The 115,343-nt window shown below is 61.1% G+C and carries 94 protein-coding genes, 2 tRNA genes and 1 pseudogene (1 of these 97 running past the window's edge); 45 read left to right on the top strand and 52 right to left on the bottom strand.

What is annotated here, in order from left to right:
* Nucleotide 1: 1 nt before the first annotated feature.
* From BDB13_RS04645 to pknB, 6 genes are read left to right on the top strand one after another with little or no spacing between them, the layout of a single operon-like run.
* A complete protein-coding gene (locus BDB13_RS04645; protein ID WP_094270607.1) occupies nucleotides 2-466 on the top strand; it encodes an FHA domain-containing protein FhaB/FipA in 465 nt (154 codons plus the stop codon).
* Nucleotides 463-1,890 carry a PP2C family protein-serine/threonine phosphatase gene (locus tag BDB13_RS04640; RefSeq protein ID WP_094270606.1) on the top strand — a complete coding sequence of 476 codons (1,428 nt, stop codon included), beginning with the start codon at nucleotides 463-465 and terminating at the stop codon, nucleotides 1,888-1,890. Before BDB13_RS04645 ends, BDB13_RS04640 begins: the two co-directional genes overlap by 4 nt.
* The gene (locus BDB13_RS04635; protein ID WP_094270605.1) at nucleotides 1,890-3,341 is read left to right on the top strand and encodes an FtsW/RodA/SpoVE family cell cycle protein; all 1,452 of its coding nucleotides are present in this window, start codon (nucleotides 1,890-1,892) and stop codon (nucleotides 3,339-3,341) included. Before BDB13_RS04640 ends, BDB13_RS04635 begins: the two co-directional genes overlap by 1 nt.
* Nucleotides 3,338-4,804 (top strand): peptidoglycan D,D-transpeptidase FtsI family protein, encoded by a 1,467-nt coding sequence (locus tag BDB13_RS04630; RefSeq protein WP_094270604.1) that lies wholly within the window; start codon nucleotides 3,338-3,340, stop codon nucleotides 4,802-4,804. Before BDB13_RS04635 ends, BDB13_RS04630 begins: the two co-directional genes overlap by 4 nt.
* A gap of 3 nt (nucleotides 4,805-4,807) precedes the next feature.
* On the top strand, nucleotides 4,808-6,157 hold the full coding sequence (locus tag BDB13_RS04625) for a protein kinase domain-containing protein (RefSeq protein ID WP_094270603.1): 1,350 nt from the start codon (nucleotides 4,808-4,810) through the stop codon (nucleotides 6,155-6,157).
* Nucleotides 6,154-8,082, top strand: coding sequence for a Stk1 family PASTA domain-containing Ser/Thr kinase (gene pknB, locus BDB13_RS04620; RefSeq protein ID WP_094270602.1), 1,929 nt, complete (start codon nucleotides 6,154-6,156; stop codon nucleotides 8,080-8,082). The genes BDB13_RS04625 and pknB overlap by 4 nt, the downstream gene beginning before the upstream one ends.
* Nucleotides 8,083-8,154: 72 nt before the next feature.
* Here the strand turns inward: pknB and BDB13_RS04615 are convergent, their stop codons facing one another.
* Both BDB13_RS04615 and BDB13_RS04610 read right to left on the bottom strand, forming a co-directional pair.
* On the bottom strand, nucleotides 8,155-8,826 hold the full coding sequence (locus BDB13_RS04615) for an aminodeoxychorismate/anthranilate synthase component II (protein ID WP_094270601.1): 672 nt from the start codon (nucleotides 8,824-8,826) through the stop codon (nucleotides 8,155-8,157).
* 22 nt (nucleotides 8,827-8,848) lie between these two features.
* Nucleotides 8,849-9,547, bottom strand: a complete 699-nt coding sequence (locus BDB13_RS04610; protein WP_254922994.1) for a DUF881 domain-containing protein — start codon at nucleotides 9,545-9,547, stop codon at nucleotides 8,849-8,851.
* Between the two features lie 117 nt (nucleotides 9,548-9,664).
* On the opposite strand from BDB13_RS04610, the gene crgA reads away from it, so the two are divergent.
* Entirely contained in the window at nucleotides 9,665-9,928 is a 264-nt protein-coding gene (gene crgA, locus BDB13_RS04605; protein WP_094270600.1) for a cell division protein CrgA, read from the top strand.
* Between the two features lie 107 nt (nucleotides 9,929-10,035).
* Nucleotides 10,036-10,527, top strand: coding sequence for a PH domain-containing protein (locus tag BDB13_RS04600; protein WP_094270599.1), 492 nt, complete (start codon nucleotides 10,036-10,038; stop codon nucleotides 10,525-10,527).
* 4 nt (nucleotides 10,528-10,531) lie between these two features.
* Here the strand turns inward: BDB13_RS04600 and BDB13_RS04595 are convergent, their stop codons facing one another.
* Complete coding sequence (locus tag BDB13_RS04595; RefSeq protein ID WP_094270598.1) at nucleotides 10,532-11,479, bottom strand: rhomboid family intramembrane serine protease; 948 nt, start codon at nucleotides 11,477-11,479, stop codon at nucleotides 10,532-10,534.
* Nucleotides 11,480-11,496: 17 nt separating this feature from the next.
* Nucleotides 11,497-12,024 (bottom strand): peptidylprolyl isomerase, encoded by a 528-nt coding sequence (locus tag BDB13_RS04590; RefSeq protein ID WP_094270597.1) that lies wholly within the window; start codon nucleotides 12,022-12,024, stop codon nucleotides 11,497-11,499.
* 94 nt (nucleotides 12,025-12,118) lie between these two features.
* On the opposite strand from BDB13_RS04590, the gene BDB13_RS04585 reads away from it, so the two are divergent.
* Nucleotides 12,119-12,469: a hypothetical protein gene (locus BDB13_RS04585; protein WP_094270596.1), complete on the top strand. Its 351-nt coding sequence runs from the start codon at nucleotides 12,119-12,121 to the stop codon at nucleotides 12,467-12,469.
* A 54-nt stretch (nucleotides 12,470-12,523) separates the two neighbouring features.
* Here the strand turns inward: BDB13_RS04585 and BDB13_RS04580 are convergent, their stop codons facing one another.
* From BDB13_RS04580 to dnaA, 14 genes are all read right to left on the bottom strand, one after another.
* On the bottom strand, nucleotides 12,524-13,789 hold the full coding sequence (locus BDB13_RS04580; protein WP_441347225.1) for a lipase family protein: 1,266 nt from the start codon (nucleotides 13,787-13,789) through the stop codon (nucleotides 12,524-12,526).
* A gap of 140 nt (nucleotides 13,790-13,929) precedes the next feature.
* Nucleotides 13,930-15,597: an alpha/beta hydrolase gene (locus BDB13_RS04575; protein WP_094274676.1), complete on the bottom strand. Its 1,668-nt coding sequence runs from the start codon at nucleotides 15,595-15,597 to the stop codon at nucleotides 13,930-13,932.
* Between the two features lie 201 nt (nucleotides 15,598-15,798).
* Nucleotides 15,799-15,871: transfer RNA gene (locus BDB13_RS04570), tRNA-Ala, on the bottom strand.
* A gap of 175 nt (nucleotides 15,872-16,046) precedes the next feature.
* A tRNA-Ile gene (locus BDB13_RS04565) sits at nucleotides 16,047-16,120 on the bottom strand.
* Between the two features lie 74 nt (nucleotides 16,121-16,194).
* Complete coding sequence (locus BDB13_RS04560) at nucleotides 16,195-17,478, bottom strand: DUF3566 domain-containing protein (protein WP_094270595.1); 1,284 nt, start codon at nucleotides 17,476-17,478, stop codon at nucleotides 16,195-16,197.
* The gene (gyrA, locus tag BDB13_RS04555; protein WP_094270594.1) at nucleotides 17,478-20,009 is read right to left on the bottom strand and encodes a DNA gyrase subunit A; all 2,532 of its coding nucleotides are present in this window, start codon (nucleotides 20,007-20,009) and stop codon (nucleotides 17,478-17,480) included. Before gyrA ends, BDB13_RS04560 begins: the two co-directional genes overlap by 1 nt.
* Nucleotides 20,010-20,100: 91 nt before the next feature.
* Nucleotides 20,101-22,134 (bottom strand): DNA topoisomerase (ATP-hydrolyzing) subunit B, encoded by a 2,034-nt coding sequence (gene gyrB / locus BDB13_RS04550; RefSeq protein ID WP_094270593.1) that lies wholly within the window; start codon nucleotides 22,132-22,134, stop codon nucleotides 20,101-20,103.
* A 198-nt stretch (nucleotides 22,135-22,332) separates the two neighbouring features.
* Nucleotides 22,333-23,256 carry an alpha/beta fold hydrolase gene (locus BDB13_RS04545; RefSeq protein WP_094270592.1) on the bottom strand — a complete coding sequence of 308 codons (924 nt, stop codon included), beginning with the start codon at nucleotides 23,254-23,256 and terminating at the stop codon, nucleotides 22,333-22,335.
* Between the two features lie 24 nt (nucleotides 23,257-23,280).
* Nucleotides 23,281-24,405, bottom strand: coding sequence for a PDR/VanB family oxidoreductase (locus BDB13_RS04540; protein ID WP_094274675.1), 1,125 nt, complete (start codon nucleotides 24,403-24,405; stop codon nucleotides 23,281-23,283).
* The gene (locus BDB13_RS04535) at nucleotides 24,405-25,298 is read right to left on the bottom strand and encodes a metal-dependent hydrolase (protein ID WP_094270591.1); all 894 of its coding nucleotides are present in this window, start codon (nucleotides 25,296-25,298) and stop codon (nucleotides 24,405-24,407) included. Before BDB13_RS04535 ends, BDB13_RS04540 begins: the two co-directional genes overlap by 1 nt.
* Before the next feature lie 85 nt (nucleotides 25,299-25,383).
* On the bottom strand, nucleotides 25,384-25,917 hold the full coding sequence (locus BDB13_RS04530) for a DUF721 family protein (protein WP_094270590.1): 534 nt from the start codon (nucleotides 25,915-25,917) through the stop codon (nucleotides 25,384-25,386).
* Complete coding sequence (recF, locus tag BDB13_RS04525; RefSeq protein WP_094270589.1) at nucleotides 25,910-27,124, bottom strand: DNA replication/repair protein RecF; 1,215 nt, start codon at nucleotides 27,122-27,124, stop codon at nucleotides 25,910-25,912. The genes BDB13_RS04530 and recF overlap by 8 nt, the downstream gene beginning before the upstream one ends.
* A 57-nt stretch (nucleotides 27,125-27,181) precedes the next feature.
* Complete coding sequence (gene dnaN / locus BDB13_RS04520; RefSeq protein WP_094270588.1) at nucleotides 27,182-28,366, bottom strand: DNA polymerase III subunit beta; 1,185 nt, start codon at nucleotides 28,364-28,366, stop codon at nucleotides 27,182-27,184.
* Nucleotides 28,367-28,974: 608 nt separating this feature from the next.
* Nucleotides 28,975-30,531: a chromosomal replication initiator protein DnaA gene (gene dnaA, locus BDB13_RS04515; protein ID WP_094270587.1), complete on the bottom strand. Its 1,557-nt coding sequence runs from the start codon at nucleotides 30,529-30,531 to the stop codon at nucleotides 28,975-28,977.
* Nucleotides 30,532-31,345: 814 nt separating this feature from the next.
* Here dnaA and rpmH point away from each other — a divergent pair.
* The 10 genes from rpmH to BDB13_RS04465 all read left to right on the top strand — a co-directional run bounded on the left by rpmH (nucleotide 31,346) and on the right by BDB13_RS04465 (nucleotide 39,392).
* A complete protein-coding gene (gene rpmH / locus BDB13_RS04510; RefSeq protein WP_094274674.1) occupies nucleotides 31,346-31,489 on the top strand; it encodes a 50S ribosomal protein L34 in 144 nt (47 codons plus the stop codon).
* A gap of 26 nt (nucleotides 31,490-31,515) precedes the next feature.
* Nucleotides 31,516-31,896: a ribonuclease P protein component gene (gene rnpA, locus BDB13_RS04505; protein WP_094270586.1), complete on the top strand. Its 381-nt coding sequence runs from the start codon at nucleotides 31,516-31,518 to the stop codon at nucleotides 31,894-31,896.
* Entirely contained in the window at nucleotides 31,893-32,246 is a 354-nt protein-coding gene (gene yidD / locus BDB13_RS04500; RefSeq protein WP_094270585.1) for a membrane protein insertion efficiency factor YidD, read from the top strand. Before rnpA ends, yidD begins: the two co-directional genes overlap by 4 nt.
* 4 nt (nucleotides 32,247-32,250) lie before the next feature.
* Nucleotides 32,251-33,366 carry a membrane protein insertase YidC gene (gene yidC / locus BDB13_RS04495; RefSeq protein WP_094270584.1) on the top strand — a complete coding sequence of 372 codons (1,116 nt, stop codon included), beginning with the start codon at nucleotides 32,251-32,253 and terminating at the stop codon, nucleotides 33,364-33,366.
* A 20-nt stretch (nucleotides 33,367-33,386) separates the two neighbouring features.
* A complete protein-coding gene (locus tag BDB13_RS04490; RefSeq protein WP_094270583.1) occupies nucleotides 33,387-33,956 on the top strand; it encodes a Jag family protein in 570 nt (189 codons plus the stop codon).
* 147 nt (nucleotides 33,957-34,103) lie between these two features.
* A complete protein-coding gene (locus tag BDB13_RS04485; RefSeq protein WP_094270582.1) occupies nucleotides 34,104-35,345 on the top strand; it encodes a serine hydrolase domain-containing protein in 1,242 nt (413 codons plus the stop codon).
* A gap of 275 nt (nucleotides 35,346-35,620) precedes the next feature.
* The gene (gene rsmG, locus BDB13_RS04480; protein WP_094270581.1) at nucleotides 35,621-36,301 is read left to right on the top strand and encodes a 16S rRNA (guanine(527)-N(7))-methyltransferase RsmG; all 681 of its coding nucleotides are present in this window, start codon (nucleotides 35,621-35,623) and stop codon (nucleotides 36,299-36,301) included.
* Nucleotides 36,302-36,395: 94 nt separating this feature from the next.
* The gene (locus BDB13_RS04475) at nucleotides 36,396-37,397 is read left to right on the top strand and encodes a ParA family protein (RefSeq protein ID WP_094270580.1); all 1,002 of its coding nucleotides are present in this window, start codon (nucleotides 36,396-36,398) and stop codon (nucleotides 37,395-37,397) included.
* A gap of 1 nt (nucleotide 37,398) precedes the next feature.
* Nucleotides 37,399-38,442, top strand: coding sequence for a ParB/RepB/Spo0J family partition protein (locus tag BDB13_RS04470; RefSeq protein ID WP_094270579.1), 1,044 nt, complete (start codon nucleotides 37,399-37,401; stop codon nucleotides 38,440-38,442).
* Between the two features lie 266 nt (nucleotides 38,443-38,708).
* Entirely contained in the window at nucleotides 38,709-39,392 is a 684-nt protein-coding gene (locus tag BDB13_RS04465) for a hypothetical protein (RefSeq protein WP_094270578.1), read from the top strand.
* Between the two features lie 30 nt (nucleotides 39,393-39,422).
* On the opposite strand, the gene BDB13_RS04460 is transcribed toward BDB13_RS04465, so the two are convergent.
* From BDB13_RS04460 to nox, 4 genes are all read right to left on the bottom strand, one after another.
* A complete protein-coding gene (locus BDB13_RS04460; RefSeq protein ID WP_094270577.1) occupies nucleotides 39,423-40,610 on the bottom strand; it encodes an N-acetylmuramoyl-L-alanine amidase in 1,188 nt (395 codons plus the stop codon).
* A gap of 117 nt (nucleotides 40,611-40,727) precedes the next feature.
* Nucleotides 40,728-41,051: a thioredoxin gene (trxA, locus tag BDB13_RS04455; protein ID WP_094270576.1), complete on the bottom strand. Its 324-nt coding sequence runs from the start codon at nucleotides 41,049-41,051 to the stop codon at nucleotides 40,728-40,730.
* A gap of 40 nt (nucleotides 41,052-41,091) precedes the next feature.
* Entirely contained in the window at nucleotides 41,092-42,087 is a 996-nt protein-coding gene (trxB, locus tag BDB13_RS04450) for a thioredoxin-disulfide reductase (protein WP_094270575.1), read from the bottom strand.
* A gap of 159 nt (nucleotides 42,088-42,246) precedes the next feature.
* Nucleotides 42,247-43,434 carry a 4,4'-dithiodibutanoate disulfide reductase gene (gene nox / locus BDB13_RS04445; protein ID WP_094270574.1) on the bottom strand — a complete coding sequence of 396 codons (1,188 nt, stop codon included), beginning with the start codon at nucleotides 43,432-43,434 and terminating at the stop codon, nucleotides 42,247-42,249.
* A gap of 99 nt (nucleotides 43,435-43,533) precedes the next feature.
* Between nox and BDB13_RS04440 the strand changes: the two genes are divergently transcribed.
* Complete coding sequence (locus BDB13_RS04440; protein ID WP_094274673.1) at nucleotides 43,534-44,103, top strand: helix-turn-helix domain-containing protein; 570 nt, start codon at nucleotides 43,534-43,536, stop codon at nucleotides 44,101-44,103.
* On the opposite strand, the gene BDB13_RS04435 is transcribed toward BDB13_RS04440, so the two are convergent.
* The 5 genes from BDB13_RS04435 to BDB13_RS04415 form a co-directional block, all read right to left on the bottom strand.
* Nucleotides 44,093-44,842, bottom strand: a complete 750-nt coding sequence (locus BDB13_RS04435) for a hypothetical protein (RefSeq protein WP_094270573.1) — start codon at nucleotides 44,840-44,842, stop codon at nucleotides 44,093-44,095. The two genes, BDB13_RS04440 and BDB13_RS04435, sit on opposite strands and share 11 nt — an antisense overlap.
* Nucleotides 44,843-44,905: 63 nt before the next feature.
* The gene (gene sigM, locus BDB13_RS04430; protein ID WP_094270572.1) at nucleotides 44,906-45,487 is read right to left on the bottom strand and encodes an RNA polymerase sigma factor SigM; all 582 of its coding nucleotides are present in this window, start codon (nucleotides 45,485-45,487) and stop codon (nucleotides 44,906-44,908) included.
* Between the two features lie 48 nt (nucleotides 45,488-45,535).
* Complete coding sequence (locus tag BDB13_RS04425) at nucleotides 45,536-49,456, bottom strand: murein biosynthesis integral membrane protein MurJ (RefSeq protein ID WP_094270571.1); 3,921 nt, start codon at nucleotides 49,454-49,456, stop codon at nucleotides 45,536-45,538.
* Nucleotides 49,453-51,822 (bottom strand): glycoprotein, encoded by a 2,370-nt coding sequence (locus tag BDB13_RS04420; protein WP_094270570.1) that lies wholly within the window; start codon nucleotides 51,820-51,822, stop codon nucleotides 49,453-49,455. Before BDB13_RS04420 ends, BDB13_RS04425 begins: the two co-directional genes overlap by 4 nt.
* The gene (locus tag BDB13_RS04415; protein WP_441347174.1) at nucleotides 51,819-52,343 is read right to left on the bottom strand and encodes an NUDIX hydrolase; all 525 of its coding nucleotides are present in this window, start codon (nucleotides 52,341-52,343) and stop codon (nucleotides 51,819-51,821) included. The genes BDB13_RS04420 and BDB13_RS04415 overlap by 4 nt, the downstream gene beginning before the upstream one ends.
* 192 nt (nucleotides 52,344-52,535) lie before the next feature.
* Between BDB13_RS04415 and BDB13_RS04410 the strand changes: the two genes are divergently transcribed.
* Nucleotides 52,536-54,047 (top strand): CCA tRNA nucleotidyltransferase, encoded by a 1,512-nt coding sequence (locus BDB13_RS04410; RefSeq protein ID WP_094274672.1) that lies wholly within the window; start codon nucleotides 52,536-52,538, stop codon nucleotides 54,045-54,047.
* Here the strand turns inward: BDB13_RS04410 and BDB13_RS04405 are convergent.
* From BDB13_RS04405 to BDB13_RS04395, 3 genes are all read right to left on the bottom strand, one after another.
* Nucleotides 54,009-55,334 carry an MFS transporter gene (locus tag BDB13_RS04405; RefSeq protein ID WP_094270569.1) on the bottom strand — a complete coding sequence of 442 codons (1,326 nt, stop codon included), beginning with the start codon at nucleotides 55,332-55,334 and terminating at the stop codon, nucleotides 54,009-54,011. The genes BDB13_RS04410 and BDB13_RS04405 overlap by 39 nt on opposite strands.
* A gap of 26 nt (nucleotides 55,335-55,360) precedes the next feature.
* Nucleotides 55,361-55,795, bottom strand: a complete 435-nt coding sequence (locus tag BDB13_RS04400; protein ID WP_094270568.1) for an SRPBCC family protein — start codon at nucleotides 55,793-55,795, stop codon at nucleotides 55,361-55,363.
* A gap of 120 nt (nucleotides 55,796-55,915) precedes the next feature.
* Nucleotides 55,916-56,857 carry an NAD-dependent epimerase/dehydratase family protein gene (locus BDB13_RS04395; RefSeq protein ID WP_094270567.1) on the bottom strand — a complete coding sequence of 314 codons (942 nt, stop codon included), beginning with the start codon at nucleotides 56,855-56,857 and terminating at the stop codon, nucleotides 55,916-55,918.
* 134 nt (nucleotides 56,858-56,991) lie between these two features.
* On the opposite strand from BDB13_RS04395, the gene BDB13_RS04390 reads away from it, so the two are divergent.
* Nucleotides 56,992-57,720 (top strand): TetR/AcrR family transcriptional regulator, encoded by a 729-nt coding sequence (locus tag BDB13_RS04390; protein WP_254922709.1) that lies wholly within the window; start codon nucleotides 56,992-56,994, stop codon nucleotides 57,718-57,720.
* A gap of 13 nt (nucleotides 57,721-57,733) precedes the next feature.
* A complete protein-coding gene (locus BDB13_RS04385) occupies nucleotides 57,734-58,339 on the top strand; it encodes a YqgE/AlgH family protein (protein WP_094274671.1) in 606 nt (201 codons plus the stop codon).
* Here BDB13_RS04385 and BDB13_RS04380 read toward each other — a convergent pair whose 3' ends face one another.
* The 4 genes from BDB13_RS04380 to BDB13_RS04365 form a co-directional block, all read right to left on the bottom strand.
* Nucleotides 58,340-59,320, bottom strand: coding sequence for a bile acid:sodium symporter family protein (locus tag BDB13_RS04380; RefSeq protein WP_094270565.1), 981 nt, complete (start codon nucleotides 59,318-59,320; stop codon nucleotides 58,340-58,342).
* Nucleotides 59,321-59,369: 49 nt separating this feature from the next.
* Nucleotides 59,370-59,648 carry a type II toxin-antitoxin system Phd/YefM family antitoxin gene (locus BDB13_RS04375; protein WP_094270564.1) on the bottom strand — a complete coding sequence of 93 codons (279 nt, stop codon included), beginning with the start codon at nucleotides 59,646-59,648 and terminating at the stop codon, nucleotides 59,370-59,372.
* 88 nt (nucleotides 59,649-59,736) lie between these two features.
* Nucleotides 59,737-60,696: a DUF1648 domain-containing protein gene (locus BDB13_RS04370; protein WP_254922708.1), complete on the bottom strand. Its 960-nt coding sequence runs from the start codon at nucleotides 60,694-60,696 to the stop codon at nucleotides 59,737-59,739.
* A 10-nt stretch (nucleotides 60,697-60,706) separates the two neighbouring features.
* The gene (locus BDB13_RS04365) at nucleotides 60,707-61,207 is read right to left on the bottom strand and encodes an SdpI family protein (RefSeq protein WP_094270562.1); all 501 of its coding nucleotides are present in this window, start codon (nucleotides 61,205-61,207) and stop codon (nucleotides 60,707-60,709) included.
* A gap of 102 nt (nucleotides 61,208-61,309) precedes the next feature.
* On the opposite strand from BDB13_RS04365, the gene leuS reads away from it, so the two are divergent.
* Nucleotides 61,310-64,156 (top strand): leucine--tRNA ligase, encoded by a 2,847-nt coding sequence (gene leuS / locus BDB13_RS04360; protein WP_094270561.1) that lies wholly within the window; start codon nucleotides 61,310-61,312, stop codon nucleotides 64,154-64,156.
* A gap of 257 nt (nucleotides 64,157-64,413) precedes the next feature.
* On the opposite strand, the gene BDB13_RS04355 is transcribed toward leuS, so the two are convergent.
* The gene (locus tag BDB13_RS04355) at nucleotides 64,414-65,691 is read right to left on the bottom strand and encodes a hypothetical protein (RefSeq protein ID WP_094270560.1); all 1,278 of its coding nucleotides are present in this window, start codon (nucleotides 65,689-65,691) and stop codon (nucleotides 64,414-64,416) included.
* 162 nt (nucleotides 65,692-65,853) lie between these two features.
* Nucleotides 65,854-66,303 (bottom strand): DUF1579 family protein, encoded by a 450-nt coding sequence (locus BDB13_RS04350; protein ID WP_094270559.1) that lies wholly within the window; start codon nucleotides 66,301-66,303, stop codon nucleotides 65,854-65,856.
* Between the two features lie 185 nt (nucleotides 66,304-66,488).
* Here BDB13_RS04350 and BDB13_RS04345 point away from each other — a divergent pair, with 185 nt between their 5' ends.
* From BDB13_RS04345 to BDB13_RS04325, 5 genes are read left to right on the top strand one after another with little or no spacing between them, the layout of a single operon-like run.
* Nucleotides 66,489-66,863 (top strand): nuclear transport factor 2 family protein, encoded by a 375-nt coding sequence (locus tag BDB13_RS04345; protein WP_094270558.1) that lies wholly within the window; start codon nucleotides 66,489-66,491, stop codon nucleotides 66,861-66,863.
* 1 nt (nucleotide 66,864) lies between these two features.
* Complete coding sequence (locus BDB13_RS04340) at nucleotides 66,865-67,821, top strand: alpha/beta fold hydrolase (protein ID WP_094270557.1); 957 nt, start codon at nucleotides 66,865-66,867, stop codon at nucleotides 67,819-67,821.
* A gap of 33 nt (nucleotides 67,822-67,854) precedes the next feature.
* Nucleotides 67,855-68,811 carry an SMP-30/gluconolactonase/LRE family protein gene (locus BDB13_RS04335; protein WP_094270556.1) on the top strand — a complete coding sequence of 319 codons (957 nt, stop codon included), beginning with the start codon at nucleotides 67,855-67,857 and terminating at the stop codon, nucleotides 68,809-68,811.
* Nucleotides 68,812-68,854: 43 nt separating this feature from the next.
* Nucleotides 68,855-69,925: a Dyp-type peroxidase gene (locus BDB13_RS04330; RefSeq protein ID WP_094270555.1), complete on the top strand. Its 1,071-nt coding sequence runs from the start codon at nucleotides 68,855-68,857 to the stop codon at nucleotides 69,923-69,925.
* The gene (locus BDB13_RS04325; RefSeq protein ID WP_094270554.1) at nucleotides 69,925-70,719 is read left to right on the top strand and encodes a family 1 encapsulin nanocompartment shell protein; all 795 of its coding nucleotides are present in this window, start codon (nucleotides 69,925-69,927) and stop codon (nucleotides 70,717-70,719) included. Before BDB13_RS04330 ends, BDB13_RS04325 begins: the two co-directional genes overlap by 1 nt.
* Nucleotides 70,720-70,883: 164 nt before the next feature.
* On the opposite strand, the gene BDB13_RS04320 is transcribed toward BDB13_RS04325, so the two are convergent.
* The 5 genes and pseudogenes from BDB13_RS04320 to BDB13_RS32045 all read right to left on the bottom strand — a co-directional run.
* Entirely contained in the window at nucleotides 70,884-71,717 is an 834-nt protein-coding gene (locus tag BDB13_RS04320) for a DUF692 domain-containing protein (RefSeq protein WP_176459526.1), read from the bottom strand.
* The gene (locus BDB13_RS04315; protein WP_094270553.1) at nucleotides 71,705-72,598 is read right to left on the bottom strand and encodes a TIGR04222 domain-containing membrane protein; all 894 of its coding nucleotides are present in this window, start codon (nucleotides 72,596-72,598) and stop codon (nucleotides 71,705-71,707) included. Before BDB13_RS04315 ends, BDB13_RS04320 begins: the two co-directional genes overlap by 13 nt.
* Complete coding sequence (locus tag BDB13_RS04310) at nucleotides 72,595-73,275, bottom strand: SDR family oxidoreductase (protein ID WP_094270552.1); 681 nt, start codon at nucleotides 73,273-73,275, stop codon at nucleotides 72,595-72,597. The genes BDB13_RS04315 and BDB13_RS04310 overlap by 4 nt, the downstream gene beginning before the upstream one ends.
* Nucleotides 73,276-73,301: 26 nt before the next feature.
* Nucleotides 73,302-74,024, bottom strand: coding sequence for a cyclase family protein (locus BDB13_RS04305; RefSeq protein WP_176459691.1), 723 nt, complete (start codon nucleotides 74,022-74,024; stop codon nucleotides 73,302-73,304).
* Nucleotides 74,022-74,426, bottom strand: a pseudogene (locus tag BDB13_RS32045) (TIGR03668 family PPOX class F420-dependent oxidoreductase); the annotation flags it as partial. The pseudogene BDB13_RS32045 and the gene BDB13_RS04305, both read right to left, overlap by 3 nt.
* 60 nt (nucleotides 74,427-74,486) lie before the next feature.
* Here BDB13_RS32045 and BDB13_RS04300 point away from each other — a divergent pair.
* On the top strand, nucleotides 74,487-75,488 hold the full coding sequence (locus BDB13_RS04300) for a PHP domain-containing protein (protein ID WP_094270551.1): 1,002 nt from the start codon (nucleotides 74,487-74,489) through the stop codon (nucleotides 75,486-75,488).
* Nucleotides 75,489-75,514: 26 nt separating this feature from the next.
* Nucleotides 75,515-76,468 (top strand): hypothetical protein, encoded by a 954-nt coding sequence (locus tag BDB13_RS04295; RefSeq protein WP_254922992.1) that lies wholly within the window; start codon nucleotides 75,515-75,517, stop codon nucleotides 76,466-76,468.
* Nucleotides 76,469-76,566: 98 nt separating this feature from the next.
* Here the strand turns inward: BDB13_RS04295 and BDB13_RS04290 are convergent, their stop codons facing one another.
* From BDB13_RS04290 to BDB13_RS32805, 3 genes are all read right to left on the bottom strand, one after another.
* Nucleotides 76,567-77,904, bottom strand: a complete 1,338-nt coding sequence (locus BDB13_RS04290; protein ID WP_094274667.1) for an HNH endonuclease signature motif containing protein — start codon at nucleotides 77,902-77,904, stop codon at nucleotides 76,567-76,569.
* Between the two features lie 141 nt (nucleotides 77,905-78,045).
* Nucleotides 78,046-78,804 (bottom strand): cation transporter, encoded by a 759-nt coding sequence (locus BDB13_RS04285; RefSeq protein WP_254922707.1) that lies wholly within the window; start codon nucleotides 78,802-78,804, stop codon nucleotides 78,046-78,048.
* Entirely contained in the window at nucleotides 78,801-78,956 is a 156-nt protein-coding gene (locus BDB13_RS32805) for a hypothetical protein (protein ID WP_254922706.1), read from the bottom strand. The genes BDB13_RS04285 and BDB13_RS32805 overlap by 4 nt, the downstream gene beginning before the upstream one ends.
* Nucleotides 78,957-79,078: 122 nt before the next feature.
* On the opposite strand from BDB13_RS32805, the gene ggh reads away from it, so the two are divergent.
* The 4 genes from ggh (at nucleotide 79,079) to BDB13_RS04260 (ending at nucleotide 97,701) form a co-directional block, all read left to right on the top strand.
* Nucleotides 79,079-80,416 (top strand): glucosylglycerate hydrolase, encoded by a 1,338-nt coding sequence (gene ggh / locus BDB13_RS04280; protein WP_094270550.1) that lies wholly within the window; start codon nucleotides 79,079-79,081, stop codon nucleotides 80,414-80,416.
* Between the two features lie 720 nt (nucleotides 80,417-81,136).
* Entirely contained in the window at nucleotides 81,137-88,054 is a 6,918-nt protein-coding gene (locus BDB13_RS04275) for an isopeptide-forming domain-containing fimbrial protein (protein WP_141210611.1), read from the top strand.
* 1,303 nt (nucleotides 88,055-89,357) lie between these two features.
* A complete protein-coding gene (locus BDB13_RS04265) occupies nucleotides 89,358-96,800 on the top strand; it encodes an isopeptide-forming domain-containing fimbrial protein (protein WP_094270548.1) in 7,443 nt (2,480 codons plus the stop codon).
* Between the two features lie 154 nt (nucleotides 96,801-96,954).
* Nucleotides 96,955-97,701 carry a glycoside hydrolase family 25 protein gene (locus BDB13_RS04260; protein ID WP_094270547.1) on the top strand — a complete coding sequence of 249 codons (747 nt, stop codon included), beginning with the start codon at nucleotides 96,955-96,957 and terminating at the stop codon, nucleotides 97,699-97,701.
* An 82-nt stretch (nucleotides 97,702-97,783) separates the two neighbouring features.
* Here BDB13_RS04260 and BDB13_RS04255 read toward each other — a convergent pair whose 3' ends face one another.
* A complete protein-coding gene (locus tag BDB13_RS04255; protein WP_094270546.1) occupies nucleotides 97,784-99,868 on the bottom strand; it encodes a PhoX family protein in 2,085 nt (694 codons plus the stop codon).
* Nucleotides 99,869-100,079: 211 nt separating this feature from the next.
* On the opposite strand from BDB13_RS04255, the gene BDB13_RS04250 reads away from it, so the two are divergent.
* From BDB13_RS04250 to BDB13_RS04230, 5 genes are read left to right on the top strand one after another with little or no spacing between them, the layout of a single operon-like run.
* The gene (locus tag BDB13_RS04250) at nucleotides 100,080-100,316 is read left to right on the top strand and encodes a hypothetical protein (RefSeq protein WP_254922705.1); all 237 of its coding nucleotides are present in this window, start codon (nucleotides 100,080-100,082) and stop codon (nucleotides 100,314-100,316) included.
* A complete protein-coding gene (locus BDB13_RS04245) occupies nucleotides 100,313-101,251 on the top strand; it encodes an ABC transporter ATP-binding protein (protein ID WP_094274665.1) in 939 nt (312 codons plus the stop codon). Before BDB13_RS04250 ends, BDB13_RS04245 begins: the two co-directional genes overlap by 4 nt.
* Complete coding sequence (locus BDB13_RS04240) at nucleotides 101,248-102,027, top strand: ABC transporter permease (protein ID WP_094270545.1); 780 nt, start codon at nucleotides 101,248-101,250, stop codon at nucleotides 102,025-102,027. Before BDB13_RS04245 ends, BDB13_RS04240 begins: the two co-directional genes overlap by 4 nt.
* A 22-nt stretch (nucleotides 102,028-102,049) precedes the next feature.
* Nucleotides 102,050-103,192: a sensor histidine kinase gene (locus tag BDB13_RS04235; RefSeq protein ID WP_094270544.1), complete on the top strand. Its 1,143-nt coding sequence runs from the start codon at nucleotides 102,050-102,052 to the stop codon at nucleotides 103,190-103,192.
* Complete coding sequence (locus tag BDB13_RS04230) at nucleotides 103,189-103,803, top strand: response regulator transcription factor (RefSeq protein ID WP_094270543.1); 615 nt, start codon at nucleotides 103,189-103,191, stop codon at nucleotides 103,801-103,803. The genes BDB13_RS04235 and BDB13_RS04230 overlap by 4 nt, the downstream gene beginning before the upstream one ends.
* Nucleotides 103,804-103,866: 63 nt before the next feature.
* Here the strand turns inward: BDB13_RS04230 and BDB13_RS04225 are convergent, their stop codons facing one another.
* Nucleotides 103,867-104,610: an amino acid ABC transporter ATP-binding protein gene (locus BDB13_RS04225; RefSeq protein WP_094270542.1), complete on the bottom strand. Its 744-nt coding sequence runs from the start codon at nucleotides 104,608-104,610 to the stop codon at nucleotides 103,867-103,869.
* Between the two features lie 4 nt (nucleotides 104,611-104,614).
* Nucleotides 104,615-106,426, bottom strand: a complete 1,812-nt coding sequence (locus tag BDB13_RS04220) for an ABC transporter substrate-binding protein/permease (RefSeq protein WP_094270541.1) — start codon at nucleotides 106,424-106,426, stop codon at nucleotides 104,615-104,617.
* A 190-nt stretch (nucleotides 106,427-106,616) separates the two neighbouring features.
* On the opposite strand from BDB13_RS04220, the gene BDB13_RS04215 reads away from it, so the two are divergent.
* Genes BDB13_RS04215 through BDB13_RS04205 form a run of 3 tightly spaced genes read left to right on the top strand, consistent with a single transcriptional unit; the run spans nucleotide 106,617 to nucleotide 110,498 of the window.
* The gene (locus BDB13_RS04215; RefSeq protein WP_094270540.1) at nucleotides 106,617-107,252 is read left to right on the top strand and encodes a TetR/AcrR family transcriptional regulator C-terminal domain-containing protein; all 636 of its coding nucleotides are present in this window, start codon (nucleotides 106,617-106,619) and stop codon (nucleotides 107,250-107,252) included.
* A gap of 38 nt (nucleotides 107,253-107,290) precedes the next feature.
* Nucleotides 107,291-108,796, top strand: coding sequence for a class I adenylate-forming enzyme family protein (locus tag BDB13_RS04210; protein ID WP_094270539.1), 1,506 nt, complete (start codon nucleotides 107,291-107,293; stop codon nucleotides 108,794-108,796).
* A gap of 10 nt (nucleotides 108,797-108,806) precedes the next feature.
* The gene (locus BDB13_RS04205; protein WP_094270538.1) at nucleotides 108,807-110,498 is read left to right on the top strand and encodes an acyl-CoA dehydrogenase family protein; all 1,692 of its coding nucleotides are present in this window, start codon (nucleotides 108,807-108,809) and stop codon (nucleotides 110,496-110,498) included.
* Here the strand turns inward: BDB13_RS04205 and BDB13_RS04200 are convergent.
* Both BDB13_RS04200 and BDB13_RS04195 read right to left on the bottom strand, forming a co-directional pair.
* Nucleotides 110,495-112,054, bottom strand: a complete 1,560-nt coding sequence (locus tag BDB13_RS04200; RefSeq protein ID WP_141210610.1) for a glycosyl hydrolase family 79 C-terminal domain-containing protein — start codon at nucleotides 112,052-112,054, stop codon at nucleotides 110,495-110,497. The genes BDB13_RS04205 and BDB13_RS04200 overlap by 4 nt on opposite strands.
* 108 nt (nucleotides 112,055-112,162) lie before the next feature.
* Nucleotides 112,163-112,957 (bottom strand): LLM class F420-dependent oxidoreductase, encoded by a 795-nt coding sequence (locus BDB13_RS04195; protein WP_094270536.1) that lies wholly within the window; start codon nucleotides 112,955-112,957, stop codon nucleotides 112,163-112,165.
* Nucleotides 112,958-113,197: 240 nt separating this feature from the next.
* On the opposite strand from BDB13_RS04195, the gene BDB13_RS04190 reads away from it, so the two are divergent.
* Together BDB13_RS04190 and BDB13_RS04185 are read left to right on the top strand one after the other, a co-directional pair.
* Entirely contained in the window at nucleotides 113,198-113,806 is a 609-nt protein-coding gene (locus BDB13_RS04190) for a ClpP family protease (protein ID WP_094270535.1), read from the top strand.
* A gap of 5 nt (nucleotides 113,807-113,811) precedes the next feature.
* Nucleotides 113,812-114,399 carry an ATP-dependent Clp protease proteolytic subunit gene (locus BDB13_RS04185; RefSeq protein WP_094274664.1) on the top strand — a complete coding sequence of 196 codons (588 nt, stop codon included), beginning with the start codon at nucleotides 113,812-113,814 and terminating at the stop codon, nucleotides 114,397-114,399.
* 1 nt (nucleotide 114,400) lies between these two features.
* Here the strand turns inward: BDB13_RS04185 and BDB13_RS04180 are convergent, their stop codons facing one another.
* The 3 genes in view from BDB13_RS04180 to BDB13_RS04170 are tightly spaced (at most 60 nt apart) and all read right to left on the bottom strand, a layout consistent with a single transcriptional unit that may run on beyond the window.
* A complete protein-coding gene (locus BDB13_RS04180; protein ID WP_094270534.1) occupies nucleotides 114,401-114,769 on the bottom strand; it encodes a helix-turn-helix domain-containing protein in 369 nt (122 codons plus the stop codon).
* Nucleotides 114,770-114,829: 60 nt separating this feature from the next.
* Nucleotides 114,830-115,321 (bottom strand): TIGR04338 family metallohydrolase, encoded by a 492-nt coding sequence (locus tag BDB13_RS04175; protein WP_094270533.1) that lies wholly within the window; start codon nucleotides 115,319-115,321, stop codon nucleotides 114,830-114,832.
* On the bottom strand, nucleotides 115,318-115,343 hold the final stretch of the coding sequence (locus BDB13_RS04170) for a DUF2786 domain-containing protein (RefSeq protein ID WP_094270532.1). The gene runs 748 nt beyond the window's last position; 26 of the gene's 774 nt are visible here — the last part of the coding sequence; its start codon lies beyond the right edge, outside the window; it ends in the stop codon at nucleotides 115,318-115,320. Before BDB13_RS04170 ends, BDB13_RS04175 begins: the two co-directional genes overlap by 4 nt.

Raw genomic sequence — 115,343 nt, 5'->3', positions numbered from 1 at the left:
CGTGCAGGGCCTGATTCTGCAACTCACACGGGCAGGCTTCCTGCTCCTCTTGTGGCTGTTCGTCTGGGCGGTGTTGCGCACCCTGCGGTCGGATATCTATGCCGGCTCCGGAGTTCGGGTTCCCGCGCGGTACGCCCGCGCCGGAAAAGTCCTTCCGTCACTCGGCAAAACGAAGGTTCCTCGATATCTGGTGGTCACACAGGGCGCCCTTGCCGGCACTCGCATCACGTTGGGTGCACAACCCGTCATGATCGGGCGCGCCGACGATTCAACTCTTGTCCTGACCGATGACTACGCGTCGACGCGTCATGCGCGGCTCTCGCAGCGCGGTGCCGACTGGTACGTCGAAGATCTCGGTTCCACCAACGGCACATATCTGGACCGGGCAAAGGTCACCACGGCTGTACGAGTTCCCTTGGGAACACCGGTTCGTGTCGGAAAGACCGTAATCGAGTTACGCCCGTGACCCTTGTTCTCCGCTACGCGGCGCGCAGCGACCGCGGTCTCGTGCGCTCGAACAACGAAGATTCCGTGTACGCGGGCGCTCGTCTATTGGCTTTGGCCGACGGTATGGGTGGCCACGCGGCCGGCGAAGTCGCGTCCCAGTTGATGATTGCCGCATTGGCGCATCTCGACGACGACGAACCGGGCGAGGACCTCCTGGGCAAGCTCGAGGCAGCGACTCGTGAGGGCAACGATTCCATCGCCGATCACGTCGAGGAAGAGCCTGAACTCGACGGCATGGGGACCACACTCACCGCGATTCTCTTTTCCGGCAGCAAACTCGGACTCGTCCATATCGGTGACTCGCGCGCGTATCTGCTGCGCGACGGTCATCTGACGCAGATCACCCGCGACGACACGTTTGTTCAGTCGCTGGTCGACGAGGGTCGGATCACGGCCGAACAGGCGCACACGCATCCGCAGCGATCCCTGATCATGCGGGCATTGACCGGCAACGAGATCGAGCCGACTCTCACCATGCGCGAAGCCCGCGCCGGTGACCGTTACCTGCTCTGCTCCGACGGCCTGTCCGACGTGGTCAGCGACGAAACCATCGAGAACACGATGAGCGAAGGCTCGCAGGAGCAGTGCGCTGATCGCCTCATCGAATTGGCGCTCCGCAGTGGCGGTCCCGACAATGTCACTGTTGTGGTGGCCGACGTCATCGACCTCGACTACGGGCAATCACGCCCCATCGTCGCCGGTGCTGCGTCCACGGAGGAAGAAGAGTTCACTCCTCCCCCCAACACTGCCGCGGGCCGAGCAGCAGCCATGCGACCGCCGCGTGCAACACCCAAGCGTGTTGTTTCTGTGCCCGAACCCGAGCCCAAGAAAAAGCGCAACCGGTTGTGGTGGGTAGTTCTCGCCGTGGTGCTGCTTGCTGTGATTGCTGTTGGTGCCGTCATCGGCCGCACGGTCATCCGCAACAACTACTACGTCGGGGCCGAAGAGGGCCGTGTCACGGTGCTGCGCGGAATCCCCGGTTCCGTCCTCGGCTACTCACTGCAGGAATCCGATCTGATCGGGTGTGTCGGTGACGACGACGTCCTGACGCTCGTCTCGCCCAGCACCATCCCGAGTGACTGCAACGTCCTCGAGGTGACCGATCTGGCACCGTCGGCGCAGGAACAGGTCCGAGCCGGACTCCCTTCGGGCAATCGTCAGGACGCCCAGAGTCAGATGATCCGACTCATCGGCGGCGATCTCCTGCCTCGTTGCGAACCGGTTCCGGCAACCACGACCCCGCAACCGACACCGCTTCCGACACCGGCTCCGACTGCAGCACCGCCGGCTCCCAATGAACCTGTACCTCCGGTAACAGCGACGCCCACTCCTGCGCCGACTCCGACCGGGATACCCGGTCAGACTTGCAGGACGGTCAACTGATGTCGTCCAACGCCGCCGCCGGGATGGCTTTTCCGAGCCCGCCCGGAGGTTTTGCCCCGGCGCCGGTCCAGTCGACTCGGCGCAACACGGAACTGTTGCTGCTCGGATTTGCCGTCGTCATCACAACGGTGTCGTTGCTGTTGGTCGAAGCTAGCCAGGAACAGAAGATCACCCTCGATCTGGCCAAGTACGCCTTGACGTACACGGCTCTGTTTCTGATCGCGCACTTGGCAATCCGACGGTATGCACCGTACGCAGACCCGTTGTTGCTCCCGATCGTGGCGCTGCTCAACGGCCTCGGTTTGGTGCTGATTCACCGCCTGGACTTGGCTGACGAGCAGACAGCTCTGTACAACGGCGTCGAAGCACCTTCCCCGGATGCGAACCAGCAGGTGATGTGGACAGCACTCGCAATCGCAGGTTTTGTTCTGCTGCTCGTGTTCTTGAAGGACTACCGCCTGATGGCGCGGTTCAGCTACACGCTGGGCCTCGCCGGCCTGGTGTTCTTGGCGATCCCCGCGATTCTGCCGGCCCGGTTCTCGAGCGTGAACGGTGCAAAGATCTGGATTCGTTTGCCTGGATTCAGCATTCAGCCCGGTGAGTTCGCCAAGATCTTGCTGATCATCTTCTTCGCGTCGGTCCTGGTGGCCAAACGTGATCTGTTCACCAGCGCCGGCAAGCACTTCCTGGGCATGGATTTTCCGCGTGCCCGCGACCTCGGACCAATCCTGCTTGCGTGGATCGTGTCCGTCGGCGTGCTCGTGTTCGAAACCGACCTCGGTACGTCGCTGCTGCTCTTCAGCACGGTGCTGGTGATGCTGTACATCGCCACCGAGCGTGTGGGCTGGCTCGTGATCGGTGGCGGCCTACTGGCCATCGGATTCTTCTTCGCCTACAAGATGTTTGCGCACGTCCGCGTTCGCGTCGACACCTGGCTCGATCCGCTCGGCGACTATGCCAACACCGGTTATCAGATTTCTCAGTCACTGTTCGGCCTGGCCACGGGCGGAATCGCCGGCACCGGCCTGGGCAGTGGACGCCCCAATCAGGTGCCGTTCGCCAAAACCGACTTCATCATCGCGACCATCGGCGAAGAACTGGGACTCGTCGGTCTCGCTGCGGTTCTGATGCTGTTCCTGCTTCTCATCGTTCGTGGCCTCCGTACCGCGCTGGCCGTGCGTGACAGCTTCGGCAAACTGCTCGCCGCCGGCTTGTCGTTCACCATTGCGATCCAGATTTTTGTCGTGGTCGGGGGCGTCACCAAGCTGATTCCGTTGACCGGTTTGACCACACCGTTCATGTCGTACGGCGGTTCTTCGCTTCTCGCGAACTACCTCCTACTGGGAATTCTCATTCGAATCTCCGATGCCGCCCGCGCACCGGTAGTTGCCAAGAAGAAGGGTCCACCCCCGATCGCCGACGCCCATACCGAGATGATGCCGCGCGTATGAACACTCCCCTGCGCCGCGTCGCGATGGCCGTCATGTTGATGGTTGTCGCGCTCCTCGCCAACGCCACGTACGTCCAGGTCATCAAAGCCGATGACCTACGAGCCGACCCGCGCAACTCACGGGTGCTGCTCGACGAGTACTCACGCCAACGAGGTCAGATCTCGGCTGCCGGACAGGTGCTGGCGGCTTCCCAGGCCACCGACGATCGGTACAAGTACCTACGCCAGTACCCCAATCCGTACCCGTACGCCCCGGTCACCGGCTTCTACTCGATGCAGTACGGCAGCGCCGGCCTCGAACGTACCGAGGATCCCATCCTCAACGGCTCCGACAACCGGTTGTTCAGTCAGCGTTTCTTCGACATAGTCTCCGGACGCGATCCGCGTGGCGGCAACGTCGTGACGACGCTCAATCCGGCAATGCAGCAGGTCGCCTACGACCAGTTGACCAGCAAGGGCTACACCGGTTCCGTCGTCGCAATCGAACCGAGCACCGGCCGAATCCTGACCATGGTGAGCACGCCGAGTTACGACCCCAACAAGCTCGCGAGCCACGACGGCGCCGAAACCACGCAGGCCTGGGAGGCACTCAACGCCGACCCGGCCGACCCCCTGGTGAACCGTGCCATCTCGCAGACCTACCCGCCCGGTTCCACGTTCAAGGTGATCACCACGGCGGCCGCTCTGACGGGCGGCGCAACCCCGGACGATCAGCTGACCGCGGCGCCGCAGATCACGCTGCCCGGAACCAACACCACCCTCGAGAACTACAACGGAAGCACCTGCGGACCCAATCCGACAGCGTCGCTCCGTGATGCGTTCGCGCGTTCCTGCAACACCGCGTTTGTCGAATTGGGCATCAAGGACGGTGCAGGAGCCATCAAGGACGAAGCCAAGGCTTTCGGTATCGGCCCCAACACTCCGGCCATCCCGTTGCCCGTTGCCGACAGCACTGTGGGCGACATTCCCGACGACGCGGCACTCGGCCAGACCAGCATCGGTCAGCGCGACGTCGCCGTGACGCCCCTGGAGAATGCAGTGATCGCCGCAACCGTCGCCAACGGCGGTGTACGGATGCAACCGAATCTGATTTCCCAACTACAGGCACCGGACCTGACCGATCTCAGCTCTCCGGCTCCGGTGTCGATGGGCCAGGCAGTCTCACCGGCCGTGGCCGCAACGTTGACTGAACTGATGATCGGTTCGGAAAACTTCACCGGCGGCGTCGGCAAGATCCCGGGCGTCCAGATTGCATCCAAGACCGGCACGGCCGAACATGGCGTGAATCCGCGGGAAACACCGCCTCACGCCTGGTACATCGCTTTTGCACCAGCTCAGAATCCGACGGTCGCAGTCGCCGTCATCGTCGAGAACGGTGGCGACCGCGGACTTGCCGCTACCGGTGGCTCTGTGGCTGCACCGATCGGTCGCGCAGTAATCGCAGCCGGAATACAAGGGGGCTGAACCGTGGCGTTGAACAATGGCGCTTTGATCGCCGATCGTTACCGACTGAACCGGCTCATCGCTACCGGCGGAATGGGCCAGGTCTGGGAAGCAACAGACTCACGTCTCAATCGACGCGTCGCCGTCAAGGTACTCAAGTCGGAGTTCTCCTCGGACCCGGAGTTCCTGGAGCGCTTCCGGTTCGAAGCTCGGACGACAGCTCAGCTCAATCACCCCGGCATCGCGGGAATCTATGATTACGGCGAGACTCGGGACAGCTCAGGTGAATCCACTGCCTACCTGGTGATGGAACTGGTCAACGGTGAACCCCTCAACGCCGTTCTCTCACGCGTCGGCCGCCTTGCAGTTCCGCATGCCCTCGACATGCTCGAGCAGACCGGACGCGCACTGCAGATCGCCCACGACGCCGGTGTCGTGCACCGTGACGTGAAGCCCGGCAACATCCTCATCACCCCCACCGGCCAGGTCAAGATCACCGACTTCGGTATCGCGAAGGCCGTCGAGAACTCTCCCGTCACGCGTACGGGAATGGTGATGGGCACCGCCCAGTACATCGCTCCCGAACAGGCTCTGGGCCAGGACGCCACCGCTGCCAGTGACGTGTATTCGCTGGGAATCGTTGGTTACGAAGCACTTTCGGGTCGACGGCCTTTCACCGGCGACGGTGCATTGACCGTCGCGATGAAGCACGTGCAGGAAATTCCGGCTCCGATGCCGGCCGACCTGCCCCCGAATATTCGCGAACTCATCGACATCACCCTGACCAAGGATCCCACCGGCCGCTACGCCAACGGCGGCGAGTTCGCCGACGCCGTTGCCGCGGTACGGGCCGGAAGGCGTCCGCCGCCACCAGGTTTGGCACACGGCGGATCCGCGACCCCGACCGGCGCAACACAGATATTGGCGCCCACCGCGGGGTATGCGGCGACGGGGTACACCGCTGCGGCGGATGCCGCCGCTACCGGCGGACTGACGAGTGGCCAGAAGGCGATGGCCTGGGCCGGCGGCGGATTGATCGCCCTGGCACTGATCATCGGCGGCGTCTGGATTGCCACGGACAGCCCGGACAACTCCACCCCTGCTGTGGTGTCGACGACGACGACTCCAAAGCCGACCACCACGACGACCAAACCCACCACGACAACGACTCGGCCCACGACTACGACAACCGAGCCGACCACCACCACGACGGTTCCGACGACGACCACCACCACGACAGTTCCGACGACGACCACCACAACAACGGTTCCGACCACCACCACCACGGTTCCGACAACGACCACGACAACCATGACGACCACCACGACGACCGAGTCGAACGCTGCAGAAGAACCGCTAGGAAATGAAGAATGACGACACCCCGTAATCTCTCCTCCCGATACGAACTGGGGGAGATTCTCGGCTTCGGTGGAATGTCCGAAGTTCATCTGGCGCGCGACCTGAGACTCAGCCGCGACGTGGCTATCAAGGTTCTGCGAGCCGACCTCGCGCGTGACCCAACGTTCTATTTGCGGTTCCGTCGTGAAGCGCACAATGCCGCCGCGCTGAACCATCCCGCGATCGTTGCTGTCTACGACACGGGTGAAGCAGAGACCGAAGCCGGACCCCTGCCGTACATCGTGATGGAGTACGTCGACGGCGATACTTTGCGTGACATCGTGCGCAGCAACGGACCGATGGCGCCGCGGCATGCCATGGAAGTAATCGCGGACGTGTGTGCCGCCCTCGACTTCAGCCATCGCAACGGCATCGTCCACCGCGACGTCAAGCCTGCCAACATCATGATCAACCGTGCCGGCGCTGTGAAGGTGATGGATTTCGGTATCGCCCGCGCCATCTCCGACGCGTCCAGCCCTATGACGCAGACGGCGGCCGTGATCGGCACCGCCCAGTACCTCTCACCCGAGCAGGCCCGCGGTGAGCAAGTCGACGCACGTTCGGACGTCTACTCGCTCGGTTGTGTGCTGTTCGAAGTCCTCACCGGTGAGCCGCCCTTCTCGGGAGACTCTCCCGTTGCTGTGGCGTATCAGCATGTCCGTGAAGACCCTCCGACGCCGTCAGAGGTCAACCGCGACATTCCGCGTGAGCTGGATTCGATCATCCTCAAAGCGATGAGCAAGAACCCGGCCAACCGGTACCAGAGCGCCGGCGACATGCGCAGTGATCTGGTTCGGGTGCTGGGTGGCCAGCGCCCGAGTGCGCCGATGGTGATGAACGACGAGGACCGCACCACCATCCTCGGTGCCGTCGGCAGTGACACCGGCAACCTCCGCACCGCCCCCGATCCTGTGGATCCCGTCTCTCCCGCCGCGAAACGGAGGGCACCGGAACCGCCGGCCAAGAAGAAGGGCCTGCGATACGCCCTGATGGGATTCGCGGCTGTTGTGGTCATCGGCTTGATCACAGTGTTCCTGCTGAACGTGAACACCTCCAAGATCGAGATGGTGACCGTTCCCTCAGACCTGACCAACCAACCGGCCGACTCCGCCGAAGCGACACTGCTGAACGCCGGATTCAAGGTGGAACGTCAGCAGAAAACCGACAAGGTAGTCGCGGCGGGCAACGTCATCACTACTCGTCCGGTGGCCGGAGTTCGGATCGAGAAGGGCAGCACCGTCACCCTCGATGTGTCCACCGGACCCGAGCAGGTCGCCATCCCACGCCTTACCGCGCTGAGCCTGGACGACGCCGAAAGAAAGCTCAACGCCGTCGGTCTACGACTTGATCCGACGATCGGGCAGGCCGCGTCGACGGTCGCCGAAATGGACAAGGTTGTCACTCAAGATCCGGCAGCTGGTGTTTCCGTCACGCTCGATTCGGCAGTCTCGATCACCGTCGGCACCGGTCCCGAACAGGTCCGCGTCCCCGACGTCACGGGTCAGCGTCAGGAAGTTGCGAAGCCCAACATCGAAGGTGCCGGCTTTGTCGTCCAGATAACCGAAATTGATTCCGGGCTACCCAAGGGCCAGGTTGTCTCGACCGATCCCGCCGGTGGAACGTCGGCAACCAAGGGCACGACCGTGACGCTTCGAGTGTCCAACGGCAACAAGATCGCGATGCCAGACCTCACCAACAAGACCGTGTCCGAGGCGTTGGCAACACTGCGGACTGCAGGGTGGGCCGGAACGGGATCCCAACTGGTGCAGACCCAGACCACCACACTCGTTCCCGAGATGGTGGGCAAGATCGTCTCGCAGACTCAGCCCGCGGGGTCCGAAATTTCCAAGGACGCCGTCATCACGGTCAGCGTCGGCGCGTTGGGGATCCCCGGCCGATAGTGCATCGGATGTGAAAGAGGTCCTCCCGAAAAGTTCGGGAGGACCTCTTTTTTGTGATCAGCGTTTTCAGGATCAGCGCAGAGCGGGAACTATGCCACCGAGCGCCGACGCGACCTCTGCCTCGAGGGCTTTCACGAGAGCTTCCGGCGGAGCCTCGCCGCACACCGTCAACCAGTTCGCGAGCATCCGATGCCCACCCTGAGTAAGAACGGATTCGGGGTGGAACTGGACACCGTGGATCGGTAGTTCGCGGTGACGCATCGCCATGACGACACCGCTTTCGGTGTGCGCGGTGACCTCGAGTTCGTCCGGAATGGTGTCCTCGAGGACCGTCAGCGAGTGGTAGCGCGTCGCGGTGAACGGATCCGACAGACCAGCCAGAACTCCGACGCCCGTGTGATTGACCCGGCTCGTCTTACCGTGGAGAAGTTCCGGCGCCCGGTCGACCGTTGCGCCGAAAGCCGCGCCGATCGCCTGATGTCCGAGGCAGACGCCGAGCAGTGGAGTCTTGGATTCGGCACACACTTTCACCAGGTCCATCGTCACGCCGGCGCGCTGCGGGGTACCTGGACCGGGGCTCAGGAGAATGCCGTCGAACTGGGCCGCGGCCGCCTCGAGGGCGCCGGGTCCGGTCAGTTGCGGATCGTCGTTACGCCAAACCACCGCTTCGGTTCCGAGCTGACCCAGGTACTGAACCAGATTGAACACAAAGCTGTCGTAGTTGTCGACGACAAGAATCCTCATAAGAGCAGGGTAAACGTCCGAGCTATCCGCCGGTATAGGCGGGCACCGTGATCTGCTCCGGACTCGCCTGCGTGTACCCCAGCCCGAAGCGTGTGGCGTACTGCTTGAAGACTCGAATTCCGGGTTCACCGGCAAGGGCCGCCTCGAGGCGTTCGGTGTTACCGATTGCTCTCATCACGTACGGCGGACTGTAGGTGCGCCCGTGCAGTAGCAGCGTGTTTCCGATACACCGCGGCGCCGACGTGTTCACAATCCGCTGATCCTGCATACCGACTGCCTCGGCACCGCCGGCCCACAGAGCATTCAGAACGCTCTGAACGTCCTGCTGATGGACGACCAGATCGTCTGGGGTGGCGTCGACGGGATATTTACCGTCAGCGTTTCGCGGCGCATCCGTCATGGTGACGACAACACCGGGACCGGTCATCGGCGTCAAGCCTGCGTCGACGGAAATCGCGTCGATGTCGGCCAGTGCGTCGGCAACTCCGGCGTCGGATCGCGCGGCCTCGACCTGGAGTGCGTTCAGTTGCGCCGAGAGTTGGTCACGCGTGGCGGAGACGTCGGCGGCACTGGCCTGTGCGCTGCGAACCAGATCGGAAAGGCGAGTGCTGTCGGTGACCTGGAGTTGATTCTCTTCGGCTGATCGCTGCGCTGTGGCAACCATGAGACCGGCCACCAGGCAGACGACGAGCACTCCGACGCGCCAGAGATTCTGTGTCACTCCACGCTGCGGCACTTGTTCCTCCCCAACTTTCCCCGATCGGCCCGTGACCGGCCGGACCCAGCTACGTTAGCGTGTATATACACAATCAGGTCACACCGTTAGAGCGAGGACGTTATGCCCAAGTCGAAGGTCCGTAAGAAAAACGACTACACGATCAATCCGGCCAACCGAACTCCGGTCAAGGTGAAGATGGGACCGTCGAGCGCGTTGTACGTCTCGGTGATGCTCGGTTTCATGCTTGTGGGGCTGGCTTGGCTGATTGTGTACTACTTGGCCGCAGATTCCATCCCGTGGATGAACGACTTGGGAGCGTACAACTTCCTGGTCGGCTTCGGATTCATGGTCGTTGGGCTCATCATGACAATGAAATGGCGTTGACCTGCGAATACTGAATTCGCACCGACTTAGAGCCGCCAATCAATTACATGGGTGTCATTCATCCCCAGTGTGGATAACTCCTGTGGACAACTAAGGAAGTTATCCACATGCTCGAGGATGAATTTCATCCACAGCCCCCCGGCAACGGCTCGGACGTCGTCTCGTGGGCCACTCCGATGGGCGCTGTCTACGCAATGTTCGGCGGCGGAATCGCACTCGCGATCGCGACGATCGTGGTGCCTACCGAGACCGCCGGACGGTTCCTGCTCGCCCTCGCGGTGATCGGGCTGTTCGTCATGGGCGGACTTGCCTTGAAGCAGAGACCACGACTCGCCGTTATCGACGACAACGGCAGTCCGGCAATTGCCGTGCAAAGGTTGCTCGCCCGCCACGTCTTCACCCGTGAGCAGATCGACCGTGCACGGTTGGTGCGCTACCCGCGTCTGGGTCGACGCGTCCCGATGCTCGAAATCGACATCGTCGACCGCCCGACCGATACGGAGAAACTCCTGATCTTCGGACGCTGGGATCTGGGCACCAACCCCGAAGACGTCCTCGACGTGCTGACCGTTCACGGATTGGTGCCGCCGGAGAAGTAGCTCCCTAGGCGGCTAAGAAGGGGTACTGCTCCCGCAGTTGCACGACGCGCATCACGATGATCCCGAACATGACCACGGTGACGGCCCCCAAACCGATCCAGCCGATCCGTACGGACTTTTCCCGGTCCTGACCGGCGCCGAGCCACTGCGGGGCGTACAGGAACGCTGCGGTGGCCGCAGCGCCCGCAAGAAGCCCGCCCGCGTGACCCCAGAACGAGATACCCGGCAGCGAAATACTGATGATCACGTTGATCGCGATCACCGAGATGATCGGCACCGGGCTACGACGCAGACGCAGAAGGATCACTGCCTGCGCACCCATGATGCCGAAAATCGCACCGGACGCGCCGGCCGTCCAACTGACCCCGCCGCCGGAGAACACGGGCTGAAATGCCATCACCGACGCGCTGCCGCCGAGCAATGACACCAGATAGACGCTGATGTACCGGGAACGGCCCATCACGATCTCGGTATCGCGGCCCAGGATGTACAGCGCATACATGTTGACGGCCAGATGCAGGATCCCGAAGTGCAAGAAGCCCGAACCGATCAACCGGAACCACTCGCCGCTGGCGACCAGCCCGGGATTGAGGGCCCAGTCCGCAAAAATCGACGAGCCGACCTGATTGTTCATGACGCTGCGGGACTGGACGAGCGTCGCCAGGAAGGCCAGGACGTTCAAGCCCATCAGCGTGTACGTCACAACCGGCACCGGCGGCGTCTGGCTGACCGTATTGCCGGCAACACCGCGTACGGGACGAATATCGCGTTGACCGGCAGCTACACAGTCAACACATTGGTAACCCACCGCAGCTTCACGGAGGCAATCCGGGCACGCCGGGCGGCCACAACGATTGCAGGAAAGCGACGTGGGTCGATCTTGATGGCGGACGCACCGCGGTTGGGGCGGGATGCCCTCAGCCGCACCGCCGCCCCAACCGGGGTTAGTCATCTTCGTTAATTACCTGTTCAGGAGATGGTGATGCTGTTGATGACGACGGGCTCGACCGGACGATCGGAACGATCGACAGCGGTGGTGGAGATGCCGTCGACAACCTTGCGGGACTCTTCGTCGACAACTTCACCGAAGATGGAGTGCTTACGGTTGAGGTGCGGCGTCGGGCCGGTGGTGATGAAGAACTGCGAGCCGTTGGTGCCCGGGCCGGCGTTTGCCATAGCGAGCAGGTAGGAGCGGTCGAACTGCAGTTCCGGGTGGAACTCGTCGCCGAACTGGTAGCCCGGGCCGCCGCGGCCGGTTCCGGTGGGGTCGCCACCCTGGATCATGAAGCCGTCGATAACGCGGTGGAAGACTGCGCCGTCGTAGAACGGTCCGGTCTTGGTGCCGGATGCGTTCTCGGTCTTGTACTCTTTCGAGCCGTCGGCGAGGCCGACGAAGTTCTCGACGGTCTTCGGCGCATGGTTGCCGAACAGAGCGATCTTGATGTCGCCGCGGTTCGTGTGCAGCGTTGCGGTTGCGGTCTGATGAGTTGAAGTCACCCCACCATCGTGCCATTGTCTGGGTTTTCATGGATGCCGCCCCGCAGAATCCGTTCGTAAACTGGCGCTCCGACGCCTGTGGCACAGTGAAGTCATGACACGAGTGACCGAGTCCATCAGCACGCAGCTGCCCACCACCGACGCTCGGCGTTGCGCCGCCGTTGTCGCGAAGTCGGTGGCACGGGGCGCCGGACAGGTCGGACTGTTCCTGGGCCGCCAGAGCGCTGCGGCAGCCAAGAAGGGCGTCGAATGTGCCAAGGCGATCCCGTCCAAGTCGGCAGCCCGGAGCGAGCGGGTAGAGAAGCCTCGCGGACGTAAGCGTCTCGCCGTCTTCGTTATCGCCGGCGTAGCGGTGATCGGCGGTGCGGTGTTCTACAAGAGCCGTCGACGCGAGCATCCGCCGGTGGCGTCGGCACCGCCGCGGGTAGACGAGAAGACCGCATAACCTGTTGCCAAATGCCCCGGAACACCAAGTGTTCCGGGGCTTTTCAGTGCTCCGTCAGCAGTTGGACGGTGCCGGAACGTTATTGAAGCGATCGATCATGTACCCGACGGATTCTGGGGTTCCCGCCACGTAGGTAGCTACATGGTTTACTGCCATTCCCGGAATGATCGGCGGCAATTCATTCATCGAAAACTGTACTGTCGCACCGTTGTTGCACCAGTCGCGGGCAAGTTCCTGCCCTTGACCGAACGGAACTATGTCGTCGGATCGGCCGTGCTGGATCAGGACCGGTGACGTCGGAGTCAGATTACCGATCTTCTGCTCGTCCAGGATTTCCTGAGCAAGCGGCAAACGTGCGAGGACCGCCGACAACGATTCACCCGACTTGGTAAAACTGGACGAGTCCTGGAATCCGAATTCCAATCCCGTCTCGCCGACGCACTGATTCTTGGTAGCTGCCAGCATCTGTCGACCGCGATCGTTGATCTCTGCGTCGATCAGCGGTTCGACTTCCGGGTACTGCGCCAGAATTCCGTTGAGTGCGTATCCGATGACGCCGGTGAGGAACGTGCCGTCGACCTGTGCCAGCGTTGCCGCCAGATCGGCCGGCGGAGCGCCCGCATACGTGCCCTTCAGATCAAGTTCCGGCGCGTACGACGGCTTCAATTCCGTTGCGGCCGCGGCAGCTCCGCCGCCCTGCGAGTAACCCCACAGTCCGACGGGACCATTGCCGGAGATACTGGCATTGGGCAATTGTTGCGCGGCGCGCACCGAATCCAGAACCGCATAAGCCTCGGCCGCACGGTTCACGTAGGTGTGATCGCCCGGAGTTCCCAGGCCGTCGTAGTCCGTCACCACTACGGCAATCCCGTTGAGCAGCAACATGTTTACCCAAATCGACTCGTAGCCGACCATCACGTCTGTCGGGAACCGATATTCGAGGCCCGTGTTGAACAGCTTCGATGGTGCACACTGGTCGCCTTGCCCGTGCGTACCCACTGCTGCGGCAACCATTGGACGCGCCCCCTGTCCGGTCCACGGGTTAACCGGCTCGAGGTAGGTGCCGGTGACAGCGACGGGAACGCCCTCGGCATCCTCGCTGCGGTACATGATCTTGGTGGCGGTCGCCGGCCACGGACCGTTGCTTCCGGGCACGCTCAGCATCAAGGACGTCGGCTCCGCTTTGATGAGATCGCCGTTGCTTCCGGGCGGCAAGTCCGTCGGCGGAGTGTAGAAATCCGTTGGTTCTGCCGCCGCAAACGGCGCCGTTGCAGCACTGACGACCAGTGCTGCAACGGACATGCCGGCGACCCACCACATTCGGCTTTTCACGTTCACGTTCTCCCCACGTCGATGAGCACTGTGGCCTGACACACAGTGAACGCAGGGTAACACATACCTCATTTCGGTCAATCCGATAAGGTCAGTCACTTAAATGGCTGTACTGCAACCACTTTCAACTACTTGGTAGGCTCCACATTTGTTGTCAGGATCGCGCGCAACTGGTTTGTGTTCTCCGGCGTCCACGTCGCGGGATGCAAGATATTCGCCCACATGTCCGCCGCATCTTCGCCGTAATTGTGCCCGTGACCGGACGGAACATCCGCCGAGAACACCATGTCCAGAGTGACCTGCCAGAACGTCACCAACGGAATCCACGTCATCCCCGGATCGACGTCACGACCCTCCGGCTTCTCCCGCAGCCAATCCGGCTTGTGGAACAGGAGGTCGAAAGACCACCAGGTAATCGGATCACTTGCGTGCTGCCAGTAGACGATTCGGTCGTCTTCCCAGTCGGCCTTCAATTCGAGGTCTTCAGGGTCCGCCGCAAACCGGATCGTCTGGCCACCGTCGATCACGGGAAGAATCTCGCGGGAACCCTCGTCGCGATCATTAGTGATCTCCTGCCACTGAGCCGTGAAGTTCGGTGTTCCCACCCACAATGCGCCGTCGACGCGAGTCATCATGTCCTGAGCGCCGGCAAACGCGGCCTGTCCACCGTAGGAGCCGAGGCTCTCACCGAACACAACAAGCTTGGGACGCGTCTCCACCGGCATGTCGATCCACTCGGCAAAGACTGCATTGAACAGCGCGCGACCTGCGACCATCGGCGTCTCACGGTCCGCGATGAAGGCCAACGGACTCGGAAGGAACGAATACTGCATCGACGCGATGGCCGTGTTGCCGTCCTCGACGTACTCGAACGACGACGCCACGTCCTCGTTGACCCAACCGCGACCGGTCGTCGTCACCACAGCCAACGTTCCACGATCGAATCCGCCCGTACGCTTCAATTCCGCCACCACGCGGTCCGCGACACCACGAATCGAATCCGAGGACTCACGTCCCGCGTACACCCGGATCGGTTGTTTCGCGGCGCGCCCGGTCAACTGTGAAATCTCTTCCGCAGTGGGCCCGCTACCCATGAAAGTGCGTCCCTCCTGCCCCAGAGTGTCCCAAGCTTCCGGTGACATGGGCGAACCACTGCGCTCGGCAATCAGAGGCTGCTCGATGCCGTCAGGCGTCTCGGTATCCGCCCCGGAGAAACTCCAGTTCGCGAACGCGATCAACCCGTTGTACAGCGCACCGTTGATGACAAAGAAGCCGAAGGCGAACACAACAACGAGGCTGGCGACCTTTGCCGCCTCCTTGGGTACAAATCGCAGAGCGACCTGCGTCAAACGATTAGTCGCGAAGCGGAGGCCCCGAGCCGCCTCGAGCAGGATGAACCAGATGAACACCGAAATGATCAGCACCAAGAGGTAGTTCGCCTGATTGGTAGGCGGCATCTCCACCAAACCCCGGACGATCTGCTGCCACCATGACCCGAGGACCAGGAACAGAGGGACCAGAATCACCGCTGCGGCCGCCATGACCCACCATGCGATCTTCTTCGTCCGCTCAGCCCACTTAGGTTCCACACCACACTTGCGGACCATCCACGCGATCAGCGTTCCGAGTGCGTAGCCCATCGCCAAGGAGATGCCCGTCGCAACGCCCTGCAGATACCAGGCCCGCGGAAGCAGTGAGGGCGACATGGACCACACAAAAAAGACCAGGGCAAAGGCGAGGCCGACGGGATGCAATGTCCCGAAATATCGGCGCAGGTGGTCCCACACAGGTTTCATGCGGGAATCGTATGCGTCGCCCTGGGAAATGGCCCATTCCTTCGCCTGTGCCCGCCACAGCGGCAGAGCGAACGTACCTTTCGGCGCATCTAAGGCGATGAACGTGGCGTTCGCTCGATAGCGGGGCGGGGATACCGGCAGACATACAAAAACACCCTCCCGGTTTCCCGGGAGGGTGTTTTCTGTCAATCTATTTCACTGTGGAGCCTAGGAGATTCGAACTCCTGACATCTGCCTTGCAAAGGCAGCGCTCTACCAACTGAGCTAAGGCCCCGTTCGGTTTTCCGACCGGAGTCAGAATACCTATGTTCTATCCTGTTTCCAAATCGTGCCAAACCTTGCCTCCGCGCCGACTTTTGATCAGCTTGGTGACTACGAGAGACACCAGAACGCCGGCCCCGACAAGCAGGAAAACCTTCATTCCAGCAACCCTTCTTCGGCACAAGGAGTGGGCCTAGGAGGACTTGAACCTCCGACCTCTTCATTATCAGTAAAGCGCTCTAACCACCTGAGCTATAGGCCCCTGAACCGGTCCAAAGATTACCCCACCGGTCCCGCAACACCAAAACGGGTCCGGCGGAGCAACGTTTCCGCAGGTCAGTCGCGGTCGGCGAGAGTTACCTCAACGCCACCAACGAGATCACAGCAGAGGTTGTAAATGAACGAACCGATCGTGACGAGCGCCGTGAACAACACCATGTTGGCCACACCGATCACTGCGGAGTAACCGAAAACCTGCCCGGCCGTCACCAGTCCACCCGAACTCGAATCCGACACGATGTCCGTGAACGCGTTGTTCAGGCGGTCCCAGACGCCCATGCCGTCCAGAACGACGTAAAGGAGGCCCACAGCCACCATCCACACGAAGAACAGCGACACCGAAATTACGGATGTGATCTTGAGCGTGGACCACGGATCGATACGACGAATCTGCACAGTCGCCCGCAATGGCGCCCCATCCGATGCCTGCCCAGCAGCTACGTGAGATTTGTCACTCACTGCTGTCTGCGGCAATGGATGCTTCGCCTCGGAGAGGTCCGGCATGTCCTTCGGCAGATCCTTACGGCTGATGTGCCGAGTCGGACCGTCGATGGCCGCGGCCTTCGCTTTGGGGCTCGGGTCCTTGAAGTTTCCAGCCGCAGGGTTTCCAGCCGGCAGATTCTGCCCCTTGGGTGCGGCTGTCCCGGTAATCACCGGTCGTGTCTGCTGGCCGGCCGGACGGACCGGCGGTGGGCCGGACGGACGGACGGACGGTGCCGCACCCTGCGGCGCGCCGGAAGGACGGCCGGCCGGTCGCTGATTTGCTGGACCGGTCGGCGGCTTCCCAGCCTGAGCGGCCGGCGCAGGCTGGCCTTTCCGCACGTCAGGTCCGGGTGCGGCAGGACGCGTGATGTTGGTCTGAGGTTCCCGCTGCTGTTTCGGACCTGACTGCTGCGCCGGACCCGGTTGCTGCTGAGGACCCGGTTGCTTGGGCGACTGCTGACCACGCTGCCACGGAGGAGCCTGATTGCCGCGAGCCTGAGCTGTCGGAGCCTCAGGAGCTTTCGGTGTATCGGGAGCTTTCGGCGCGGCGGGAGCTTTCGGCGCGGCGGCCGCGGGTGCGGAAGATGAACTCTTCTCTGCACCCGCCGCTGCCGGCTTCCCAGCCAGCGGCGCAGCTGACTTGTCTGCCACAGGCGCCACAGGCTTGTCCGCCACAGGCACTGCCTGCTTCTCTGCCGGTGCCTTGGCGCCGGCCGTAGGCCCGTCAGGCTTGGCGTCGGCCGGGGGCTTAGAGCCCCCGGCACCCGCCGGAGCAGTTACCTGCTCCGGCTTCGGTGGCGTCGAACCGGAAGTGCTCTCGCTCTTCTGGTCACTGCCCGGCTGGTTGGGAGTGCTCACTAAGACTCCTTAGCTCCATCGGCATTGTCTGCGCTGTCGGTGTTCTCGGCAGCAATCTCTTCGGGTTCGTCGGCGTTGCGCGCAATTGCGAGCAGGGTATCGCCGTCGCCGAGGTTCATCAGACGGACACCCTTGGTCTGGCGTCCGGCCTTACGAACCTGCTTGGCTGCGGTACGAATAACGCCGCCGCCCGAGGTGATCGCGTACAGCTCGTCGTCGTCGTCGACGATGAGCGCACCGACCAGAGTGCCACGTTTCTTGTCGTACTGAATCGTGAGTACGCCCTTGCCGCCGCGGCCCTGGACCGGGTAGTCCTCCATGCCGGTTCGCTTGGAGTAACCGCCCGACGTCGCGACCAGGAGGTACTTACCCTCACTGACAACGTTGAGTGAGAGCAGCTCGTCCTCGCCGTTGAAGCGCATGCCCTGGACGCCGGAAGTGGCGCGGCCCATCGGACGCAACGCTTCGTCGGTCGCGGAGAAGCGGATCGACTGTCCCTGTGCCGAGACGAGAAGCAGATCGTCGTCAGCGGAGCAGAGAACAGCACCGACCAGTTCGTCTTCGTCGCGCAGGTTGATCGCGACGATGCCGCCACTGCGGTTGGAGTCGAAGTCGGTGAGCTTGGACTTCTTGACCAGACCGTTGCGGGTGGCGAGCACGAGGTAGGGCGCGTCTTCGTACGTCTTGATCTGGATGACGGACTGGATGCGCTCGTCCGGCTGGAAGGCCAGCAGGTTCGCGACGTGCTGGCCGCGAGCAGTACGGCTGGCTTCGGGCAGTTCGTATGCCTTGGCGCGGTAGACGCGGCCCTTCGTGGTGAAGAAGAGGAGCCAGTCGTGCGTCGAGGTGACGAAGAAGTGCGAGACGATGTCGTCCTGCTTGAGGCCGGCACCCTGAACGCCCTTGCCGCCGCGCTTCTGCGAGCGGTAGAGGTCGGTCTTGGTGCGCTTGGCGTAGCCGGTCTCCGTGATGGTGACGACGACGTCTTCGCGGGCGATCAGATCTTCGTCGTTGACGTCTCCGTCAGCGGCGATGATGCGGGTACGACGGTCGTCGCCGTACTTGTCGACGATTTCCTTGAGCTCGTCACGGACGATCGCACGCTGACGCTCCGGCTTGGCCAGAATGTCTTCGAGATCCGCGATCTCGATCTCGATCTCGGCCAATTCGTCGACGATCTTCTGACGCTCGAGAGCTGCCAGACGACGCAACTGCATCGCGAGGATGGCGTCCGACTGGATTTCGTCGACCTCGAGGAGGTTCATCAGTCCGGCGCGAGCGACGTCAACAGTCTGCGACGCACGGATCAGGGCGATGACCTCGTCCAACGCGTCGAGAGCCTTGACCAGACCACGCAGGATGTGAGCGCGCTCTTCAGCCTTGCGGAGCAGGTACTTGGTACGACGGACGATGACCTCGAGCTGATGCGTCGTGTACAGACGGATCATCTGGTCGAGGCGCAGCGTGCGCGGCACTCCGTCGACGATGGAGAGCATGTTGCAGCCGAAGCTGGTCTGCAACTGGGTGTGCTTGTAAAGGTTGTTCAGCACGACCTTGGCGACGGCGTCACGCTTGACCGTGACGACAATGCGCATGCCGACGCGGTCCGAGGACTCGTCGTGGATATCGGAGATGCCACCGATCTTGGCATCACGAACCTGATCCGCGATCGAGGTGATCAGGTTGTCCGGGTTGACCTGGTAGGGCAGCTCGGTGATGACAATTGTGGTGCGGCCCTTGGCATCTTCTTCGACCTCGACCACACCGCGCATGCGGACGGATCCGCGGCCGGTGGTGTAGGCATCCTGGATTCCCTGGCCGCCGACGATCAAGCCGTGGGTCGGGAAGTCGGGACCCTTGACTCGTTCCATGACGGCCGCGAGGGTGGATTCCTCGTCGGCTTCGTAGTTCTCGAGCGCCCAGTAGATGGCGTCGGCAACTTCACGCAGGTTGTGCGGCGGGATGTTGGTGGCCATACCGACGGCAATACCGTTGGAACCATTGATCAGCAGGTTCGGAATACGGCTGGGAAGAACCGTAGGTTCCTGGGTCTTACCGTCGTAGTTCGGTGTGAAATCGACTGTCTCGTGGTCGATTTCACGCAGCATTTCCATCGCGAGCGGCGTAAGCCGGCACTCGGTGTAACGCATGGCGGCAGCGCCGTCGTTGCCTCGGGAACCGAAGTTTCCCTGGCCGTCAACGAGGGGGTACCGCAGCGACCACGGCTGGGCCATACGAACCAGGGTGTCGTAGATCGAGGAGTCGCCGTGGGGGTGGTAGTTACCCATGGTCTCGGCGACCGGTCGGGCAGACTTCACGTATCCGCGGTCGGGACGATTTCCGGTGTCGTACATCGCGTACAGCACGCGGCGGTGCACGGGCTTCAGACCATCGCGCACATCCGGCAGAGCGCGACCGACGATGACGCTCATGGCGTAGTCGATGTAGCTGTTCTGCATTTCCTGCTGGATGTCGACCGGTTCGATCCGGTCGTGTTGCGGACCGTCCGGTGGCAACGTGGTGTCGGTCATGAGCTCACTTTCTTAAGAAGAATGGGGGCAAGCCCCTCGTGCGCCTTCTTGGTAGGTCGAACTACCGAAAAGGCGCACAGGGCCAGAGGCCCTACACGTCGAGGAAACGAACATCCCGGGCATTGCGGATGATGAAGCTGCGCCTGGCCTCGACGTCCTCGCCCATCAGCACGCTGAACAGCTCGTCGGCAGCGGCCGCGTCGTCGAGCGTGACGAGACGCAGAACTCGCACCGACGGGTCCATCGTGGTTTCCCACAGTTCCTTGGCATTCATCTCGCCGAGGCCTTTGTAGCGCTGGATGCCGTCGTCCTTGTTGATCTTCTTGCCGGCCGCGAGGCCAGCCTTTACCAGGACGTCGCGTTCACGGTCCGAATAAGCGAAGTCGGGCTCACTGCGCTGCCATTTGAGCTTGTACAGCGGCGGCTGTGCGAGATAGACCTTGCCGGACTCGACCAGCGGCCGCATGAAGCGGAACAGCAGGGTGAGCAGCAGGGTCGCGATGTGCTGACCGTCCACGTCGGCGTCGGCCATGAGCACGATCTTGTGATAGCGCAACTTTGCGATATCGAATTCGTCGTGGATACCGGTACCGAAAGCGGTGATCATCGACTGGATTTCGGTGTTCTTCAACGCACGATCGAGACGGGCCTTCTCGACGTTGAGGATTTTTCCGCGCAGCGGCAGGATCGCCTGGTACATCGAGTCGCGACCGGACTTTGCCGAGCCACCTGCGGAGTCGCCCTCCACGATGTAGATCTCGGACTTTGCCGGATCGTTGGAGCGGCAGTCTGCGAGCTTGCCGGGCAGGCCACCGAGATCGGTGGCGCTCTTACGACGCACCAACTCGCGGGCCTTACGAGCAGCGATACGTGCCTGAGCCGAAGAGACGGCCTTGTTCACGATCGTCTTAGCGTCGGCGGGATTCGCCTCGAGCCAATGCTGAAGGTGCTCGTTGCACGCCTTCTGCACAAACGATTTGACCTCGGTGTTGCCGAGCTTCGTCTTGGTCTGACCCTCGAACTGCGGCTCGCCGACCTTGACGGAGACGATAGCTGCGAGGCCCTCACGGATGTCGTCGCCGTTGAGATTCTGCTCTTTTTCTTTGAGCAGCTTCTTGTCACGCGCGTACTTGTTGACGACCGTGGTCAGTGCGGCGCGGAAACCTTCTTCGTGCGTTCCACCCTCATGTGTATTGATGGTGTTGGCGAAGGTGTGCACGGACTCCGAGTAACCGGAGTTCCACTGCATCGCGACCTCGAGCTCGTGGCCCGTGCCCTTGGCTGTGAAGCCGACAACCGAGTTGTGGATGGGGGTCTTGGACTTGTTGATGTGGCGAACGTAGTCCTCGAGGCCACCCGGGTAATGGTAGACGCGGGTCTTGGCCTTGCGAGGTGCTGCCGCGACAGCTTCCTGCGCTTCAGCCGACTTGGGCGCTTCGGCGACATCGAGCGCATCTTCGTCGACGTCGATGACCTCGGCCCGCTCGTCGGCGAGCGTGATGGTGAGGCCCTTGTTGAGGAAGGCCATCTCCTGCAGTCGACGCGCGACGGTCTCGAAGTTGTAGCGAGTGGTCTCGAAGATTTCCGGGTCAGCCCAGAAGGTGACCGTGGTTCCGGTCTCCTTGGTGGCTGGTCCTTGAATCAGCTCACCCGGCTTGGAGTCCGTGTACGTCTGATGCCACTCGTAACCGTCGACCTTGATGTCGACGTCGAGCCTGGTGGAGAGCGCGTTGACCACCGAGATGCCGACACCGTGCAGACCACCGGAGACCGCATACGAATCGGAGTCGAACTTGCCGCCGGCGTGCAGCTGGGTCAGCACGACCTCAACGGTGGGAACCCCGGAGGAGTGCATTCCGACCGGGATGCCGCGGCCGTCGTCGACGACGCGGATGCCACCGTCCTCGAGGAGGGTGACCTCGACCTTAGTGGCGTGTCCGGCCATCGCCTCGTCGACAGAGTTGTCTACGACCTCCCAAATCAGGTGGTGCAGGCCGCGTTCACCGGTGGAACCGATGTACATGCCTGGGCGCTTACGTACCGCTTCCAGTCCTTCGAGGACCGTGATGGACGATGCGTTGTAGTCCTTGCTGGACGTGCTTGTATCTGACTTCTGGGCAGCCACGGGTGGGTAGCTCTCCTTCTCCGTCAATACTCGAGCGCAACCGTCAGCAAACCCTTGCGGGGTGTCGTCGGAGCGGGTTCGAGAATGTTGCCGCTAGTTACCGAAATTCATCTTACTGGTAAGCACCGACAGGAACCGCTCAATGACACCCCTGGTTGCGTCGCAGGCGAATTATTTTGGCCCCGGGAAGGTGAAACGCTAGGAAGATTGCTTGACTGAGCGACGCTCGCCCAGGGTCGTAATAAATGCCCGCGCATGTTCGGCAACGTCACCGGCGTGCGAAATTGGCGACCAATGACCAGCAGGAATCTCGCTTCGCCGCAGGTCAGAGACCCATTTTTCGGTATCCTCGTAACCCACCGGCCGGACCGCCTTGTCGTACTTGTTCAGTATCAACTGAACGGGCACGTCCGTAAACCTGTCCCGAGGCTTGCCGAGAGACGCCCTGATATTCGCCCGGTAGAGCTTGAGTCCGTTGACCATGTCATCTGCGATCGTCGGTGCCGTGTTCACCAATTTCGGGTCGAGACCGTCGAAAAATCCGAGGAACGCCGGCCAATGCTTCGAAAACCACAACCTCAGCGGCACCGTGCAGAGGCCCGGAATCTGAAAAAGAACGGTGTACGCCGACGCCACTCCCTGCGCTGCCGGACCGAGAAAACGTCGCTTGGACGCACTGGACCGGATCCATTTTCCGAGATGGTCGAGATTGGGGCCCGAGATGGAACTGAACGACGCGATCTTCTCTTCCGCGCCGGGTTCGCACACCGCTTCCCAGGCTTCGACGGATCCCCAGTCGTGAGCGAGGACGTGAACCGGTTTGCCGGGGCTGACTGCGTCGATGACGGCAAACAGATCAGCGGCCAGTGCGCTGAGCTGATAATCCTGCACTCGCGACGGAACGGTGCTCTCGCCGGCGCCGCGACTGTCGTAACTCACCACGCGGAAATCGTCGGCCAACAACGGTGCGACGCGACTCCACAGTTCGTGGGTATCGGGCCAACCGTGGACCAGGACGATGGTTTCGCCGTCTGCTGGTCCCTGCTCGAACACGGCCAGGCTGACGGCACCGTTGGTGACGCGGCGAGCGGTCACGGCATGAAGAGGAGAGTGCTTGGTCATCGGTGAACCTTTCGGTACGAGAATCTAGAGATCGAGCACAAGTCGTCCACCGTCGGAACGCGAGACGCAGATGAGCATCTCGTTTTCCCGCTCGGTGTCGGTCAAACGATTTTCGCGGTGATCCGGAGTGCCGGCGAGTACCTTGACGCGGCAGGTACCGCAGAACCCCTGCTGACAGGAGTAACCGACTCCCGGCAAGGTTTTCTTGATGACGTCCAATGCAGATTGATCGGCCGGAACGGCCAATACGCGGCCCGAGTTGACCAGTTGCACTTCGAACGGGACGCCGTCTGTTACCGGCGGCGCACCAAACCTTTCGAAATGCAAAGCTGTGGAAGGTGTTTCACGAAACCCGGTGCGTACGGCGTCGAGCATCGGTGTCGGACCACAGCAGTACACTGCCCCACCTACCGGAGCGTGCCCCAAAAGATCTGCAGCGGTAGGTAACCCGTATTCGTCATCGGGTCGCACAAACACTCGCTCCGGGTCCCAGCCGGCAATCTCGCCGAGGAACGGCATGGATTCGCGGGAGCGGCCCGAATACACGAAGTACCAGTCCATTCCCAATTCTCTTGCAGCCCTGACCATTGCAATAATCGGCGTGATACCGATGCCGCCGGCTACAAATAGTGCGCTTCCACCGGCGACAAAGGGAAAACCGTTGCGCGGTCCTCGAACCGTGACGTGATCACCGGGTTGCAGGGCATGCATTTCGATCGATCCGCCGCCGCCGTCAGGAATCCGGCGCACCGCGACGCTGTATCCCGTGACGTCGCCAGGGTCACCGCACAACGAATACTGTCGGCGTAGACCGGAAGGCAAGTGGAAGTCCAGGTGCGAACCGGGATGCCACGGCGGAAGTGCTACGTCATCGGTTGATTCAAAGCGCAGCCGAACCACATTTTCATCCGTCGCGATCACTTCCCTCGAGGCAACCACCATTTTCAGGGCGGTATCAGGGTTGTGGCCGGCAATCTTCGGGTTGTAGTCGTAGGCCGTCAAGACACGAAGGTACTTGTCCGCCAACAACTCTGTAAGTTGCATGGCTCGGTCGGGTCGTCCGCGGCCGGCAAGATCCGGCGGAGCCTGGTACCGCGGCAACCCGCCGTGCCCGGTCAGAACGTCCTTGATCCTGGAGATGGAGGGAATCACTTTGCTGCCGCCTGAGCTGCCGGCGAGGACGCCAAATACTTCACCGCCTGGGCCGTCGAGCCCTCGTTGCTGGGATGGTACGACTTCGAGAAGTACGTCGACATCCGCTTCACCAACTCGTAGCTTGTCGGCACGGTGCCCCGCTTGCCGGCGGCGACAAAATCGGAGAGATGCGGGCGACGCCGGCTCGGCGCCTGCGCAGCGAGTTCGGGATCGTTTCGCATCAGGAATCTGGTTCCGCGGATCCACAGCCAGACAATTACGGGCGTCACCAGGATCTGAGTACGAATTCTGCGGCTTTCACGCTTGTCGAAGTAGCGCATGACGTCGTACGCCACCGAGCGGTGTTCCACTTCTTCGGCACCGTGCCAGCGGAGCAGATCGAGCATGGTCGGGTGCATTCCCGCACGATCGAGACCCTTGGCGTTGAGAACCCAGTCACCGAGAAATGCCGTGATGTGTTCGATGGCTGCGATGATCGCCAACCGTTCGACCAGGTGATTCTCGGCCCGCAAACCCGTCATCGGGCGAGGCCCGAGCAGCTTCGAGAACGTCCATTCCATCTGCTGGGTATACGGCGTCGGATCCAGCCCGTTTTCCTTCAGATGGACAAGAACGCCGGTGTGCGCGCCCGCGTGCATGGCTTCCTGTCCGATGAATCCGACGACGTCTTCGCGAAGCTTCTCGTCCTCGATGAGCGGGAGTGCTTCTTTGAACGTTTCGACGAACCACGCTTCTCCCGCCGGCAGCAACAGGTGCAGCACGTTGAGTACGTGAGTACTGAACGGATCACCGGGAATCCAGTGCATGGGAAGGTCTGACCAGTCGAATTCGACGTTGCGAGCCTGCAACAGAATGTGGTCGGGCTCAGCGTAAATCTTGCTCGACATTTCGATTACTCCTCATGCCTGTGACACAGTTCACCTATGACGAAGGTTAACTGTAACATGAAGTAATAGGTATAACTAGGCTCGCTCAGCCGTAAGTATCGCGAGGTCCACGGCCTTTGACGTGCCGTTCACCCTTCCGCCAGCTCGGCGCACTCGGTCCGGTGATTCGAAGTGTCTTCACGACGCCGTCACCCACCGCAGCAGCGATTTTCGCAAGGATCTGGGACTGCATCATCCGCAGCTGAGTAGCCCACGCCGTGGACTCTGCCGAGATACTCAAAACGCCGTCACGCAGAGAAATCGGTTCGGCGTGCGCAGAAATATCTTCACCGACCACCTGTGGCCAGCGGCCCAGCACGGTGCCCTCGGACACCTTGGGTGACCATCCACGCGATTTCGATATCGCGCTGGTCAAGGAGCCGAACGGTTGTGGATCGCGGGCATCGGGACCGGGACCGGACCAACCGCCTCGACGACGTGGTCGGCCGCTGCCGAACTTTGGCGACGAGCGTCCCTGCCCGACGGATTTGCCGTTGGCTTTGGCAGCAGCGCGGGCCTCCTCGAGGGCGCGGCGGGCCAGGTCGATTCCCCGTAGTTCCGGTTCCTTCTCGTCACTCATCGGATTCGACCTCCTCGGGTAGATCCTTCGAGACTATCCGCGAAATCCGACCTTCGGGGGTTTCCGACGCTTCGACGCCGAACTTGGCTGCCTCGAGTTCCTCGGGAACGTCCTCGGGAACTGCGGCGGTGATAAGGACCTGTTCAGCGGTGGCGGCAACCGCTGCCAAGGCCTGTCGACGACGCCGATCCAGTTCGGCAAAAACATCGTCGAGAAGAAGCACGGGATCGCTACCGTCGGTCCGCAGCAGCGAGAACCCGGCCAGTCGCAGCGAGAGTGCATACGACCACGATTCCCCATGGCTGGCAAAGCCTTTCGCGGGAGTATCGCCGAGAACCAACTCGAGGTCATCACGATGTGGACCGACGAGACACACACCCCGGTCGATTTCCTTGGTTCGCATCACCGACAGTTCGTGGTGAAAACGCTCCTCGAGGTACGCGACGTCGTCGATTCCGGGAACCCTTGTCGGATCAGTGAATTCGGGATTCAACGAGGTTCCGAGGCTGCTTCGATAACGGATCGAAGCAGGCCGAGATTCCGGCGCTATCGATCGATATGACTCTGCGAGATGGGGTGCAAGATCGTGAACCAACTCGAGGCGTCCGGCCAACAGTTGTGCCCCGTGAGCAGCAAGATGCCCGTCCCACACCTCGAGGGTGGAGAGCACATTCTCGCCGGACCCACGTCGAAGAGCCGCGCCGGCTGTCTTCAGGAGCGCCGAGCGTTGACGCAATACTTTGTCGTAATCGGCACGGACAGCAGCCATTCGGGGAATCCGCGACGTCAACAGTTCGTCGAGATAGCGTCGACGGTCACTGGGATCACCACGCACTAAAGACAAGTCTTCGGGAGCGAACATCACTGACTGCAGAATTCCCAGAACTTCACGGGGACGCCGCGTCGGCGACTGATTTATCCTGGCGCGGTTGGACTTTCCTTCGATCAACTCGACGTCGATCGTAAGCTCGCGCCCCGCATTGACCACTGTGGCACCGGCAAATGCGCTAGCAGTACCGCTGCGAATCATCGGAGCATCGGCCGAAACGCGATGAGACGACAGCGTCGACAAGTAACCGAGTGACTCGAGGATATTGGTTTTACCGTGCCCGTTGGAACCGAGGAACACGGTTGTACCCGGCAGAAGGTCGAGTGTCAGGGAATCCCAGGAACGGAAGTCCCGCAACGAGAATCTACGAACGAACACTGTGGTTTCCCCGGATCCGAATGTCGGAGAGCCACCAGGACTCTCCGACGACAACTATCAGCCGGGAAGACGAACCGGCATCAGCAGGTAGGTGTACTCGCTCGAGGGCGCAGCGAAGTTACCGGACTCGTCCGGAGTCGGATCTTCTTCGGTAGCCGGACGCAGAACAGCCGGACGGCTGGGAGTCGTGAAGCCGAACAGGACGTTTTCGCTGTGCAGCGAGGTCAATCCGTCGTTCAGGTATCCGGGGTTGAACGCGATGGTCAGCGGTTCACCCTGGAACGTCGCATTGAGGGTTTCCTCGGCGCGGCCGGCGTCGTCGCCACCAGCGGAGAGCAGGAGACCTTCAGTGGAGAACTGCATACGCACCTGAGCGCCACGCTCAGCCACGAGAGCCACGCGCTTGATGGCCTCGATCAGCGGAGCGACCTCGACGGTTGCCATGGCTGTGTGAGTCGCGGGCAGCAACTGACGAAACTTGGGGAACTCTGCATCGAGGAGACGCGTCGTTGTACGACGACCGTCGTTCACAATGCCGAGGAGGCCGTCGTTGCCGATGCTCGAGCCGGAACCGAGTGCGAGCTCGACCGGCGAATTTGCATTGCCGGCAAGAGTTTTCGCGGATTCGGACAAAGTCTTGGCCGGGATGAGAACTGCGGCTTCGACATCCGGATTGGCCGGAGTCCACTCGAGCTCACGGACAGCGAGACGGAAACGGTCTGTTGCGGCAAGGACGATGGAATTCTGCTTGATCTCGACGCGAATACCCGTCAGCATCGGCAGGGTGTCGTCTTTACCAGCAGCAATGGCGACCTGGCTGATTGCTTCGGAGAACAAGTCAACCGGGATGGAACCGGATTGCTGCGGAAGTGTCGGAAGCTGGGGGTAGTCCTCGACCGGCATTGTGGGCAGGGAGAACTTTGCGCTTCCGCACGAGATGAGAACTCGAGTGCCCTCGAGGGAAACATCGACGGGCTTGTTGGGCAGCGACTTGGTGATATCAGCCAAGAGTCGACCCGAGACGAGTACTTGACCCACGGTGGTCACATCTGCGGAGACGCGGACCTGAGCGGACACCTCGTAGTCGAATCCGGAGACGGTGAGTCCCTGTTCGGTTGCATCGAGAAGAACTCCGCCGAGGACGGGAACAGGCGGCCTCGAGGGCAGGCTGCGGGCAACCCACGCGACTGAGTCAGCGAATTCTTCCCGGGAAACGCGAAACTTCAGGCTTCCAAGCTCCATCGCCGGGTGATTCCTCTCGGTAGTCATGTTCTGGTGGTGCGAATCCGCATCAGCTCGTCACAAGTCTGACACAGACGGTAACGACGAGTCCGACCCAGACGGCAACGACGCCAACCGTATGCCCTCGAGGGGCGATGAGGAAAGCCGAAGCCGGGACGGGCGGTCCGCCTCGAGGGGTTCCTAACAGGAGTTGTCCCCAATTCTGTTTTCAAAGAGCTTTTCCTAGAAATTTCTCAGTAGTAGTAATAAGTCCTGTGCAATCTGTGGAGTAACGGTTGTTGATGCAGGTCTGCCCCCTCGAGGGCCTGTGGACTTCTCGAGGACAGACTCGAGGAGCGATTGGCCCCTTCTGTGCACAGTTGAAAAGTTTTCGGATTCCTCCTCGAGATCTCCACAGACTTTGGGAGTTATCCACACAGTTATCCCCAGATGTGAATACTTTTCAAAGGAACTTCCGAGTTCGGTCAAACCGGCGTGTCTAACACGGGCGTGTCGCGAGTTTCGGAGGAGCGTTCGCCCTCGAGGGGCTAAATCGAGGACACCGAAAAACACCGATGCCGCTCGAGGGACAACTCCCCTCGAGCGGCATCGGCTCGAAAAATTGCAGGTCAGCGCTTAGAGCGCTGCTTGATCCGAGCCGTCAGCTCCTGAACCTGGTCGTAAACCTTGCGACGCTCGGTCATTTCCTTACGGATCTTCTTGTCGGCATACATGACGGTGGTGTGGTCACGTCCGAATGTCTGACCGATCTTCGGCAATGACAAATCCGTCAGCTCACGGCACAAATACATGGAGATCTGGCGTGCCTGTGCCAGCGGACGGGCCTTACCGGGCCCACACAGGTCGTCGATCGACATATTGAAGTATTCGGCCGTGACGGCCATGATCGTCGCTGCATTGATCTCGAGGCTCGACGAATCCGGCATCAGATCGCGAAGGACAACCTCGGCCAACGTCAGATCCAACGGCTGACGATTGAGCGACGCAAATGCGGTGACACGAATCAACGCGCCCTCGAGTTCGCGGATGTTGCGCTCGATCCGGCTGGCGATCAGCTCGAGGACGTCGTGCGGCACCTCGAGGCGATCCATCCTCGCCTTCTTACTCAAGATCGCGATACGCGTCTCGAGTTCCGGCGGCTGAACGTCGGTGATCAGGCCCCATTCGAATCGGGTCCGCAGTCGCTCCTCGAGGGTTGCCAACTGCTTGGGCGGCCGGTCGGAGGAGACGACGATCTGCTTGTTCGCGTTGTGCAGGGTGTTGAAGGTGTGGAAGAACTCTTCCTGGATACCTTCCTTGCCCTCGATGAACTGGATGTCATCGACCAGCAGCACATCTGTTTCGCGGTAGCGACGCTTGAACGCAACCTTGCGGTCGTCACGAAGACTGTTGATGAAGTCGTTCGTGAACTCTTCGGTGGAGACGTATTTCACGCGCATACCCGGGAAGAGTCGTTGTGCATAGTGGCCGGCGGCGTGCAGCAGATGCGTCTTGCCCAGTCCGGACGCTCCCCAGATGAAGAGAGGGTTGTACGCCCGGGCGGGGGCTTCGGCGATCGCGACGGCAGCAGCGTGCGCAAAACGGTTGGAAGACCCGATGACAAAGGTGTCGAAGGTGTACTTCGCGTTCAGGCTGTTTGCGCCGGAGTTGGACGACGAGGGTGTCGACGGCGGTTTCGTGAAGTACGACGGCCACGATTCGTGAACGCTCGCGAGTGCTTCCCGATCGTCGTCGACTTCTTCGCTCTCGGCTGTTTCGGAGTCCGAGGGTTCGCCGTCACCTTCGGTGAATCGGCGCCGACGGTATGCACCGGAACTGTTGACCGATTCGAACTGTCTGCTTCCCGTGCGTTCTTCGGGTTCGGCCGACGGATCGGAGTCAGGCGGAGCGATACGGACGCCGAGTCCTTCTACCTGCCCGCCGAGGTGTCGTCCGAGTGCTTGCAGAATCGGTTCGCGTAGATCGCGTTCGATTGTCTCTTGAGCGAAGGACGACGGAACCGAGAGGAGTGCAAATCCTTGCGCGAGTGTGAGCGGCTTCACCAGACGAACGAACGCCTTCTGCTTACTGCTCAGTATCGGAAGATCGTTCCCGGGGTCATCACTCGTGAGTTCTGCAACCACGTCGACCCAGGCACGTGCGAGCGCGTTGGGATCGTCGTTCACGTGGTTCCTTCCCATGTTTCGGCGACAGGTGAGTGTGCTGGCGCTGCCGAGCGCGTTGCTGCGGCGTGGATGTTCGGTGGTGTGGCACCTTTCGGTGTATCGACTCACCTGAGGCGAGAACCTCGTAAGGCTACGAATATGCCACCTGAACTGTGTTTCCACACAATTATCCACAGATGTGGACAAACGTGCACGGAGACGGTTTTTTTGTGGCGGTTTTCTTGAAACTCGGACAAGAAATCCATCTACCAGCACGTTTGTGGAGACTCGAGGCGTCGGACACTCGGTGGTAGCGATGCGTTAATACTCACAGCCCTGTGGATGAATGTGGAAACTCGGGTTTCGGCGTCGAAACCTGCGCCTCGAACCGAATGTGCAGATGAGACCTTGTCGGGTGGTTCCGCGCCGGAATTGCGTACACCGGGATTTGTCTGCCCCAGCACAGGTTGCAAAAATGTTGCCAAGGTCACACTCGCTGCCTCGCTCGAGGTCACGGGCCTATGCACAGGTTCAGGTAAATGTGTGGGATCTTCGGACTTTTGGCGTGTCGCATTGCTCGGCGTGAGGGGTCCGCCGAAAGTGCTGGTTTGACCTTCGCAACGGTGGTAAGTAACCTCGAACAGTCACCCGTTGGCGGTGATCGTTTCGTGCTGACTACACATGTCGGGTCGGAAGGATTATCCAAGCCGCTTGTCGGGTGGAGAACATTGTTAGTCCTAGCTAGTTAGATCCGGCTAGATCCAAGGCGCTCAAGTGGCGCCGATTAAATTTGAGGGCGCCGGGAGGCGCCAATGAACTTCGAGGAGTGTTGACCGTGGCCAAGGGCAAGCGGACGTTCCAGCCGAATAATCGCCGCCGCGCGCGTGTTCACGGCTTCCGTCTTCGTATGCGTACCCGTGCGGGTCGTGCAATCGTTTCGGCGCGTCGCCGTAAGGGCCGCGAATCCATTACAGCCTGATCTGATTTTGAGTTCAGGAGCTCGGGGTGTTGCCTGAGCCGTACCGGTTGCGTCGCCACTCGGATTTTTCCGTGGCGGTGCGACGCGGTCGTCGTATGGGAAGACGCGACCTTGTCGTGCACGCGTTCGATCGCGAGCAAGTAGAGGCGCTGGTAGTTACAAATCACGGTCCCCGTTTCGGGCTGATCGTGAGCAAGGCTGTCGGGCCGGCGGTGATTCGACATCGAGTCGCGCGCCGGCTTCGTCATATCTGTGCAGACCTTGCACAGCAGGTTTCGCCCGCGACGGACGTGGTTATCCGTGCTCTTCCGGGTAGTGCCACCGCCAGTTCCGCGGAACTGGCCACGCAACTGCGCGCAGGTCTGAAAAAGATGAACCTATTGGTGTCGGTAAGTGAAGAGCCATGAGTACTCCGCTCTCTGAGCAGATCGAATCTCCCTCGGCCTCCCGTTTCTTGACGGTGTTGAAGGTCGTGCGTCGTGCTCCCGCCACTGTTCTGATCTTCTGTATCGAGCTGTACCGGACATATGTGTCGCCCTTGCGGATGCCGACCTGCCGGTTTACCCCCACGTGTAGTGAGTACGCAGTCGAAGCGCTGCGCACGCATGGGGCGATCAAAGGCCTTTTCTTGACTGTGGTGCGGTTGGCGAAGTGTGCCCCCTGGCATTCTGGAGGGTGGGACCCCGTCCCTGCCCGTCGTGACCGTGATGCGGGTTGCCGCCACCCTGGTCCTATGGACGAACAGAGGAGTACTTAGAGCCGTGCTCAATTTCATTTACTATCCGGTTTCCGCGATTCTGTGGGTCTGGCACAAGGTCTTCGGCTTTGTGTTGGGCGCAGACAGCGGTATCGCCTGGGCACTGTCCGTGGTGTTCCTGGTGTTCACGTTGCGTGCTGTTCTGTACAAGCCGTTCGTGAAGCAGGTCCGCACCACCCGTCAGATGCAGGAATTGCAGCCTCAGATCAAGGCTCTGCAGAAGAAGTACGCGGGTGACCGTCAGCGTCAGGCTGTCGAGATGCAGAAGCTCCAGAAGGAGCACGGATTCAACCCGATCATGGGTTGCCTCCCGGTCTTGGCTCAGGCGCCGGTATTCATCGGTCTGTTCCACGTTCTGCGCTCGTTCAACCGCACCGGTACGGGCATGGGTCAGCTGTCAATGACGCCGGCGGAAAATGCTGCTACTGCCAACTACGTGTTCAGTCCGGCCGACGTTCAGTCCTTCCTGGACGCGCGTTTGTTCGGCGCGCCGATCTCGGCAGCTATCACGACACCGGTTGCTCAGCTCGAGGCTTACATCACCGATAACGTTCCGGACCTGCCCTCGCGACTGAACATCATCTTGGTCGCTGTTCCGCTGATGATCATCGCCAGCATCGCGACGCACTTCAACTCACGCGCTTCCGTTGCTCGTCAGTCCGAGGCCGCCGCCGCCAACCCGCAGTCCGCGATCATGAACAAGCTCGCGCTTTACGTCTTCCCGCTGGGTGTTCTTGTCGGTGGACCGTTCCTGCCCATCGCCATCCTGCTGTACTGGGTGTCCAACAACATGTGGACCTACGGCCAGCAGCATCTCGTCTTCCGCAAGATCGATGCCGAGGAAGAAGAGAAGAAACAGGAAGCGATCACTCGTCGCAACGACAACGCTCCGAAGCCCGGCGCCCGGCCTGACCCCACCAAGAAAAAGGGGTCCCCGGCTGCGTTGAAGACTGCGGATTCGTCCGACGAAGAAGAAGACCAGCCTGAAATTTCGCTCCAGAAGTCGGAGAAGCCTGCTCCGAAATCAACCGGTACAAGCGGCGGTTCCACGTCGAAACCGAAGCAGAACCGGCCACAGACCAATCGCGGTAACTCCCCCAAGCGCAATAAGCGGCGCTGATCGAGGAAAGAGAACGACCAATGTCCAGTGAAGCTGACATCGCTGTGGATGGAGAAAACTCAGACGTGAGCACCGAAACTGCTGCGCCGGTTACCGAGGTCGATATCGATTCCGACCTCGACGATTCCGATGACGATTTGATCGAAGAAGGCGAAATCGCCGGCGACTACCTCGAGCAGTTGCTCGACGTGCTCGACTTCGACGGCGACATCGATCTGGACGTCGAGGGCGATCGCGCGATCGTGAGCATCGACGGTGGAGACGATTTGACCAAGCTGGTCGGTCAGAAGGGTGAGGTTCTGGATGCTCTCCAGGAACTGACCCGGTTGGCTGTTCAGCAATCGACCGGTGAGAGAAGCCGTCTGATGCTGGACATCGCCGGCTGGCGTGCGGGTCGCCGCGAAGCACTCAGTGCCCTCGGCGCGGAAGCTGCTGCGCGGGTTCTCGAGACCGGTGAGCGCGAAGAGTTGGCGCCGATGACGCCGTTCGAGCGCAAGATCGTGCACGACGCCGTCGCCAAGGTCGACGGTGTTTCGAGCGAAAGTGAGGGCGCTGAGCCTTCACGTCGAGTGGTTGTCCTCAAGGACTGACACTCCCCTGGAGCAAGAAAATGCGGGCCTCGGACTTTTCCGGGGCCCGCATTCTTGTCGGTGCACAAAGTGATGTGTTTCACGTGAAACGATCGGTCCACGCCTACTTTCGAGGGCATCACATCATCACTGACAGGATTATCGAGAATGACCGAGCCCGACGCCGTCCCGTCCGAGAATGCCCATCGTCCCGACGGGGACAGTGCTGAGAAGCCCCAGAAGCCTCGCGGCCGGCGAATCCTGACCAGGATTGCGATCGGGGTTCCCGTGACGGCTGTGGTGCTTGCGGCCGGCCTGTATGCCGCCACTGCGGTGCTCGATATTCCGTCTCCGCCGACGCTGGCGAGGCTCCTGACCGATGCACCGTCGGGACAGGGGCAGCTCTACCCGGCCCGCCCGGTCGCGGCTTCACCCAACCAGCGTCCGTTTCCGGTAGCGGATGCTCCGCTGCCGGACACCGTGCCGTGGAAGGGCACACAGATCCCGGTTGCCGATTTTCTCGAGGCCACCGACACAAATGCCTTCCTGGTACTCCGTGACGGTGTGTTGACACACGAGTGGTATCGCGACGGCGTCGGTCCAACTACGCAGATGGCATCGTGGTCGATGGCGAAATCCGTTGTGTCCCTTATGATTGGGCGCGAGATCGAGGCTGGGAAGCTCAGTGAGGACGACAGGCTCGTGGACATTCTCCCCGACCTTGCGACGGGCGACGAGTACGACGCTGTCACTATTCGGAACTTGCTGGATATGACGTCAGGTATCGATGTGTCGGAGAATTACAATCCCTACTTCCCCCTGACCGGTACCGCGCGGATGTATCTCACCCAGGACCTCGGTGAGTTTGTTCGTGACCACCGCGGACTTCAGTTCCCGCCCGGTAGCGAAGGAGAGTATCGAAGCGTCGACACCCAATTGTTGGGCCAGGTTCTTGCCGAGGTTGAGGGAACATCGTTGACCGAACTTCTCCAACGCGATATCTGGGCGCCGATGGGTGCTCAGGATGCTGCGACGTGGAACCTCGATCGAGACGGCGGCGAGGAGAAGGCGTTCTGCTGTATCAATGCAACCACTCGCGATTTTGCCAAGATCGGACAGTTGGTCCTCGATGGCGGAATCGCACACGGAACCCAGATCGTTCCGCCGGCCTGGATTGCTCGTGTCACCTCCCCCGCGCCGCATCAGGTTTCGTCGTGGGGTTACTCCGCCCAGTGGTGGCACCCGATCGGCGGTGACGGGCAGGACCTCTCGGCGATCGGTGTCTATGGCCAATTTATCTATGTCGACCCGGGAACCGGCACCGTCATCGTCAAGCTCAGTGATCATGGTGCCGAACAGGACGAGCAGGAAACCTTTGACGTGATGCGGGCAATCGCTGCTTTCCGCTAGCAGTGGCGTGATGAACGTGTTTCACGTGAAACCGATTTCAAGAACATTTCATCGGAATTCGCCCCTATGAATGTACTAAGGCTAGTTTCGTCACTGTGATGATATTAATTCCGCTATTCACATTTTTAGTACCGATGTTTCACGTGAAACCTGGCGCCGAATTGAACTAGTTGGCAGACTCACAGCGAGTCGACGCGTAGAAGCGAACACTTGTCGGTGACAACACGGATAATGACTTGAGTCTTGATTGTTGATTTCGCGGTATTCGCGGGAGGATGTTTCACGTGGAACAAAATGGTGCGCCGTCGGTTGACTGGGATGAACAAGCGACTGCGCGCGCTGTGTTCGGTGACAGATACGACATCGCGGAACGGTACTACCAATCCCTGGCTACAGATGGCGTCGAGCGCGGCCTGATCGGGCCCCGCGAGGTGCCCCGGTTATGGGAACGTCACCTACTCAATTGCGCCGTTATCGGCGAACTGATTGCCGAAGGTGAGTCTGTCGTCGACGTGGGAAGTGGTGCCGGGCTTCCCGGAATTCCGCTCGCGATCGCACGACCGGATCTCAAGATCACTCTCGTCGAACCGCTTTTGCGTCGTTCGGTTTACCTCGCCGAGTTCATTGAAGCCAACGGGTTGGATGTGCTTGTCGTTCGTGGGCGCGCCGAAGAATCGGGTGTCGTGAAGGAAGCAGGCGGCGCCGATGTCGTCACTTCGCGTGCCGTCGCTCCGCTGGAAAAGTTGGCACGGTGGTCACTCCCCCTCATTCACGAGCACGGACGGATGCTCGCACTGAAGGGGTCGAGTGCCGCCGAAGAGATCGAGCGAGACCGAACTGCGTTGACAAAACTCGGTGCCGGCAAGTTCGAAATACTCGAATGTGGATCCGAGTTTCTCCGGACGCCCACCGTTGTGGTCAAGGCAGAACGCCTCCCCAAACGGCGTCAGCGCTGACGGTGTCCGCCAACAATTTCTCGGATGACGATGGACAAGAAAGTACAGATGATGAGAGCACCCAGTGATCGATTCGCAATCCAAGGAGCAGTCAATGTCGGCTCGATCTGAATCTGCTGTTTCACGTGAAACAACGATGCCGGTTGTCAGTGCGGATCCAGTAATCAACGACGACGAGAACTTCACTGCCCCCTATGCGGGACTGTCGTCGGCTGAGACCCCGATCGGTGCCGCCGCGCATCGCGCGAGTCAGGTACTGCACCCGCATTCGGTTTCGCTGCCCCGGCCGGCGTTCCGTCGAGTGATCACGATCGCCAACCAGAAGGGTGGCGTCGGCAAGACAACAACGACGGTCAACCTCGCGTCGGCGCTCGCCCTTCAAGGACTCCGGGTCCTCGTGGTCGATTTGGACCCTCAGGGCAACGCCAGCACCGCGCTGGGCGTCGTACATACCTCGGGCACACCGTCGAGCTATGAGCTCCTCATCGGCGAAGTGAAGGCCGTTGACGCTGTGCAGACCAGCCCGCACAGCGAGCGCCTTCTCTGCATCCCCGCAACAATCGATCTGGCCGGCGCGGAAATCGAACTGGTATCGATGGTGGCTCGCGAGAATCGACTCAAGGGCGCACTCAACGACAAGGTCCTCACCGAACTCGACGTGGACTTCGTCCTGATCGACTGCCCGCCTTCCCTGGGCCTACTGACCGTCAACGCGATGGTGGCGGCCAAGGAAGTGCTGATCCCGATCCAGTGCGAGTACTACGCCCTCGAGGGCGTCGGCCAGTTGCTTCGCAACATCGAGTTGGTGCAAGCGCACCTCAACCCGGATCTACACGTCTCCACCGTCCTTCTGACGATGTACGACGGCCGGACCAAGCTTGCAGACCAGGTCGCCGAGGAAGTTCGTAAGCACTTCGGTGACACCGTTCTCCGCGCCGTTATCCCTCGAAGCGTCAAGGTTTCCGAAGCCCCCGGCTACGGCATGACTGTTCTGGACTACGACCCAGGTTCACGGGGGGCGATGAGCTACCTCGATGCGGGCCGCGAACTCGCCGCCCGCTCTGTCACCGCTACGACTACGACGCAGGAGCAGTGAGATGACCCAGGCACGCAAAGGCGGATTGGGCCGCGGGTTGGCCGCTCTCATTCCCACCGGCCCGGCTACGGCACCCGGCCTAGGTTCGGCGGCTGCCGACGTCGTCATCGGTGGAGACAGCAGCGGAAGTAAGCGCAACCCCTCCCCTCCCCCACTGAAGGTGGCGGCACCGAAAGCGCCGCGGGCTACCAAGAAGGCCGCTGCCGGCGCATCACCGGACGCCGAACTCGAGCCGACCGGTGCGGTGTACCTCGAGATCGAACCGAGTCTGATCGAGACAAACCCGAAGCAACCGCGCACCGTTTTCGACGAGGAAGCGCTCGCGGAGTTGGTGCATTCCATCCGTGAATTCGGATTGATGCAGCCGATCGTGGTTCGTCGTAACGGCGACAAGTACCAACTTGTCATGGGTGAGCGTCGTTGGCGCGCGAGTCAGGAAGCCGGTCTCGAGAAGATTCCGGCGATCATTCGCGAGACCGACGACGACTCGATGTTGCGTGATGCCCTCCTCGAGAACATTCATCGCGTTCAGTTGAATCCCCTCGAGGAGGCTGCCGCGTATCAGCAGTTGCTCGAAGAGTTCGAGGTGACGCATGAGGAATTGGCTCATCGGATCGGTCGTTCACGGCCGGTAGTGACCAACATGATTCGTCTGTTGAAGTTGCCGGTGGCAGTGCAACGACGCGTCGCTGCCGGTGTTCTCTCGGCCGGACATGCTCGTGCATTGCTCTCCCTCGAGGCGGGTGCCGACGCTCAGGAAGTGATGGCGGCGCGTGTCGTGGCGGAAGGAATGTCCGTCCGAGCGACCGAGGAAGCTGTCACTTTGGCCAACCGGGCGGACAACGAGATCGCTCCGCAGCAGAAGCGGAAGCCGATTGTGATGCCGGGTCTTCAGGATGTGGCGGAGCGGTTGTCGGACTCGTTCGACACTCGTGTGACGGTCAGTCTGGGCAAGCGCAAAGGCAAGATTGTGGTCGAATTCGGCTCCGTCGACGACCTTCAGCGCATCGTCGGGATGATGGAATCACAGAAGTCGAAGAAGTGACGAAACTCTGACACACGGATACCTTACCGACTTTCGTCACTGTGACAATACTGTCGGAAATGAGAGTTTCCGAACCGGTATTCCGAATGAAATATGTTGGGCTGTAACAGATTAAGGAAGACGAACACCATGGCGCTGCCGACTGCGTCGTGGTGGCTTAGTCTGGAGAAGGAAAATACGTCGGGCGGGCCGAAAATCTGCAACAGAGATCTGAAAATGTGCACCAGAGAACTTGCAACAGAGAACTACGGAGAGTGAGTTAGTCAGTGTCGACTCACACAATCACGTCACTGCGCCTCGACGGTCTCGATCAACTTTCTTCGCACGCTCGCCGGTGCGTGTTCTGGGAGATGGATCCAGCGGCGCTTCACGCGGCTCGCGGATTTTGTGATCAGGAGTTCGAGAAAGAAGCCTGGCTGTCGATGGTCTTGCTCGAATGGGGATCCTGCGGACAAGTCGCAGTCAAGGACGGCAAGCCTCTCGGTAGTGCGCTCTACGCCCCTCCCCGCAGCATTCCGCGGGCACAGATGTTTCCCACCAGCCCGGTGGGCTCCGACGCCGTACTTCTGACCAGCCTCAGACTGGAACCGTCAGGCGAAGAGGGAAGCCTCGGGCCGGCTCTCATTGCGGCTGTAGTGAACGATCTTGTGCGACGCGGTGTGCGTGCCCTGGAAGCGTTCGGAATCCGCGGAGAACCGCAGCAGCAGTTCGAGGGGGTTGCGTCGGCGACGGCAGCCTTGGAGTGTTCACCGGAAGAATGCATGATCAGTGCCGACTTCCTCGAGGACTGCGGATTCGAGGTTGTTGCCCCACACCACCGGTACCCGAGGCTACGCCTCGAACTCAATCGTGACCACGAGTGGAAGGTCGACGTCGAGGAAGCACTCGACCGCCTCCTGCAGAGTGCAGCGCTCGAGATGATTCAAGTCGGCGAACTGACGCGCGTGTAGTTGGCGGGATTATCACCCCGCCGGTGCGCGTCAGTTGCGTTCTGCTACCGAAAGTTCTTCTGCGAGAAGCTCGGCGAAGGTGAAGGTGCCGGTCGGCTGATCGTCTTGGCCGAGCAGGTAGAGGCGTTTGACCGAAATCAGGATTGCCTCGGCGATGGTGTCGCGCATCCGCGGATTGGTAAGTACCTGAACATCATTCGCGTTGGAGAGGTATCCGAGATCGATTTGGATTGTCGGCATGTTGGTCAGGCGCAACAGCTCCCACGTTCTACCGTGAGTTCTGCAGTCCCGCAACGGGGTTCGTGCCACAATTTCGCGCTGGACGAAGCCCGTGAGTAGCTGGCCGATCCTCGACACAGAACCGTGTGAGTTACCGAAATGGAAGCTCGCGATGCCGCTGGCCGACGGGCTGGAGTTGCTGTCGCAGCGCAACGAGATCAAGAGATCGGCGTCGAATGCGTTGGAGGTCAACGCACGTTCGGCTTCGGTCGGATCTGCGTTGTGCGGGCGAGAGAGGAAGGTTTCCATTCCCGTGGCAGCCATTCGCCCCTCGAGGCGCATAGCAAGATCCCACAAGATGTCGGCTTCGGAAATCCCGTTCACGATGGCGCCAGTGGACGGCCCACCCAAACCCGGATCGATGACGATGCGCTTTCCACCGAGCTGCGGTCCCTTGCGGTGCACCAGTTCCTGCTCGCTGATCGCGTGCGGCGAGCCACCGGTGACACGGGTGCCGAGAAGTTCGAGCGAGCGAAGCGTCTGCGGACCGCAGATACCGTCGGCCGCGATACCGATTTCACGCTGGAAGGAAGAGAGGGATTCGTGAGTCTTCGGGCCGAAGAAACCGTCGACGCGGCCCGTGTAGAAACCGAGATCCTGAAGTCTGGTCTGCAGCGCTGCCACGTCGTCGCCGTACAGCGGCGCGGACAACTGGTAGATCAGTGTGCGGGCGCCCAGACGGTACGAGGCCTCGCGTATGGACCGATACGTTGCCGGGCCCACAATTCCGTCGACAAGTAGCCCACGTTGCTGCTGGAAGGCACGAACCGCGCTGTCGAGGTGCTGATCGAAGATGACGTCCGGCGTAACCCAGTGGGCACCGTCGCCGCTTTCACGTCGAATGCTGGAGGGGATGTGATGCAGGTATCCCAGCTTCGTTAACGTGCCCCGAATCTCGGCGACGGCCGGGCCGTGATCACCGTGTCGGAGTCGATGCATGCGTGAAACCTCTCGGATCGGGTAAAAGAATTCGATCGATGTGCCTGGCAGTGGACCTGATCAGGCACATCGATCGATTATCTCAGAAAATCTGGGGATTGCGAGAATCCCCCCAACTCACAAGACGTCCGCGAGTTCCTTGAGCAGCGCAGCCTTGCCCTTGGCGCCGACGATCGTCTTGATCGGCTTACCACCCTTGAACAGGATCAACGTCGGAATCGACATCACCTGGAAGTCGCGGGCCGACGCCGGGTTGGCGTCGATGTCGAGCTTGGCGATGGTCAGCTTGTCGCTGTTCTCACCGGCAATTTCCTCGAGCACCGGAGCGACCATCTTGCACGGGCCGCACCAGGTTGCCCAGAAATCGACCAGAACGGGCTTGTCACTGCCCAGAACGTCCTGCTTGAACGAATCGTCGGTGATGGTGACGGTATTCGACACGATTACTCCTCGAAAGTGGTGAACGAGCTGCGGTCAGAAATCAGGGGGCGCCGACGACGTCGACGGCATGACCGGCGGCGTCGAGGGTGTTGGCGGTGATATCGCCACGATCGGCCAGCCAACGTTCGGCGTCGATGGCGGCGGAACATCCGGTGCCGGCAGCGGTGATGGCCTGACGGTACGTGTGATCGACCAGGTCACCGGCCGCGAAGACACCGTCGACGGAGGTGGCCGTGGAACCGGGGGCGACGCGGACGTAACCGGCGTCGTCGAGATCGACCTGGCCCTTGACGAGTTCACTGCGCGGATCGTGGCCGATGGCGACGAACATGCCCGTGATGGCGAGGGTGGACGTTTCGCCGGTGACGGTGTCGCGGACCTTCAGTCCGGTGACACTGTTCTCGCCCAACACTTCGAGGGGTTCGGTGTTGATCAGGAACCGGATCTTCTCGTTCGCCTTGGCGCGTTCGAGCATGATGCGCGAGGCCCGGAACTCTTCGCGGCGGTGCACCAGGGTGACGGAGCGGGCGAAGCGGGTCAGGAAGGTCGCTTCTTCCATGGCGGAGTCGCCGCCGCCGACGACGACGATGTCCTGGTCGCGGAAGAAGAACCCGTCGCAGGTGGCGCAGGCGCTGACGCCGCGGCCGAGCAGGCGTTCTTCGCCGTCGATGCCGAGGTAACGGGCGGCGGCGCCCATGGCCAGGATGATCGCGTGGGCGGCGTAGGTTTCGCCGTTGGCGACGACGGTTTTGATCGGCTGGCGCAGGTCGATTTCGTCGACGTCTTCGGTGCGGATGTCGGTGTCGAAGCGCAGGGCTTGTTCGCGCATCTGTTCCATGAGGTCGGGGCCCATGATTCCTTCGCGGAATCCGGGGAAGTTTTCGACTTCGGTGGTGGTCATGAGGGCGCCGCCGAACTGGGTTCCCTCGAAGAGGAGGGGCTGGAGCTCGGCGCGCGCGGTGTAGACACCTGCGGTGTATCCGGCGGGGCCGGAACCCACAATGATGACGTCATGGACCGTTGACGGAGTGGTCATGCGAGCCTTCCAGTAGTAAATAGCCGACTCGTCGTTCTTCGAGAGCCGTACCGATCAACACCAGGATAAGGGGTGTTGTTCCCGGCCTGGTTTGAAAAGTGGTTGGGCCCTCAGTTGGGCACCTCGAGTTGGCGTCTGCTGGAAGGCTCGAATCGGCAGTTAGGTACGCAGTGCCTCCCGCACGACGCAGCGAGTTCCGCTGTAGATGGTGGGCATGCACTTGTTGCAGTGGATGCACAGCCCCTCGGCGACGCTTTCGGCCTGAAACTTGTTGACCAGCTGAGGGTCTCGCAGAAGTGCGCGCGCCATTGCGACAAATTCGAAGCCTTCACTCAGGGCATTGTCGATGGTGTCGACGCGATTGATGCCACCGAGCAGGATGAGCGGCAACTTCAGGGTCTCACGGAACTGTCGGGCGAAGGGAAGGAAAAATCCCTCCTCGAACGGGTACGTCGGAAAGATTTTCGGGCCGTAGAACTTGAGGCCGTATCCGACGAGTTTGGGCTGGGAAGCAACAAACTCTGCCATCGGAACCTCGCCGCGGAAGAAGTACATTCCGTTGAGAAGTGAACTGCCGCCGGTTAATTGCATCGCGTCGAGGTGGCCGTCGGCCTCGAGAATCTTGGCGATGGGCAGGCTCTGATCGAGCCATAGCCCCTTGGGGACGCCGTCGGACATGTTGAACTTCGCGGTGACCGCTACCGATGGTCCGGCAGCGCGGCGGACGGCTTCGATGACCCGACGCGGGTACTCGGCACGCTTGGCGACGCTGCCGCCGTACTGATCGTTGCGCTTGTTCAGGTTGGGGCTCATGAATGAACTGAGCAGGTAGTTGTGACCGAGATGGACCTCGATGGCGTCGAATCCGGCGTCCACCGCGATTCGTGCGGTGCGTTCGTAGTCGGCGACGACGCTGTCGAGTTCTGCGAGGGTTGCGCCCTTCACGATTCCCATGGCCGGCGGACTCAGACGCGTCGACGGGGCGAGGGTTTTGGTCTTGTTGGAGAGGGTGTTGGCGACGAGTCCGGCGTGACCGATCTGGGCGGCTGCAAGCGAGCCTTCGGCGTGGACTGCGTCGGTGAGACGACGCAGTCCCGGTAGTGCTTGCTCGTTCATGACAAGGGTGTCGCGGTGCACGCGTCCGCCGGGAGAGACGGCGCAATACGCGACAGTGGTCATGGCGGCTCCGCCACGAGCGACTTCGGCATGGAAGTTGATCAGATCGTCGGAGATCGCTCCGCGGGGCATGACGCCCTCGAAGGTGGCGGCTTTGATGATCCGGTTCTTCAAGGTCAGCGGCCCGAGGCGGGCAGGCTCGAAGATCGCGGGTCGAGACGGTGTGGTCATGTTCTTCTTCCGGTCGGCGCCTGAATTATTACGTTGCCAGTGGACTCGTATATGGCACGATATAGCGCCGACACCGAATCTGTCCGACAATTCGTCACGATGAACACCACAGGATCCGGTCGCCCACGAGACCCACGCATCGACGACACAGTTCTCGAGGTCACCCGCTCCATGCTCCTCGAGGTTGGTTGGGAGCAACTGAGCCTTCGTGCCATCGCGGCACGAGCCGGTGTCAGTCGGGCATCAATGTCCCGGAGATGGCCGTCCAAGGCGCACCTGGTTCTGGGATCGATCCTCGGAGCGACGCCTGATCTGACGCCCTTCGAGGGGACGGACAAAGTGGGTTGGATTCGCTGGGTGGTGGATGGCAGCGCACAGTTGTTCTCGCGGCCCGAGGTGCGCGCTGCCGCACCTGGACTGCTGGCTGCACTACGTGATCACGATGACCTGCGTAACGAGCTCTGGCGCGGCTTCAGTGGACCCAGCACCGCGTTGTTTCTTCAGGACTCGAATGATCCGGACGCTGCACTACTGGATGCGAAAGCTGTACTGGTGATGGCGGCCGGAGCCGCCATGTTCTCGAGTCTCATTGCGGTGGAAGATAATACGGATGAACTTCGCGCCAGAATTCTGAAACTGTTGCTGCCGGCGGCAGAAGTCAGCCGATAGTCTTGAGTGACAACATGTTCGGATTGTCGGTACTGCAGTCCAGTCCGACGGCGAGAGCCGTGATCTGACGAGGATCTTTGCCGCGCAACAGAAGAACGACGGCTGGGACTCCTTGGACGGTGACCTCGCCGGAACCGAGAAGTGGTTGATCCGCGGAAAACCCGTTGGCAAGCAGGCATCCGGACAGCATCGTCGGATCTTCCAGCGGTCCAAGGTTTTTGGAACCGATCAAGGACAGGAAGCTGTCGGGGGCCGGGTCTTCGCTCGAGCTCGGTGTTGATTGCGCGGTGGGTATCGGCTGTGCTGTGAGATCAGGCTCGGGCTGGCTGGGGCGTACCGCAATCAAGACGGCTACGACGGCAATAGCTGCCGCAGCTGCTCCGCCGATCACCAATCCGCGTCGTGAACGTCGCAACGGCACCACGTTGGATGTGAAGTTCAGGGAATCTGAATTCTGTTGTGCCCATTCGTTATCCAATGCTTCCTGGATGCGAGCGGCCAGTTCTGGCGGAATGTGGTCGGTGTCGGTGGAAGTGTGGTTGTCGCCCCGGGTGCGCAGCACCTGTGTCACGTTGTCGAGTTTTCGGACGAACGACAGCGCGTCCGGATCTGCTTCGACCAGAGGCCACAAAGTTTCGGTGGTCTTCGGATCGAGAACGCCGGCGTGAAGATCAGCCAGAAGGTCCTCGGAAAATGGTGGGGCAAGAACAGACGGACCAGGTACAGATGAATCTGTCATGAGCCTTCCCCTTCCTTGGCGGCAGCGCCCACTATTGCGCTCACAAGATAGGACGCGGTGGCATCACGATCGGTTCCCGGTGTCGCCGAACTGGGCCAATTCTCCCGCAAGACGCTTCCGGGCACGAGCGCAGCGACTCTTCACGGTCCCGACAGGAATTCCCAGACGCAGTGCGGCCTCGGCCACGGGATAACCCTCCATGTCCACAGCGACGACGGCAGCGCGCTGCTCAGGAGGCAGTGCGGCCAATGCTGCTTCGACGGTCATGCTTATGTCCACCGCTTCGACATCGTCGCGGGGGTCCCGTGGTTCCTCGACGTTGTCGGCCGACAATGACAGCGCCTGGCGAGACTTGTTTCGTCGTATCCGGTCCAGGCATGCATTGACGACAATTGCGTGCAGCCAACTCCGTACCGCCGCGTCCCGACGAAACTTGGAAGCGTTGCGATGCGCGGAGAGTAATCCCTCCTGGAGTGCGTCCGCCGCGTCCTCGTCCGAATAACTGGTACGTCGGGCGACGTGCCATAGATGATCCTGATGCCGGGTCAGCAGTTCACGGAAAGCATGTGGATCGCCCGCCACATGTGCTGTCAGTAATTCGAAATCCGTAGCCCCGCCCCCGGTGCCCCCCCGATAAGTGTGCACGGGCGGATGTTAGCCCAGCGGAGGGGCTTTCGAGGGGTCAGGGGCGTGTTAGCGGGCAGCAGTGAACGTTATGTCTGAGATGGATGTTTGGTTCTGTCCGGATTGTGTACTGAGCTTGGTGATCCAGATCAGCACGTACTGTCCGGCGCTGTCGCTGGTGACCGGAATTTCGGTGACGCCGCTCTTCAAGACTCCGGATCCGATTTCCTTCGTCTGATCCAATGTCGTGTCAGCAGAAGGGGCAGAACGGATTTCGACGACCGTACCGGGCGAATCGGATGTAATCGAAACGTTCTTCAGCGCCGCGGGATCAGCGAGAGTCAGCATGAGGCCGACGCCGTTCTTGAGCGACGGGAAGGGTTGGAAGTACGAGTCCGTGGACCACTCGGTGGCAGGGTTACCGTCGATGACGTTCTTGGCGGTAGCCGGTTGATCCGGGGTGCCTTGAGGCGAGAACACGGTTACGCGAGAGGCGTTCACGGGCAGGGTGGCGACAATGGGAGCAGGTGATGAAGTCGTCTCGGGCGCAGAAGCTTCCGAGGTCAAGCCGAAGCTCTGTTCACTCAGTGGAGTGTCGTTACTGCTGCCCGAGAGGAAGCTGGCAACCCACACGCCGAGCAGGATCAACACGATGACCGTGAAGACGCCGAGCGCGGTCAACGCGGCAAGCATCCGCGTCGACTTCTTCTTCTCGGCTTCAATTGCCTCGGGGTCTGTCAAGGCGTGTCCGGACATGCCCGGATCGCGATGCCCCAGACGCAGAGCCGGAATCATCTCCGTCTTGTCATTGACAACAGATGCCTGATCGAGAATGTGTTGCACCGTTGCGGCAGTACGGATTCCGCTCTCCGACTGCAATGCCCGCGTTGCGACAGCCGAGATGTCGAACGGCACCTCGGGGCGGATGACGCGTACCTCGATCGGGCGTCCGGCAGCATCGCGACCAGCCGGCAGCAACCCGCCGACAGGCCCGGCCGACGGTTCCGCGAGGGGCCAGCGAGCTGTGATCAGGGCGTAGAGCATGGCTCCGAGACCGCGAACGTCGCTGGTGGAATCTGCTTCGGCAAGCGTTGCGGGGAAAGCGAGTACGGCGTCGCCGTTGATGCTGATGCGCACCCGATCAGGGTGATCGATGGACAGTGCGCCACCGGTGCGGTGAGCTGCCTCGGCGGCGGATGCGAGGCTGCGAACTGCGCGTGCGGCACCGATCGGCGACGGCGTCGTTTCGGCCATTTCGCGTAGTGATCGGCCCGGCGTCCATTCAGCGACGACGATGCCTCCCGAGCTTCCGCGGACGACGTCGAGGACTCGCGCGAGACCCGGAGAATTGATGCGGCCCAGGCGCAATGTGCGCGAGAGCACGGCCTGCGGACCCGACTGAGGGTTGTCGTCGCCGCGTTGTTCCGCGTCGACGAACGTCAGTGCTACTTCGCGATCGAGTTTGACGTCGAGGGCTTCCCAGAACTGCAGTCCACGGGTTCCGCCGTGGGGTGCCAGTAGTCGGTAGCGTCCGCCCGCGACAGAGGCACCGGGAATGAGTTTCGGTCCGCGCGGCATCGACCGGGGTGCCGAGGCCGGGGGCACGTTGGCCGGGGGCACGTTGGCCGGGGGTGTCGAAGAAGGGGACGCGGAAGCCGGCACAGCTTTCGGTGGCACAGCCTGAGATGCTGCCGCCTTGGAAGGGTCCCCCTTTGGCGCAGCCGTCCGAGGAGCCGCAGCCCGAGGTGCCACTGCATTTGGCGCAGCCGTCTCAGGTTTAGCTGCCTTGGGTTCTGCAGCCGAGGCCGGCTTGGACGCCTTCACGGCAGAAGTTCCGGCGCTCTTGTCGTCGGAGACCTTGTCGTTGCTCACCCTCGCTCCTTCACTTTCGGTTGACCATCCCCGGCGTTCTGTGGGTCGTGACCCTGTTATTCCAGGTCCAGGGGTGGTTCCAGCACCAGGGTACGGCAGCGCACCTGGCTGTTCGTACGCGTTTGATTCCGTTCTGATTGCAGGAATCAGAACGGTTGCGGCGTCGTCGAAATTTTTGCCCGAGTTGTCTTCGTCCGGAATTGCGTGCGATTTCTGTGTCGGTTCGGGGCGACCCAACACAGAACGAATCTTCCGGGAGACGGCAACCGTTACGGAAAGAACTTCCGGGATTTTCTTGAAGTACAGAATCGTGAAGGTGATGGCGAGCATGAGGATGCCGCCGACAGCTACGCGAACAAACGATCCGGGTCCGCCGAATCGTTCGGTGAGTTTGTCGAATCCGAGTACCCGGTCGACGGCCAGCATCGTCAGGGAGCCGGCCAATGAAGCGAGTACGACGGACCACACGGTTTTACCGACGTTGGCCATCTTCAGGTCGCCGAGGCTGCGGTGCAGCAGGTAGCCACCGATGGCGGCTCCGGTGATGTATCCGATTCCGTTGGCGGCGCCGAGCAGGATCACGACCTGGTCGGTGTTGGACGCGACCAGCGGGACGAGGGCGGAGAGTGCGACCTTGACGGCGGTGATGCCGAGAACGATCCACGTCGGTGTCCACGCCTGTTCCCGGGCGTAGAAGACGCGAAGCTGGATCAGCACCAGTGCGTAGGGAATGAGGGTGAAGGCCGACCAGCTCACGGCGGTGCCGAGACGCTCGGCCTGCTCGGTACCGAACCGGCCGTAACCGTAGAGGGCTTCACCGACCTGCGGTCCCATGAACGTCAGGAACATGATGATCGGGACCAGCGTGATCATGGTCAGTCGCGTCGCGACGGAAAGATCGTCGACAACTGCGGGGGTGTCGTCGGCTGCGGCGTTGCGGCTCAGCCGGGGCATGATCGCCGTCAGCACCGTCACGCCGAGGACGCCGTACGGAAGCTGGAGCAACAACCACGCCTGGCTGTAGATGGCCGGGCCGGCCTCGTCGACGTGTGAGGAGATGCGGGTCGCGAAGATCATGCCCATCTGGCTGATCAGCACGTACAAGATGATGGCGACTGCCATGCCGCCGAACTGGCGGAGGCGATCGTCGAGTCCCCAGAGTGGCTTGAGGGAGATCTTCTCGCGTCGTAGCGCGGGGATCAGGCTGGCGGCCTGAGCGATGACACCGGCGGTGATACCGAGGCCCAGGGTCAGCAGCTTGGGGTCGCTCATCGAGACCGGGTTCAGCGAGATCTCGCCGGGGGTCAGGTAGAAGACCACGAACACGACAAGGACGATCACATTGTTGAGCACTGGCGCCCAGGCGCCGGGTTTGAAGATCTGACGGGTGTTCAGGAACGCTGTGAACAGCGCGGACAGTCCGTAGAACAGAATCGCCGGCAACAAGAGGTACGACAGAGCTGTCGTCAGATCGGTATTGACCTTGCCGTCCGGAGACAGGAAGACGTATCTCGTGAGTATCGGTGCTGCGAGGGTGGCGAGGAGCGCGGCAACGCCGAGCAGCACCAGTGCCGCGGTGAAGAGTCGTCGAACAAATGCTTCGCCGTTGTCCGGGTCTTCACGTTCTGCGCGGACCAGCACGGGTACGACGATCGCGGTCAGGACGGCGCCGAGAACCAGTTCCGCGATCATGTTCGGAATCTGGCTGGCGATGGTGAAGGAGCTGGCGATCGCCGGCCCCAGAACCATCAGGACCATGAGCTGTTTCGCGAAGCCGGTGATTCGGCTCGTCAACGTTGCGATGGCAATCGAACCGGTTGCGGCAAGGAGTCGGGAGTTGGTTTCCTTGCGGTCGCCGGCCATCACGTGCGAGTCGGGATCGACGTCACCGGATTCCGAGACGGGCCGATTCGCCAGCTCCATTTCCGCTTCGCGATAACGCGGATAGTCGCGAATCACCGGAATGGTCATGGTGGGCGCGTCGTCGAAACGAGCGTCCGGGTTGACCGGCTGAATCGGGTAGCCGCGTTCCCACGGTGGCATGCGTGGATGCGATCCGGTCGCGGCGCTCTTGCGCGTGATCCCGGACCGAGGGCCTTGCGGCGGATTCCCGGTCATCGCTGTTCGTACCCTTCATCTGCTGGGTCCGGCTGACCCCTGAATCGATGCCACAGCCGCCTACCCGCCAAAAACAACAGCAAACCCCCCGCAGTTGCGGTCAGAGCGGCCAGCGGACGACCGTACGCATTCGACCGTACGGTCACGCTGGTCGGCACACCCAATTGGCGTCCGTCAGTTGTCGTGAGGGAGAAGTTGACGACCAACTTGCGGGAATCGTTCATTTCCGCAGGCACAGTCAATTGTCGGCTACCGCGTGGCGGCAACTGTTTGGGACCGATATCACTGATTTTCATCTCCGGCGGAGCATCCACTCGGAGGTTGACGTTGATCGCGATCGGCAGTTCGTTGCGAGCTACGAGCAGCAACGGAGCTTGACCGGACGCCAGTGTGTAGACGCCTCCCGGAGATACGACGGTGACTGCTCGGTAGAGGTTGTCGACGGTGCCCGTCACGTTGGCTGCGCGGATGCTCGCTGCTCGTTCGGCATTTCGGACGGCGGTGGCACTGGCGTCGCGTCGATTGGCCGAACTCATCGCGCGCAGCAGATCCTCACGAAGCGGCGCCGTGAACCGCCGCGGCGTCAACGGAAGTCCGGGATCGTCCACGAGGGTCGATTCGAGAGCGTCGATGCGGGGCAATTGTGTCCGCGCAGTGTCGATGACCGATGTCTGCGGACCGTCCTCGGTTGCCCGTTCCGGGTATTCGAGCGTCGCGGCATCGGTGGTGCCGGGTTGCCGTCCGAGCAGCGCGGGCAGGGACTGCGGTGTGGCCAGGCCTGAACGGATGAGTGTCGACAGCATCGACAGCACTGCGGTGGCGTCGTCGGCGTCGGCGCTCCAGAGCTGCGGCGGCGCCAGGATCTGATTGCGCGGCCGGGCGGTGGGAGTCAATGCGGACCAGGCTAGTGCGCCCAGCGCATCCTGACGTCGGGCAACCCGGGATTCGGATGCGAGTTGCGGCGCCGTGTCCTGGTCGATGTACGACGGCGTCGACGGGTTGGATCCGGTCGCGGCGAGGGCTGCGGCCGCTCCGGTGTCGAAAGCGAGTGCGCTGACGGTCTCGGTGATGCGTGAGGAGAGTTGTGCGCGGCTCGAATCCACAGATGACGCTGCCACCAGGGCGGTGGTGGGGTGGGCGTTGAGAGTGTCGACGGTGACGGAATCGAGGACTCCCGAATCCGGCCACACGAAGTTCCGAACCGAGGTCACACCGAGGATGTTGTCGAGGATGTCGGCGGGGCGATCGATGGCCGTCGCCGTCAATTCAGGATTTGCGACGGTACCGACCGCGGCGAGATCGGCCTGCGCAAAAGGAACGGACGTCGTGCACATCGACGCTGCCAAAGTCTTGACTCTTTGCAGCCAGTTGCCGGCCGCATCCCGTCCGCGGCCTTCATGGGTATCACCGGCGGGGATTCCGGCATTGTCGACGACGAGGTATCCGCGCGTCATGTTCTCGACGGTGATCAGCAGGTCGGGATCGATGGCGAGGCAGAGGGAATCCGTGACCTTGCCGTCGGCGTCGTTTTCGGGTTTGGTCGCAGATTCGACGGCGTCGACAAGCGCGTCGAGGCGTCCGCCGTCGGAAAGTTCGGTGGCAAGGTCGTCGTCGATGAGACGGATGGGGTCGTTGATCGATCCGGGGATTCCGCCGACGAGTTTCGGTGCGTCGGCGAGAGGCCACATCATCGTCACGCCGACCGGGGCCGAGGTGTCGGGAGGGACAACTGCGGTGGAAGCGCTGGTCGATTCGGATGTTGTCGTTGCGCCGGACACAGCCGGTACTCCGAGAACCGGGAGGAGGAATCGTGCGTCGTCGAGCCTGGCCGCGCCGCCGTATTCGGGGGTGCCGTTGACGTTGACGAGCATCGGGTAGACGCCGGGTTCGGTGATGTCGAGGGAGAGTTCCGTGGCGGAGCGTAGCGGGAGTGACAGCGTGAACGGCCGGGATTCACCCTTGTCGAGGCTGGTGGCGACGGTATCGAATTCGCCGACCGTATCGAAGATGGCCTGATCGAATTCGAGTGCGCCGCGCACGTCGGCTGCATTGTCGATGGCCGGCGCACGTTGCAATCGGACGCCGACATCTTCGACGGGCCGGTCGCCGACATTCTTGACGGTGCCCCGCACGACCACAGTGGGAGCACTGGTCGTGGTGATGGTGCTGGGCGAGGTGGACTGGATGGAGAGTTCCAGGAACTTGCCGTCGGTGCTGGTACGGGGAGCTTTGGTGTGCGAGCCGGTCTCTATTGGAAGCGCACCGGCCGGGGCGGGGGTTGCGGGACCCACACCGGCACTGCCCGTCAAACCAACAGCGGCCATCACCAGAGCGGCAACACCCGCTCGCCGTAAAGCCATTCTCATCCGGCGTCCGGTTCCTTCGGGTGCGTTGGTATCGCGGCGGTGCGGGGAGTGTCGGTGGTGAGCGGCATTCCAGCAGGTCGGGGCATTTCTGCGATCATCTGCGAGGCGAGCTCGGCCAGTTTCCGTTCATCCGCATAAGCGAGGCGGGAATGCAGCTCGGACAGCGGAACCCACGCGACCTCGGTGACCTCGATGTCCTCGTCGGAAAGTTCGCCGCCGAGGAAACGCAGGAGGTAGTGGTGCACTGTTTTGTGGACGCGTCGGCCTTCGGTGACAAACCAGTAGTCGATGCTGCCCAACGGCGCCAGGACGGTTCCCTGAATGCCCGTTTCTTCTTCGACCTCGCGCATGGCCGTCTGCTCGGCCGTCTCACCTTGCTCGATGTGGCCCTTGGGGAGCGACCACAGAAGGCGTCCGCGGCGGTCGGTTCGGCCGATCAGTGCAGCGCACAGGCGTTCGGGCGGGCCACCCCAGCCGTCGACGACCAATCCGCCGGCCGAAGTTTCGCGGACCGTGCGCATCGCAGATCTTTCGGGGTTGCCGACGGCAGGGCGACGTCGCGAGTTGCGACGGCTCCTGTTCGTTCGTTCGGCACCGGACACCTCATCGATACTAGTTGGCATCGATGAGTTGACCGGTAACCCGCGCAAAGCGGCCACTCGCGTTCGTATGCGCGTTCTTCTATTTGCGCACCTTAAGTAAGCTCCATGGACGTGACTGCCCCTACCTCCGATGCCGATCGCCGCCTGCGACTGCTTGCCGACGCTTCCGACACATTGCGCACGCTCTCAGATGTGTTGAATCCGCTGGGCGAGCGCTTCGCCGCCGCCGGTCACGAGCTGTATCTGGTGGGTGGCAGCGTTCGTGACACGATCCTGGGCCGCTTCAGCGGTGATCTCGATTTCACGACGGATGCGCGCCCGGAGAAGGTGCAGGCTCTGCTCAAGGGCTGGGTCGACAAGCAGTGGGACACCGGAATCGACTTCGGGACGATCAGCGCCATCAAGGATGGCCAGGAGATCGAAATCACGACCTTCCGGGCGGATGCCTACGATCGCGTCTCGCGTAATCCGATCGTCCAATACGGCAGCACGCTCGCCGACGATCTGGTGCGCCGCGATTTCACGGTCAATGCGATGGCAATGCAGATCGGCGCGGACGGTTCCTTCACGTTCGTCGATCCGCTGAACGGTATGGACGCGCTGCTGGCCGGCGAGCTCGATACGCCGTCGGCTCCCGAGAACTCGTTCAACGATGATCCGCTGCGGATGCTGCGCGCCGCGCGGTTCGTCTCGCAGCTTGGTTTCACGTTAAACAATCGTGTTCTCGAAGCCATCAAGGAAATGGCGTCGCAGATCGAGCGGATCACCGCCGAGCGGGTCCAGGCTGAGCTGAACAAGCTGATGCTGGGCATGTACCCGGTGGACGGAATCAACGTGATGGTCGATTCCGGTTTGGCTGCGTTTGTGTTGCCTGAGGTTCCGCAGATGAAGCTCGAGATCGACGAGCACCACCAGCACAAGGACGTCTACCAGCACTCGCTGACCGTGTTGCAGCAAGCGATCGATCTCGAAGAGGGTGATCCGGACCTCGTATTGCGTTGGGCTGCACTGCTTCACGACATCGGCAAGCCCGACACCAAGCGCAACGAGCCTGCCGGCGGCGTCAGCTTCCATCACCACGAGGTTGTCGGCGCCAAGCTGGTTCGCAAGCGTCTGCGTGCACTCAAATTCTCCAAGCAGATGGTCGACGACATCTCGCATCTTGTGTTCCTGCACTTGCGTTTTCATGGCTACGGCAAGGGGCAGTGGACGGATTCTGCTGTGCGGCGTTACGTCACCGATGCCGGTGAACAGATTCAGCAGTTGCATAAACTCGTGCGCGCGGACTGCACCACCCGCAACAAGCGTCGGGCCGCCCAGTTGCAGGCCACCTACGACGACATCGAAGAGCGGATCGCCCGCATCGCCGAGCAGGAAGACTTGGCGCGCGTGCGCCCGGACCTGGACGGCAACGCCATCATGGAGTTGCTGAACATCCCGGCCGGCCCGCAGGTGGGCAAGGCGTGGAGCTTCCTCAAGGAACTGCGTCTGGACCGCGGTCCGCTCGAGCGCGACGTGGCCGAGGCCGAGTTGTTGAAGTGGTGGGCTGCGCAGTCGGAGCCTGCTGAATCAGCCCCCGCTCCGTCAACCCCCGCGGACGCGCCGGTTGACCAGGACGGCTGACAGCGCCGCGGCATAGATTCCGGCACCGGCCACAGCCAATCCGACGCTCTTGCCGTCGGGCGCTATCACCGTCGATCCGGCCGCGATCGCGCCGATGAATGCGATGTTGAAGACGGTGTCCTGCAAGGCGAATACCTGACCACGACGGTCGTCGTCGACGTCTATCTGCATGGCGGCATCGCCCGCGAGTTTGACGGACTGCCCGGCGATGCCGAGCAGGAATGCGGCGATCAGGAGCGATCCCTGCGTCAGGCTCGTGACAAAGACGAGCTGGATCGTGGCGGCCGCAGCCAGGGCGTAGGTCACGGTGCGGGAGCGCCCGATGCGCGGTATCAGGAATGGCGTGATCAGCGCGGCGAGCAGCATCCCGATGGCGGTTGCACCGACGGCAACGCCGAATCCTGCCATCCCGCCGGGCAATCCGGAGCCGTTCGATGTGTCCCGCAATACCAGCACCATGATGAGGGTGTTGATGCCGAAACAGATTCTGTGCGCGCCGATTCCGATCATCGTGGTGGTGACGCCGGGGGCTTGCCACACTGCGGTGGCACCGGTTTTCAGGCCGCTCAGGACCGAGAGGGCGGCGCTACTGTTCGAGGTTTCCGATGCTGTGGTTTCCGATGCTGTGGTTTCAGATGGTGTGGGGCCGAGTGATCTGGCGCTGAATCTTGCTGCTGCCAAAGCCGCAATGATTGATCCCACCGCCGCGCAGGCGACGGCGATTGCCGAGGCCCGATCACCGGCACCGACCAAGCCGATGATGGTGACGGCCGTCGCCGCTCCCAGTGCTGACACCACTGAACCTGCTGTAGTGAGAACGGAATTGGTGGCCACCAGCCAGGATTGCCGGACAACCTTGGGTAAGGCTGCCGAGACACCGGCGCCGACAAATCTGCTGACTCCGATGGCTGCCAACGCGCACAACAACAGTGCAGATTCCCCACCACTGGTTGCAAGGAGGACGGCGGCGGTCAGAATCAGCAGTCCACGCAGAACACTCGCCCACAGGAGGACGAGTCGTCGATCCCAACGGTCCAGAAGTGCGCCGGCAAACGGGCCGATGATCGAATACGGCAGCAGCAGTACGGCAAAGCCCGCAGCGATGGCCACCGGATCGGTTTCCCGCTCCGGATTGAACAGGATCGCACCACCCAATGCGGCCTGGAACAAACCGTCGCCGAACTGACTCGAGAAGCGGACGAGAGCCAACCGTCCGAGACCCGGGGATTCACGAAGAGTGTGGAGCGTCCGGCGCCAAGCCTCGCGGCGGTTCGAGGCTGGGGTCATGGAGGGAAACTCTAGCGGGAACCGAGTTATCGGCGGTCGAACCGGTCTCGCAGTGCATCGAGGCCAACCGAGTACACGCCGTCGCCGAAGGCGGTTTCCACGACCGGGATGATCTCGTCGGCTCCGTCGTAGGTAGCGGTCCATCGAACTTCACAGCCGTCAGGGGTAGGTACTACTTCGATGCGTGCAATGTAATTGTCGACCGGAATTGGTTTGTCGAGTACCTCGTAGCTGTAGGTTCGACCCTGATCATCATGCTCGATCAACTTTTCACGTGCCACGACGTTGCCGTCGACGATGAATCGACGTACGGAACCGGGGGTGTTCGGGTCTGTATTTCCCTCCATTTCGGAGGGTGGAATGCGTGGGTGCCAGGAGGCGAGTTTGTCGAATCCTTTGATCACAGACCAGATCTGGTCCGGATCGGTAGGCAGGGTGATTGTTCGTAGAAGCATGGCCATCGGTACCCCTCAGTGCGCTTGTGTCAGATTTGTTTGGTGTGACGTGGACACTAGGGATTTGTGCAGCGTGTGGGAACGAAAGTCCCATCTCTTGGAACATTGAATGATCAGTTCGTGCCCTCAGGCTGCTGCAGTGCGGGCCTGCTCGGCGTGCCACCAGTCGACGGTCTCCCCCGCCGCTTGATCGAGCGGAGTCGGTTCCAGACCCAAGAGTGCCTCGCTGGCACTTGAATCCATGACAAACGGCTTTGCGAACTGGTAGTTCATCTCGGCGAGTTCGCGGGTGTCGGTATGGACTTTGCCGACGGCGTCGAGGACCCAGGCCGGCAGGACGCCAACCTTGGCGGGAGGGGCTCCGGCAGCGTGTGCAAAGGCCTCGGCAATTGTGCGCTGAGTGAGCGCGTGGCCGGTGGGTGCATGCAGGACGGAGTTCCAGAGCGCCGGATTGTGGGCTGCGGCAATCATCGCGGCCGCAAGATCGGGAACGTAGGTGAAGGAATGTGGCTGATCGGCGGACGCTATGACGCGAATCTTCTTACCGGCCATGACTTTTGGAACCATGCGTTCACCCGCGTGGGCGGTGCGTACGAAGGGGCCGAAGAAGTCGGAGGCGACCACACTCACTGTCGGTGTCGGCGACGCTGCCCGGCCGCGTAGCAATGCTGTGCGGACTCCGCGCTTGCCTCCGTTTGCGCTACGGGGATCAGCTTCCGTCATCACGGTGTCCGAGTTGTAGGAGTAGAGGCTTTCCGGGAACACGACCACAGCGCCGATGGATGCAGCCACGTCGAGAACGATCTTTTCTGCCGCCGGGAGTTCGCGTTCCCAGTCCGCGGCGTTGTAGGCGGCGTGGATGCAGTGGTAGATCGCGGTGGCGCCTTCTGTGGCGGTGCACAGGGCTTCGGGATCCGAGACGTCGACGCGACGACGCTCGATCCGGGGGTGCTCGGGTCCGCTTCCAGACCTGGTCAGCAGGCGGACATTGACGCCCTGACCAGCGAGTTGTAGTGCGACGGTGGATCCGACGGGGCCTGCTCCGGTAACGATTTCGAGGCTGGTCATGGCGCGCTCCTCAGTAGGGTTTCGAATGTGAGAGCACTGCTCTCGATTTCAAGGATGGACCCACTTTTCAATCATGTCAAGAGCACTGCTCTCTTTTGTTGATTCTGCTCTCGGAATTGAGGCATGATGTCCTCATGGTTGGAACTCCACGGATGCGAGCGCGCGAGCAGGCCACTACTCCACGGATGCGTGCACGCGAACAGACATTGCAGGACATCACTCGGATCGGGCGCGAACATCTGGCGTCGGTAGGTGCTGCCGCCCTGTCGCTACGGGCAGTGGCGCGCGATCTGGGCGTCGTATCTTCGGCGGTCTACCGGTACGTCGCCAGTCGCGACGAACTGCTGACGTTGCTGGTGGTGGACGGCTACAACGAGCTTGGTAGCGAAGTAGACGCAGCGGTGAATGCCGTTGCAGCGGAGGATCATCGGGGCCAGTTCTTCGCCTTGGGTCGAGCTTTGCGTGCCTGGGCGGTGCGCGAGCCGGCACGATACGGGTTGCTGTTCGGCAGTCCGGTCCCCGGCTACAACGCGCCCGGTGAAGAGACCACCGGGCCGGGTACCCGTGTGGTCACTCGATTGATCGCGATCATCGACGGGGCGTATCGGGCGGGGGCTCTGGCGCAGCAGCAGGACGCCGAACTCGGAGAACCCTTGACGTTGGATCTCGAACGCGTTCGTATCGAAATGGACGTCGAGCTATCGCTGGATGCAGTTGCCCGGGGAACTCTGGTGTGGGTTGCGCTGTTCGGTTCCGTCAACTTCGAGGTGTTCGGTCAGTACGGATCCGACACGTTTGCCGAGCCTGGCGAGCTTTTCGAGCGGCACCTGACGTTGCTCGCGGAGATCGCCGGGCTGAAGTGAGATGATGTCTTCTGTGCCGCACGCAGAAGGACCCGATGATCGAATGGCCTGGATAGAACCGGAGGTTCGTCCGGGTAGTTTGCTGGTGTCGTCCACCGATCTCACCGAACCTGCGTTTCGTCGCACCGTCATCTACATGATCGAACACAACGACGCCGGAAGCCTTGGCGTCGTGATCAATCGGCCGAGTGAGACGGCCGTGCAGAACGTCCTCCCGCAGTGGGCGCCGCTCACCGCTAACCCTTCTTCGCTGTACGTGGGCGGGCCGGTCAAGCAGGATTCCGCGCTCTGTCTCGGAACCGCTCGCAACGGCGCCATGATCGACGGCATCGAAGGGTTGCGCCGCGTGGACGGCAAAGTTGTCATGGTGGATCTTGACTCCGATCCCGACGTCATTGCTCCTCTGGTCGAGGGGATTCGAATCTTTGCCGGATATTCGGGTTGGACTCTGGGACAGCTTGATTCGGAGCTCGAGCGCAATGACTGGATGGTCACCAGTTCATTGCCCTCGGATGTGCTGACGGTCCCGCGCGTCGACGTCTGGGCCCGAGTGCTGCGACGCCAACCGCTGCCGTTCGCGATGCTGGCGAGTCACCCCATCGAGCTCGAGCGGAACTGACTAGGAGACGCTGACCGGATCTCGTTTCGCGAAGCGTTGCGCCAGCGCGGCACACACGATCAGCTGGATCTGATGGAAGATCATCAGCGGCAACACGATCAGGCCCACTGGCTGCCCGGCAAAGAGCACCGCAGCCATCGGCAAACCCGTCGCCAAGGATTTCTTCGATCCGCAGAAGATGATGACTATCCGATCGGCCTGATCGAAGCCGAGCTTCTTGCCGGCAAGGGTGGTTGCCCCCAACACCGCCGCCAGGATCACGCAGCACACCACCACCAGAGTCAGGATCTGCCAGATCGTGATGGTGCTCCAGATCCCGTCCTTCATGCTTTCGCTGAATGCGGCAAAAACAACCAGAAGGATGGATCCGCGGTCGACGATCTTGGTCGGCTCCGCGTACTTCTGGAGCCAACCGATCACCAGCGGGCGGATCAATTGGCCGACGATGAACGGGACCAACAGCTGCGCGACGATGTCGAGAATCGAAGAGAAATCGACCGTCGCCTGCCCGGTGGTGTTCATCAGTAGAACCACCAGCAATGGGGTGATGAAAACACCGATCAGGTTGGAGAACGACGCACTCACAATCGCGCCCGCCACGTTGCCCTTGGCGATGGAGGTGAAGGCGATCGACGATTGGACCGTCGACGGAACCAGGCACAGGTAGAGGATGCCGGTGTACAACTCGTCGCTGATCAACGTCGGCGTCAGAATCCGCAGCGCGAGGCCGATCAGCGGGAACAGAAGGAACGTCGACGCCAGAACAACGCTGTGCAGTCGCCAATGTTTGACGCCCTTCCACGCTTCCTGCGGGGAGAGTCGGGCGCCGTAGAGCAGGAACAGGAAGCCGATGGCGATTTTGGTGGCCCAGTCGAGCACTGTCTCAGCAGAGCCGGATGCCGGGAACACACTGCCGAGCACTGCGGCCGCGATGATCCCGAGGATGAACCCGTCGATGTAGAACCTGCTGAGAAACTTCACCTGGCTAAGGATAACGAGGTGCTGTTCGGGCATTGAAGCCCAAGCGTCATCAGGTGCGGTAGGCGTCGCGCCTGAGGGCCGCTAGGTCCTTGCCGTCGACTGTGTGACCGGCGGCGATCTCGTCGGCACCGTCTTGGTGTTCGCGCATGAGATGCGCATCGGAGAGGACGGCAATCGTTTCCGTGAGTGCGTCGTAGTCGTCGGCGCCGAGAAGTTCGGCGGCGCGACGGCCGTTGCTGGTGATCTCGAAGCGTTCGTGGGTGTGTTCGGCTTCTTCGACGAGGCGCGAGAAGTTAGCGCGGGCGCTGGCTACCGACAGAGTCGTCATGAAAGACAATTGTGGTGTCACGTGAGGAATTAAGCCCGTCGCGACGCATGTTGCCCGTCGTCGAACATGACGTGAGCCCGCCAGTTGGTCAGGGAACTCGGGCGTCGGCCAGGCGGTTCAGCGCCCCGGCCATCTCCTCGGCTCTCGGTGTGGTGATGGTGAGCCGATCGCCACTTGCGAAGCTGATGACCACAGCGGGTCCGGTGCGGGTGACGATGCCGTAGTTGCGTCGCCCTTTTTTCTTGAGGCCCCAGCCACCGAAATCGGTGAACGGTTTGATCTCCGCGACTTTGGCGTCCACAACCTCGTCGGCGGCGTACTCCATCGCGCGCATACCCATGTTCACGACGGAGATGCCGCTCTCGTCCACCGTGGCGCGAAAGCGCACGAGGCTGACAAGGAGCAGCGCGAGCGCGGCGAACATGAACAGCGACCAGTACGAACCCAGGGACAGGGTTAGGAGAACTCCGGGTACGAGGGTGATCAGCGCGAGGATGGCCGAGCCCTTGGTGGTGAAGCCCACGTCGTCGGAGATCGGTAGTGCAGCATCGCTGCGTGGGAGATCAGGTGAGGGATTTCCGGAAGCTTGCTCGTGGACGCGGTAGTCGCGCAGCGTGAGGGCGCCCAGGTAGCCGAGCGCGCCGCCGATCAATGCGCCCACACCGATGGACCAATACGGCAGTGAGGTCGTGGACGGATCAACGACGTCCAGTTGGTTGTACAGAAGCGCAACGTTGACGGTGGTGATCAATCCGACGACGCCGAGTCCGGTCACCAGCATGAAGCGCCGCATCATCAGCATCGCCGGCGCCAGAGCCGCAACTGCGCTGAGTCCGCCACCGAAGAGCAGCGTCAGAAGTGCGACGGTCCAAGCGTTGGCGGTGGGCGTCGAAAAGCCGTCGGGCGACGTGGTGGTCCAGTGCGTGGCGATTTTCTCAGGTAGGCGGTGTTCCCACATTTTTGTGAGTACGACGCCACCGAACGCGCACAACGCGGGAATCAGGATGCCGAAGATTGCTCCGGCGGGGTCGACCACGCGATGTTTCACGTGAATCAATTCACTTTGCCGGGAGGCAGGCGCCCTTGAGTGAGCAGGCGCCGCAGGAGGACTCTCCGCACTCCGATGCAGCTTCCTTGGCAGACGCTTCCGCCTTGGCTACTGGCGTTTGATCGGCGGTGGCAGAGTCAGTGTGTCCACAGTTGCAGTCGTTGCCACAGCCGCTCGGCTCGGGCATTGCAGCGGCGGCGCGGGCACCGATGGCTCCACCGGAACCGGCAGTGAACAATGCTGCGACAACCGCGACGAGGGCGATGCCGAGACCCATGGCCACGTTCATCGTGAGAGCAGCGATGCCGCCGATGACGAGCAGTCCGGCTGCGGCGGCCATCGTGGGGCCGGCGACCTTGTTGGCCAGGGCAAACGATTCTTCGCTTCGCAGGGTGTCCGGGGTACGGACACCGGCCCAGCGGTTACGCGGGAGCTTGCCGATCAGGCCGGCGACAGCGACTCCGCCGACGGCAAGAGCGAGCACGAACAGCACTACAGCAACAATGACCACCCATACAGGATAGGTGCGTGTGGAGTTGCCCGTATGCCCGGGTGGTGAAGGCTCTACCCTGGTTAACGGTATTTAACGTCAGCCAAGTAGATAGCGACCACAGTGACCGAGTCTTCGCAGTCCCCCGATTCACCAGTCGACGCCACCCCGCAGCACCGCTACTCCGCGGAGCTTGCCGGCCAGATCGAGCAGCGCTGGCAGGACCGCTGGAGCGAGGAGGGCACGTTCAACGCGCCCAATCCGGTCGGTCCGCTGTCCTCCCCCGAGGGCGTGCCCGCCGACAAGCTCTTCGTCCAGGACATGTTCCCGTACCCCTCGGGTTCGGGTCTGCACGTCGGCCACCCGCTCGGATATATCGCGACGGACGTCTTCGCGCGCTACCACCGCATGCAGGGCCACAACGTGCTCCACACTCTCGGCTACGACGCCTTCGGGTTGCCGGCCGAGCAGTACGCCGTGCAGACGGGCACCCACCCGCGTACGACGACCGAAGCGAACATCGCCAACATGCAGCGCCAGCTGCGACGCCTGGGTCTGGGGCACGACGAGCGTCGTAGCCTCGCGACGACGGATGTCGATTTCTACCATTGGACGCAGTGGATCTTCCTGCAGATCCATGGCGCTTGGTACGACAAGGCTGCCGGTAAGGCACGTCGCATCTCGGAGCTGGAAGCTGAATTCTCTTCGGGTGAACGAGCTTTGGAAGACGGCCGCGATTGGGCAGCGTTGACCGTTGCGGAACGCGGCAAGGTTCTGGACTCGTACCGCCTTGTCTACCAGTCTGATTCGATGGTGAACTGGTGCCCTGGTCTGGGTACGGTGCTGGCCAATGAAGAGGTAACGGGTGACGGCCGCAGTGAGCGTGGCAACTTCCCCGTCTTCCGCAAGCACCTCCAGCAGTGGATGATGCGGATCACCGCCTACTCCGACCGCCTGGTCGACGACCTCGAGTACCTGGATTGGCCGGACAAGGTCAAGGCCATGCAGCGCAACTGGATCGGCCGCTCCTATGGTGCCGAAGTTACATTCGCTGCCGGTGAATTCGGCATCGACGTCTTCACGACGCGTCCCGACACTCTGTTCGGTGCGAGCTACGTGACACTGGCCCCCGAGCATGAGTTGGTCGATCAGTTGGTCACTGCAGAGTGGCCCGAAGGTGTCGACGCTCGCTGGACCAACGGCGCGGCAACCCCGGTGGAAGCGGTTGCTGCATACCGTAAGTCCATCGCTGCCAAGACGGATCTGGAGCGTCAGGAAAACAAGGAAAAGACCGGCGTCTTCCTGGGTACGTACGCGGTCAACCCCGTCAACGGCCACAAGGTGCCCGTCTTCATCGCGGACTATGTGCTGACCGGCTACGGCACCGGCGCCATCATGGCTGTCCCCGGACACGATCACCGCGACTGGGAATTTGCGACGGCATTCGGCCTCGATATTCTCGAAGTTATTGCCGGTGGCAATGTTTCGGAGGCTGCGTACACAGGCGACGGCGCTCTGGTGAACTCCGACTACCTCGACGGACTGGATGTTGCCGAGGCCAAGGCAACCATCATCAGCAAGCTCGAAGAAGCCGGACACGGCAAGGGCACCATCCAGTACAAGCTGCGCGACTGGCTCTTCGCGCGTCAGCGTTACTGGGGCGAGCCTTTCCCGATCGTCTACGACGCAGCCGGAAATGCGCACGCCCTGCCGGATTCGGCTCTGCCCGTGGTGCTTCCGGAGGTCGAGGACTACGCACCCGTGTCCTTCGATGCGGATGACGCCAACTCCGAGCCTTCTCCCCCGCTGAACAAGGCCACCGAGTGGGTCAACGTCGAACTCGATCTCGGCGACGGACTGCAGACCTACCACCGCGACACCAACGTCATGCCGCAGTGGGCCGGCAGCTCGTGGTACCAGCTGCGCTACATCGACCCCACCAACCAGGACACGTTCTGCGATCCGCAGAACGAGGCGTACTGGACCGGTCCGCGTCCGGAACTGCACGGCCCCAATGATCCCGGCGGAGTCGATCTCTACGTCGGTGGCGTCGAGCATGCAGTGCTGCACCTGCTGTACTCGCGTTTCTGGCACAAGGTGCTCTTCGATCTGGGCTACGTCAGCTCGAGCGAGCCGTACCGCCGCCTGTACAACCAGGGCTACATCCAGGCCTACGCGTACACCGATGCCCGTGGCGTCTACGTGCCGGCCGAAGAGGTCGTCGAGCGCGACGGAAAGTACTTCTACGAGGGCGCCGAGGTCAATCGCGAGTACGGCAAGATGGGCAAGAGCCTCAAGAATGCCGTTGCGCCGGACGAGATTTGCGCCGAATACGGTGCCGATACCCTGCGCGTCTACGAGATGTCGATGGGTCCGCTGGACACCTCGCGTCCGTGGGCGACCAAGGACGTCGTCGGCGCTGCGCGCTTCCTGCAGCGTGTGTGGCGCGTCGTCATCGACGAGGAGACCGGCAAAGCCCGCGTCACCGACGAAGCGCCCGACGAGGCAACGTTGCGTGCACTCAACAAGGCAATCGCCGGTGTCAGTGAGGATTACACGGCGCTGCGCGACAACACGGCTGCTGCCAAGTTGATCGAGTACAACAACCACCTCACCAAGGCCTTCCCGGGTGGCGCTCCCCGCGCTGCTGTGGAGCCGCTGGTGCTGATGCTCGCTCCCCTGGCTCCGCACCTCGCGGAAGAGCTGTGGTCGCGCCTCGGACATGCGGAATCCCTTGCACACGGCCCCTTCCCGGCCGTCGAAGAGAAGTGGCTTGTCGAGGACACCGTCGAGTACCCGATCCAGGTCAACGGCAAGGTGCGTAGCCGCATCAGCGTCCCGGCTGATGCCGATCGCAAGGCTGTCGAGGAAATCGCTCTGGCAGACGAGAAGATCGTCGCTCTGCTCGAGGGCAACGCTCCCCGCAAGGTGATCGTTGTTCCCGGCAAGATGGTGAATATCGTCCTGTAGGGGCAAAGCCCCCGTGCGCCGTTTCGGTAGTACCCACTACCGAAACGGCGCACAGTCGTATCTAGCGCATCCTTGCCCGGACAGCGGAGACGAATTCCTTGAAGGCTCGCTCATCGGTGATCGACTTGAGTAGTACGTCGTTTCCCGACGCGGTGATGCGGACGTGCGAGTTCCCATAACTTGTCTACCTTGGCCATATTTTGTCCCCCCGTTTTGCCTGCATCCTTTCACGCGGCGCCGGGGTTGGCGCGCTGTGCTTATCCCGTCGGCTGCAACGTCCACCCGCTTGTGAGGTCATGTAGGAGATCAGGCAATCGGGGAATCAGCCGTCCCCGCGCCGACATTTCTGTGAACGGATTCGCGAGTATCGCGTGTGTCTCTTGTGAATGTTGTTGTACTGCAGTGATATAGCTGGGTGCCAACTCGTCGGCAATGAACGACCATCGCGCTTCCCGATCCGCCCAGTTGAAGGCCGGAAGCGGGGCCGTCACCGCTGTCTTCACTCCCGCCGCCTGGACGGTCACCTCAATCGGCGCGTAGGTCCCGGGTGCGGGAGTTCCTGGCACGGCAGGCTTTCCGGCGACGGTCGTGACGTAGGTGAGAACCCTTCCCATGCTGCCGCGCCCCTGTGTCGTGGCATCCCATTGATCTGCGATCACCTGATTTTGCTCGCGTGATGCCATTCGGACCAGGGCGTCGGCGAGACTGTCCGGAGTGCCCTCGGAGATGCTCTTCCAGGCTTGGGAAATGTTGTCGTCGAATAGTCCGGCTCGTTCGAACTCCTCGATTCCCTTGCTGCCCAGTGCAATATAGGCCTCATGCATCGGAACCAGATCCATGAAGATGTGCTTCTGCATGGTGAGGAGTCGTTTGACGTACCAATCGATATCTCCGGAATCGGTGTGTGGACCTTGCGTGATCAGGAGTTGGAGGTCGGATGGCAGTGGGCCGGTTGTTCCCGGAGGGAAGGCTGCGACTACCTCGGCGGCCGCGTCGGCAAGTTGGTGGACGCCGTTGACGCTCAGGATGGTGGACGCATCGCCCAGATCGTAGAAACCGGAAGCGAATGACACGCCGGCCAGGCCGGCCATTCCGGCCCAATACAGTTCGGGGTGGGCGTTGGTCATCCGCAGATAGTTGACATAGACGTCGTCGATCGTGGTTCGGTTGGCTGCCAGTCCGCGCTGGGGATCCCAGTTCGCCAGTTCGATATTCGCATTCTCCGCCCCGACGACAAGCCAGTATTGGCGCAGCAGGGTTGCATAGCGGCTGGGGTCGACTCCGGAATTACGGGCTGACGACAGTGCGGACTCGAGCTCGGAACGATCAAGCGGCAGTGCGGGATTCAATCCGCCGGCGTCGGTTCCGTCTTGATTGATCTCGGGAAGGTCGAGGTATTGGGACCCCGTGGGCACTGCGTGAGCCGGTGTAACAACCGTAGTCGTAATGGCCGTTGTCGCAACGATGGCGGCAGCCAGAACGGCTAGGAGAATGCGAAAGCTGTTGAACCTGAACCTGTTGAACGTAGTGAGCACTGGATCTCCCTAGGTTTCCAGCGCAGCAGCAATCGCCTGACCAGGGGCAATTTGTCCAAAATTATTATCGGTCAGTCGATCTCGTCAGGATGCTGGAGTGACAACGTTTGTGGTCAGTTTTCACCGTCGCAGTCCGTACGTCAATAGGCAGTCAGGAGGCACTCAGTAGGCAATCGCCGCGAAACCCATGTCCATCCAGTGGAGCCAGGTTCCCGAGTCGATCTGCCGCTCCCACCGTGCCGTCATGGATGACCTGTCTTCGGACGGCCACAGGGTGCTACGCATGCGATCGCCGAGGAAGGTCCATGATCCATCCGTGTTCGGGTGCGCAGTCATCGCCCCGAATGAGCCCGATCCGTCGAAGGCCCGCATGACATACGTGTTGGTCTCCGGGATGTGCTCGCCGATGAGTTCCAGCGCATGAACATGATCGTCGCCAATCGTGACGTCGACCCTGTGGATGACCCACATTCCGCCTGGCATCCACTCGTACTCGTCGGTGCCGTCTATTTCTGCGACTGGCTGTCCGTGTTCGTCCAATACCGTGCCCGATGTCCTCCACCGCCCGATGATGGAGTCGAATGGTTGCATGGTGTCCGGTGCGGCTGTCATGGCGATCCTCTCGTTGATCTTGTTGTAGGCCAGGGCGGGGCGCGTTGCATATATAGACCGGCCCGGGCCCGCGAAGTAATCGGTCCTGCCAGGCGTGCACATCAGCATCTCTGAACGGCGCACAGGGGCGTGGCCCCTGCGCTATCCTCACGAATAGAACCTGTTCTAACTACGAGGGGTATTTCATGGCACCGTCCGCAGAAGCAATTCGTAAGACCGTCGAGGCATACATGAACGCGGTTGCCACTGGCACTGCCGACGAGGTTGTCGCCCTGTATGCCGAGGGTGCCACGGTCGAAGACCCGGTGGGCACCGATGTGCGTACAACCCGCGAGTCGATCCACGAGTTCTATTCCGTGATCGAGAATTTTGATCAGGAAGCTCACCTCGAGGCTCTGCGTATCGCGGGAAATGAAGCGGCCTTCCACTTCTCGCTCATCACCAAGATGGGTGACAAGCGGCTGACCATCACACCCATTGATGTCATGACTTTCGACGACGACGCGAAGATCACGTCGATGCGCGCCTTCTGGGGCCAGGAAGACATGATCCAGAGCTGATATGACCCTGAAGGCGATTGACGTCGACGGATTCCGTTGGCAGCTGGACGATTCGGGTTCGGGGCAAGCTGTGGTGATGTGCCACGGCTTCCCCGGTCTCGGGTACAGCTACCGGCATCAGTCCGCGGCGCTTGCGAATGCCGGGTTCCGGGCGATTGCCCTGGACATGCCTGGCTACGGTGGAACGACGCGGCCGAGTGACATCGTCGACTACACCAATGATGCTGTGGCAGAGCGCATGATTGCGCTTCTCGACGCGTTGGAGATCGACAAGGCCGTGTTTGTCGGCCACGATTTCGGAGCTCCTGCTGCCTGGACTACGGCGTTGCGATACCCGGAACGTGTTGCTGGACTGGTTTCCTTGGCCGTGCCGTATGCGCCGGATCGATTTCCGGCCCGGCCTTCCGTGATCTACGCGTCGATGGCGGCCAAACACTTTCTACACATTCACTATTTTCAGGAACCGGGTGTGGCCGAGCGAGAACTCGACGCTCACCCTCGCGAGTTCTTGCACCGACTCTTCTTCGCACTTTCCGGTGGATATCGGTACCTCGACGTCTGGAAGAATCCGTCCGAAGGCAACGGCTACCTGGACGTACTTCCGGAGGCTCCGCCGTTGCCGTGGTGGTGGCTCACCGAGGAAGACTTCGATGTCTATGTAAAGACCTTTACTGCAACAGGTTTCACTGGTGGTTTGAACTGGTATCGCGCGTACGACGCGAACTGGGAACGCAGCGAGGATTTGAACGGCGCCCACATTGCGGTTCCGACGCTCTTCGTCGCGGGTGCCGAAGACCCGGTGATCGCAATGAGCGGCCCGAAGGCGTTGGTGCGTATGAAGGAAACCGTGCCGGACCTGCGCGGAGTCCATCTCCTTGACGGTGCGGGGCACTTCGTTCAGCAGGAGCGCGCCGACGAGGTCAGTGAACTTCTGGTGGAGTTCGTGCGCAGTCTCTAGTCGAATCCTCGCAAAAGGTCTACGGTTGCGCAGATGCGAACCAGAATCGTCGATCGCGGTATTCGTGTTGGTATCACCGGAGTACTTGTTGCCGGTTCGATTCTCGCGCTGGGTGTTTCCGGCGCCAGTGCGGCGCAGCTTTGCCCGGGGTCGTCGCCGGCAATTCTCAGCGCACAGATTCCCGGTGCCGCCCTCGAGGGAGTCACCGTCGACGGGCAGGGCCGTCTGTATGCGACGGACCTGGTGAGCCGACAAATCTTCCGCGTCGACGCCCCGGGTCAGGCCGCAGTTCCGATAGCGACGGTGCCCGGTGGCGCCGGCGCGCTCGCGTGGAGTCCCGACGGTTCACTGCTGGTGGGAACCGGAACCAATGCGGGGGTTCTGATCGGCGATCTGACGCGGCAGGCGTCCGTAGCCCGGGTCGATGTCAATACCGGCGCGGTTACGCCGTTTGCGGGCGGTTTGAGCGCCGCAAACGGCTTGGCAGTGGCACACGACGGAACAATCTTCGCTACCAATGATTTCGGGTCGCTGATCGGCAAAGTGAGTCCGAACGGTGCCGTCGACCCGGCGTGGGCGAATCTTCCGAGCGCAAACGGTGCGGCGCTGAGTTCGGACAATCGCTGGCTGTACGTCTCGCGTACGTTCGCCAATCCCGGAGTCAGCCGTATCTCTGTCGACAATCCGGGATACTCCGAATCGTTGGTCGATCTCGGTGGGCTTGAAACCTTTGCTGCACCTGACGGTTTGACGCTCGACTCCTACGATCGTCCGATCGTCCCGACGGATATCAGTGGCGAGGTGTGGCGCATCGACGGGCCCGGCCAGTACTGCGCGCTTACCAGCGGACTGCAAGCATCGAGTGTGCTGACATACGGCCGCGGCACCTCAGGTTTTGCGGCCGGCCATCTCTACCGCGCCGGGTTCGACGGCCGGATCTACGAGATTCCCGCCGGCTTCGATCCGGGGGCGCACGCTGCGACGCCTTGATCGTCCGCTGCATCTAGTGTCCGAATCGTCCATACTGAGGTGCATGGCGGAAACGAGTGCAATCGATGAGGCCCAGACAACCCTGCCTGGAACGTCACTGCCGCCGATACCGCAGCCTCTGCTGACTCCTCTCACCGAAGCCGCGATCTTCCTCGTCTTCACCATCGACGAGGGCGGTGATCAGGCTGTTCACGACATCCTGGCGGACCTCTCCGGCCTGCAGCGATCCATCGGATTCCGGGTGCCGGCGGGCGGGTTGGCTACCGTCGTCGGAATCGGCTCCGATGCCTGGGATCGACTGTTCGAGGGGCCGAGACCAGCGGAATTACATCCGTTTATCGAATTGACCGGCGACACTCATCACGCACCCCGAACGTCGGGTGATCTGCTGTTTCACATCCGTGCCCGGCAGATGGACCTGTGTTTCGAGTACGCGACTGTTGTGACGAACCGATTGGCTGGGGCGGCGACGGTGATCGACGAGGTCCACGGGTTCAAGTACTTTGAGCAACGGGATCTGATGGGCTTTGTCGACGGGACCGAAAATCCTTCGGGGCAAGCAGCATTCGTTGCCGTTACGATCGGTGACGAAGATCCCGAGTTTGCGGGCAGTAGCTACGTCATTGTGCAGAAGTACCTCCACGACATGTCCGGGTGGAACACTCTGCCTACCTCCGAACAGGAAAACGTCATCGGGCGTTCAAAACTCGAAGACCTCGAGATGGACGACGAGACTAAGCCGCCCAACGCGCACACTGCGCTCACGGTCATCGAGGACGAGTCCGGGCAGCAGATTCAGATCCTGCGTGACAACATGCCGTTCGGCCACGTCGGATCGTCTGAGATGGGCACGTACTTCATCGGGTATTCGGCGTCGCCGACCGTGACCGAGCAGATGCTGACCAACATGTTCATCGGGAACCCACCCGGAAACACCGACCGGATTCTCGAATTCTCCACTGCTGTAACCGGAATCAACTTCTTTGTTCCGACGGCAGATTTTCTGGACGACCCCCCGGATCTACCGACTCGTCTTGTGCCCGCATCGAAGTCCACAGCGCCGAACTCCGACGGTTCTCTCGGAATCGGCAGCCTCAAAAGGAGTGACTGGTAATGACAAATCTGCACCGCGATCTAGCACCCGTTTCGGCAGCAGCGTGGGCCGAGATCGAGGAAGAAGCCAGCCGCACCTTCAAGCGTCACGTGGCCGGCCGACGCGTCGTCGACGTCGAAGGTCCGGCGGGTGTTGATCTAGCCTGCGTTGCGTTGGGCCATCAGGTTCCCATCAGCTCACTCGCGGACGGTGTGATCGCCCACGCCCGCCAGTCGCAGCCGATCATCGAGCTGCGGGTGCCGTTCACGGTCAGTCGTCAGGCAATCGACGACGTCGAGCGTGGCGCAAAGGATTCCGATTGGCAGCCGGTGAAAGATGCCGCGAAGAAGATCGCGTTTGCCGAGGACCGCGCCGTGTTCGAGGGATACCCGGCCGCGAACATCACGGGTGTTCGCGCTAGCGGATCCAACCCTGAACTGGCGCTGCCCGCCGACGCCAAGGACTACCCGGAGGCCATCAGCCAGGCCCTCACGTCCTTGCGTTTGGCTGGCGTCAACGGGCCGTACTCGTTGCTGCTCAACGCCGAAGCTTTCACCCAGATCAACGAGACCTCCGATCACGGCTACCCCATTCGCGAGCACATCCGACGCGTACTCGACGGCGACATCATCTGGGCGCCGGCTATCGACGGTGCATTCCTGATGTCTACTCGCGGTGGGGATTACGAGCTGCATATCGGGCAAGACCTGTCGATTGGTTACCTGTCTCATGACGCAAACTCGGTGGAACTGTACTTCCAGGAGTCGATGACCTTCCTGATGTACACGAGTGAAGCTGTTGTCTCACTTACGTAATAGACTCTGATACCACCGGCGACGAACTGGAGGCGTCTTCCGTGAGCGTTTGCGAGCCAGTACTTCCGATGCCGCGGCGAGGGCATCGCGGTCGAATCCCGGAGGTGGCTGGGTGCCGTCGACAAGGGCGCGAACCAGGGCGGCCTGGCGATTCTCGAGACTGCTCATGCGCGTGACCAGTGGGTTCCGGCGGTGATGCGGCTGAGGCCGGCTGCATCGGCGATGGCATCAAGTTCGTCAAGCAGTTCCAACGCCGGCGGATAGTTGCCGTCTCGCTCGAGCATGACTGCCGGGTGATGCCCTTCCGCGGTGAGACGGGTGAGCATTTCCAAGACCGGTTCGGGTACGGGATCGGTGTGAGTGTCGTGATATCTACCGTTGCGAAAACTGCCGCCCGCGATGTGGCAGTAGGCAATGTGATCGAGCGGTAGCCGGCTCAATTCCGTCCACGGATCACGTTGTCGATTAAGAACATTGGCGTACACATTGGCAATGTCCAGAACGAGATGCACGCCGGTACGTTCGATCAGCTCGGACAGGAATTCTGCTTCCGTCAGCTCGTTGTCGGGCCAGTCGAAGAGCGCCGCAATGTTCTCCACCGCCAGTGGTGCCGGTAAGGAGTCCTGGGTTCGGGTGATGTTGCGGGTGAGTGCATCCAGAGCTTCATAGGAGCGGGGTACCGGGAGCAGGTGCCCGGCCTCGATGCCGCCGGCCCGGACAAATGCGATGTGCTCACTGACCATCGGAGCGTCGAGCAACTCAGCCACCCGCGCCAGGTGATCGATGCGGCGAGGGTCCAGCATCTCGGCGCCGCCCAGCGACAGTGAGATGCCATGAGGGATAACCGGAACGGCCAATCGTTCCAGTTCGGGAGGCGCGGCGCTACCGATGGATTCTGCAATCACCTCACAGAATGCGAGGTTGTCGAGTTGCGCGATTATCCCGGCAATTTCAGGGCGCCAGCCGATACCCAACCCTTGCAGGATCACCCGCCGCATCCGCTGGAACCACCGCCGCTGTCGGAGCTACCACAACTGCTGTCACCGCCACCGCCACCGCCACCGCCGTCGGATCCGCTCGAACTCCCGCCGCTGCCAGTGCCGGCTCCGGGGCTAGCCGATACGGCACTGGCCAGGGATGGATCGATGAGAACCAGTGCCCCGGTCCCGAAGAGGGCAGCAGACAGGCCCGCATATGAAGGTCCGTAGCTTGCGAACGAGGGCCGTAAACGCGGTGAGAGGTATGAGTTCTCTTGTTTGAGGCGCTCGAGTTCTGCATCTCCGAATCTGGTTCGTCGAGTGTCGGTGCGTAGGTAGATGATCAGTGCCACCAAGACGGCCATGGTTGCGAGTAAAAAGCCGACAGGGTGACCACCGGCGGCACCTGCGACGAGTCGAATGACGCCGACAGCAATCACAGCCAGGATCGGGGCGATCCGTATGGCAGCCTCGACACCGCTTTGTGGGCGCAGAAGATAGCCCTCGTCCGTCAGCGTTGAACGTAGTTGAGCTAGTGGGGTATTCAGCCTCTTTACCAGGCGAACATGGCGGAGCGGTACCGAGCCTTTGCCGAGCTGTTCGTGGACCGTCCGGGTGAACCAGTCGAGGTGCTGCTTGTCTTGCGCGAACAGTGCGCGCTTGATCTTCCCTCCGGTCGTGATCATTTCAGCACTGCGGAGGATGGTTACCGACGCGAGAATCGCCTGAAAATCACTGGTTAAGGCACCGACTTCCGGAGGGGTCAGTGGGCGCGTTGCTCTGCCGGGAGATTCCCGGGCGCGCATCCGAAGCGTCAACGAGAGGGCAACGGCGACAGTTGCTCCCACGAGGTACCAGAGCAGAAACGTCTGACTCGGGATTCCCCAAGTGTCGCTCTTCATCGGGTCCCCGTAGGCCGGAGGACTATCTCCGTCGGATGGGCGTCGGCCGGCGTTTCGACGGCCGTGCGCACTGCTCGCGCGACAGTGGATGCCTCGAGGAAGAGTGTCGGATCGTAATCCCCACCCTCGCCGGCCACTATGGTGCGCTGCATGTCGGTATCGATGCGTCCGGGGTGGATGGACGTCACGCGCAACGACGGCTCCTCGAGTCGCAGGGCGTCTCCGAAGGCGCGGAGCGCGAACTTACTGGCGGCATACGACGCCCACCCGGCGTTGGCGCGTAGTCCGGCACCGGAGTTGATGAGAACGACATGGCCGTTCGCGGCGCGCAATGCGGGCAGGAGTACCCGCGTCAGTTCGGCGACGGCAATGACGTTGGCTTCGAAGGTGCGGCGCCACTGGTCGACGGAGGATTCTTCGATGGTGCCGAGGTCTGCGATACCGGCGTTGTGAACCAAGACGTTCAGATGATCGATCGAGCGGGCAGCGGCAGCTACGGCGTCGTAATCGGTGAGGTCGACGGGCCACGGCGTCGATCCGGACAGTTCAGCCGTTATCGACTCGAGAGAGCGTGCGGACCGTGCACCCAGCAGCAGGTTGTGGGTGGGTGCCAGTTCGCGTGCAATGGCAGCTCCGAGGCCGCGGCTGGAACCGGTGATCAAGGCAGTAGGGCGCATTCGCCCAGCCTAGCTAAGTAGACGTCCTAGCCAATCAGCGCGTAGATCGTGGCCGGCGATCCCGAACCGCCCCGATTAACGGTGCCACCCACCAGTATGTGAGCTCCGGTGGTGGGTAGCGCGCTCAGGTTGGCCAGATTTTCCAGGCTGATTCGACGCTCACCGTACAGAAGTTTCGAGACTGCGTAGCTGCTGTCATTGCCGGGGTCCGGACCGAAGGTATCGATACCCAGTGCGCCCTGTCTGCCCAGCCGGCCGGAGGTGAGGAGCCACTGAACAGCTTCGATGCTGAAGCCTGGCTGATGGCACACGCCGGAATCATCATTGTTGGCGTAACTATCTGTGCCCCAATGTGACTCCCAGCCGGTCCACGCGATAACCGCCGACCCGTTCGGTATGCGTCCGTACTGCGATTCCCACTTTTCCAGATCGGCGACAGTGAGGATGTAGTCGGCGTCGTTGCCCGCCTGCCCTCGTACGTCGATCTTCACTGCCGGAAGATACAGGTCTGCCGGATCCAGTTGATCTGCGGTGAGTCCGCCAATTTCGAAGTGTGCCGGTGCGCCCCAATGTGTTCCGGTGTGTTCACCCTGCCTCACGTGCTGCAGGTAGTAGCCGTCGGCTTCGATGGTTGCAGCGATCTCCAGTGTAAATTCCGGATCGCCGGGAAAGATCGGCGTAGTCGCGGGGTCGTTGACGTGCGATAGAGAAACGATGTTCTGGGTCTCTCTGATGATGTTGCCGGGCACAGACTCCCACGACGACCATCGTAGGTTTCGGACGGCGATCACCTGGCCGTCGGGACGGGTGTCGACGTACTGCGAGTATTTCCGGGCCAATGCATCGATCGCTTTTTCTGCCTCGGGCGTTTGTGGCTCGAGTATCTCTGCCTCCCCATCCGCCCGTACCCACCAGAGCTGAGACCAGTCGTCGTCGTAACGATCGACCAAGAGACTGACTCGCGGGTTCTGTGAGATATTTCGGAGCCGACGAAGCGCTGTGGTGGTTTTCGGTTTGTGGTCCACACAGGAATAGAGGGTGTCTCCGACCACCACGAACACGAGCGGCACGATGTGCGGAACTCCATCGGCGTCGGCAGTGGCCAGACTTGCCACCCGCGCTGCGGCGAATCGTGCTCTCGGATCGTCCATAACCACAGCGTAAAGCCATCAAGGGTTGCCGCAAGAGCCTGGTGACGGAACAGTGGACTCATGGAACCGGGTGAAGCGCTTCGTGAGATCGCATACTGGCTCGAACGATCGCGTGCCGAAACGCACCGGGTGAAGGCCTACCGCCGGGCAGCGGAGGTTTTTGCGGGGCTGTCGGACGACGAGAAGGAATCGCGTCGCAAAGCCGATAGTTGGAAGGCGCTCACCGGGATCGGCCCCAAGACAGCCACCATCATCGCGCAGTCTTACGACGGGGTGCCCGACTATCTGGCGGAGTTGCGAGGGGAGGCTCAGCCGATTGGTGACGGCCCGCTGCGTCAGGCATTGCGCGGTGATCTTCACACGCACTCCGATTGGTCGGACGGCGGTAGTCCGATCGAGGAAATGATGCGACGAGCGGCAGCGTTGGGCCACGATTACTGCGCGCTCACGGACCACTCGCCGCGTTTGACGGTTGCCAACGGGCTCTCGGCAGATCGTCTTCGCGCACAACTCGACGTCATTGCCGGGCTCAATGCGGAGCTGGCGCCGTTCCGCATTCTCACCGGAATTGAAGTAGACATCCTCGAGGACGGCTCGTTGGACCAAGACCCGGATCTTCTCGACGAGCTCGATATCGTTGTTGCGAGTGTGCATTCCAAGCTCAGATCCGAACGCGAAGCTATGACGCGCAGAATGCTTGCTGCAGTGCGTAATCCGCGCGTCGATATTCTCGGCCATTGCACCGGGCGTCTCGTGGAAGGTGCTCGCGGCACGCGCCCGGAATCGCAGTTCGATGCAGAAAAGGTCTTCGAGGCGTGCCGTGAATCTGGTACTGCCGTCGAGATCAACTCGAGGCCCGAGCGTCGTGACCCGCCATCGCGGCTGATCGAGTTGGCGCTCGAACTGGATTGCCTCTTCTCCATTGACACCGACGCTCACGCGCCCGGTCAGTTGGCGTGGCAGGGCTACGGTTGTGAGCGGGCCGAGAAATGCGGCGTCGACGCCAATCGGGTGGTCAATTCCTGGACTGTCGACGTGCTTCTCGACTGGGCGGGCAACTGAGAGTGCCGAAAGTCCGAATATTGTTGGTGCCCTTGCTGGCTGTCGCAGGTGTGGCGTGGGCCTGTACGGCCTATCCCTACTTGACCGAGACGGTGTCCTTCACGCCGCCGGATGCAACTGTGCTCGAGAAAGCTGACTGCTCTGGCAGTGAAGTCCTCGAACAGCTCGCCGGTGTGGAGTTCTCCAGTGTCGAGCAGGCTACCTGGAAACCTGGCTATCCACCTCGGTCATTCGATCCAGTGGCTCTGGTGCGTTGCGAGCTCGGCGAAGACTCTTCGGGTGCAACGACTCTCGACACCGTTAGGCTGGAAGGAAATCTTGCTGCGGTCAAAGACGACTTCAGAGTCGACTCGAAACGCTTCCCCGACAATGTTCAGGCGGACTGCGCGATCCGTGAACTTGCGCCGGCCAGGCTCTGGCTGGTGAACAATTCGGGGCTGGTGATTCTTCCGGCCTGGCCATTGCGGCCATGCGGGTTGCAGGACGGACCGCTGGAGTCGATCCAGGCTCTGCGCGAGGTGGGGCGGGAGCAGGTTCCGGTGGTATTGAATCCCCCGGGTAGTCCCGGTGTTTGTCGGGCCGTCAGCGAAACATTCGAGGCGAGAACCGTCGATGATGTCGAGCGAGACACAACCCGCGTCGAGGATGCGCATGCAAAATTTGGAAGCGCGATCGCTACTCCCCGTGATGACGTCGGTCGGCTGAACATTTGTCGACATGAAGGGTCGGATGGCGTATTCGAATCTGCAGTGAGGTTGACGCAGAATGAAAGTAGCGACTTCACTCGAATGTTGGCAACCGCGCCGGTGGCGCCGCCCTGCGATATGAAAGCTAACCGGATGGCATCGACAACTCTGATGCGTGCCGATGGTTCAGGCGGTACATCGGTGACTCTGGAACTCGACGGGTGCCGACGCATGCGTATCGGTTCTGTATTTCGATCGGTACCGGAATCGGCAACTGCAATACTTTCGAAATGACCGGCGTTTCGGCCGTGAAGGCGCATTGACGACGTGCGGACTCCACGCCGGGCTCTATCCGGTGTGGAGTCTGACGCGTATGTTGTTGTGCTGCAGCATCAACACCGCTGGGTCGAGCGACGCGGTTTCTGCTCGGGGTCGATTGCCGGCGGCGGTATGAACCACGGTTTGTGGTCGCTGCCCATCTTGATTTCCCACTGGCCGGCGAACCCGGCTTTGCGGTGCATCAAGGTGTGGTGTGAACGGCAAAGCAGGACAAGGTTGTCCATCACTGTCGGGCCGTTCTGGGACCACGGTGTGATGTGGTGTGCGTCTGTCCAGGCGGGGACGCAATCGCAGCCGGGGAAGGCGCAGCCTTTGTCTCGGGCGATCAGTGCGGTCCGTTGCGCGGCTGAGACGAGCCTTTTCAGGGGGCTGACGTCGAGGGGTGCGCCGTTTTCGTCGAGCAGGATGGTGGAGAGCAAGCAGTCACATGCCAGCATGCGGGTGCGGGTGATGCTCAGTGGTCCCATCCAGGGCATGTGCCCGACATCAAGGTCGTCGAGACCGTCGAGACCGTCGAAATCGAGAGCCGGTTCATCGTCGGTGTCGTTGGAATCATTTCTGCGCGTGCTGGCGCATGTGCGGTGCTCGGCAAGGTCTTTCGCGTTGACGTGCACGTTCACGTGTGGGCGCTGGCCTCCGTCGACGCCGGTGGCAGCGTTGTCGAGGTAGCGGCGGATGAGTTCGGTGAAGGCGTCGGCGGTGCGTTTGGCGGCGGACCGCGCGTCCGGGGTGCCGTCTGCGGCTGGGGTGGGCATCGACAACCCCGAAAGGGCCGACAACAACATTTCGCCGGTCAGCGAGTCGAAATCGCCTTTGATTGCGACTCTCCCGTTCAGTGTCGGGGAGATGCGTAGTTGGTTGCGGTCGTCGTCTTCGCCGGGTGGGGTGTCGTCGGATTCGAAGATCCGCTCCAACACTGCGATGGCGTAGCGGAGTTTGGCGGTGGTGGCTTCGATGCCGGAGGCTGCGGCGAGGAGGGTGTTGATGCAGTGTGGTAATGCTGTCTCCGGCATGCCTTTTGGTGGTGTTTCGCAGAAGGTGACGATGAGGGCGGTGTGGTCGAAGGTGAGGTTGCCGGCTTCGAATTGGGCGGCGACCGTTGGGAAGGCGCGTAGTGCGAGTCCGAGGGCGGCGATTCTGTTGCCGGTGGGGATTTGCAGCATGGTGTTGGCTGCGAGCCAGCGTCCGGCACCGCGGTAGCAGAGCACCTGTTGGTCGGGGTTCAAGGCTAGTGCGTCGACGGCGACAACCCGAATGGCTTCGAGGCGAAGGATTTCCGCGGAGGCGGTGACGGCGATTTCGCGTAGGTCTGTGGGGCGTAGTTGCCAGGTCCGGCTGCGTAGGTCGGCTGCGGATCCGGCGAGCAGGCCTGCGGCTGCGTCGTCGGTCATGTTATTGATGCTGTCGACACTCATTGAACACCCCCATCGGATCCCCCGATCCTCGCCCTGAATTGTACTCGAATGCGCGTTCGAGTCAAGTGAAAGTTTCGATGGGGGAACAGAAGTGGACTTTCGAGGCGTGAGTAGGAGCTACAACATCAGTCCTGGGTCGGTGGTCAGTCCGATGTTGAGCCAGGGTTCGTAGGGTAGGTCGCCGAGGTGCTTGGCGAATGAGCGTCGTACCGAGTCTTCGTCGGCGATCGCCCAGGTGTCCGGCCACACCAGGAACATTGCTTCGATGTACACCTTTCGACGTACCTTGCTCATGGTGAGAGCTGGTTCGTCTAAACCGAATTCGTCACGAACTTCCGCTATCACGTCGTGGACATGCGCTTGGACTTGTGCGTTGGGTGCGCCTTCGAGAAGTTCTACCATTGCAGTTCGGAGTAGAGCCGCGACCTGCGGGGCCAGCATCGCGCAACCGACAAGGACCAATGCCGAGTCGACATACCGATCCGCGCCCGAGAAGCTGGTTCGGCCCAGGATCATTGTGACGCCAGCTCCTGCGGCGACCAGTGCGCTCAACGCCGCTGATGCACCCCACTGCTTGGCCTCGGCGACCAGCAGGTCGGATGTGCGGTCGAGCTTGCCGATGTACTGCCAGATGATCACCGATATGACGGCACTGATAGCTCCGTAGGCGGCTAGCGAGCCGGCCGCGACGTCGGCTCCCCCGGCCAGAATGACACGGATTGCCTCAGCCGCTGCATAGACCAGTGTTGCCAGAAGCGCCATGCCCTGCACCGCGATAACCACGGGAGTCAAGGCTTGCTTCCCGAATGGGAAGCGCGCAGTGGGTCCGGACTCTGCGATCCGTGAGACGCGTAGGGACAGCCAAGTCAGGATCATCCCGATCGGGCGTACACGCCGTCGAGCAGGATTACCTGCGACTGTGAGATCCAACCCCAGACCGCCGCCATAACCGCCAACGCGGCCGCGATGACCATCGAATACCGCAGGGCTCTGCGTTCCCGCTCCACTGACTCTTCTTTGATGCCCATAAGTCGCGGCCTTGTTTGTTTTGATACCTCGTAGGTAGGAATACCAGCAAAACGGGCACAGGGGTGAATCACCGAGCCTGTCGGATCGCGCAGACGCCGTACTCGACGCAAAATGGACGTCTATGGCCGACCGCGGATTCACCCCGACTCAGCTCGCTGCCCGAGCCGCGTATCTGTTGCGTGGAAATGATCTGGGCACCATGACCAGTGCTGCTCCCAAGCTTTATCCACACATGTGGAGTTGGGACGCGGCGTTCGTGGCGGTGGGGTTGGCGCCGTTGAGTGTTGAGCGGGCGGTCGTCGAACTCGATACCTTGCTGTCTGCGCAGTGGAAGAACGGAATGATCCCCCACATCGTCTTCGCGAACGGCGTCGACGGCTATTTTCCCGGCCCGACCCGTTGGGACGTCAATGCTTTGGCGGCGCACGCGCCGGTTGGGGTTGCTACGTCGGGAATCACCCAGCCTCCAGTTCACGCGATCGCGGTGCAACGAATCCTCGATCATTCGCGCCGCCACGGACGTACGACGCGGGCCGTGGCCGAGGAGTTCTTGGATCGACGGTGGAATGACCTGGTGCGGTGGCATCGTTGGCTTGCCGAAGCCCGTGATCTCGAGGGCAATGGCCGCATCGCGCTGTACCACGGGTGGGAGTCGGGGATGGATAATTCCCCACGCTGGGACGCTGCGTACGCGAATGTTGTTGCGGGGCATATCCCGGCGTATCAGCGTGCTGACCTAGCCGTCGTGACGGACCTTTCTCAGCGTCCCAAGAATCATGAGTACGACCGCTATCTGTGGCTGCTCGAGGAAATGAAGTCGGTGCGCTACGACGACCAACAGCTTTCGACGGCAATGAGTTTTGCTGTCGAGGATGTATTTGTCTCAGCCGTGTTTTCGATGGCGTGTGATGTGTTGGCCACGATCGGTGAGGAGCATTCGCGACCGAATTCCGATGTGCGGGATTTGCGGGGGTGGGCGGACCGTTTCCGGCAAGGCGTTATCAGTACCACCGACGAGCGTTCGGGCGCTGCCAAGGATTTTGATCTGCGTACCGGTCGTTGGGTGAATACCGAGACCATTGCGATGTTCGCGCCGCTGTTGTGCGGTGGGCTGAGCCGTGATGCCGAGCGTGCGCTCTTGCGTACTTTTGAGGGTCCGAAGTTTTGTGGGCATCCGGACATGAGGTTCGCCGTTCCGCCGTCGACGTCTCCGGTGTCGGGTGATTTCCGTCCGCGTGAGTATTGGCGTGGTCCGGTGTGGCCGGTGATCACCTGGCTGTTCTCGTGGGCCTTCGCGCGTCGTGGTTGGGCTGAGCGTTCGCACCTTCTTCGTTCGGAAGGTTTGCGCCAGGCCAGCGACGGCAGTTTTGCCGAATATTACGAACCCTTCACCGGGGAGCCGTTGGGCAGCATGCAGCAGTCGTGGACGGCCGCTGCGGTTCTCGACTGGTTGGGGTAGCTGACTCTCATTGAGATGAGGTCGGATCCTTAGCTACCGACTCTCCTAGCCAATTAGTTGCTAGTCGACGTGTCGTTGGTCACATTGAATGCTGGTGATTGTTCGGCGTGAGCCAGCGGATTGGCGCCCTTTCGGTACATCCTTGCTTGGTCGGCTTCATTGGGTGTAGTCAGCAGCTAGGTCGCGGGTGGGTGCGACGAGTCCGCGCGCTCGCCGGAGTGGAATGGCGAGTCTCCTTGTCGACCTTTCATTTTGGCAGAATATGCCTTTTACCTGCATGTATATAGGCCAATTGCGTGATGTTTCCCCAATTCATTCCTAGTTGCTCGGGTGGGGATCTTCTGACGACCTGTTCGGCGGTCTGACATATCTGAGCAACATCGGCCGGTTTGGCCTAGTGGCAGTCGCTGTGGCGAGTTCGAGAAATTGTATCGATTCGTCTGATTTATCCCCCTAAACAAGATTATTCACCCAATTTGGGCACATAAACCAGCAACGAGTCTGTTATCTGCTACTTTGTACAAAGTAACTAGAAGATTGCTCTCGGTTCGCGGGGATTCGGGGTGCACGTCCGCAACGGACAACTTCTGCCGCTACGTACATGTGACCTCGAAAAGGAGACCTATTGGGCAACAGCGCTGGTTCAGGAAATGCCTGCTCACGCCGGATTCCAACAGACATCACCATTCGACACACCCAGACGATCCTGGAGAGAAAGTAATGCCAAACGACTTACCGCCGACAAGGTCGGCCATATTCACCGCAGGGCTGCCGCCCTGGGTGCGAGCCTGGACGGTGGTGTGGACCGCCATCGCGATGATCCTCGGCATCTCCGGCGCCACGGCAGTGGTTGCGTCAGCGCAGCCACTCCTCACTCAGGGCGGTCCGGTTCAGGCCAAGGCTCCGGCTCGCGCTGCCGTCCTTCCGGACGAGCAGCCTCCGACGGGCTGTGGGTTCGCGTCGTCCGAGCCGGACAACGGAAACTTTGCGCAGAACATCTGCTGGATCGACATGTCTTCGTTCGATCAGACGGCCGCGACTTCTCCGGCCGGGCAGACGATGACGATCCAACTGACGCCGACATACAAGATCAGCTTCAATGCGAAGCTGCTCAATTCGGTCGACAACACTGCCGGCGGATTGCCGCACCAGGGCGTCGTCGCGTCGGCGCTTCCCACCTGGTACGGCTCGGCTCTGGGCCAAGTTGCTTACCGGGGGATCCCCGCCCCGATCATGCCGGCGCTTTACCAAACTTCTGCTGAGCTTGACAGTAACGACGACGCGACACAGTCCGGTGGAACCATCGCGATGACGAACATCGTGATGACCGGTCCAAATGGCCCCGTTAACAACTACGGGCTGGTAGCCGCAGATGCCGAATCGACGGACCCGTCCACCCCAACGGACCGCGAGTTCCTCAGCTTCCAATCGAATCAGCCTCTTCGTCAGATCGATCGCACACTGGGCGTGCAAAATCCGACGGTTCCCGCGTGTGACGGCGGACTGACGCCGATGCCCGCTACCTACGTCCGATGCGATGCGTCCACGGATGCCGCGATCTGGGCAGGTGCCCTCGTTGTCGGTGCGACTGCTCCGACGACCTTCGAGGCAACATTCGGCAATACCGACGTCGAAACATCTCGTCAGGGCTTGGCATTCGGCATTCTGGTGTCCAAGGTCAAGATCGACAAGGACCTCACCCGCGTCACGCCCGGTGACGATTTCACCATCGGAATGAGCACCGGTACCTTCGCCAACGCCGCTGATGCGGCTGCAAGCGAATTGAAGAGCACCAATACCGGCGCTACGGACACCACAGCATCTACCGGTTGGCGGACGCTGCTCGCCGACGTGTCGCCTACGCCGGTCACGTTCTGGGAGAAGCCCACAACCTCTGCAACCAAGACTGCGAACTACGCGACCTCTTGGCAGTGCGAGGTAAATGGTGTGGCGACGCCTATCCAAGTAGGCGGCGTTGCACAGGCGGAACTCGCACCGGGCGACAACATCTTCTGCAAGGTCATCAATACTCCGGTTTTGGTAAAGAAATCGTCTTCACCACCTAGTGGCGATCTCGTCAATATTGGTGACGTAGTCACTTACACTTTGAATTTCGAGAATCCCGGCGCAGCTGACGCGGCAATCGACTACACCGATTACTTGGCTGATGTGATGGACAACGCGGACATCACCGGGGTTCAGGCAACAAACGGCCTCACGGCTACGCCGATCGGGCAGACGATCAAGATCGGCGGCACACTCGCTGCTAACACGACCGGAACGGTCACATACACCGCAACGGTCAAGACTCTCGGGGACAAGGTCCTCAACAACTACTTGGCGCCGGGGACCACAGCTCCTCCGACGACTTGTGATCCCAGCACCAATCTCTGTACGACGCATCCGATTCCGGCTTTCGAGCTGACGAAGACTGCCGATCCGGCTTCTGGTTCGACGGTTCAGGCCGGCGAGTCGATCACGTACACGGTCACCGGAACGAATACCGGTAAAACCGCATTGACTCCGGCCACGATCACTGATGATCTGTCGGCAGTTCTCAACAATTCCGCCATCGTGGCGAACTCCCTGACTTCCAGCGTTGGTTCGACCCCTACGGTCGCCAATAACACGCTGACGTGGTCGGGTGATTTGGCCGTTGGTCAGTCGGTTGTTCTCACCTACAAGGTGATGGTCAACGACGGCGTCGCTGCCGGCACCGTACTGAACAACAAGGTAACCGGTACTGCCAAGCCTCCGATCGGTCCGGAGATCACTCCCCCGACGGTGGAGACGAACCATTCGGTTCCCGGATTCACTCTGGCGAAGACCGCCAATCCGGTTTCTGGTTCGACGGTTCAGGCCGGCGAGTCGATCACCTACACCGTGACCGGCGCCAATACCGGTAAGACGACGCTCGATCCGGCGACGATCACTGATGATCTGTCTGCCGTTCTCAACAATGCTGCGATCGACGGCCCGATGACGGCGACGATCGACGGTGCGCCTGCGGCTGCTCCGACACTGAGCGGCACCACGTTGACGTGGACGGGTGTGCTCGAGGCCGGCAAGTCGGTTGTTCTCACCTACAAGGTGAAGATCAAGGACGGCGTCGCTGCAGGCACCGTTCTGAACAACAAGGTAGCCGGTACGGCGAAGCCTCCGACAGGTCCGGCGATCACTCCCCCGGCTGTGGAGACAAACCACTCGGTTCCCGGTTTCACGATCACGAAGTCCGCTGTGCCGCCGACGACTACCTCCGTCAACGGCAACGACACCATCACTTACACGGTCACCGGTTCCAATGCCGGTAACACCGCGTTGGATCCGGTGACGATCACCGATGATCTCACTGCTGTTCTGTTGCACTCGAAGTTGCAGGGTGTGCCGACGGCGACCATCGACGGTCAGCCTGCGACAGCTCCCGTTGTCAACGGCAATACGTTGACGTGGACGGGTGTTCTGCCGGCGAGTAAGTCGGTTGTTCTCACCTACGCGGCGAAGGTCGATGCCGGTGTTGCGGGTGGCACGGTTCTGAAGAACCATGTCACGGGTATCGCGAAGCCTCCGACGGGTCCGGAGATCACTCCTCCCGCTGTGGAGACCGAGCATCCGGTGACGGCTGCACCCGGTTTCGCAGTCACCAAGACCGCTGCACCCGTTTCGGGTTCGACGGTCAAGGCCGGCGACACCATCACCTACACGGTCACCGGTTCCAATACCGGTAACACCGTGTTGGATCCGATGGTCCTGACCGATGATCTGTCGAAGGTCCTGAGCAACGCCCTGATCGAAGGTGCTTTGTCGGCGACGATCGACGGTGCGACGCAGGCTGTTCCGACACTGACGGGTACCACGTTGACGTGGTCCGGTGCGGTGCCGGCAGGTAAGAGTGTTGTTCTCACCTACGCGGTGAAGGTCAATGCGGATGTTGCCGGTGGCACCATCTTGAACAACTCGGTGACGGGTTCGGCGACGCCTCCGGGCACCGTAACTCCGATCACGACGCCTCCGGTGGAGACCGAGCATCCGGTGACGGCTGCACCCGGTTTCGCAGTCACCAAGACCGCTGCACCCGTTTCGGGTTCGACGGTCAAGGCCGGCGACACCATCACCTACACGGTCACCGGTTCCAATACCGGTAACACCGTGTTGGATCCGATGGTCCTGACCGATGATCTGTCGAAGGTCCTGAGCAACGCCCTGATCGAAGGTGCTTTGTCGGCGACGATCGACGGTGCGACGCAGGCTGTTCCGACACTGACGGGTACCACGTTGACGTGGTCCGGTGCGGTGCCGGCAGGTAAGAGTGTTGTTCTCACCTACGCGGTGAAGGTCAATGCGGATGTTGCCGGTGGCACCATCTTGAACAACTCGGTGACGGGTTCGGCGACGCCTCCGGGCACCGTAACTCCGATCACGACGCCTCCGGTGGAGACCGAGCATCCGGTGACGGCTGCACCCGGTTTCGCAGTCACCAAGACCGCTGCACCCGTTTCGGGTTCGACGGTCAAGGCCGGCGACACCATCACCTACACGGTCACCGGTTCCAATACCGGTAACACCGTGTTGGATCCGATGGTCCTGACCGATGATCTGTCGAAGGTCCTCAACAATGCCCTGATCGAAGGTGCTTTGTCGGCGACGATCGACGGTGCGACGCAGGCTGTTCCGACACTGACGGGTACCACGTTGACGTGGTCCGGTGCGGTGCCGGCAGGTAAGAGTGTTGTTCTCACCTACGCGGTGAAGGTCAATGCGGATGTTGCCGGTGGCACCATCTTGAACAACTCGGTGACGGGTTCGGCGACGCCTCCGGGCACCGTAACTCCGATCACGACGCCTCCGGTGGAGACCGAGCATCCGGTGACGGCTGCACCCGGTTTCGCAGTCACCAAGACCGCTGCACCCGTTTCGGGTTCGACGGTCAAGGCCGGCGACACCATCACCTACACGGTCACCGGTTCCAATACCGGTAACACCGTGTTGGATCCGATGGTCCTGACCGATGATCTGTCGAAGGTCCTCAACAATGCTGTTATCGATGGCGCTTTGTCGGCGACGATCGACGGTGCGGCGCAGGCTGTTCCGACACTGACGGGTACCACGTTGACGTGGTCCGGTGCGGTGCCGGCAGGTAAGAGTGTTGTTCTCACCTACGCGGTGAAGGTCAATGCGGATGTTGCCGGTGGCACCATCTTGAACAACTCGGTGACGGGTTCGGCGACGCCTCCGGGCACCGTAACTCCGATCACGACGCCTCCGGTGGAGACCACTCACCCGGTGGTGGCCCCGGACATCAAGGTCGAGAAGATCTCGAACCCGGCTTCCGGTACCAGTGTCGTTGCCGGCAACACGATTACGTACACGTTGAAGTTCACGAACAACGGAACCGGTGACGGTGTCGTCTCGTACTTCGATGATCTGCGTGGTCTGGTCGACGATGCGGTCTTCAACAATGATCTGGTGGCTCAGCCTGACCTGACGGCGACTGCGAATGCAGCGTTGGACGGCTTCACGGTTTCGGGTCCGATCAAGGCCGGCGACAGCCGCACGGTCACGTACACGGCGACGGTCAATGCTGACGGCGCACGTGGCGACAGCAAGGTGCTCAACGTGGTGATTCCGGGGACTACTCCTCCGGTTGATCCTCCGGTCACCTGTGATCCGGCAACTCAGATCTGCACGGAGAACCCGGTTGTTTCCCCGAACCTCGAGGTCGTCAAGACCGCGAACCCGGCGACCGGAACAACTGTGACCGCGGGTCAGAACATCGACTACACGCTCACCTTCCGCAACACCGGAACCGCTTCTGCGGTAGTCGATTACACCGACTTCCTCTCACGCGTTCTCGATGATGCAACTCTGGTCTCCGATCAGCCGGCCTCTTCCGATGCCGCGTTGACCGCTGATCAGATCGTGAACAAGCAGTTCCGTGTCCACGGCGATCTCGCTGCGGGCGCAACGGTGACCGTCACCTATTCGGTGAAGGTCAATGCCGCGGACTTCGTTCCCGCTGGTGACAACAAGCTCGACAACTTCGTGGTCAAGCAGGATCCGACCACACCCGAGGTGCCGCCGACCGAGCCTCCGACCACGACTCCGTGTGTCGCCGGCGATGCTCTGTGCACCGAACACCCGGTTGTTTCCCCGAACCTCGAGGTCGTCAAGACCGCGAACCCGGCGACCGGAACAACTGTGACCGCGGGTCAGAACATCGACTACACGCTCACCTTCCGCAACACCGGAACCGCTTCTGCGGTAGTCGATTACACCGACTTCCTCTCACGCGTTCTCGATGATGCAACTCTGGTCTCCGATCAGCCGGCCTCTTCCGATGCCGCGTTGACCGCTGATCAGATCGTGAACAAGCAGTTCCGTGTCCACGGCGATCTCGCTGCGGGCGCAACGGTGACCGTCACCTATTCGGTGAAGGTCAATGCCGCGGACTTCGTTCCCGCTGGTGACAACAAGCTCGACAACTTCGTGGTCAAGCAGGATCCGACCACACCCGAGGTGCCGCCGACCGAGCCTCCGACCACGACTCCGTGTGTCGCCGGCGATGCTCTGTGCACCGAACACCCGGTTGTCGGTACACCCGCTATCGAGGTACTGAAGTCCTCCGACCCGGCCACCACGACGCATGTCAAGGCCGGCGACGAGATCAAGTACACGCTCACCTTCAAGAATGTGGGCACGGCAGCAGGCCAGATCGATTTCTTCGACGATCTGACTGATGTCCTCGATGACGCGGCAATCAAGGATGCTCCGAAGACCGCGGATTCCACCCTGGTGGTTTCCCCGATCACGGAAAACAAGTTCACTGTCACCGGTGAATTGGCAGCAGGCGCAACCGCGACGGTGACGTACACCGTCAAGGTCAACCCTGCGATCGGTACGGAGACGGGCCCCGGAATCAACCCCGGTGTTCTGACTAACTACCTGGTGGTTGGTGGCGAAAACCCGCCGACCGAGTGCAAGCCGGGTGACGCTCTGTGCACCGAGCATCCGGTGGATCCGCCGACGACCACCACTACGGTGCCGCCGACGACCACCACGACTCCGCCGGTAACGACCGAACCGTGTGTGGCCCCGACGACCACCTCTGCGGTGTCTTCGTCGACGACCACCACGTCCGCTACACCGACGACGTCGGAAACCTCCACGGACGCAACGTCCACGGAGACAACTGAATCCACCAGCACCACGGTGGAGACCACCACGGAGGCAACAACTACCCCCGAGGTAACTGTGGATCCGTGCATCCCGACGACAACCACGCCGCCGGTCACGACGGATCCGACGACGACGGTCCCGCCGGTTACGACGACGGTTCCGGTTACGCCGACGATCATTGTTCCGCCGATCGTCATTGTTCCGCCGGTTGTTGTTCCGCCGGTTGTCGTTGTTCCGACTGTTCCGGGTCAGCCGAACCCGACAACGGTTAACCCGGGCAATCCGGGTCAGCCGAAGCCGACGACCGCGCCGCCCAAGGGTGGAACGATCAACTCCGGTGGTGGCGCTGGTGAGAGTGGCGTTGATACCACCTTGCTGGTTGCTGGTGGACTGGTTCTGATGTTGGGACTGGGTACCGGAATTGTTCTCCTGATGCGCAAGCGTCGTGAGGAGGGCGAGGACTGATCCTTATGAGGGTCTGATGTAGATGATGTGGGGCAGGTCGCAGTTCGTAGGCGACTTGCCCCACAGTCATTTCCGGAGGAAATTTTCTAGCGTTGGACCAACGCATGAGCGTTCCTGTGTAGACGGCAATGCAGACCAATCCACCACGCTTTCGATGTATGGCTGAGCGACGGATTGTCAGGACACGAGCAAGTTCACGCCGATCGTGATGGCTGCGGTAATCGTTTTAGCGGCTCCGGGGCTCGCAGCGGCGGATCTTCCACGAGGGACGAATGCTCCATGTGGACAGTATGTTTCGTAGCGGCAGTGCGTGAACGGTGTGGGGATCGACTGGTTTCAGGTCGGGGTATGAGTTCGCGATGGTGAAGGCCACGGAATCGTTGAATTACGTGAATCCGTAGTTCGTTGTGAGAGTGGGAAGCATCTAGTGCCACACGGCCAGCTCCCGACTGATTGGCCTGGAAGCATTCCGACAGCTAACAATGGATTAGCTGAACGGCAGCTGTAATTTCGGCGAAAATCTGACTGATTCGGCGAATTACATGGCGGTAACTGTCTTTGTGCTTGTGTCGGTTTGATATGCGATCAATCAGACATACCGGACCGTTCGTCCGGACCGTTTGCAACCTCCTTTGATCGGTTCGAGGACTGATTTGCATGATTTTCCGCCTCCGGCGCTTCCGTCGCGAGGGTCGAAACAGTGCGTGCCAATGACTGATTTGCTCTGTTCTTGCGAAACTGTAGAAGTGGGCTTGAAGATCAAGGTCGCGTTTCTGGTGCCAATGCGTATGCTTCGTGGTTTGTTGAGCAGGCACTATCGAAATTTTGATTGATTCAACTGTCGTGGACGATGCGCGTGTTGAACGCGCTCGACGGCGTGCCGGAGGGGTTCCAGCTCATTCGAATGGAACCGGATGGCTGGGACGGTTGCGGTCTGTCCGTTCGGACGACGCTCCCCGACCCAATGTGTCCAATACGCACAAGAAAACTGGAATCAGTCTGTTTTGGCCCATTTAACTGGGCGAGTTGTCTGTTATCTGTTATCTTAATCGAATTAACGGGAAGATTGCTCTCAGTTGGCGGGGTGCCGAGAGCGGAAGTCCTTCATGGGACGGCTCTTCCAACGCGTATGTCGTGTTACCTGAACAGGAGCCCTGCATGTTTGGACCGGCAACTTCAAGGCCGATCGGCTTCACACCGGTGTTCAGGCCCGGTTTGACTCCCGAAGCCCGGGTTCACGCTTTGCCTCGTCTCGAATCGCAGTTCCCTGAACTTCGATCGGGCACACCCTTGGGAGCGCACAATGCCTAACGACTCATCGCAAACAAGGTCGGCCATATTCACTGCAGGGCTGCCGCCCTGGACGCGGGCGTGGACGGTGGTGTGGACCATCATCGCGATGATCTTGGGCATCTCCGGCGCGACGGCAGTGGTTGCGTCAGCGCAGCCACTCCTCGCTCAGGGAGGTCCGGTTCAGGCCAAGGCGCCGGCTCGCGCTGAGGTCCTTCCGGACGAGCAGCCTCCGACGGGCTGTGGGTTCGCGTCGTCCGAGCCGGACAACGGCAATTTTGCGCAGAACATCTGCTGGATCGACATGTCGTCGTTCGATCAGGGGCAGGCAACGTCTGTCGATGGTCAACAGATGACGATCCAACTGACGCCGACATACAAGATCAGCTTCAACGCGAAGCTGCTCAATTCGATCGACAACACAGCCGGTGGATTGCCGCACCAAGGCGTCGTCGCATCGGCGCTTCCCACATGGTACGGCTCAGCTCTGGGCCAAGTTGCTTACCGGGGGATCCCCGCCCCGATCATGCCGGCGCTTTACCAAACACCTGCCGAACTCGACTTGGCGGACGACGCGACACAGTCGGGTGGAACCATCTCGATGACGGACATCGTGATGACCGGTCCAAATGGCCCCGTTAACAACTACGGGTTGGTAGCAGCCGATGCCGAGTCGACGGATCCGTATAACGCGACTGACCTCGAGTTCCTCAGCTTCCAATCGAATGAGCCTCTTCGTCAGATCGATCGCACAATGGGGCTGACCAATCAGGGCGGTTTGTCGGTTCAGGCGTGTGACGGCGGACTGACACCGATGCCCGCTACCTACGTCCGATGCGATTCCTACAAGCCAGGGGCGGTCACGAAATGGCCAGGTGCCCTTGTTGTCGGTGCGACAGCTCCCACCACCTTCGAGGCAACATTCGGCAACACCAAAGCCAAGACTTCTAGTCAGGGCTTGGCTTTCGGCATTGTGTTCTCCAAGGTCAAGGTTGATAAGGACCTCACCCGCGTCAATCCCAATGATGACTTCACTGTTGGCGTGAGCGACGGCCGGTACGCCGATGCGGCAAGTGCTGCAGGAAGCATCATCTCGAGTGTCAAGACTGGTACATCAGACACCACTGCATCTACCGGTTGGCGGTATCTGCTTTCCGACGTGAATTTGTCCAATACGATTACGTTCTGGGAGAAGCCCACCGACACAGCAACGAATCAAGCGGACTATCTGTCGACGTGGTCCTGCATCGTCAACGGTGGAACTGCGACGACGTCGACAGGGACAGTTGTTCAGGTTCCGATCGCGATCGGCGATAACGTCAACTGCAGCGTCAAAAACACGCCGGTTCCTGCTTTCCTTATCGCGAAAACTGCTGTACCGCCTTCGGGTTCGTCGGTTCAGTCCGGGGACACGATCGAGTACACGGTGACTGGTACCAATACCGGTTTGACGGATTTAACGTCGGTGACGATCACCGATGATCTGACGAATGTGCTGGCTAACGCTGCCGGTGGGGTTCTGGCCGGTCCGGTGGTGGCGAAGGTCGACAATGTTGTCGTTCCGGGGACGCAGTCGTTTGCGGGCAACATTCTGACGTGGACGGCGATGAATCTGTTGCCAGCGGGTAAGAGTGTGGTGCTCACGTATTCGATTAAGGTCAAGACAGGCATTGCCGTGGGGACAGTCATCAACAACAAGGCTAAGGGTAAGGCGACGCCTCCGACCGGTCCGCCGATCACGACTCCCGAGGTGTCGACGAACCATACGATTCGCGGTTTCACCGTTGCGAAGAGCGCTGTGCCACTCTCGGGTTCGTCGGTTCAGTCCGGGGACACGATCGAGTACACGGTGACTGGTACCAATACCGGTTTGACGGATTTGACGTCGGTGACGATCACCGATGATCTGACGAATGTGCTGGCTAACGCTGCCGGTGGGGCTCTGGCCGGTCCGGTGACGGCGAAGGTCGACAATGCTGTTGTTCCGGGTACACAGACATTAGTGAACAAAAGATTGACGTGGACGGCGACGAATCCGTTGCCGGCCGGTAAGAGTGTCGTGCTCACGTACGAGATTACCGTCAGTGACTATATTGCCGATGGCACGGTGATCAACAACAGGGCGTTCGGTGTGGCGACGCCTCCGACAGGTCCGCCGATCGTGACTCCTGAGGTATCGACCCAGCACTTTACGTCGATTATTGCTGTCACCAAGACGTCAAATCCGAATAAGCTTACGCAGGTCAAGGCCGGCGACACGATCACATACACATTGACGTTCACGAACACCGGTTCCGGTGTCGGTCAAGTGTCCTTCTTTGACGACCTGCGTGGTCTGATCGACGATGCGACCTTCAATAACAATCTGGCGCCACAGCCCAATCTGGTGGCTACACCGTATGCGGTGGGGACGCCGCCAGTGGTGAACGGTTTCACGGTGACTGGTTCGTTGGGCGCCAATGAGACACGCACCGTCACATACACGGCGACGGTGAAGTCCGATGTCGATCGGGCGGCGGCGGGTGCCGACAACTATGTGGTCAACAATGTCATTCCGGGCTCGATACCTCCAGTAACGGAGCTGACGCCGCAGAGCTGCATCAGGCCGCTTGAGCCAGGGGTCGGTGCTGTGCCTCTCGTGTGCACGACACATCCGGTAGTGTCGCCGAATTTGACGGTCGTCAAGACCGCGAATCCGGTCTCCGGCTCGCAGGTTCTGCCCGGTCAGGACGTCACCTATACGTTGACGTTCACGAACACCGGAACAGGTACGGCTGCGGTCGATTACACGGACTTCCTCTCTCGTGTTCTCGACGATGCACAGATCAAGACGGCGCCGGTGTCCTCGAACGGGTCGTTGATTGCGGATCCGATTGCGGGCGGTAAGTTCCGGGTGCACGGCACGGTGACCGGGAATGTTCCGGTGACGGTGACGTATGTGGTCACCGTGAATGCGAAGGATGTGGTGCCGGCCGGTGACGGTCAGCTCGACAACTTCGTGGTCAAGCAGGATCCGACCACGCCGACGGTGCCTCCGGTGGAGCCGCCGATCGACACTCCGTGTGATGCGGCCAGCACGTTGTGCACGACGCATCCGGTGGGGGATCCGAATCTGACGGTCGTCAAGACCGCCGATCCGGCCTCCGGTGGTCAGGTTCTGCCCGGTCAGGACGTCACGTACACGTTGACGTTCACGAACACCGGAACCGGCAGTGCCGCGGTTGATTACACGGACTTCCTGTCTCGTGTTCTCGATGATGCGGTCGTCAAGACCGGTCCGGTGTCCTCGAACGGGTCGTTGATTGCGGATCCGATTGCGGGCGGCAAGTTCCGGGTGCACGGCACGGTGACCGGGAATGTTCCGGTGACGGTGACGTACACGGTGACGGTCAATGCTGCTTCTGTTGTTCCGGCCGGTGACGGTCACCTCGACAACTTCGTGGTCAAGCAGGATCCGACCACGCCGACGGTGCCTCCGACCGAGCCGCCGATCGACACTCCGTGTGATGCGGCGTCGACGTTGTGCACGACGCATCCGGTGGGGGATCCGAATCTGACGGTCGTCAAGACCGCGGATCCGGCCTCCGGCTCGCAGGTTCTGCCCGGTCACGACGTCACGTACACGTTGACGTTCACGAACACCGGAACCGGCAGTGCCGCGGTTGATTACACGGACTTCCTGTCTCGTGTTCTCGATGATGCGGTCGTCAAGACCGGTCCGGTGTCCTCGAACGGGTCGTTGATTGCGGATCCGATTGCGGGCGGCAAGTTCCGGGTGCACGGCAATGTGGTTGCGGGGACACCGGTTTCGGTGACGTATGTGGTGACGGTCAATGCGAAGGACTTCACCCCGAAGGGTGACGGTCAGTTGCTCAACTTCGTGGTCAAGCAGGATCCGACCACGCCGACGGTGCCTCCGACCGAGCCGCCGATCGACACTCCGTGTGATCCGGCGTCGACGTTGTGCACCACGCATCCGGTGGGGGATCCGAATCTGACGGTCGTCAAGACTGCGGATCCGGCCTCCGGCTCGCAGGTTCTGCCCGGTCAGGACGTCACGTACACGTTGACGTTCACGAACACCGGAACCGGCAGTGCCGCGGTTGATTACACGGACTTCCTTGCTCGGGTTCTCGATGATGCGGTCGTCAAGACCGGTCCGGTGTCCTCGAACGGGTCGTTGATTGCGGATCCGATTGCGGGCGGCAAGTTCCGGGTGCACGGCAATGTGGTTGCGGGGACACCGGTTTCGGTGACGTATGTGGTGACGGTCAATGCGAAGGACTTCACCCCGAAGGGTGACGGTCAGTTGCTCAACTTCGTGGTCAAGCAGGATCCGACCACGCCGACGGTGCCTCCGACCGAGCCGCCGATCGACACTCCGTGTGATGCGGCGTCGACGTTGTGCACGACGCATCCGGTGGGGGATCCGAATCTGACGGTCGTCAAGACCGCGGATCCGGCCTCCGGCTCGCAGGTTCTGCCCGGTCAGGACGTCACGTACACGTTGACGTTCACGAACACCGGAACCGGCAGTGCCGCGGTCGATTACACGGACTTCCTGTCCCGGGTTCTCGACGATGCAACGGTGAAGACGCAGCCGGTGTCCTCGAACGGGTCGTTGATTGCGGATCCGATTGCGGGCGGCAAGTTCCGGGTGCACGGCACGGTGGGTGCCACCGCGGTCACGGTCACGTATGTGGTGACGGTCAATGCTGCTTCGGTTGTTCCGGCCGGTGACGGTCACCTCGACAACTTCGTGGTCAAGCAGGATCCGACCACGCCGACGGTGCCTCCGGTGGAGCCGCCGATCGACACTCCGTGTGATGCGGCCAGCACGTTGTGCACCACGCATCCGGTGGGGGATCCGAATCTGACGGTCGTCAAGACCGCCGATCCGGCCTCCGGCTCGCAGGTTCTGCCCGGTCAGGACGTCACCTATACGTTGACGTTCACGAACACCGGAACAGGTACGGCTGCGGTCGATTACACGGACTTCCTTGCCCGGGTTCTCGACGACGCAACGGTGAAGGATCAGCCTTCGGTGATCGGTACCGGCCTCACGGCCTCGCCGATCTCGGCCGGTTCGTTCCGGGTGACCGGCAATGTGGTTGCGGGGACACCGGTTTCGGTGACCTACACGGTGACGGTCAATGCTGCTTCGGTTGTTCCGGCCGGCGACCATGTGCTCGACAACTTCGTGGTGGCGGGTACGCCGACGGTGCCTCCGGTGGAGCCGCCGATCGACACTCCGTGTGATGCGGCGTCGACGTTGTGCACGACGCATCCGGTGGGGGATCCGAATCTGACGGTCGTCAAGACTGCGGATCCGGCCTCCGGCTCGCAGGTTCTGCCCGGTCAGGACGTCACGTACACGTTGACGTTCACGAACACCGGAACCGGCAGTGCCGCGGTTGATTACACGGACTTCCTTGCTCGGGTTCTCGACGATGCAACGGTGAAGACGCAGCCGGTGTCTTCGAACGGGTCGTTGATTGCGGATCCGATTGCGGGCGGCAAGTTCCGGGTGCACGGCAATGTGGTTGCGGGGACACCGGTTTCGGTGACGTATGTGGTGACGGTCAATGCGAAGGACTTCACCCCGAAGGGTGACGGTCAGTTGCTCAACTTCGTGGTCAAGCAGGATCCGACCACGCCGACGGTGCCTCCGACCGAGCCGCCGATCGACACTCCGTGTGATGCGGCCAGCACGTTGTGCACCACGCATCCGGTGGGGGATCCGAATCTGACGGTCGTCAAGACCGCCGATCCGGCCTCCGGCTCGCAGGTTCTGCCCGGTCAGGACGTCACCTATACGTTGACGTTCACGAACACCGGAACAGGTACGGCTGCGGTCGATTACACGGACTTCCTCTCTCGTGTTCTCGACGATGCGCAGATCAAGACGGCGCCGGTGTCCTCGAACGGGTCGTTGATTGCGGATCCGATTGCGGGCGGTAAGTTCCGGGTGCACGGCACGGTGACCGGGAATGTTCCGGTGACGGTGACGTATGTGGTGACGGTGAATGCGAAGGATGTGGTGCCGGCCGGTGACGGTCAGCTCGACAACTTCGTGGTGGCGGGAACGCCGACGGTGCCTCCGGTGGAGCCGCCGATCGACACTCCGTGTGATGCGGCGTCGACGTTGTGCACCACCCATCCTGTGGTCGGTTCACCCGCAATCGAGGTTTCGAAGTCGTCCGTACCGGCCACTACGGCAAGTGTCAAGGCCGGCGACGAGATCAAGTACACGCTCACCTTCAAGAATGTGGGCAATGCAGATGGTCAGATCGACTTCTTCGATGATCTGACTGACGTCCTTGATGATGCGACGATGTTGATCCAGCCGAAGACCGAGGATTCCACGCTGGTGGTATCCGCGATCGACAACAAGAAGTTCACTGTCACAGGAACATTGGCAGATGGTGCGACGGCGACGGTGACATACACCGTCAAGGTCAAGGTCAAGGCAATTGGTGATGCTGGGAACGGGAAACTGAGGAACTACCTGGTGGTTGGTGGCGAGACTCCGCCGACCGAGTGTGCTCCGGGTACTGCCCTTTGTACTGAGCATCCGGTAGTTCCGACGACGGATCCGTGTGTAACTCCGACGGTCACCCGGGGCGCTGGGGCTGTGACTACGACAAGGCCTTCAACAACGCCGAAGACTACAACGACGACGTCTGCCAAGGCCACAACGACGACAACGTCTACAACGACAACGACGTCGAGTACGCCATCGGTTGAGAAGGAGAATGGTCTGGTCGAGGGAGAGTCGGACTCCGAGGTGTCAACATCGACATCGGACACGTCGACATCGGACACGTCGACATCGGACACGTCGACATCGGACACGTCGACATCGGACACGTCGACATCGGACACGTCGACATCGGAGACTTCGGTGACGTCGACTTCCGACGAGGAAGCGGCAGCGGCACAGGCGGCAGCAGAGTCTGAGGCTGCAGAATCTGAGGCTGCGAGGGCAGCCGCGGAAGAGTCTGAGGCTTTGGAAGCTGCGGCCTCGGAGAAAGTTGTGGATCCGTGTGTGACGGAGACAACGACGCCGCCGACGTCGCCGGTGACGACGATCGTTATTCCCCCGATCATCATTGTCCCGCCGATTGTCATTCCTCCGATCGTGATCCCGCCGGTTCCGGGTCAGCCGGGTCAGCCAGGCCAGCCAGGCCAGCCAGGCCAGCCAGGCCAGCCGGGCCAACCAGGTCAGCCGGGCAACCCGAGCAACCCGAGCAACCCGGGTAATCCGGGTCAGCCGGGTCAGCCGAAGGCGACGACCGCACCACCCAAGGGCGGTTCGATCAACTCCGGTGGCGGGGCTGGTGAGAGTGGAGTTGATAGCACCCTGCTGGTCGCTGGTGGACTGGTTCTGATGTTGGGACTGGGTACCGGAATTGTTCTCCTGATGCGCAAGCGTCGTGAGGAGGGCGAGGACTGATCCTTATGAGGGTCTGATGTAGATGACGTGGGGCAGGTCGCAGTTCGTAGGCGATCTGCCCCGCAGTCATTTCCGAAGCAGCGATTCCGTTACTCGCGTATGAACCTTCACCGAATAGCCGACAAAACAGACTCAATGCTCTTACTCTCGATGAATGGCCAAGCGACGGATCATCAGGAAACTGAGCAAGTTCACACCGATCATGATGGCTGCGGCCATCGCATTGACCGCCCCGGGGCTCGCTGCCGCGGATGCTCCACGAGGGCCCGATGTGTCGTCCTGGCAGCACGTGAACGGTGTGGGGATCGACTGGTTCCAGGTCCGGGCATCGGGGCATGAGTTCGCGATGGTCAAAGCCACAGAGTCGTTGAACTACGTGAATCCGTATTTCATTCAAGATTGCCTGCGTATGAGGACGGCCGGCGTTGCACGCGGGGCCTATCACTACGCCGATGTAACTCAGTCTCCGGAGGCCCAGGCGGCGTTCTATTCAGCGATGGTCCTGGGTATCAACGGCCCCGGTGATCTGCCTCCGGTGCTGGATCTCGAGGACGGAAAAGGTCTGCCGGCTTCCCAGGTGATCGACTGGACGCACCGTTACCTGAATACGGTTCAGGCATTAACCGGGCGTCAGCCGATCATTTACACGTATCCGAATTTTTGGCGTACGCAGATGGCCAACACCACGGAGTTCAACAACTACCCGCTGTGGATTGCCGATTACAACGGGCAGAATGCTCCGGGACCGTTGCCGGGTGGTTGGTCGAACTGGACGTTTTGGCAGTACACGAGCACCGGACGTATCCCGGGTATCGAGGGGAACACGGACATCAATGTCTACAGCGGGACTCAGGGCGATTTCGGTCGTTATTCCAACAGCATGGGAGTTGGAAGCAGCTAGTGCTGTGAGGATTTGAAGTAAATGACGTGGGGCAGATCGCAGTTCGTCGGCGATCTGCCCCACAGTCGTTTCCGCGACAGTGCTAGGAGCCGATCCGCGAGCCGTCCTTCTTCCACGCCGCAATCACCGACGGGCGAGGCTGCGACGACCCACCGTCGGGCCAATGCGATGCCGGGCTCTCGACGCTTGCACCATCGGTCTCACCGGGATGCTGGACGCACACGATGACGCGCTTCTCGTCGACGATGGGGCCGCAGGTCTCGGCTCCGATGGGGACGGTGAGGAACTGCTTTGTCTCACCGCGGTTTTCGCCTTCGAGGACGACGCTGAACAGTCCGTCGTTGGATTTCAGTGCATTGCCGTCGGTGGAGATCCACAGGTTGCCGTGGGGATCGAAGGCAAGGTTGTCGGGGCAGGAGATGGGGCTGACCTTGGTCTTGTCGAAGCCGCCGAAGTAGGTGTCGGCGGTAGCCGGATCTCCGCACACCAGTAGGAGATTCCAGTTGAAGGTGGTTCCGGCGTGATTGTCCGTGATCTCGAGAACTTGACCGTTCTTGTTGTTGTTGCGGGGGTTCGGCTCATCGGCGGCCGCACCGCTGTCGACGCCACGCTTGGTGTTGTTGGTCAGTGCCACATACACTTTGCCGCTCTTCGGGTTTGCTTCGAAATCTTCGGGACGGTCCATCTTGGTGGCCCCGACCTTGTCGCCGGCCTGACGTGTGAATACGGCGACTTCTTCGGCGCTCATGCCGTCGACCAACGATTCGCCCTTGCCGTCTTCGCCGGTGCGCAGGATGGCAACCCATTCGCCGCTGCCGTCGAACTTACCGTCGGCGGGGAGCTTGCCGGTTCCGTCGATCTCGGCGGTCGAATTTCCGCTGAGCTTGGCGACGTACAGCGTGCCGGCGTCGAGCAGAGTCATGTTGTGCCGCATGGCCGCCTGGCTCTTGCCGGCCTGCATCTTTCGGCTGGAGACGAACTTGTACATGTAGTCGAAGCGCTCGTCGTCGCCGCTGTAGGCGACAACTGTTCCGTCGGAAGTGATGTAGATGGTGGCGGCTTCGTGCTTGAAGCGGCCGAGCGCGGTGTGCTTGATCGGGGTTGACGACGGATCCCACGGGTCGACCTCGACGACGTAGCCGAAGCGATTCACTTCGTTGGGTTCTGCCACCAGATCGAAGCGCTTGTCGAACCGTTCCCACTTGCGCTCGGAAGCACCACCGGCGAGGCCGTAGCGCTTCAAGCGGGCCGCGACAACAGGATCGGTGACGGCTTCGGCATTCGCGAAGTACTGGTTGAAGTTCTCTTCACCGGAAAGAACGGTGCCCCAAGGGGTTACGCCGCCGGAGCAATTATTGAGGGTACCCAGGACTTTGGTGCCGGTGGGATCTGCGCTGGTCTTGAGGAAATCGCTGCCGGCGGCGGGCCCGGTGACAACAAATTCTGTGGTCGCGGTGATGCGTCGGTTATTGGATCCGATCTCGGGAACCAGCTTGCCGCTGCCGGATTCACCCTTGACCTGCACGACGGAAAGTCCGTGGCTGGCCCAGCCGATCTTGACCTGCTCTTCGGTGGGATTCTGGGCGTCGTATCCACGGAACATTGCCGGCTCGGTGGAGTACTCGTGATTGACCACCAGCAGGTAGGTGTTGGGTGCTCCGTCGACGGGAAGCAGCCCAGCGAAGTCGTTGTTGAATCCGAACTGTAGTTCCTGCGCTGCGGCAGTTTGCTTTTCGAAGTCGAATGCGGGAGCTCCGGCGAGTACTGCGTCGCCCCAGCGGATGACGACGCTCTCTTCGTAGCCGGTGGGGACAGTGACTGCGTCCGCTTTGTTGGGGGCGACGGCGGAGAAGTTGGTGCCGGCAGGCGTGCTGCCCGTGCTGCCACCACTACTACCCGCAGAGCCGGTTCCCGGCGCTGCTTCTGCACTGTCGGAACAGGCGACGAGTGCGCTACCGGCGCCCACTGCCAGAACTGCCATGCCACTTCCGCGGAGCATGCCGCGTCGGCTCAGAGCTGTGCGGGCGATATCGCGGAAGTACTCGCCCTGCGAGTTGTTGGGTACCTCGTGCGAGCAGGCATTCCCGCACTTGTACTGGCACGTGATCGACGCGCGTGAAGACATGCCGTCATGTTTGACGAACAAAGCCAAAGGCTTGATAGCCACGTGAACTCCCGAGTTTCGATGTACAGACTCGGGAACCGTAGAAGCCTTAAGCGAGGGTAAAGGAACGAAAAAATGAACGGGAGAACAACGAGGTGACCCTAACCGTGTAAATCACCCATGACATTTGTCATCGCTCACCCATGAGGGTGTCACCTCAACCGATGACACCACGCACTGTTTTCGATCGAGTGCTCCGACAAAGCTTGGAAGCATGAGAGAACCACACGAAGGAACCTTCCTGACCGACCTGATGGAGTTCGGCCCCGCACCGACGATGGGCCGCGAACTCGTGGTGATCGTGCTCAACGTTGCGGTCTTGGCGGTGTTGTTCGCGATTGTCGGGCCGACCCCGGTGGTCTGGATCGCGATAGCCGTGGTCGGCGTTGCCATGGGGGTTCGATTCCTGATCGGGCTGCGCGGATGGAACCGAGCGGCGGCACAGCGATGAAGGGTGATCCGGTAATCACAGTGGACGGTATGTCCCGGCGTTACAGTTCGGGGAAGGATGCGTTTTACGCAGTCCGTGATCTGGACCTTTCAGTCGACGAAGGTCAACTGTTCGGACTCCTCGGAACAAACGGTGCCGGAAAGACTTCCAGCCTCGAAGTGATTCAGGGGCTCTCGCGGGCAACCGAGGGAACAGTACGCGTTCTGGGTATGGATCCGGTGCGCGAGCGTAGGGATCTTCGGCCGAGTCTGGGCATCATGCTTCAAAAAGGCGGTCTACCACAGGATCTCACCGCACGGGAGAGTCTGTCGATGTGGGCGGGAACGTGCTCGAATGCACTACCCGTCGACGAAGTGCTCGAGCGAGTGGGCATGCGTGATCGCGGCGACACCCGCGTGAAGTTCCTCTCTGGCGGCGAAGCGCGTCGTCTCGACTTGGCTTGCGCGATCATCGGTCAACCACTGGTGCTGTTCCTGGACGAGCCGACGACGGGACTCGACCCCGAAAGTCGCCGTAACACCTGGCAATTGATTGCCGATCTGAAGGCGTCCGGTGTCACGATCATGTTGACGACGCACTATCTCGACGAGGCTGAGTCTCTGTGTGATCAGTTGGCGATCATGCACCGGGGATCGGTGGTGCGGCGTGGGACGGTTGCGGAGGTGGTCGCAGATCATCCGGCTCAGATCAAAGTGAACCGGCCTTCTCTTGCGCTTCCCACACTGCCGGGAGCCGATATGCATACCGCAGGCGACAGCGTTGTGATCACGACGGCCACTGTGCAGGAAACACTCACCGAACTCCTGGTCTGGGCCCAGCGAAACAACGTGACACTGTCTGGGTTGGACGCTCGCGCAGCATCGCTGGAAACCGTATTTCTCTCCATTGCAGATCAATTCGATCACCACGTGAAGTTTGAAGGGGCGTCGGTATGAACCGCATAGCAACACTTTCCCGCGCAGAGTTCACTCTTCTCGGCCGAAATCGACTGCTGCTCTTCAATGCAATCGTCTTGCCGCTCATCTTCCCCGTCGGAATGCTGATCCTCTCGCGTGACGACGGACTCTCCGATGCGGCGGTGGCGTCGGGCCTGGAAATCTTTGCGCTCTTCCTACTCGTGTTCGTCGTCTTCTACAACCTGCTTTCCGTGTACTCGACGCGGCGGGATGAATTGGTGCTCAAGCGTTTGCGGACCGGCGAGTGCAGCGACGCCGAGATTCTGGCCGGCCCCGCTGTCCCGTCGTGGGTTTTGACAGGGTTGCTGACGGTGCTTGTCGGCGTCACAGTCGTCGTTCTGGGTGGCCGTACCCCGGTCAATCCCATCCTGGTGTTTGTGGCATTCATCGGCGGTGCGGCAGTGTTCACCGCATTGGCGCTCATCACATCGGCAGTGACCCGCAATGCCGAAGCTGCACAGATCACGTGCATGCCGATCCTGATCCTGGCTTCGGCCGGGATGTCGAGTATCAGAAACATGGTGCCGGACAACATCGCTCGTATTCTCGATTTCACACCGATGGCAGCAGTACTGGACCTCGTAAATTTGGGATGGGTGGGACGCACGTCATCCGAGCTGACCGAAGCCGGCGCTGCGGCAAGTTTTGCGGACACCTTCGGTGCAGCGGGTCAACCGCTGCTCGTCATGGTTGCATGGATCGTCGGGTCCGTGTTGATCGCCAACGTGCATTTCCGCTGGGAACCGCGCTCGTAGAAACTCTGAGAAGGTAGTAGCCATGATTGTGGAAAACTTCGGACGCTGGAATCCGACCCGGGCATGGCGAACTGCGTCGAATGTCGACAAGGTTCGTCTCTACACGCGCCAGTCATTTTTTGCCATCGGTCTGTTCTTCGGTGGTTTCGGGGTTTGCACCGAAGTGATGGCGGATCAGTACCTGGTGGCGATCTTCCTCGGAATCAGCGCGGTGGCTGCCATCATTGCGATTGCTCGAATTCCAGACTTGGGCGGCGTTGTAGTGGAATCGGTTCGGATTCCATTGGCGGTGATGACTGTGGCCGCGCTCGCCGCGACAGGAATTGCGTTGGTTCGCGGCGACGATTCCGGCCCCTATTTCTGGCTCGCGGCCGTTGTCGCCGTACCATTCGCGGCGTTAGTCGAACTGCGATGGCTGATCCTGGCAGCAGCGGCGATAACCGTCGGATTCGTGATTGCGGGGCGGGCAGACATCGGTGTCTTCGTAGGCAGCGCCGTCGCATTCATGACCGTGACCGTGCAGATGTCCGTGTGGCTTCTGCGCATGGTCACCGAGCTCGACGAGGCACGAGGCGCGGCAGCGGCGTTGTCGGTAGCCGAAGAGCGTCTACGCTTTTCGCGCGATCTCCACGATGTAGTGGGTCGCGCGTTGTCGGCAATCGCGGTGAAAAGTGATCTGGCAGCTACATTGTCGCGCCGCGGCGACGATCGCGCAGCTCAGCAGATGGACGAAGTTCGTGATCTGGCACAGGAATCCCTCGTCGAGGCGCGGGAATTGGTGCGCGGCTACCGATCCATTGCGTTGGCGTCTGAATTGGCGGGAGCCCGGTCATTGCTCGAGGCTGCGGGAATCGCGACAGATATTCGTGGATCCGCAGATGCATTGCCGATCGAATTGGCCGAATCCGCAGCCTGGGTCGTTCGTGAAGGCGTGACCAACATTCTGCGACATTCGTCCGCTCAGCGTGCCGTCATCGAAGTGGCCGGTGGATCGGTCTCGATCACCAACGACGGCGCCGGACGACAACGGGACAGCGACGGTACAGGTTTGAACGGCCTGCGTGAGCGCGTCGAAGCGGTAGGTGGCACGCTCGATGTGACGCGTGGCGGCGAAGATTTCACGCTCACCGCATACTTTTCACACCCGACGAAGGAGTCTCGGTGACCGAGCCGATCAAGGTACTGCTGGCCGACGACGAAAATCTCATCCGCTCTGCCCTCGCGATGATGTTGTCCCTCGAGGACGACATCGTTGTTGTGGTGGAGGCGGAATCGGGTGAAGCGGCTGTAGTTGCCGCGACAAAATTTCGGCCTGATGTGGCTGTTCTGGACCTGCAGATGGCCGGTATCGACGGCATCGAAACAGCTCAGGAGATTGCAAAATCCGTGCCGGGATGTAGGTCGATCATCGTGACCAGTCACGGACGTCCGGGTTATCTGAAAAAGGCACTCGCAGCGGGGGTTCGAGGATTTCTTCCCAAGACAACGTCCGCAACCACTCTCGCCGAGGTTGTTCGTAGCGTTCATTCCGGGGGGCGGTACGTCGACCCGTCGCTGGCCGCCGAGGCCATCGGTGCGGGTGACTCGCCGCTCACGCCGCGCGAAGCCGACGTGCTCGAGTATGCGGCCGATGGGGCCTCAATCGAGCAGATTGCTTCCCGCGCGCACCTGTCGGCCGGGACCACGCGCAACTACTTGTCCTCGGCCGTCACCAAACTCGGTGCGGCAAATCGGCATGAAGCTGCGGTGATCGCCCGCCGTCAGGGTTGGATTTAGGCCTCCGCCTGTGCGCCTTTTTGGTAGCGCGCACTACCAGAAAGGCGCACAGGGCCGAAGGCCCTAAAGGACTTGCGACAAGAACGCCTGCAAGCGATCTGTTGCCGGATCATCGAAAAGCTGCTCCGGCGTTCCTGTTTCGACAACCGCGCCGCGATCCATGAACAGCACCTTGTCGGAAACCGAACGCGCGAAGCCCATTTCGTGGGTTACGACGACCATGGTCATGCCGGATTTCGCGAGATCCGCCATCAGGGCCAGGACTCCCTTGACCAGTTCGGGATCCAGAGCAGAGGTGGCCTCGTCGAAGAACATGACCTCGGGTTTCATGGCCAATGCCCGGGCGATTGCCACCCGCTGCTGCTGGCCGCCGGACAGATTGCCCGGACGCGAATCGGCCTTCTCTCGCAGGCCTACCAACTCGAGTTGTTCGAGTGCCAACGAGCGAGCGGCTTCCTTGGACAGTCCCTTGAGTTTGCGCGGTCCCAAGGAGATGTTCTCGGCCACGGTCTTGTGGGGGAACAGATTGAAGTGTTGGAACACCATGCCGATGCGCTGGCGCAGATGATCCGGATTGTCTTGCAGCACAGACTTTCCGCCGAGCAGGACGTCGCCCTTCTCGGGTTCGTGCAGACGGTTCAGTACGCGGAGGAGCGTCGATTTACCCGAACCCGACGGACCGATGACGGTGACGGTATTGCCGGCGTCGACGTGCAGGTTGACGCCGCGAAGCACCTTGTTGGCGCCGAAGGACAGGTGCAGATCCTGGCCGGTGAGGGATACGGATTTCAGTTCTGAGCTGGTCATGTCGTCAGCCCCTTTCCACGACGATGGACTGCTCGAGCGGGTCCAACGTGCCGGAAGTATCGGCGCGCCCCGTTCGGAGTCGATGGTCGATGTAGTTGACGAGGTGTGTCAGTGGAATCGTCAGCGCGAGATAGAAAAGACCGGCCGCAACCAGTGGGGACAAGCTGCCGGTTTGGGCATTGAGGTCGCGTCCGACGGCAAAGAGTTCACGCTGAGTGACGAGCAAGCCGAGGAAGTAGATCAGCGACGAATCCTTGATCAGTGCGATGAACTGATTCATCAGCGCGGGCAGAACGCGTCGTACGCCCTGCGGAATGACCACCAGCGACATGGATTTGCGGTAACTGAAGCCCAACGCACGAGAAGCCTCGAGCTGACCCGGCTCGACGCTCTGGATGCCGGATCGAAAAATCTCACCGATATATGCCGACGCGAGTAGCGACAGCGCCGCGACTCCCAGCCAGTACGGATTGCTACCGGTGATGCCCTTGACGATGGGGCCGACGCCCAAGCCGATGATCAAGATGATGACGACGGCAGGTAGTCCGCGGAAAATATCGGTGTAGATGCGGGCCGGCCAACGAAGCCAACGAGTTCGTGAGAGTCCGGCGACGGCCAGCATCATGCCCAATGCAGTGCCGATCACGCCCGACGCGAGGGCCAGGACAAGGGTGTTGGGAAGACCGGTCTTGAGTAGATCGGGGAACGCCTTCTTGTACAGCTCCCAGTTGAAGAACGTGTCTTTGAGCTGCTCGAGTGTCGATTTTGGCTGGTAGGTCGCAGTCTCGGTCCCATCGGCCGGATTTGCCGCAGCGATCGCCGCGAAGTCAGGCAGCTCCGGTGCAACTGCAGCTTTGGATCCTGGCTTCCAACCTTCGGGGAGCTCACGCGGCACCCACTCGGAGTACAGCTGAGCCCAGGTCCCGTCGTCGATGACGGCGTCCAGGCCCGAGTTGAGAGCGTCGATAAGTGGCTGATTTTCCTTGTTCACAGCCCAGCCGACAAAGTTGTTGACGGAAAATGTGTTCTCGACGATCGAGGCGGGATCACCGGGTGCGATAGTGCCTTCGGCTTGCTGCGACGGCGCGATCCAGGCGTCGATCTGGCCGGTTTTGAGGTTCGCGTAGGCGGTCGCGTAGTCGGGGAACTTCACTGGATCGAGCTTCAAGGTGTTGACGACGTAGTCGTCCTGAACCGTGCCCTGCACAACCCCGATGCGCGTCGACGCATTCAGATCGCCGAAGCCGGTGATGGGACTTCCGTTGGGAACAACAAGAGAGAAGTAGCCGAAGTCGTAGCCGTTGGTGAAGCCGACGGTGTTACGACGCTCGTCGGTCGTCGTGATGGAGGAGGATCCGACGTCGAAGCGTCGGCCGGCCACCTGGGAGAGCAGACCGGCAAATTCGGTGCCGACGAACTCGACCTTCAATCCCAGTTTGTCGGCGACGGCTTTGAGCAGTTCGTTGTCGTATCCGGTGTACTGATTTTCGGAGTTGACGCAGATGCTCGGGGGTGCGTCGCCGAGAGTGCCGACGGTGATGACTCCCGGTTTGATCAGGTTCAGTTTCGCGGTGTCGATTTGATCGAGCGGGGTAACTGTGGCCGTGGTGTACCGGTCTTCGGCACCGGCTCCGGCGGCAGCATCGAGGTTGGTGGGCGCCGCTGTAGCCGCGCCCACTCCGGGTGGTGAGCAGTGATCTGTCGAAGCTGTGGGCGAATCGGAGCTACTCGAGCATGCAGACACGGTCAGTGCCAGCAAAACGATGAGAAGCAGTGCCGCCACTGAGCGGATCTTCGCTGAGACGGAGGAAAGCATGCAAAAAGCGTAGTCCAAAAGGTAGCTGTACCTGGGTGTGAAGCTGATGCCACGATTCGGACTTGGTGTGCTTGCGCTGCGGTCACGCCTTCGAATCCGCCTGATTGAAAATGTCGCTGAGTAAGGAATTGCTTGCCATCCAAACAACGCCAAGTTATTGTTTGTCATACAAACAAGTAGGAGTGCGTTGATGGCTACTGAGGCAGTACCGGCAGCGCGTGCGACGCGTGAATCCGGCAAGCAGACCCGCCAGGCACTTTTCGACGCGGCCACTGCACTGTTTCTCGAGCACGGCGAGTGCGTGTCCATTGCCCAGATCTGCGCGGCCGCCGGAGCCCACCCCAACCAGGTGACGTACTACTACGGCTCCAAAGAAAAGCTCTTTGTCGAGGTTGCCTGCTCCGCCGTCCTGCGCGTCGGAAAGCGAGCAGAGATTGATGCCGCCGACGCCCATACCGTCGGGGACTACGCCGAGAAGTTGGTTGGTTCCCTACTCGGTCCGGGAGCTCCGAGCGTCGAAATTTTTGTCGAAGCCATGATCATGACGGGCCGCCGCGGCGAACTGCGCACCCTCATCTCCGATACCTTGCGGACGCTGCATACATCGGGCGAAACCGCCTTGCTCCGCACTTTGGTCCGCACCGGTTGGCAACTGCGTGCGGGCATCGACGTCGAGTCCAAGGCCTTCTGGTCTGCGATCTTCGGCCTCGTCATCCAGAAGACGGCCACCGGCGAGAGTTTCGGCTACTCGCTCGAGGAAGCGGTTGCCGTCATCTTCGCCACCCTTCAGATCCCTGATGCCGTACTCAACAGCTCAATGGGTTGAATCTCCTTTCCCGACAAGAACTTCTAAGGATCTTCCAGATGAACATCGTTCGTGTATTCGACAGCAATACCGCCAAGTCGCCGGACAAACCGTTCTTGATCTCGGGCGGCCGGGGGCATACGTATCAGCAGGTTCACGACGGAAGTCGTCGTGCTGCCGGGTATCTGGCAACTCTGGGCGTCAAGCATGGTGACCGAGTTGCGTTGATGTGCTTCAACACTCCGGGTTTTGTGTACGCGATGCTCGGCGCTTGGCGTCTGGGCGCCGTTGTGGTTCCGATCAACCACAAGATGCAGACACCTGAAGTTGCGTACGTTCTCGAACACGCGAAGGTGTCGGTGTGTGTTTTCGACGGTGAACTGGCACCGATTGTCAGCCGCCTCGAAACGACGGCCAAGCTGGTCAGTACAGACTCCGCAGCCAAGGGCTTCGACTTCTTCGACGACGCCATTGTTGTTGCCGACGCAGTGGACGGTGTCGAGATCGATGAAAATGATCCCGCTGAAATCCTCTACACCTCGGGAACTACCGGCGCACCGAAGGGTTGCGTGCACAGTCACCGAAATGTAGTGGGAGTAGCCATCACTGCCGGTTTGGCAGTCTCGACCACTCGCGACGAGCGACTGCTGATGGCCGTGCCGATCTGGCACGCCTCACCACTGAACAACTGGTTCATGTCGACGCTGTACATGGGTGGAACCGTTGTTCTGCTGCGCGAATACCATCCGGTCAAGTTTCTGGAAACGGTTCAGGAACAGCGGATTACGCTGTGCTTCGGTCCGCCCGTCATCTACACCACCGCACTGAACATGGTGCCCAATTTTGCCGACTACAACCTCGGAAGCGTCCGCGCCTGGCTGTACGGAGGCGGTCCCATCGGCGCCGATGTTGCACGGCGACTGGTGGAGTCCTACGGCACCACCGAGTTCCGTCAGGTGTACGGCATGACCGAAACCGGCCCCGTCGGAACTGTGCTGTACCCCGAAGAGCAGTTGACCAAGGCCGGCTCCATCGGAAAGTTTGCACTCGCCGCTGTGGATCTGCGTCTGGTCGGCGAAGACGGCAAAGACGTTGCGCCCGAGCAGATCGGCGAGATCTGGCTGCGCGCCGACACCGTCATGCTGGGCTACCTCGACGATCCCGAAGCCACTGCTGCAGCCTTCGCGGACGGCGGTTGGTACCGCACCGGCGATCTCGCTCGAGCGGATTCAGACGGCTATCTCTTCATCGTGGACCGCGCCAAGGACATGATCATCACCGGCGGCGAGAACGTCTACTCCAAGGAAGTGGAGGACGTGATCTCGGGTCACCCCGACGTGATCGACGTAGCCGTAGTCGGCAAGCCCAACGTGGAGTGGGGCGAAACCGTTGTCGCGCACGTCGTGTGGCGTGAACCCGGCGTCATCGATGCCGACGACATCAAGACCTACCTCTCGGACAAGCTGGCACGCTACAAGATTCCGCGTGAAGTTGTCTTCACGTCAGTTCTCCCGCGTACGCCGACAGGCAAGATCCAGAAGCACCTCATTCGCAGTGCGAGCTGAAAGGCCAATCATGACTGAAATTACCGAGAAGACCGTCACGCATCCGGCTCCCCATCGCACGCATGCTGTGCTCAATCAGTCCGTGCCCCGCACCGACGTCAACGAGTACCTCCTCGACCCGGTGCTCGCCGAAGGCGTAGTCCGCCACGATGCCGCCTGGGCTGCAGACGAACTCACCGATATCGGCGAACTGGTCGGCAGTGCAGGATTCCAGCACGACGCCGAGCTGGCCAACACCGTCATCCCCGAACTTCATACGTTCGACCGTTGGGGCAACCGCATCGACGAGGTGGAATACCACCCGTCGTACCACCGCATCATCTCGGCGGCAGTAGCTCACGGCGCGCACACCTCGGCCTGGGAAAACCCGAAGCCGGGCGCCAATGTTGCTCGCGCAGCGGCCTTCATGATGTTCGCGCAGGTCGAGCCGGGTCACTCGTGCCCCATCTCCATGACACACGCGGTCATTCCTTCGCTGGAACTGCAGCCCGACGTGGCCGCTATCTGGAAGCCTCGCGCCCTCTCTCGTAGCTACACCCCCGAGTTGGATGCTCCCGGAAAGGCATCCGCGATTTTCGGTATGTCCATGACGGAGAAGCAGGGCGGCTCCGACGTGCGGGCCAACACCACGGTCGCCAAGCCTGCGGGTCGCGGTGGCCCGGGTGCCGATTACCTGCTCACCGGCCACAAGTGGTTCTGCTCCGCACCGATGTCCGACGCCTTCCTCGTTCTGGCCCAGGCCGAAGGTGCTGCCGGCGAAGGGCTTTCCTGCTTCCTTCTTCCCCGCATCCTGGCCGACGGCACCCGTAACGTCTTCCGTATCCAGCGGTTGAAGAACAAGCTGGGCAACAAGTCCAACGCGTCCTCCGAGATCGAGCTCGACGGCACAGTCGGCATCATGATCGGTGAACCCGGTCGCGGTGTGCGAACAATCATCGAAATGGTGTCGCAGACTCGACTCGACTGCATCCTCGGCAGCGCCGCCGGAATGCGCCAGTCCGTCGCCGAGGCCGTGTGGCATGCCCGCCACCGCAGCGCATTCGGCGCCGTACTGGCCGATCAGCCGGCCATGACGTCCGTCCTGGCAGACCTGTCACTCGAGTCCGAAGCCGCCACCATCACCGGTCTTCGGTTGGCGCGCGCTCAGGACAACGACGCCGACGATCAGGAAAAAGCGTTCCGCCGTCTCGCGACCGCTGTCGCGAAGTACTGGGTCTGCAAGCGTGGACCGCACCACTCCTACGAGGCCCTCGAATGCCTCGGTGGCAACGGATACACCGAAGACTTCCCGCTGGCTCGCCGCTACCGCGAACAGCCCGTCATGGCGGTCTGGGAGGGCTCCGGCAACGTCATCGCGCTCGATGTCTTGCGCGCCATGACCCGTGAATCCGATTCCGTCGCAGCCTTCGACCACGAAGTGAATCTCGCTCGCGGCAACAACCCCGTCCTCGATCAGCACCTCGACAAGGTGCGTCGTCAACTCGGCGAACTCGCCACGATGGCACCCGCCGACGCGCAGTTCCGCGCGCGTAGCGTCGTCGAAGCCATGGCTTTGGCGCTGCAGGCTTCGCTGATGGTGCGTTATTCGCCGGCTGCGTCCTCCGATGCATTCATCGCCGGACGCTTGGGCGCCGATCGTGGCCACGAGTACGGAACCCTGCCGGTGGGAACAGATTTCGCCGGGATCCTCGCTCGGGCTTAATCGACTGTCAGCAGTACTGCACTCGGTGCGTCAATTCGTACTCGGTACCGGCCGTCGGTACCGAGTACGTTTTCGTTCGAACTCGGTGTGAAGGTGCCGTTTTTCGCGACCGTGGAATTGGCGAACGTGGCACCGTCGACAGCGTCGGGCGACGCTGCGGTCAATCGCTGCACGGAGGCGGAAGTGCCGTCTTCTCCAACGATTTCGACGTTGACATCACCGTTGAAAGCCCGATCCATATTGTTGACGATCACCTTGACGGTGCCGTCGGGCAGGCGGACTGCATAGGCCGAAACGTTTGCGGCGCCGGATTCGACTGTGGTGGGCAAGATCTGGCCACCAACGAGTTGGCTGAGCATGAGCAGGCCGTAGTAGTTCGGGTTGGCCTGAGCCTGACCGGCCTGGCGAGCATTGTCGTCGGCAAAGCAGATGAGTGAGTAGCTTTCACAATCGTCGGGCTGATTGTGCAGGTTGATGCCGGTGACGCCTTCACGTGCTGTGGTCATCAGATAGTCGACTGTCCACAACGCCGCGCCGAAGGAGTTGGTAACTCCTTCCTTTCCTTCTTTTGCCACCGAGTTTGTCTCGGCCAGTTTAGGTTCGAGTCCGGCATGTTCGGCCTTGGCGACGAAGTCTCGAATGAACGTTGTTTGCTTCACGGAGTTTTCGCGCGACATCAGTTTGTCGACGCTGGGGAGTCCGCCGATGAGATCGGAACTGGCCGAAGTGAATCCGACCCTCGCAGTGTTCACGTACGGGTAGTAGTGCTGATTGAGGTACTTACTCTCCGAACCGAATGCGGAAATGTACGTGTCCAACCACGGATTCACCACGGCTGAGGCGATCACCGGATCAATCAGTTGGTTGCCGATTCCGGCGCCGGCAGTATTCGGTCCTTCGATCGGCACTCCCGGAGCGGCGGCACGGATCGCGTCGCGGTAGGCCCGGGCGTCCGGTACGTAGGTTGCCGGAAGCAAGGGACGGCGATCTCCAGCCTTGCTGATGGGCGCGATGAGATAGAAGTTGGGCTCGTTTCCGATCTGAATTGACCGGAGAGAGTTACCGATTCGCTCCTGAGCCTCGCGCGCCTGATTCCCGGCCGCAGCGGGATCGAAGTGTGCAAAATTCACTCCGAGGTCGACGCTCCATCCTGTTGCCTCGGCGAGCTTTCCGACTCGAGACAGGTCGTCGGGAGTGACGTGCTGACCCTCTTTGGCCCAAGCCGGGACCGGAGCGTCGGGATCAGGCATCCATGCAGTGTTATCCACCTGATTGGCGCTGAAGCGCAGATTTCCGGTGCCGAGGTTCTCGAGCAGAGTATCGACATTCCCGGCCGCCGGATCGATCCACGCCTGATGCATGAGGTTGGCTTCGAAAGACAGCCCGAGGAAGTCCTTCGGAATGACACGACCCGGCTTCGTAGCGTCGACGCGAATCGTCACCGAAGGGCCAGGAACGTCTGCTGCCGCCGGCATGGCAGATAGTGAGAGCGGCAGAGCGACGCAGATACCGAGAATCGAGATTCGGTAGATCCGGACCAACTTCGAGCGCGTCAATTGGTGCCTCCCGTAGATGTGCTGGCGAGGCGACCAAGTGAACGGAGCTTCGCAATCAGGACACTACGGAGTTGACCGGTCGGGAACTTCGGTTTTCGCGAAATGCAGTCAGGCCAGCCCACTCAACGAGGGGGCCGTGTTGTCATCGCGCCACCCGATGGCCTCGACAAGTGTCGTGAGGTCGTAGTCGGGTCCACTCGCGCTGACGGTGAACAGAGTGACGCCGTCGGAAACGAGGTCTGCCGCATTCTCCAGCCCCGGCCACGGTGCAGAATGCTCCACGTCCATCGGGTTGCGCCCGACAGCAGCGCAGTGGTCGGTCAGGATTCCGGACTTGCGCAGGTGCGTCTCACGGTCCCCGAAGCTGTGCCAGACGTCGGCGTACTCGGCCACCAGGCGCAATGTCTTCTTCTCGCCGCCACCACCGATCAGAACCGGGATATTGCGCGTCGGCGACGGATTGCCCTTGGCTAGACGCTGTGTGATCCGCGGTAGATATTCACCGAGCAGTTTCAGGCGGGAGCCGGGAGTGCCGAAGTCGTAACCGAATTGGTCGTAATCCTTCTCGAACCATCCGGCTCCGATACCGAGGATCAAGCGTCCGCCGCTCAGGTGGTCGACGGTGCGTGCCATATCGGCCAGCAGATCAGGATTGCGGTAGCCGCCGCCGGTCACCAGGGCGCCGATCTCCACGTTCGATGTCTGCTCCGCCCACGCCCCGAGCATGGTCCAGCACTCGAAATGTGCGCCGTCCGGATCTCCCGTCAGCGGGTAGAAGTGGTCCCAGTTGAAGACGATGTCGACGCCCGCATCCTCCGATCGCAGGACGGCATCGCGGATCAGTCCGTAGTCGGGCGCGTGCTGAGGTTGGAGTTGAACACCGATGCGTACCGGACGAGTCATGCCACGCTCCTGCCGAGAGGAAATGGTTGTCTCTACCCATCATGGCCGGAGATGCCGGTTGGCCGCTACGTTCCTGCCGGTTTGGGCCAATTGTCCCACCTTGTCTAGCGCCCCCTTCCCGAGCGAACGGTACGTCGATCGCCTTAGATCGACCGAAAGGTACGTTCGCTCAGAAAGGGGGGATCTGCCTACAGCAGACAATCAGGAGCCGAGCCGCACACCGCCGGTAGGAATGATCGCATGACTACTTCAGCACCCACCGATACCGGCTACCGTGACCTGTTGACAGATAGGCTCTTCCGCCAACGCACCATCTTGCTTACCGGCGAAGTGAACGACGCCATGGCCGAACGCGTGTGTTCCGAACTGGTGCTTCTTGCGACCACCGACCCCAAGCGTGACATCGTCCTCTACATCAATTCGCCCGGCGGTTCGGTATTCGCGGGCCTTGCCATCTACGACACCATGAAGCTCGTTCCCAACGACGTGGTGACGGTCGCAATGGGATTCGCCGCCAGTATGGGTCAGGTACTTCTCTGCTCGGGTACAAAAGGCAAACGAATAAGCTTGGCGCACAGCCGAATCATGATGCACCAGCCCTCCGCGGGGATCGGCGGTACGGCGGTAGACATCGCGATTCAGGCCGAGAGTCTCGAGATGATGAAGCTTCAATCCCAGGAAATTCTTGCCGCTGAAACCGGGCGGACCGTAGAAGAGATCGAGACCGACAGTGATCGTGATCGGTGGTTCACCGCCGATCAAGCACGTGAGTACGGAATTGTCGATCGCGTCGTGACAACGTTCGCCGAAATCGCGCCGCAGGCAATGTTCCCCAAGATCGGACTGTGAATATCATGTCCCAGTACACGATTCCCAGCGTTATCGAACGAACACCCACGGGCGAGCGGTCTTTCGACATCTTCAGCCGGTTGCTCAACGAACGTATCGTCTTTCTCGGCACGGAGATCGACGACGGAGTCGCGAACGTTGTGATGGCTCAGCTGCTGCATCTGCAGGCAGACAACCCGGACCGCGAGATCGGTTTGTACATAAACTCTCCTGGTGGTTCTACCACTGCGATGCTGGCAATTTACGACACTATGCAGTTCATGAAACCCACGATCGCCAGCTACTGCATGGGGCAGGCGTCGTCGGCTGCTGCGGTGCTGCTCGCTGCCGGCACACCGGGGCACCGGCATGTTCTCGCCCATTCGCGGGTGCTGCTGCACCAACCGTCGACGCAAGGCAGTGGAACCATCTCGGACCTGGCGCTTCAGGCAGCTGAGATTATGAGAATCCGCGAGCAAACCGAGACGATCTTGAGCAAGCACACCGGTCAGAGCGTCGAGCGACTCCGGAAGGATACTGACCGAGACCGGATCTTCACGGCACGTGACGCGATCGCTTACGGCTTGGCCGACGTGCTTATTGAAGGGAATTGACTCAGGCCGCCATCAGGACGGGCCCGGATATCGGCTGCGGCGTGTGTCCGAAGGAGATGGAATTGAGTGCCACGATTTTGTTTCCCGAGCGGAAGAGCAAGTGTTCCAACGGCATTCCGAGAGCATCACAGATAGAGCGCAAGATCTCCGAGGACGGTTCCTTCTTGCCTCGTTCGACCTCGGACAAGTATTGCTTCGACATTCCGACTTCGGCAGCAACATCGCCTAAGGTTCGATCCTGATCGCGCCTGACCTCACGCAGTACGTGTCCGTAAGCTTCTCGAATCAGCGGGGCCTTCTGTGCGGGCACCGCAGTTCCGGAATGCTCAGAAGCATCCCTGACCAGGGTAAACTTGTGCGGCGTGTCCATGTGCCGAGTATTCCAGGCGTCCGGCCAGGTTGCCAGGAGATTCGCCGAGGGCTGACATGGTCAGCCGGTTTGAACACCGCCGGACAGGTACAGAGCTCGCAGCACGAATGCCGCCTCGGGGCCGATGATCTCACCGACCAAAGTCAGATAGCGGTCGACGAAGGCCGCTCCATGGGCGGCCTCGTCATTGTCGCCGAGATGATGTGCAAGCTCGTGCAGGACAACAAGTTCCCGCATCGCCCACCGGCCGTCGCGATCAATCGGGACGGCGATAACGTCGTTCGAGTAGTGAGCAGCAGTGTTGCCGGCTCGGGAGCGCACGGAAACCGAAACGCTTGCACGGGGACAGGTTTCAGCTACCCAATTCAACTTGAGGGCTTGATCGCAATACGCCTGAACCGACTCCACGGATCCGAATTTGCGTTCCACCGGCAAGGTGACGGAGGATCCGAGAATTTCCACAGTTCGAAGGTTTCGTTCATCCGCGCGATCGAACATGCTGCGCACCAAGGTTTCCGCGTCGTAGACGGCGCTACGCTGAGAATCTCTCACGAGCCCAACTGTCCCCGCACTC

It is taken from the genome of Rhodococcus sp. OK302 (assembly GCF_002245895.1).
GTDB lineage: Bacteria > Actinomycetota > Actinomycetes > Mycobacteriales > Mycobacteriaceae > Rhodococcus_F.
The sequence above is the reverse complement of the archived record's forward strand: the minus strand, read 5'-3'. Positions and strand labels throughout refer to the sequence as shown.

Excerpts from the sequence above, each read along its gene's own strand:
- BDB13_RS04635 (WP_094270605.1), top strand. The coding sequence starts at position 1,890 with ATGTCGTCCAACGCCGCCGCCGGGATGGCTTTTCCGAGCCCGCCCGGA.
- BDB13_RS04630 (WP_094270604.1), top strand. The coding sequence starts at position 3,338 with ATGAACACTCCCCTGCGCCGCGTCGCGATGGCCGTCATGTTGATGGTT.
- pknB (WP_094270602.1), top strand. The coding sequence starts at position 6,154 with ATGACGACACCCCGTAATCTCTCCTCCCGATACGAACTGGGGGAGATT.
- BDB13_RS04615 (WP_094270601.1), bottom strand. The coding sequence starts at position 8,826 with ATGAGGATTCTTGTCGTCGACAACTACGACAGCTTTGTGTTCAATCTG.
- crgA (WP_094270600.1), top strand. The coding sequence starts at position 9,665 with ATGCCCAAGTCGAAGGTCCGTAAGAAAAACGACTACACGATCAATCCG.
- BDB13_RS04600 (WP_094270599.1), top strand. The coding sequence starts at position 10,036 with ATGCTCGAGGATGAATTTCATCCACAGCCCCCCGGCAACGGCTCGGAC.
- BDB13_RS04595 (WP_094270598.1), bottom strand. The coding sequence starts at position 11,479 with ATGACTAACCCCGGTTGGGGCGGCGGTGCGGCTGAGGGCATCCCGCCC.
- BDB13_RS04585 (WP_094270596.1), top strand. The coding sequence starts at position 12,119 with ATGACACGAGTGACCGAGTCCATCAGCACGCAGCTGCCCACCACCGAC.
- BDB13_RS04580 (WP_441347225.1), bottom strand. The coding sequence starts at position 13,789 with ATGTGGTGGGTCGCCGGCATGTCCGTTGCAGCACTGGTCGTCAGTGCT.
- BDB13_RS04575 (WP_094274676.1), bottom strand. The coding sequence starts at position 15,597 with ATGAAACCTGTGTGGGACCACCTGCGCCGATATTTCGGGACATTGCAT.
- gyrA (WP_094270594.1), bottom strand. The coding sequence starts at position 20,009 with ATGACCGACACCACGTTGCCACCGGACGGTCCGCAACACGACCGGATC.
- BDB13_RS04545 (WP_094270592.1), bottom strand. The coding sequence starts at position 23,256 with ATGACCAAGCACTCTCCTCTTCATGCCGTGACCGCTCGCCGCGTCACC.
- BDB13_RS04535 (WP_094270591.1), bottom strand. The coding sequence starts at position 25,298 with ATGTCGAGCAAGATTTACGCTGAGCCCGACCACATTCTGTTGCAGGCT.
- BDB13_RS04530 (WP_094270590.1), bottom strand. The coding sequence starts at position 25,917 with ATGAGTGACGAGAAGGAACCGGAACTACGGGGAATCGACCTGGCCCGC.
- dnaN (WP_094270588.1), bottom strand. The coding sequence starts at position 28,366 with ATGGAGCTTGGAAGCCTGAAGTTTCGCGTTTCCCGGGAAGAATTCGCT.
- yidD (WP_094270585.1), top strand. The coding sequence starts at position 31,893 with ATGAGTACTCCGCTCTCTGAGCAGATCGAATCTCCCTCGGCCTCCCGT.
- BDB13_RS04490 (WP_094270583.1), top strand. The coding sequence starts at position 33,387 with ATGTCCAGTGAAGCTGACATCGCTGTGGATGGAGAAAACTCAGACGTG.
- BDB13_RS04485 (WP_094270582.1), top strand. The coding sequence starts at position 34,104 with ATGACCGAGCCCGACGCCGTCCCGTCCGAGAATGCCCATCGTCCCGAC.
- rsmG (WP_094270581.1), top strand. The coding sequence starts at position 35,621 with ATGTTTCACGTGGAACAAAATGGTGCGCCGTCGGTTGACTGGGATGAA.
- BDB13_RS04475 (WP_094270580.1), top strand. The coding sequence starts at position 36,396 with ATGTCGGCTCGATCTGAATCTGCTGTTTCACGTGAAACAACGATGCCG.
- BDB13_RS04470 (WP_094270579.1), top strand. The coding sequence starts at position 37,399 with ATGACCCAGGCACGCAAAGGCGGATTGGGCCGCGGGTTGGCCGCTCTC.
- BDB13_RS04460 (WP_094270577.1), bottom strand. The coding sequence starts at position 40,610 with ATGCATCGACTCCGACACGGTGATCACGGCCCGGCCGTCGCCGAGATT.
- trxB (WP_094270575.1), bottom strand. The coding sequence starts at position 42,087 with ATGACCACTCCGTCAACGGTCCATGACGTCATCATTGTGGGTTCCGGC.
- nox (WP_094270574.1), bottom strand. The coding sequence starts at position 43,434 with ATGACCACACCGTCTCGACCCGCGATCTTCGAGCCTGCCCGCCTCGGG.
- BDB13_RS04440 (WP_094274673.1), top strand. The coding sequence starts at position 43,534 with ATGAACACCACAGGATCCGGTCGCCCACGAGACCCACGCATCGACGAC.
- BDB13_RS04435 (WP_094270573.1), bottom strand. The coding sequence starts at position 44,842 with ATGACAGATTCATCTGTACCTGGTCCGTCTGTTCTTGCCCCACCATTT.
- BDB13_RS04425 (WP_094270571.1), bottom strand. The coding sequence starts at position 49,456 with ATGACCGGGAATCCGCCGCAAGGCCCTCGGTCCGGGATCACGCGCAAG.
- BDB13_RS04420 (WP_094270570.1), bottom strand. The coding sequence starts at position 51,822 with ATGAGAATGGCTTTACGGCGAGCGGGTGTTGCCGCTCTGGTGATGGCC.
- BDB13_RS04415 (WP_441347174.1), bottom strand. The coding sequence starts at position 52,343 with ATGCGCACGGTCCGCGAAACTTCGGCCGGCGGATTGGTCGTCGACGGC.
- BDB13_RS04405 (WP_094270569.1), bottom strand. The coding sequence starts at position 55,334 with ATGACCCCAGCCTCGAACCGCCGCGAGGCTTGGCGCCGGACGCTCCAC.
- BDB13_RS04400 (WP_094270568.1), bottom strand. The coding sequence starts at position 55,795 with ATGGCCATGCTTCTACGAACAATCACCCTGCCTACCGATCCGGACCAG.
- BDB13_RS04395 (WP_094270567.1), bottom strand. The coding sequence starts at position 56,857 with ATGACCAGCCTCGAAATCGTTACCGGAGCAGGCCCCGTCGGATCCACC.
- BDB13_RS04390 (WP_254922709.1), top strand. The coding sequence starts at position 56,992 with ATGGTTGGAACTCCACGGATGCGAGCGCGCGAGCAGGCCACTACTCCA.
- BDB13_RS04375 (WP_094270564.1), bottom strand. The coding sequence starts at position 59,648 with ATGACGACTCTGTCGGTAGCCAGCGCCCGCGCTAACTTCTCGCGCCTC.
- BDB13_RS04350 (WP_094270559.1), bottom strand. The coding sequence starts at position 66,303 with ATGACAGCCGCACCGGACACCATGCAACCATTCGACTCCATCATCGGG.
- BDB13_RS04345 (WP_094270558.1), top strand. The coding sequence starts at position 66,489 with ATGGCACCGTCCGCAGAAGCAATTCGTAAGACCGTCGAGGCATACATG.
- BDB13_RS04340 (WP_094270557.1), top strand. The coding sequence starts at position 66,865 with ATGACCCTGAAGGCGATTGACGTCGACGGATTCCGTTGGCAGCTGGAC.
- BDB13_RS04335 (WP_094270556.1), top strand. The coding sequence starts at position 67,855 with ATGCGAACCAGAATCGTCGATCGCGGTATTCGTGTTGGTATCACCGGA.
- BDB13_RS04330 (WP_094270555.1), top strand. The coding sequence starts at position 68,855 with ATGGCGGAAACGAGTGCAATCGATGAGGCCCAGACAACCCTGCCTGGA.
- BDB13_RS04325 (WP_094270554.1), top strand. The coding sequence starts at position 69,925 with ATGACAAATCTGCACCGCGATCTAGCACCCGTTTCGGCAGCAGCGTGG.
- BDB13_RS04320 (WP_176459526.1), bottom strand. The coding sequence starts at position 71,717 with ATGCGGCGGGTGATCCTGCAAGGGTTGGGTATCGGCTGGCGCCCTGAA.
- BDB13_RS04315 (WP_094270553.1), bottom strand. The coding sequence starts at position 72,598 with ATGAAGAGCGACACTTGGGGAATCCCGAGTCAGACGTTTCTGCTCTGG.
- BDB13_RS04310 (WP_094270552.1), bottom strand. The coding sequence starts at position 73,275 with ATGCGCCCTACTGCCTTGATCACCGGTTCCAGCCGCGGCCTCGGAGCT.
- BDB13_RS04300 (WP_094270551.1), top strand. The coding sequence starts at position 74,487 with ATGGAACCGGGTGAAGCGCTTCGTGAGATCGCATACTGGCTCGAACGA.
- BDB13_RS04290 (WP_094274667.1), bottom strand. The coding sequence starts at position 77,904 with ATGACCGACGACGCAGCCGCAGGCCTGCTCGCCGGATCCGCAGCCGAC.
- BDB13_RS04285 (WP_254922707.1), bottom strand. The coding sequence starts at position 78,804 with ATGATCCTGACTTGGCTGTCCCTACGCGTCTCACGGATCGCAGAGTCC.
- BDB13_RS32805 (WP_254922706.1), bottom strand. The coding sequence starts at position 78,956 with ATGGGCATCAAAGAAGAGTCAGTGGAGCGGGAACGCAGAGCCCTGCGG.
- ggh (WP_094270550.1), top strand. The coding sequence starts at position 79,079 with ATGGCCGACCGCGGATTCACCCCGACTCAGCTCGCTGCCCGAGCCGCG.
- BDB13_RS04275 (WP_141210611.1), top strand. The coding sequence starts at position 81,137 with ATGCCAAACGACTTACCGCCGACAAGGTCGGCCATATTCACCGCAGGG.
- BDB13_RS04265 (WP_094270548.1), top strand. The coding sequence starts at position 89,358 with ATGCCTAACGACTCATCGCAAACAAGGTCGGCCATATTCACTGCAGGG.
- BDB13_RS04260 (WP_094270547.1), top strand. The coding sequence starts at position 96,955 with ATGGCCAAGCGACGGATCATCAGGAAACTGAGCAAGTTCACACCGATC.
- BDB13_RS04250 (WP_254922705.1), top strand. The coding sequence starts at position 100,080 with ATGAGAGAACCACACGAAGGAACCTTCCTGACCGACCTGATGGAGTTC.
- BDB13_RS04245 (WP_094274665.1), top strand. The coding sequence starts at position 100,313 with ATGAAGGGTGATCCGGTAATCACAGTGGACGGTATGTCCCGGCGTTAC.
- BDB13_RS04240 (WP_094270545.1), top strand. The coding sequence starts at position 101,248 with ATGAACCGCATAGCAACACTTTCCCGCGCAGAGTTCACTCTTCTCGGC.
- BDB13_RS04235 (WP_094270544.1), top strand. The coding sequence starts at position 102,050 with ATGATTGTGGAAAACTTCGGACGCTGGAATCCGACCCGGGCATGGCGA.
- BDB13_RS04225 (WP_094270542.1), bottom strand. The coding sequence starts at position 104,610 with ATGACCAGCTCAGAACTGAAATCCGTATCCCTCACCGGCCAGGATCTG.
- BDB13_RS04220 (WP_094270541.1), bottom strand. The coding sequence starts at position 106,426 with ATGCTTTCCTCCGTCTCAGCGAAGATCCGCTCAGTGGCGGCACTGCTT.
- BDB13_RS04215 (WP_094270540.1), top strand. The coding sequence starts at position 106,617 with ATGGCTACTGAGGCAGTACCGGCAGCGCGTGCGACGCGTGAATCCGGC.
- BDB13_RS04210 (WP_094270539.1), top strand. The coding sequence starts at position 107,291 with ATGAACATCGTTCGTGTATTCGACAGCAATACCGCCAAGTCGCCGGAC.
- BDB13_RS04205 (WP_094270538.1), top strand. The coding sequence starts at position 108,807 with ATGACTGAAATTACCGAGAAGACCGTCACGCATCCGGCTCCCCATCGC.
- BDB13_RS04195 (WP_094270536.1), bottom strand. The coding sequence starts at position 112,957 with ATGACTCGTCCGGTACGCATCGGTGTTCAACTCCAACCTCAGCACGCG.
- BDB13_RS04190 (WP_094270535.1), top strand. The coding sequence starts at position 113,198 with ATGACTACTTCAGCACCCACCGATACCGGCTACCGTGACCTGTTGACA.
- BDB13_RS04185 (WP_094274664.1), top strand. The coding sequence starts at position 113,812 with ATGTCCCAGTACACGATTCCCAGCGTTATCGAACGAACACCCACGGGC.
- BDB13_RS04180 (WP_094270534.1), bottom strand. The coding sequence starts at position 114,769 with ATGGACACGCCGCACAAGTTTACCCTGGTCAGGGATGCTTCTGAGCAT.